Origin of the sequence: Enterococcus sp. DIV2419 (assembly GCF_051711865.1) — a bacterium.
In the GTDB taxonomy this organism is placed as follows: Bacteria; Bacillota; Bacilli; order Lactobacillales; family Enterococcaceae; genus Enterococcus; species Enterococcus faecalis.
The window spans coordinates 2,077,501-2,192,843 of record NZ_JBIONS010000001.1 but is presented as its reverse complement, the minus strand read 5'-3'; the positions used below and the strand labels follow the sequence as shown (position 1 = coordinate 2,192,843).

110 protein-coding genes, 3 tRNA genes, 2 rRNA genes, 1 pseudogene and 1 other annotated feature (2 of these 117 only partly in view) are annotated in these 115,343 nt (G+C 37.7%); of the genes and pseudogenes, 96 read left to right on the top strand and 20 right to left on the bottom strand.

What is annotated here, in order from left to right:
* From IGI97_RS10380 to IGI97_RS10370, 3 genes are all read left to right on the top strand, one after another.
* A protein-coding gene (locus IGI97_RS10380; RefSeq protein ID WP_002387023.1) for a putative ABC transporter permease crosses the window boundary here: on the top strand, nt 1–51 show its end. 717 nt of this gene lie to the left of the window's left edge; the window shows 51 of its 768 coding nt (coding positions 718–768); its start codon lies beyond the left edge, outside the window; it ends in the stop codon at nt 49–51.
* Between the two features lie 248 nt (nt 52–299).
* Nucleotides 300–1,520 (top strand): 3D domain-containing protein, encoded by a 1,221-nt coding sequence (locus IGI97_RS10375; protein ID WP_438738587.1) that lies wholly within the window; start codon nt 300–302, stop codon nt 1,518–1,520.
* Between the two features lie 96 nt (nt 1,521–1,616).
* Complete coding sequence (locus IGI97_RS10370; RefSeq protein WP_002355832.1) at nt 1,617–2,180, top strand: GNAT family N-acetyltransferase; 564 nt, start codon at nt 1,617–1,619, stop codon at nt 2,178–2,180.
* 45 nt (nt 2,181–2,225) lie between these two features.
* On the opposite strand, the gene IGI97_RS10365 is transcribed toward IGI97_RS10370, so the two are convergent.
* Together IGI97_RS10365 and IGI97_RS10360 are read right to left on the bottom strand one after the other, a co-directional pair.
* Nucleotides 2,226–2,750, bottom strand: a complete 525-nt coding sequence (locus IGI97_RS10365; RefSeq protein WP_002355833.1) for an LURP-one-related/scramblase family protein — start codon at nt 2,748–2,750, stop codon at nt 2,226–2,228.
* A gap of 51 nt (nt 2,751–2,801) precedes the next feature.
* Nucleotides 2,802–3,671 carry a Cof-type HAD-IIB family hydrolase gene (locus tag IGI97_RS10360; protein WP_002383369.1) on the bottom strand — a complete coding sequence of 290 codons (870 nt, stop codon included), beginning with the start codon at nt 3,669–3,671 and terminating at the stop codon, nt 2,802–2,804.
* A gap of 133 nt (nt 3,672–3,804) precedes the next feature.
* On the opposite strand from IGI97_RS10360, the gene IGI97_RS10355 reads away from it, so the two are divergent.
* The 5 genes from IGI97_RS10355 to IGI97_RS10335 all read left to right on the top strand — a co-directional run bounded on the left by IGI97_RS10355 (nt 3,805) and on the right by IGI97_RS10335 (nt 7,155).
* Nucleotides 3,805–4,485, top strand: coding sequence for a uracil-DNA glycosylase (locus IGI97_RS10355; RefSeq protein WP_002363309.1), 681 nt, complete (start codon nt 3,805–3,807; stop codon nt 4,483–4,485).
* A gap of 155 nt (nt 4,486–4,640) precedes the next feature.
* Entirely contained in the window at nt 4,641–5,624 is a 984-nt protein-coding gene (pta, locus tag IGI97_RS10350; RefSeq protein ID WP_002355836.1) for a phosphate acetyltransferase, read from the top strand.
* Nucleotides 5,625–5,782: 158 nt separating this feature from the next.
* Complete coding sequence (gene tsaE / locus IGI97_RS10345; protein ID WP_010816376.1) at nt 5,783–6,262, top strand: tRNA (adenosine(37)-N6)-threonylcarbamoyltransferase complex ATPase subunit type 1 TsaE; 480 nt, start codon at nt 5,783–5,785, stop codon at nt 6,260–6,262.
* Entirely contained in the window at nt 6,255–6,776 is a 522-nt protein-coding gene (locus IGI97_RS10340; RefSeq protein ID WP_002396468.1) for a GNAT family N-acetyltransferase, read from the top strand. The genes tsaE and IGI97_RS10340 overlap by 8 nt, the downstream gene beginning before the upstream one ends.
* Before the next feature lie 169 nt (nt 6,777–6,945).
* Nucleotides 6,946–7,155, top strand: coding sequence for a hypothetical protein (locus IGI97_RS10335; protein ID WP_002355840.1), 210 nt, complete (start codon nt 6,946–6,948; stop codon nt 7,153–7,155).
* Between the two features lie 73 nt (nt 7,156–7,228).
* Here the strand turns inward: IGI97_RS10335 and bopD are convergent, their stop codons facing one another.
* From bopD to IGI97_RS10315, 4 genes are read right to left on the bottom strand one after another with little or no spacing between them, the layout of a single operon-like run.
* Nucleotides 7,229–8,239 carry a LacI family transcriptional regulator BopD gene (gene bopD / locus IGI97_RS10330; protein ID WP_002358859.1) on the bottom strand — a complete coding sequence of 337 codons (1,011 nt, stop codon included), beginning with the start codon at nt 8,237–8,239 and terminating at the stop codon, nt 7,229–7,231.
* A gap of 23 nt (nt 8,240–8,262) precedes the next feature.
* A complete protein-coding gene (locus IGI97_RS10325; RefSeq protein WP_438738583.1) occupies nt 8,263–9,270 on the bottom strand; it encodes an aldose epimerase family protein in 1,008 nt (335 codons plus the stop codon).
* Nucleotides 9,260–9,928 (bottom strand): beta-phosphoglucomutase, encoded by a 669-nt coding sequence (gene pgmB, locus IGI97_RS10320; protein WP_002355844.1) that lies wholly within the window; start codon nt 9,926–9,928, stop codon nt 9,260–9,262. Before pgmB ends, IGI97_RS10325 begins: the two co-directional genes overlap by 11 nt.
* On the bottom strand, nt 9,921–12,215 hold the full coding sequence (locus IGI97_RS10315) for a glycoside hydrolase family 65 protein (RefSeq protein WP_010826879.1): 2,295 nt from the start codon (nt 12,213–12,215) through the stop codon (nt 9,921–9,923). The genes pgmB and IGI97_RS10315 overlap by 8 nt, the downstream gene beginning before the upstream one ends.
* A 280-nt stretch (nt 12,216–12,495) precedes the next feature.
* On the opposite strand from IGI97_RS10315, the gene IGI97_RS10310 reads away from it, so the two are divergent.
* Nucleotides 12,496–14,664, top strand: a complete 2,169-nt coding sequence (locus tag IGI97_RS10310) for a PTS transporter subunit IIBC (protein ID WP_425135953.1) — start codon at nt 12,496–12,498, stop codon at nt 14,662–14,664.
* A gap of 214 nt (nt 14,665–14,878) precedes the next feature.
* Nucleotides 14,879–15,703: a maltose 6'-phosphate phosphatase gene (gene mapP / locus IGI97_RS10305; protein ID WP_002390386.1), complete on the top strand. Its 825-nt coding sequence runs from the start codon at nt 14,879–14,881 to the stop codon at nt 15,701–15,703.
* Between the two features lie 59 nt (nt 15,704–15,762).
* Here mapP and proC read toward each other — a convergent pair whose 3' ends face one another.
* Nucleotides 15,763–16,578, bottom strand: a complete 816-nt coding sequence (gene proC / locus IGI97_RS10300) for a pyrroline-5-carboxylate reductase (protein ID WP_438738581.1) — start codon at nt 16,576–16,578, stop codon at nt 15,763–15,765.
* Between the two features lie 126 nt (nt 16,579–16,704).
* Between proC and IGI97_RS10295 the strand changes: the two genes are divergently transcribed.
* From IGI97_RS10295 to IGI97_RS10235, 13 genes are all read left to right on the top strand, one after another.
* Nucleotides 16,705–17,667 carry a helix-turn-helix domain-containing protein gene (locus IGI97_RS10295; protein ID WP_010777464.1) on the top strand — a complete coding sequence of 321 codons (963 nt, stop codon included), beginning with the start codon at nt 16,705–16,707 and terminating at the stop codon, nt 17,665–17,667.
* On the top strand, nt 17,648–17,947 hold the full coding sequence (locus IGI97_RS10290) for a hypothetical protein (RefSeq protein ID WP_002358867.1): 300 nt from the start codon (nt 17,648–17,650) through the stop codon (nt 17,945–17,947). The genes IGI97_RS10295 and IGI97_RS10290 overlap by 20 nt, the downstream gene beginning before the upstream one ends.
* Nucleotides 17,940–18,257 carry a nucleotide pyrophosphohydrolase gene (locus tag IGI97_RS10285; protein WP_002403727.1) on the top strand — a complete coding sequence of 106 codons (318 nt, stop codon included), beginning with the start codon at nt 17,940–17,942 and terminating at the stop codon, nt 18,255–18,257. Before IGI97_RS10290 ends, IGI97_RS10285 begins: the two co-directional genes overlap by 8 nt.
* Before the next feature lie 144 nt (nt 18,258–18,401).
* Entirely contained in the window at nt 18,402–18,833 is a 432-nt protein-coding gene (locus tag IGI97_RS10280; RefSeq protein ID WP_002373575.1) for a VOC family protein, read from the top strand.
* 452 nt (nt 18,834–19,285) lie between these two features.
* A complete protein-coding gene (locus IGI97_RS10275) occupies nt 19,286–19,669 on the top strand; it encodes a hypothetical protein (RefSeq protein WP_010819828.1) in 384 nt (127 codons plus the stop codon).
* Nucleotides 19,670–19,714: 45 nt separating this feature from the next.
* Complete coding sequence (locus tag IGI97_RS10270) at nt 19,715–19,930, top strand: hypothetical protein (protein ID WP_438738814.1); 216 nt, start codon at nt 19,715–19,717, stop codon at nt 19,928–19,930.
* Between the two features lie 35 nt (nt 19,931–19,965).
* Nucleotides 19,966–20,361 (top strand): hypothetical protein, encoded by a 396-nt coding sequence (locus IGI97_RS10265; protein ID WP_002414265.1) that lies wholly within the window; start codon nt 19,966–19,968, stop codon nt 20,359–20,361.
* A 24-nt stretch (nt 20,362–20,385) separates the two neighbouring features.
* Nucleotides 20,386–20,670, top strand: coding sequence for a hypothetical protein (locus IGI97_RS10260; RefSeq protein ID WP_438738577.1), 285 nt, complete (start codon nt 20,386–20,388; stop codon nt 20,668–20,670).
* A gap of 78 nt (nt 20,671–20,748) precedes the next feature.
* Nucleotides 20,749–21,114 (top strand): hypothetical protein, encoded by a 366-nt coding sequence (locus tag IGI97_RS10255; RefSeq protein WP_438738576.1) that lies wholly within the window; start codon nt 20,749–20,751, stop codon nt 21,112–21,114.
* A gap of 12 nt (nt 21,115–21,126) precedes the next feature.
* Nucleotides 21,127–22,683 (top strand): cutinase family protein, encoded by a 1,557-nt coding sequence (locus IGI97_RS10250; RefSeq protein ID WP_438738574.1) that lies wholly within the window; start codon nt 21,127–21,129, stop codon nt 22,681–22,683.
* Nucleotides 22,684–22,702: 19 nt separating this feature from the next.
* A complete protein-coding gene (locus IGI97_RS10245) occupies nt 22,703–22,987 on the top strand; it encodes a hypothetical protein (RefSeq protein WP_002355864.1) in 285 nt (94 codons plus the stop codon).
* 7 nt (nt 22,988–22,994) lie between these two features.
* Nucleotides 22,995–23,300: a hypothetical protein gene (locus IGI97_RS10240; protein WP_010712113.1), complete on the top strand. Its 306-nt coding sequence runs from the start codon at nt 22,995–22,997 to the stop codon at nt 23,298–23,300.
* Between the two features lie 177 nt (nt 23,301–23,477).
* Nucleotides 23,478–24,533, top strand: coding sequence for a hypothetical protein (locus tag IGI97_RS10235; RefSeq protein ID WP_438738572.1), 1,056 nt, complete (start codon nt 23,478–23,480; stop codon nt 24,531–24,533).
* A gap of 487 nt (nt 24,534–25,020) precedes the next feature.
* Here IGI97_RS10235 and IGI97_RS10230 read toward each other — a convergent pair.
* A tRNA-Arg gene (locus tag IGI97_RS10230) sits at nt 25,021–25,094 on the bottom strand.
* Between the two features lie 172 nt (nt 25,095–25,266).
* Nucleotides 25,267–25,342: a sequence feature (ribosomal protein L21 leader region), on the top strand.
* A 19-nt stretch (nt 25,343–25,361) separates the two neighbouring features.
* Here IGI97_RS10230 and rplU point away from each other — a divergent pair.
* From rplU to psiE, 4 genes are all read left to right on the top strand, one after another.
* The gene (rplU, locus tag IGI97_RS10225; RefSeq protein ID WP_002355866.1) at nt 25,362–25,670 is read left to right on the top strand and encodes a 50S ribosomal protein L21; all 309 of its coding nucleotides are present in this window, start codon (nt 25,362–25,364) and stop codon (nt 25,668–25,670) included.
* 32 nt (nt 25,671–25,702) lie between these two features.
* A complete protein-coding gene (locus IGI97_RS10220) occupies nt 25,703–26,047 on the top strand; it encodes a ribosomal-processing cysteine protease Prp (RefSeq protein WP_002355867.1) in 345 nt (114 codons plus the stop codon).
* Nucleotides 26,048–26,059: 12 nt separating this feature from the next.
* The gene (rpmA, locus tag IGI97_RS10215) at nt 26,060–26,347 is read left to right on the top strand and encodes a 50S ribosomal protein L27 (protein ID WP_002355868.1); all 288 of its coding nucleotides are present in this window, start codon (nt 26,060–26,062) and stop codon (nt 26,345–26,347) included.
* A gap of 199 nt (nt 26,348–26,546) precedes the next feature.
* Nucleotides 26,547–26,999: a phosphate-starvation-inducible protein PsiE gene (psiE, locus tag IGI97_RS10210; protein ID WP_002355869.1), complete on the top strand. Its 453-nt coding sequence runs from the start codon at nt 26,547–26,549 to the stop codon at nt 26,997–26,999.
* 70 nt (nt 27,000–27,069) lie between these two features.
* On the opposite strand, the gene IGI97_RS10205 is transcribed toward psiE, so the two are convergent.
* Nucleotides 27,070–27,885, bottom strand: a complete 816-nt coding sequence (locus IGI97_RS10205) for a metallophosphoesterase (protein ID WP_033595170.1) — start codon at nt 27,883–27,885, stop codon at nt 27,070–27,072.
* A 171-nt stretch (nt 27,886–28,056) separates the two neighbouring features.
* Between IGI97_RS10205 and IGI97_RS10200 the strand changes: the two genes are divergently transcribed.
* The 12 genes and pseudogenes from IGI97_RS10200 (at nt 28,057) to IGI97_RS10145 (ending at nt 38,695) form a co-directional block, all read left to right on the top strand.
* Nucleotides 28,057–29,121: a M24 family metallopeptidase gene (locus IGI97_RS10200; protein WP_438738569.1), complete on the top strand. Its 1,065-nt coding sequence runs from the start codon at nt 28,057–28,059 to the stop codon at nt 29,119–29,121.
* Between the two features lie 13 nt (nt 29,122–29,134).
* Nucleotides 29,135–29,455, top strand: coding sequence for a MazG nucleotide pyrophosphohydrolase domain-containing protein (locus IGI97_RS10195; RefSeq protein ID WP_002355872.1), 321 nt, complete (start codon nt 29,135–29,137; stop codon nt 29,453–29,455).
* Between the two features lie 332 nt (nt 29,456–29,787).
* Nucleotides 29,788–30,219, top strand: a complete 432-nt coding sequence (locus tag IGI97_RS10190; RefSeq protein ID WP_002355874.1) for an Asp23/Gls24 family envelope stress response protein — start codon at nt 29,788–29,790, stop codon at nt 30,217–30,219.
* Nucleotides 30,212–30,664, top strand: coding sequence for a transcription antitermination factor NusB (nusB, locus tag IGI97_RS10185; protein WP_002355875.1), 453 nt, complete (start codon nt 30,212–30,214; stop codon nt 30,662–30,664). Before IGI97_RS10190 ends, nusB begins: the two co-directional genes overlap by 8 nt.
* A 103-nt stretch (nt 30,665–30,767) precedes the next feature.
* Entirely contained in the window at nt 30,768–31,613 is an 846-nt protein-coding gene (locus IGI97_RS10180; protein WP_438738567.1) for a bifunctional methylenetetrahydrofolate dehydrogenase/methenyltetrahydrofolate cyclohydrolase, read from the top strand.
* A gap of 9 nt (nt 31,614–31,622) precedes the next feature.
* Nucleotides 31,623–32,969 carry an exodeoxyribonuclease VII large subunit gene (gene xseA / locus IGI97_RS10175; protein WP_010707749.1) on the top strand — a complete coding sequence of 449 codons (1,347 nt, stop codon included), beginning with the start codon at nt 31,623–31,625 and terminating at the stop codon, nt 32,967–32,969.
* A 1-nt stretch (nt 32,970) separates the two neighbouring features.
* The gene (locus tag IGI97_RS10170) at nt 32,971–33,201 is read left to right on the top strand and encodes an exodeoxyribonuclease VII small subunit (protein WP_002355878.1); all 231 of its coding nucleotides are present in this window, start codon (nt 32,971–32,973) and stop codon (nt 33,199–33,201) included.
* Nucleotides 33,201–34,082 carry a polyprenyl synthetase family protein gene (locus IGI97_RS10165; protein ID WP_002355879.1) on the top strand — a complete coding sequence of 294 codons (882 nt, stop codon included), beginning with the start codon at nt 33,201–33,203 and terminating at the stop codon, nt 34,080–34,082. Before IGI97_RS10170 ends, IGI97_RS10165 begins: the two co-directional genes overlap by 1 nt.
* A 13-nt stretch (nt 34,083–34,095) precedes the next feature.
* Complete coding sequence (locus IGI97_RS10160; protein ID WP_002355880.1) at nt 34,096–34,911, top strand: TlyA family RNA methyltransferase; 816 nt, start codon at nt 34,096–34,098, stop codon at nt 34,909–34,911.
* A 138-nt stretch (nt 34,912–35,049) separates the two neighbouring features.
* Nucleotides 35,050–35,499 carry an arginine repressor gene (locus IGI97_RS10155; RefSeq protein ID WP_002358881.1) on the top strand — a complete coding sequence of 150 codons (450 nt, stop codon included), beginning with the start codon at nt 35,050–35,052 and terminating at the stop codon, nt 35,497–35,499.
* A gap of 17 nt (nt 35,500–35,516) precedes the next feature.
* Nucleotides 35,517–37,190: a DNA repair protein RecN gene (recN, locus tag IGI97_RS10150; protein ID WP_010825092.1), complete on the top strand. Its 1,674-nt coding sequence runs from the start codon at nt 35,517–35,519 to the stop codon at nt 37,188–37,190.
* 102 nt (nt 37,191–37,292) lie between these two features.
* Nucleotides 37,293–38,695 (top strand): annotated as a pseudogene (locus tag IGI97_RS10145) (IS3 family transposase).
* Nucleotides 38,696–38,796: 101 nt separating this feature from the next.
* Here the strand turns inward: IGI97_RS10145 and IGI97_RS10140 are convergent.
* Nucleotides 38,797–38,907 (bottom strand): DUF4044 domain-containing protein, encoded by a 111-nt coding sequence (locus IGI97_RS10140; RefSeq protein ID WP_002383399.1) that lies wholly within the window; start codon nt 38,905–38,907, stop codon nt 38,797–38,799.
* A gap of 67 nt (nt 38,908–38,974) precedes the next feature.
* On the bottom strand, nt 38,975–39,940 hold the full coding sequence (locus IGI97_RS10135) for a magnesium transporter CorA family protein (RefSeq protein ID WP_438738564.1): 966 nt from the start codon (nt 39,938–39,940) through the stop codon (nt 38,975–38,977).
* A gap of 244 nt (nt 39,941–40,184) precedes the next feature.
* On the opposite strand from IGI97_RS10135, the gene IGI97_RS10130 reads away from it, so the two are divergent.
* From IGI97_RS10130 to ileS, 17 genes are all read left to right on the top strand, one after another.
* Complete coding sequence (locus tag IGI97_RS10130; protein WP_002383401.1) at nt 40,185–40,577, top strand: DUF3397 domain-containing protein; 393 nt, start codon at nt 40,185–40,187, stop codon at nt 40,575–40,577.
* A 233-nt stretch (nt 40,578–40,810) separates the two neighbouring features.
* The gene (gene mraZ, locus IGI97_RS10125; protein WP_002383402.1) at nt 40,811–41,296 is read left to right on the top strand and encodes a division/cell wall cluster transcriptional repressor MraZ; all 486 of its coding nucleotides are present in this window, start codon (nt 40,811–40,813) and stop codon (nt 41,294–41,296) included.
* A gap of 14 nt (nt 41,297–41,310) precedes the next feature.
* On the top strand, nt 41,311–42,267 hold the full coding sequence (gene rsmH / locus IGI97_RS10120; protein ID WP_010820726.1) for a 16S rRNA (cytosine(1402)-N(4))-methyltransferase RsmH: 957 nt from the start codon (nt 41,311–41,313) through the stop codon (nt 42,265–42,267).
* 16 nt (nt 42,268–42,283) lie between these two features.
* Nucleotides 42,284–42,691, top strand: coding sequence for a cell division protein FtsL (gene ftsL, locus IGI97_RS10115; RefSeq protein WP_002358883.1), 408 nt, complete (start codon nt 42,284–42,286; stop codon nt 42,689–42,691).
* Nucleotides 42,691–44,919, top strand: a complete 2,229-nt coding sequence (locus tag IGI97_RS10110) for a penicillin-binding protein (protein ID WP_010777493.1) — start codon at nt 42,691–42,693, stop codon at nt 44,917–44,919. Before ftsL ends, IGI97_RS10110 begins: the two co-directional genes overlap by 1 nt.
* A gap of 27 nt (nt 44,920–44,946) precedes the next feature.
* Complete coding sequence (gene mraY, locus IGI97_RS10105; RefSeq protein ID WP_438738562.1) at nt 44,947–45,912, top strand: phospho-N-acetylmuramoyl-pentapeptide-transferase; 966 nt, start codon at nt 44,947–44,949, stop codon at nt 45,910–45,912.
* 22 nt (nt 45,913–45,934) lie between these two features.
* On the top strand, nt 45,935–47,305 hold the full coding sequence (gene murD / locus IGI97_RS10100; protein ID WP_002415087.1) for a UDP-N-acetylmuramoyl-L-alanine--D-glutamate ligase: 1,371 nt from the start codon (nt 45,935–45,937) through the stop codon (nt 47,303–47,305).
* Between the two features lie 4 nt (nt 47,306–47,309).
* Nucleotides 47,310–48,401: an undecaprenyldiphospho-muramoylpentapeptide beta-N-acetylglucosaminyltransferase gene (murG, locus tag IGI97_RS10095; RefSeq protein ID WP_002355896.1), complete on the top strand. Its 1,092-nt coding sequence runs from the start codon at nt 47,310–47,312 to the stop codon at nt 48,399–48,401.
* 8 nt (nt 48,402–48,409) lie between these two features.
* Complete coding sequence (locus tag IGI97_RS10090; protein WP_002368241.1) at nt 48,410–49,534, top strand: cell division protein FtsQ/DivIB; 1,125 nt, start codon at nt 48,410–48,412, stop codon at nt 49,532–49,534.
* Nucleotides 49,535–49,707: 173 nt separating this feature from the next.
* Nucleotides 49,708–51,030: a cell division protein FtsA gene (ftsA, locus tag IGI97_RS10085; protein ID WP_002355898.1), complete on the top strand. Its 1,323-nt coding sequence runs from the start codon at nt 49,708–49,710 to the stop codon at nt 51,028–51,030.
* Between the two features lie 26 nt (nt 51,031–51,056).
* Nucleotides 51,057–52,289, top strand: coding sequence for a cell division protein FtsZ (gene ftsZ / locus IGI97_RS10080; protein WP_002355899.1), 1,233 nt, complete (start codon nt 51,057–51,059; stop codon nt 52,287–52,289).
* A 16-nt stretch (nt 52,290–52,305) separates the two neighbouring features.
* Entirely contained in the window at nt 52,306–52,983 is a 678-nt protein-coding gene (locus IGI97_RS10075; protein ID WP_002358890.1) for a YggS family pyridoxal phosphate-dependent enzyme, read from the top strand.
* A 13-nt stretch (nt 52,984–52,996) separates the two neighbouring features.
* The gene (locus IGI97_RS10070) at nt 52,997–53,641 is read left to right on the top strand and encodes a cell division protein SepF (protein WP_002355901.1); all 645 of its coding nucleotides are present in this window, start codon (nt 52,997–52,999) and stop codon (nt 53,639–53,641) included.
* Nucleotides 53,642–53,669: 28 nt separating this feature from the next.
* Nucleotides 53,670–53,927, top strand: coding sequence for a YggT family protein (locus IGI97_RS10065; RefSeq protein WP_002355902.1), 258 nt, complete (start codon nt 53,670–53,672; stop codon nt 53,925–53,927).
* 26 nt (nt 53,928–53,953) lie between these two features.
* On the top strand, nt 53,954–54,736 hold the full coding sequence (locus IGI97_RS10060) for an RNA-binding protein (protein WP_002355903.1): 783 nt from the start codon (nt 53,954–53,956) through the stop codon (nt 54,734–54,736).
* A gap of 151 nt (nt 54,737–54,887) precedes the next feature.
* On the top strand, nt 54,888–55,589 hold the full coding sequence (gene divIVA / locus IGI97_RS10055; protein ID WP_002355904.1) for a cell division protein DivIVA: 702 nt from the start codon (nt 54,888–54,890) through the stop codon (nt 55,587–55,589).
* Nucleotides 55,590–55,899: 310 nt separating this feature from the next.
* Nucleotides 55,900–58,680: an isoleucine--tRNA ligase gene (gene ileS, locus IGI97_RS10050; protein ID WP_438738560.1), complete on the top strand. Its 2,781-nt coding sequence runs from the start codon at nt 55,900–55,902 to the stop codon at nt 58,678–58,680.
* A 51-nt stretch (nt 58,681–58,731) separates the two neighbouring features.
* Here the strand turns inward: ileS and zwf are convergent, their stop codons facing one another.
* From zwf to IGI97_RS10035, 3 genes are all read right to left on the bottom strand, one after another.
* Nucleotides 58,732–60,255 (bottom strand): glucose-6-phosphate dehydrogenase, encoded by a 1,524-nt coding sequence (gene zwf / locus IGI97_RS10045; protein WP_002355906.1) that lies wholly within the window; start codon nt 60,253–60,255, stop codon nt 58,732–58,734.
* A complete protein-coding gene (locus tag IGI97_RS10040; RefSeq protein WP_002355907.1) occupies nt 60,255–60,923 on the bottom strand; it encodes a metal-dependent transcriptional regulator in 669 nt (222 codons plus the stop codon). Before IGI97_RS10040 ends, zwf begins: the two co-directional genes overlap by 1 nt.
* 171 nt (nt 60,924–61,094) lie before the next feature.
* Nucleotides 61,095–61,463 carry a DUF4828 domain-containing protein gene (locus IGI97_RS10035; protein ID WP_002355908.1) on the bottom strand — a complete coding sequence of 123 codons (369 nt, stop codon included), beginning with the start codon at nt 61,461–61,463 and terminating at the stop codon, nt 61,095–61,097.
* Nucleotides 61,464–61,661: 198 nt separating this feature from the next.
* Between IGI97_RS10035 and sfsA the strand changes: the two genes are divergently transcribed.
* The 16 genes from sfsA to IGI97_RS09955 all read left to right on the top strand — a co-directional run bounded on the left by sfsA (nt 61,662) and on the right by IGI97_RS09955 (nt 76,390).
* On the top strand, nt 61,662–62,393 hold the full coding sequence (sfsA, locus tag IGI97_RS10030; protein WP_438738558.1) for a DNA/RNA nuclease SfsA: 732 nt from the start codon (nt 61,662–61,664) through the stop codon (nt 62,391–62,393).
* Between the two features lie 105 nt (nt 62,394–62,498).
* A complete protein-coding gene (locus IGI97_RS10025; protein WP_002355910.1) occupies nt 62,499–63,497 on the top strand; it encodes a Gfo/Idh/MocA family protein in 999 nt (332 codons plus the stop codon).
* A 26-nt stretch (nt 63,498–63,523) separates the two neighbouring features.
* Complete coding sequence (locus tag IGI97_RS10020) at nt 63,524–64,825, top strand: DEAD/DEAH box helicase (protein WP_002355911.1); 1,302 nt, start codon at nt 63,524–63,526, stop codon at nt 64,823–64,825.
* Between the two features lie 44 nt (nt 64,826–64,869).
* Nucleotides 64,870–67,575 (top strand): sigma 54-interacting transcriptional regulator, encoded by a 2,706-nt coding sequence (locus IGI97_RS10015; protein WP_002355912.1) that lies wholly within the window; start codon nt 64,870–64,872, stop codon nt 67,573–67,575.
* 229 nt (nt 67,576–67,804) lie between these two features.
* Nucleotides 67,805–68,122: a PTS sugar transporter subunit IIB gene (locus tag IGI97_RS10010; RefSeq protein WP_142428515.1), complete on the top strand. Its 318-nt coding sequence runs from the start codon at nt 67,805–67,807 to the stop codon at nt 68,120–68,122.
* A 141-nt stretch (nt 68,123–68,263) separates the two neighbouring features.
* A complete protein-coding gene (locus tag IGI97_RS10005; RefSeq protein ID WP_002364646.1) occupies nt 68,264–69,727 on the top strand; it encodes a PTS sugar transporter subunit IIC in 1,464 nt (487 codons plus the stop codon).
* 43 nt (nt 69,728–69,770) lie between these two features.
* Nucleotides 69,771–69,989, top strand: coding sequence for a hypothetical protein (locus tag IGI97_RS10000; RefSeq protein WP_002355915.1), 219 nt, complete (start codon nt 69,771–69,773; stop codon nt 69,987–69,989).
* 13 nt (nt 69,990–70,002) lie between these two features.
* Nucleotides 70,003–70,203 carry a DUF3188 domain-containing protein gene (locus IGI97_RS09995; protein ID WP_002355916.1) on the top strand — a complete coding sequence of 67 codons (201 nt, stop codon included), beginning with the start codon at nt 70,003–70,005 and terminating at the stop codon, nt 70,201–70,203.
* Entirely contained in the window at nt 70,203–70,613 is a 411-nt protein-coding gene (locus tag IGI97_RS09990; protein WP_002355917.1) for a DUF3284 domain-containing protein, read from the top strand. The genes IGI97_RS09995 and IGI97_RS09990 overlap by 1 nt, the downstream gene beginning before the upstream one ends.
* A 275-nt stretch (nt 70,614–70,888) precedes the next feature.
* Nucleotides 70,889–71,215 carry a PTS sugar transporter subunit IIB gene (locus IGI97_RS09985; RefSeq protein WP_002355918.1) on the top strand — a complete coding sequence of 109 codons (327 nt, stop codon included), beginning with the start codon at nt 70,889–70,891 and terminating at the stop codon, nt 71,213–71,215.
* 22 nt (nt 71,216–71,237) lie between these two features.
* Complete coding sequence (locus IGI97_RS09980; RefSeq protein ID WP_002355919.1) at nt 71,238–71,558, top strand: PTS lactose/cellobiose transporter subunit IIA; 321 nt, start codon at nt 71,238–71,240, stop codon at nt 71,556–71,558.
* A 65-nt stretch (nt 71,559–71,623) separates the two neighbouring features.
* Nucleotides 71,624–72,901 carry a PTS sugar transporter subunit IIC gene (locus IGI97_RS09975; RefSeq protein WP_002355920.1) on the top strand — a complete coding sequence of 426 codons (1,278 nt, stop codon included), beginning with the start codon at nt 71,624–71,626 and terminating at the stop codon, nt 72,899–72,901.
* Between the two features lie 83 nt (nt 72,902–72,984).
* Nucleotides 72,985–74,379 (top strand): glycoside hydrolase family 1 protein, encoded by a 1,395-nt coding sequence (locus IGI97_RS09970; RefSeq protein ID WP_002355921.1) that lies wholly within the window; start codon nt 72,985–72,987, stop codon nt 74,377–74,379.
* Nucleotides 74,380–74,436: 57 nt separating this feature from the next.
* Complete coding sequence (locus IGI97_RS09965) at nt 74,437–75,630, top strand: GNAT family N-acetyltransferase (RefSeq protein WP_438738556.1); 1,194 nt, start codon at nt 74,437–74,439, stop codon at nt 75,628–75,630.
* A gap of 320 nt (nt 75,631–75,950) precedes the next feature.
* Nucleotides 75,951–76,024: transfer RNA gene (locus IGI97_RS09960), tRNA-Arg, on the top strand.
* Between the two features lie 33 nt (nt 76,025–76,057).
* Nucleotides 76,058–76,390 carry a putative quinol monooxygenase gene (locus IGI97_RS09955; RefSeq protein ID WP_002358903.1) on the top strand — a complete coding sequence of 111 codons (333 nt, stop codon included), beginning with the start codon at nt 76,058–76,060 and terminating at the stop codon, nt 76,388–76,390.
* A 113-nt stretch (nt 76,391–76,503) separates the two neighbouring features.
* Here the strand turns inward: IGI97_RS09955 and ppdK are convergent, their stop codons facing one another.
* A complete protein-coding gene (ppdK, locus tag IGI97_RS09950) occupies nt 76,504–79,149 on the bottom strand; it encodes a pyruvate, phosphate dikinase (protein ID WP_002376207.1) in 2,646 nt (881 codons plus the stop codon).
* Nucleotides 79,150–79,318: 169 nt separating this feature from the next.
* Between ppdK and IGI97_RS09945 the strand changes: the two genes are divergently transcribed.
* Together IGI97_RS09945 and IGI97_RS09940 are read left to right on the top strand one after the other, a co-directional pair.
* Nucleotides 79,319–79,948, top strand: a complete 630-nt coding sequence (locus IGI97_RS09945; RefSeq protein WP_002355926.1) for a helix-turn-helix transcriptional regulator — start codon at nt 79,319–79,321, stop codon at nt 79,946–79,948.
* A gap of 12 nt (nt 79,949–79,960) precedes the next feature.
* The gene (locus IGI97_RS09940; protein ID WP_002355927.1) at nt 79,961–80,773 is read left to right on the top strand and encodes a pyruvate, water dikinase regulatory protein; all 813 of its coding nucleotides are present in this window, start codon (nt 79,961–79,963) and stop codon (nt 80,771–80,773) included.
* Between the two features lie 70 nt (nt 80,774–80,843).
* Here the strand turns inward: IGI97_RS09940 and mprF are convergent, their stop codons facing one another.
* A complete protein-coding gene (gene mprF, locus IGI97_RS09935) occupies nt 80,844–83,375 on the bottom strand; it encodes a bifunctional lysylphosphatidylglycerol flippase/synthetase MprF (RefSeq protein ID WP_002358907.1) in 2,532 nt (843 codons plus the stop codon).
* Nucleotides 83,372–84,106 carry an alpha/beta fold hydrolase gene (locus IGI97_RS09930; RefSeq protein WP_002358908.1) on the bottom strand — a complete coding sequence of 245 codons (735 nt, stop codon included), beginning with the start codon at nt 84,104–84,106 and terminating at the stop codon, nt 83,372–83,374. Before IGI97_RS09930 ends, mprF begins: the two co-directional genes overlap by 4 nt.
* A 176-nt stretch (nt 84,107–84,282) precedes the next feature.
* Here IGI97_RS09930 and IGI97_RS09925 point away from each other — a divergent pair, with 176 nt between their 5' ends.
* Both IGI97_RS09925 and IGI97_RS09920 read left to right on the top strand, forming a co-directional pair.
* Nucleotides 84,283–84,867: a hypothetical protein gene (locus IGI97_RS09925; RefSeq protein ID WP_438738553.1), complete on the top strand. Its 585-nt coding sequence runs from the start codon at nt 84,283–84,285 to the stop codon at nt 84,865–84,867.
* A gap of 22 nt (nt 84,868–84,889) precedes the next feature.
* Complete coding sequence (locus IGI97_RS09920) at nt 84,890–85,945, top strand: endonuclease/exonuclease/phosphatase family protein (protein ID WP_438738551.1); 1,056 nt, start codon at nt 84,890–84,892, stop codon at nt 85,943–85,945.
* 48 nt (nt 85,946–85,993) lie between these two features.
* Here the strand turns inward: IGI97_RS09920 and IGI97_RS09915 are convergent, their stop codons facing one another.
* Nucleotides 85,994–88,231: an ATP-binding cassette domain-containing protein gene (locus IGI97_RS09915; protein ID WP_010821572.1), complete on the bottom strand. Its 2,238-nt coding sequence runs from the start codon at nt 88,229–88,231 to the stop codon at nt 85,994–85,996.
* A 161-nt stretch (nt 88,232–88,392) separates the two neighbouring features.
* Between IGI97_RS09915 and IGI97_RS09910 the strand changes: the two genes are divergently transcribed.
* The 6 genes from IGI97_RS09910 to IGI97_RS09885 all read left to right on the top strand — a co-directional run bounded on the left by IGI97_RS09910 (nt 88,393) and on the right by IGI97_RS09885 (nt 95,988).
* Complete coding sequence (locus tag IGI97_RS09910; protein ID WP_438738549.1) at nt 88,393–90,750, top strand: amidase family protein; 2,358 nt, start codon at nt 88,393–88,395, stop codon at nt 90,748–90,750.
* Nucleotides 90,751–90,829: 79 nt separating this feature from the next.
* On the top strand, nt 90,830–91,774 hold the full coding sequence (locus tag IGI97_RS09905) for an aminoglycoside phosphotransferase family protein (RefSeq protein WP_002393453.1): 945 nt from the start codon (nt 90,830–90,832) through the stop codon (nt 91,772–91,774).
* A 42-nt stretch (nt 91,775–91,816) separates the two neighbouring features.
* Nucleotides 91,817–92,470, top strand: a complete 654-nt coding sequence (locus IGI97_RS09900; protein ID WP_002376227.1) for a DUF4767 domain-containing protein — start codon at nt 91,817–91,819, stop codon at nt 92,468–92,470.
* A 109-nt stretch (nt 92,471–92,579) separates the two neighbouring features.
* A complete protein-coding gene (gene ndk / locus IGI97_RS09895) occupies nt 92,580–92,990 on the top strand; it encodes a nucleoside-diphosphate kinase (protein WP_002381321.1) in 411 nt (136 codons plus the stop codon).
* Between the two features lie 159 nt (nt 92,991–93,149).
* Nucleotides 93,150–94,760, top strand: a complete 1,611-nt coding sequence (gene aspD, locus IGI97_RS09890; RefSeq protein ID WP_010821576.1) for an aspartate 4-decarboxylase — start codon at nt 93,150–93,152, stop codon at nt 94,758–94,760.
* Nucleotides 94,761–94,902: 142 nt separating this feature from the next.
* Nucleotides 94,903–95,988: a hypothetical protein gene (locus IGI97_RS09885; RefSeq protein ID WP_438738547.1), complete on the top strand. Its 1,086-nt coding sequence runs from the start codon at nt 94,903–94,905 to the stop codon at nt 95,986–95,988.
* 115 nt (nt 95,989–96,103) lie between these two features.
* Here the strand turns inward: IGI97_RS09885 and IGI97_RS09880 are convergent, their stop codons facing one another.
* A complete protein-coding gene (locus IGI97_RS09880) occupies nt 96,104–96,907 on the bottom strand; it encodes a Cof-type HAD-IIB family hydrolase (protein ID WP_002355941.1) in 804 nt (267 codons plus the stop codon).
* A gap of 205 nt (nt 96,908–97,112) precedes the next feature.
* Between IGI97_RS09880 and IGI97_RS09875 the strand changes: the two genes are divergently transcribed.
* The 3 genes from IGI97_RS09875 (at nt 97,113) to IGI97_RS09865 (ending at nt 100,651) form a co-directional block, all read left to right on the top strand.
* Complete coding sequence (locus IGI97_RS09875; protein ID WP_164972890.1) at nt 97,113–97,688, top strand: DUF1361 domain-containing protein; 576 nt, start codon at nt 97,113–97,115, stop codon at nt 97,686–97,688.
* A gap of 151 nt (nt 97,689–97,839) precedes the next feature.
* Nucleotides 97,840–99,246, top strand: a complete 1,407-nt coding sequence (locus IGI97_RS09870; RefSeq protein WP_002355943.1) for an NCS2 family permease — start codon at nt 97,840–97,842, stop codon at nt 99,244–99,246.
* A gap of 208 nt (nt 99,247–99,454) precedes the next feature.
* Nucleotides 99,455–100,651 carry a multidrug efflux MFS transporter gene (locus IGI97_RS09865; protein ID WP_002381323.1) on the top strand — a complete coding sequence of 399 codons (1,197 nt, stop codon included), beginning with the start codon at nt 99,455–99,457 and terminating at the stop codon, nt 100,649–100,651.
* A 54-nt stretch (nt 100,652–100,705) separates the two neighbouring features.
* Here the strand turns inward: IGI97_RS09865 and IGI97_RS09860 are convergent, their stop codons facing one another.
* Nucleotides 100,706–100,891, bottom strand: coding sequence for a YjzD family protein (locus IGI97_RS09860; RefSeq protein WP_002355945.1), 186 nt, complete (start codon nt 100,889–100,891; stop codon nt 100,706–100,708).
* Nucleotides 100,892–101,008: 117 nt separating this feature from the next.
* On the opposite strand from IGI97_RS09860, the gene dnaE reads away from it, so the two are divergent.
* The 11 genes from dnaE to IGI97_RS09805 all read left to right on the top strand — a co-directional run.
* The gene (dnaE, locus tag IGI97_RS09855; protein WP_438738545.1) at nt 101,009–104,338 is read left to right on the top strand and encodes a DNA polymerase III subunit alpha; all 3,330 of its coding nucleotides are present in this window, start codon (nt 101,009–101,011) and stop codon (nt 104,336–104,338) included.
* Between the two features lie 172 nt (nt 104,339–104,510).
* Nucleotides 104,511–105,473 (top strand): 6-phosphofructokinase, encoded by a 963-nt coding sequence (gene pfkA, locus IGI97_RS09850; protein WP_002355947.1) that lies wholly within the window; start codon nt 104,511–104,513, stop codon nt 105,471–105,473.
* A 64-nt stretch (nt 105,474–105,537) separates the two neighbouring features.
* Complete coding sequence (gene pyk, locus IGI97_RS09845) at nt 105,538–107,295, top strand: pyruvate kinase (protein ID WP_002355949.1); 1,758 nt, start codon at nt 105,538–105,540, stop codon at nt 107,293–107,295.
* Nucleotides 107,296–107,668: 373 nt separating this feature from the next.
* A complete protein-coding gene (locus IGI97_RS09840; RefSeq protein WP_438738543.1) occupies nt 107,669–108,238 on the top strand; it encodes a YceD family protein in 570 nt (189 codons plus the stop codon).
* A gap of 56 nt (nt 108,239–108,294) precedes the next feature.
* A complete protein-coding gene (gene rpmF, locus IGI97_RS09835) occupies nt 108,295–108,474 on the top strand; it encodes a 50S ribosomal protein L32 (protein WP_002355952.1) in 180 nt (59 codons plus the stop codon).
* Nucleotides 108,475–108,678: 204 nt separating this feature from the next.
* Nucleotides 108,679–110,100, top strand: a complete 1,422-nt coding sequence (gene gndA / locus IGI97_RS09830; RefSeq protein WP_002355953.1) for an NADP-dependent phosphogluconate dehydrogenase — start codon at nt 108,679–108,681, stop codon at nt 110,098–110,100.
* A gap of 157 nt (nt 110,101–110,257) precedes the next feature.
* Nucleotides 110,258–110,944, top strand: coding sequence for a response regulator transcription factor (locus tag IGI97_RS09825; protein ID WP_002355954.1), 687 nt, complete (start codon nt 110,258–110,260; stop codon nt 110,942–110,944).
* Between the two features lie 10 nt (nt 110,945–110,954).
* The gene (locus IGI97_RS09820; protein WP_002363430.1) at nt 110,955–112,463 is read left to right on the top strand and encodes a HAMP domain-containing sensor histidine kinase; all 1,509 of its coding nucleotides are present in this window, start codon (nt 110,955–110,957) and stop codon (nt 112,461–112,463) included.
* A gap of 643 nt (nt 112,464–113,106) precedes the next feature.
* Nucleotides 113,107–114,667, top strand: a 16S ribosomal RNA gene (locus tag IGI97_RS09815).
* A 79-nt stretch (nt 114,668–114,746) separates the two neighbouring features.
* Nucleotides 114,747–114,819 (top strand) — tRNA-Ala (locus IGI97_RS09810).
* Between the two features lie 176 nt (nt 114,820–114,995).
* Nucleotides 114,996–115,343, top strand: a 23S ribosomal RNA gene (locus IGI97_RS09805) (it continues 2,565 nt past the right edge of the window).
* The 16S and 23S rRNA genes sit together here with 1 tRNA gene alongside, the layout of an rRNA operon.

The window sequence follows — 115,343 nt, the reverse complement described above, 5'->3', positions numbered from 1 at the left end:
TCCAAAGAAGTTCGGCATCTCTTAGAAGATTTGAAGAAAAAGGGCCAATAATTAACAAAAAATATTACAAAATATTTCAATCAATGGTCTAATGGGATGAAAAAAAGAAAAATCGTCAAAAGCTAGTTTTTAAGCCGTCTTAAGAAATTCTTAAAGAATTGAGATAGAAATGGACTAATGAATAAACGCAGGATAAAAAAAGAGTTGCATTTAAATTGTAATAAATTGTAACATTATTGAAATAAAACAAGCCCTCCTGACTAGTATAATGAGTAGGTGTTTTAGATAAGTTAGGAAAGGTGTTGGATTTAGTGAAGGTTAAAAAGTTGATACCATTTTTAACAACAATGATGCTTATCAATTTTGGACTTCCAGTCGCTGCAGCAGCAGAATCACTTGATTCGTTGCAAGAAAAAGAAGCGCAAGCGAAACAATCTGGGGAGTTAATTAGTAAAGAAATCAATTCAGCCTTAGACGATGTAAATGCTAAATATGCGGAAATCGAACGTTTAAAAACGCAAATTTCAAAAGCGGAAGATACGTTGAAAACTTCGAAAGAGGAAATAGAAAAAACAGAAAAAAATATTTCTCGTCGTAAAGAAGCTGTTGGCGATCGTATGAAGGATATTCAATTAAATGGCGACCAACGTACTTGGCAAGCCTTATTAGATGCAGAAAATTTATCAGATTTCTTTAATCGGGCCTACGCCATGACCGTTTTACAAAACTTTGAACGGGAAAAGATTGAAAGCTTAACTAGCGAAAAAGAAAAGTTAGCTGCATTACAAGAAAAAGTTGAAAATACGCAAACAACTTTAAAGCAAAATGAAGAGAAATTACAAGTTGAAGCTTCTTCAATGAATAATAAAGTCTCTGATTTAAAAGAAAAAATGGCGAATAATGAAGAATTATTGGCTCAAATTTCGACAGACAAACAGAAAGAGCAACAACGCTTAGTCAGCGAAAAAGCAGCAGCTGAGGCACAGAAAAAACGTGCGGCAGAAACTGCCAAAGCAGAAGCAGCGAAGAAACAAGCAGCTGCCGACAAACAAGCGCAAGCAGATGCGGCGGCTAAACTAGAAGCCGAAGCTGTTGAAGAGTCAAGCAGTCAAGCATCAAGCTCTTCTACAAGTACGGAAAGCAGTAGCACTGAATCTTCAAGTTCAGCTAGTTCATCCGAATCGTCATCAACGACAGAATCATCGACAGGCGAATCATCAACACCAGGAACTGGCTCTGGTCGTGTGCTTCAGATGGAATCAACCGCTTATTCTTGGCGTGAGCCAGGTGCAAGTAATCTAAGTGCTACTGGTATTGACTTAAGTAAACAAAGCAATGTAGTTGCAGTCGATCCAAGTGTAATTCCTCTAGGTTCATTAGTGAAAGTCTCTGGTTATGGCTTTGCTATTGCTGGAGATACAGGTGGCGCTATTCAAGGAAATATTATTGATGTTCATTTTGATTCAGTAGACCAATGTCATGTTTGGGGACGACGTCAGGTTACAGTAGAAATTCAATAATAAATTTGTTATACTAAAGACAAGATAAAAGGAATTGGCTAAGTCAGTAATGATAGTAGCCAGTTCTTTTTTAGTTAAATGTAAAGGAGAATTACAATGATTCGCTCGGCAACAAAAGAAGACGGTCAAGCGATTGCTCGGCTGGTCTTAGTTATTTTAAAAGATATGGAGTTACCAATTTTAGAAGAAGTCTCAGAAGAACAAATGATTGACCTATTAGCAGAGGCAACGGCGTATCCAACCTATCGCTATGGCTATCAACGAATTTTAGTTTATGAACATGCAGGTGAAGTTGCAGGGATTGCTGTCGGCTATCCTGCGGAAGATGAAAAGATTATTGATGAACCTTTAAGAGAAGTCTTTAAAAAACATGGCTTAGCAGAAGATGTTCGGCTATTTATTGAAGAAGAAACCTTGCCTAATGAATGGTATTTAGACACGATTTCTGTGGATGAACGTTTCCGTGGAATGGGAATTGGTTCTAAGTTATTAGATGCTTTACCTGAAGTAGCTAAAGCTAGCGGGAAGCAAGCCTTGGGTCTAAATGTTGATTTTGACAATCCAGGGGCGAGAAAGTTATACGCAAGCAAAGGCTTTAAAGATGTCACAACAATGACTATTAGTGGTCACTTATACAATCATATGCAAAAAGAAGTGTAAAAATAACGAAGCTAAAGTCAATCACTTTAGCTTCGTTATTTTTCATTAATCCGTTAAAGGATCAAAATCTAATCCAAAATCATCGGAAGTTTTTTGTTTTTTCTTATTATATAACCAGTAGTCAAGGACAGCTGCTATGCAGATGCACAACGGTGCGTCCTCATCATTGGCAACAGTTAAAACAAAATAGTCGCCTGTACAAAGCATGGTTTTATCCATTGACATAATTTTTTTATGGACTTGATAAATTGAATATTGATGCGCTTTGATATCACCAACAACTGCCCAGTGAAGGCCTTGAACATAATAGAAATCAGCATTTAAATTGAACAGTTTTCGTAGAGTACCCACTTTTTCAAAACGCTGATATAACTCAAATCGTGTACCAAAAGTCCAAGAAACTTGTTTAATACTGGCTAAAATTTCTCCGTTCATTGCATATAAAGAAAGCGCATCTCCTCGTGTACCCCAGCGCCCCACCAATAGAAAAAGTGAACGGCCTGCTTGGTCTTTCACGATGGTTCGCGTAACTTTTCCTAACTGTTGTTCTTGAATAAAAAATTCAGACACGACACGATCTCCTTTCTATATATAAATGAGTGCTGTAACTGGTAGTGCTTATTACAAATCTTCTCTTATTGCACGCAGGATGGCTTCGCCAACACCATTTTCTAAATTAGTGGCTGTTTCATATTTAGCGTATTCTTTTAATTCCAGTTCGGCATTGCCCATTGCAAAACTTACCCCAGCCCATTGAATCATGCTGACGTCATTTAAATTATCACCAATAGTCATGACTTGTTCAGCGGGAATCCCACGTTCTTTAGCGACGCGCGCAACCGCAATCCCTTTTTGTGCTAGGCGGTGGTTAATTTCAATATTATTAAGCGCAGAAGAGGTAACAACCAAATCATCTAGTTCTTCTACTTCCATCCCAGCAGGACCTAATACTTTCGGCCCATCCATACTGAAGCCAATAATTTTAAGGACTTCAATCGAATCATCTTTTAAAATGTCGTCTAAACGATCAACATAGGTAATATGCAATAAAGATAGGTGTGCTGAAGCCATGGCAATCGCCACTTTATAAGTTAAATGGGGCATGGATTCTGCAATATGAGCGGCAAAGTTTTCAATTCTTTTTTCTTGATGTTCAGAAAAAATACCTTTATTTGTAGAGATTTCATAGTAAACATTGTGTTGACTCAAAATAGTTAGTACTTCTGTTACTGTTTCTTTTTCGATCCCAGCCGTGAAAAGTGAGTGTCCATCTTTGTCGAACACTTGGGCGCCGTTTAAAGTAATCATGGCGCAGTCAATTCCAGCTTCTTCTAACGCGGGTTTCGCTTCGGTATATGCGCGGCCAGTAGCAACCATAAATTCGATTCCTAAACGTTCCGCTTCGCGAATTGCTGAAGCGTTATCATTTGTGATGCTCATTTTTGCATCTAAAAGTGTTCCATCCATATCTGAAGCAATTAATTTAATCATCGATTCTCTACACCTCATTATCTATTTAAAGCTTACCTATAGTTTACCACGTTTTTCCAAGAGAAAGTACCCAGAAATTTCTTGTCAGGTTTGGAGAAATTCGTTATGCTTAGAGAGCGAAGGAGTGAGCATTATGAAAGAAATTATTCACAATAGTTGGCAAACCGTTTTATCTGCTGAATTTGAAAAACCGTATTATCAAGAATTGCGAGAATTTTTGAAAAAAGAATATCAGACACAAACGATTTATCCAGATATGTATCATTTATTTTCAGCGTTAGAACTAACCCCTTTTGAAGAAGTAAAAGTAGTAATTTTGGGACAAGACCCATATCATGGACCCAATCAAGCACACGGACTAAGTTTCTCTGTCCAGCCAGGTGTGAAAGTGCCGCCATCTCTTGCGAATATTTACAAAGAATTACAAGCTGATTTAGGGTACCAACCCGTCAACCATGGCTTTTTAGAAAGCTGGGCCAAACAAGGCGTGTTATTATTAAATACTGTGTTGACCGTTCGGGCAGGTCAAGCCTATTCCCATCGAGGTAAAGGGTGGGAGCAACTGACAGATGTCATTATCGAAAAGTTGAATGAGCGTGAAAAACCTGTTGTTTTCATTTTATGGGGACGTCCTGCTCAAGAAAAAATTAAAATGATTGATACGACTCGGCATGTGATTATCAAATCGCCACACCCAAGTCCATTGTCAGCACATCGTGGTTTTTTTGGCTCACGTCCGTTTTCTCAAGCGAATGCCGCTCTAGAACGTTTAGGGGAAACGCCGATTGATTGGCAACTTCCTGAAACAGTGTAGTGTAACAGTGCAAGCTGTTATAGTGTAGAAGAGTTGGTTTGTGAAAAGTTTATCGGATTATTGGTTTTTTTGACTAATACAGCTAGAAAAAACTGTTATTTTCTTTGAGAATAGTGTATGATGGATTTTGTAAATATAAAACTGGAGGGTTTATCGTGGAATTATTCGATAGCTTAAAATTTAAAGTCGTACGCCGTAATATCAAAATTGTTTTCCCTGAAGCAACAGATCCTAGAATCTTAGGTGCTGCTGCCCGCTTAAAATCTGATGAATTAGTAGAACCAATCTTAATTGGTGATCCAACAGATATTGCAAATGCTGCTATGGCTCGTGGAATCAACACATCAAACTTTATTATTATCAACCCAAATGATTATGAAAAATGGGATGAAATGGTCGAAGCATTTGTTGAACGCCGTAATGGAAAAGCTACTAAAGAAGATGCTGAAAAAATCTTAAAAGATGTCAACTATTTCGGTACTATGTTAACTTACATGGGTATTGCTGATGGTATGGTTAGTGGTGCTATCCACTCAACAGGTGATACAGTTCGTCCTGCGTTACAAATTATTAAAACAAAACCAGGCGTGAGCCGTACAAGTGGTGCCTTCTTAATGATTCGTGGTCGTGACCAAGAAAGATATTTATTCTCAGACTGCGCGATTAACGTGAACCCAACTGCACAAGAATTAGCTGAAATTGCTGTTGATAGTGCCAAAACAGCTGAATTATTTGACATTGAACCAAAAGTTTCATTGTTAAGTTTTTCAACAAAAGGTTCTGCAAAAGCACCAGAAGTAACAAAAGTTGCTGAAGCTACAAAAATTGCGCAAGAATTAGCACCTGAATATGCGATTGATGGTGAATTACAATTTGATGCTTCTTATGTATCTTCTGTCGCACAATTAAAAGCGCCCAACTCAAAAGTTGCTGGAGAAGCAACAGTCTTTGTATTCCCAGATTTACAATCAGGAAATATTGGCTACAAAATTGCTCAACGTTTAGGTAACTTTGAAGCAATTGGCCCAATCTTACAAGGATTGAACAAACCAGTTTCTGATTTATCACGTGGTGCAAACGAAGAAGATGTTTATAAATTATCAATCATTACAGCTGCTCAAACATTAATGAACGACTAATTAACTATGTCGAAGCATGATAAATAAGCAAAGTAGAAGTTGAGGTTCCCAGGACACTTGGGCCTCAACTTTATTTTTTTTGAAGCTGCCACTAGTCAACTTATTGAATTTTCGGTATACTTTCATACATAGATTCTTGCAGATGGGAGGCAAAAAAAATGAACATTGTCCTGAACAATCCATTGGAAACAGAAGCAATTGCTAAAATCATTGGACAAAAGGCACAAGCTGGTGATGTAATTGTCCTGACTGGTGATTTAGGGGCCGGTAAGACGACAATGACGAAAGGGATTGCTTTAGGATTAGGCATTTCCCAAATGATTAAAAGTCCCACCTATACGATTATCCGCGAATATCCACAAGGACGACTTCCGTTATACCATATGGATGTCTACCGTGTTGAAGAGGGTGCGGATGAATTAGGGTTAGATGAGTATTTTGAAGGAGATGGGCTATCCGTTGTAGAATGGGGCAGCTTGATTGAAGAAGAATTGCCAGAAGATTATTTAGAAATTATTTTAAATAAAGATTCTCAAGAAGCTGACAAGAGAGTTCTTGAATTCCGCGGAACTGGTCCGTTGGCAGAAGAAAGAATAGCAGAGATTCTACAAGTGTGGGAGGCTCGCGAATATGACTGAACAAACATTTTCTATTCGAGAAGCAGTGCCTACTGATGCGGATCAATTACTATCTGTGATGTCAAAAATTGGGAGTGAAACGCCCTATTTGGTAATGGATGAGCGAGGAATGGCCATGTCGACAACAGAATTGGCTGAAAATCTAGCAACACTCTATGAATCGCCAAATAATGTTTTATTGGTGGCATTAGCGGGAGAAGCGATCATTGGGACCGCATCTGTGTCTGCTTCTTCTAAAAAGCGGATGGAGCATATTGGTGAAATCGGCATTAGTATTTTAAAACAGTACTGGGGCTATGGACTGGGCAGTATCCTGATGGAAGAACTTATTCGCTGGGCGCATGAAAGTCATGTTATTCGTCGCTTGGAATTAACGGTACAGGATCGTAATCAACGAGCGATTCATGTCTATAAAAAATTAGGGTTTGAAACAGAGGCAATTATGCCTCGGGGCGCCAAAACAGACCAAGGTGAATTTTTAGATGTTCATTTAATGCGTTTGCTGATTGATTAATTATTGGTTAATAATTTTAATTTCTTAAATAATCGAACGATAATTGCATGAAAAAACAAAATTTTCGCAATTATCGTTTGTTTCATATTTATTTTTCTGATATTTTTGTTATAATTATAGAAGAATTTAACGAAAAAATGAAAATTTATTTTGGGAAGGAATGTAAGAAATGGCGAAGGCAACGAAAATGAATGTTAACTATCGAGAGTCGATCTTGGATCGTGCGTATCGTTTAGAGCTAATAAAAAAAGATGAGTATGCAAAACATCAAGAAAAATTATCATTATTAAATGAAAAATTGTCTGACGGGGAACCAGCTCAATTTGATGCAAAAGAAGAAACGTTTTGGAAAAAAATTTCGCAAAAAGTTATTTTATAAAAGTAATACATACGAATAAGAGCGTACACATAAAAAGAAGCGTAAGCAGTGTTAAACTGCTTACGCTTCTTTTTTAATGAATAGGAATAACTGTTTCACGCTTAATTAATTTGTGAGGAATAACGAGACGGACACCATTCGTCAATTCTTCGTGGATTAATTCATATAATTTTTTCATCGCCATTCGACCTAATTCTGACGTGTCGATGTCAATGCTTGTTAGATAAGGATGTGTCAATGTTGAAAAGATTGAGTTGTTAAAACTAATAATGGATAACGTTTCAGGAACTTGATAACCATAGATTTGCGCAAGTTGCATCGTCCGCAAAGCAAAGATATCATCAATCACCACCAACGCCGTGGCATTATTTTGATGAAGAATGTCATCAAAAGCCATGTAATCTTCAGGTTTTTCTAACGCAACGCTTGGTAAAACAGTTAATCCTTGCATCATCATTGCTTTTTGATAACCAAAGTAACGTTCAAAGTACAAACTTTCATGCGTTGTATTGGTCACAAATAAAATATTTTTATGGCCGTTTTCAATTAAAAATTCCGTCGCTTGTTTCCCTAATAATTGATTATCATTATCCACGTAAACTATTTCCGTTTCATGTTGGTAAGGTTGACCAATTAAAGTAAAGGGAATGTTGTTTTCATATAAGTAATCAATGACGGGGTCCTTACTATCTGAATACACAAGAATAAAACCGTCCACTTGTTTTTGAAGATGCATTCTTTTAACGTTTTCCAATAGTACATCAAAACTTTTGGCAGTTGCAATAGCAGTAGTCATATCATAAAGACGGGCTTCCTCGTTGATGGCTTCCATAATTTCTAAATAAAATGGATTCCCTAACCGTTCTTTCGAATCTAAAGGAGGTAAAATTACGCCAATGGCACTTGAAATTCGTTTACCCAAATTCCGTGCCGTCATATTTGGCACATAGCCTAAGTCATCCATGACTTTTCGCACTTTCTTTTTTGTCGATTCAGAAATACTTGGATGATCGTTAATGACACGCGAAACGGTTGAAGTTGCAACCCCCGCTTTCTTAGCGACATCTTTTACTGTAATTGCCATTTTTGCCACGCCTTTCTTAGTGATTATAGAAGGTTAAATTGATAAACCGTTTGGTAGGTTTGCTTTTTATTAGCTGGTAATAAAATAGAGCCCCACTGAGGATGATGAACAATGTCTGGATACTCTTGAGGTTCAATTGCTAATCCATAGTTTGAATGCATCGCTTGTCCATTAATAGAAAAAGGAGCCTCAAAACCAGTCGTAGAAAATAATACCATACTTTGGTTCGTTGTTGCTATCGTCATTTTTCTTCCAGAAGTAGGCTCTTGTAAGCATAATTGTGGCTGTCTTAAGTCAGAGCCAACTAAGGGGAAAACATCATCTAACCCAGTTGGATAGCGTTGGAGGATTGTTTCGATAGGTGTCAGTTCATTAAAACGTATGGATAGTTCAGAAGCTGGTAAAATCCGTCCAGTAGGCAACTTATTATCGTCTAATTCTAACATACCTTGACAGTTCAAAGATAGCAAATGTGACAGAATGTCTAACTTTCCATCGCCAGATAAATTAAAGTAGGCGTGGTTCGTAGGATTAAAAAGTGTTTCCTGTTTACTCCGTCCAGTACTGATCATTCGTAAATGATTATCCTCTAGCTGGTAGGTGATGGTGGCATCAATTGGTCCAGGATAGCCAGAAATGGTGTCGGTTAAATGAAAGGAAACGCCAATGATATCCTTTTTTTCAAAGGGCTCGACTGTCCAATATTGAAAAGACCATCCCTTTGAGCCACCATGGATATGATGACCGTCGCTATTTTGTTCTAATATTCCATTTTGCCAATGGCCATTACGAATGCGTCCAGCAACTGGTCCAACAGTGGCGCCAAAAAAGCTTTGATCCTTTAATACATCTTGATACGAATCATACGATAAAAGGATATTTTCCCAATGATTATTTTTATTTGGCATCAAAAGTTGATGGAGGCGCGCGCCATAATTGAGAAGAACGACTTCTAAAAAGTCGTTCTTCAAAGTAATTTTTTTTAAGTTTGTGTTTGGAATATCGGTTACGGTGATACGATTATCCTTCATGATCAAGCCACACTTTTTTTAAGTAATCAAACGTTAAAGCACTCGTTTCTGGCACAATGGGCAACCCTTCGCCTAACTCTTCTTTGCGGCCAACGCCAACAGGTTGCGCTCCACTAGCAAGAATCGCTTGAATCCCAGCTTTGGCATCTTCAATGCCAAGACATTCTGCTGGTGTCAAATCAATTTCTTTCGCAGCTAAAATGAAAATATCTGGAGCGGGTTTGCCTGCCTGGACGTCTGCTGGATTAGCAATGGCATCAAAAAGGGGCGTCAATTGCATTTTTTCTAAAAGGAAAGGCCCATTTTTACTTGCAGAAGCCAAGGCGATTTTAATATTGGCTTCACGTAATTCCGTTAATAAAGAAAGAATTCCTGGGTAGACATCTTCAGGCGTAATCGCTTGGATCATTTCCAAGTAATAATCGTTTTTCCGTTGCGCTAACTGGGCAAATTCTTCAGAAGAAAACGTGCCTTCTTTTTTTCCGTATTTTAACAGTAACTGCAGAGAATCTTCGCGGCTTACACCTTTCAGTTGTTCGTTGAAAACACGGTCAATGGAAATTCCAATTTCGTTCCCTAATTTTTTCCAAGCGTGGTAATGAAATTCTGCTGTATCAGTAATAACGCCATCTAAATCAAACAAAACGCCTTTAAACATGAACTTCTTCCTTTCTGATCGGTAAAACTAATCGATCTTTTAATGTGTATTTTTGATCGTAAACAGTTAATGGAATTGCAGGGCCGTCGAGTAAAGTGAAGGCCACTTGGTCTGCTGCAACTTCAACAAATAGTAAACGATTCCGATAATTAATGTGGAATGAGTAGGCTGTCCAAGTCGCTGGTAAAAAGGGTGCAAATTTTAGTTGTTGATGGTCCGTTTTCATTTGGGCAAAACCTTGCACAATCGCTAGCCAACTACCAGTCATTGAGGTAATGTGTAAGCCATCTTCTGTATCATTATTGTAATTATCTAAGTCAAGGCGCGCTGTTCGTTGATACATTTCCACTGCTTTTTCTTCCATGCCTAATTCAGCAGCTAACACAGCATGAATGCTTGGTGAAAGAGAAGATTCATGGACAGTCATTGGTTCGTAAAAGTTAAAGTTCCGGCGTTTTTCTTCTAAAGAAAAGGCATCATTGAAGAAATAAATTCCTTGAAGAACATCGGCTTGTTTAATGAAACAAGACCGTAAAATTTTATCCCATGACCAATGTTGATTTAAAGGCAGCTCACTAAGTGGTAAATCAGAAACAGGCATTAAATCTTTATCTAAGAAAGTGTCATGTTGTACAAAAATGCCTAATTCGTTATCCACTGGGAAGTACATATTTTCTACAATGTCTGCCCATTTAGCTAATTCGTCGTCTGCAATTTTGAGCGTTGTTTCTTCTTGGAATTTTAAATAAGACTCACGGGTGTAACGTAGAACCCACGCAGCGATTGTATTGGTATACCAGTTATTGTTGATATTATTTTCATATTCATTTGGCCCCGTTACGCCATGAATCATATATTGGTTATGACGTTGGGAGAAGTGGACCCGATCCGCCCAAAAACGAGCAATTGCCACAAGCACTTCTAGACCAGCATCTTTGAGATAGTCTTCGTCTCCTGTATAGTTGACATAATTATAAATCGCATAAGCAATCGCACCATTTCTGTGAATCTCTTCAAAAGTGATTTCCCACTCATTATGACATTCGACACCAGTAAAAGTAACCATTGGGTAAAGCGCACCCTTTAACCCTTGTTGTTGGGCATTATGAATGGCTTGAGGCAATTGATTGTGGCGATATTTCAGTAGATTTTTAGTAACTTCGGGCTTAGCCAACGCCAAGTAAAGTGGGACAGCATATGCTTCGGTATCCCAATATGTGGCACCTCCATATTTTTCGCCCGTAAAGCCTTTTGGTCCGATATTTAAACGATCGTCTTCACCATAGTAGGTTGAGAAAAGTTGGAACAGATTAAAACGGATGCCTTGTTGGGCTTCGTCATCTCCTTCAATAACAACATCAGCTAATTGCCAACGTTTTGCCCAAGCGGCAGCTTGCCCAGCTTTTGCTTCAGGGTACAAGGTAGTCATTTCTGCAAATAATTCGTTTACTCGTGTGATTTGTTGCGTTTCTGGCACATCACGACTGGTAACGACAAGCACTTCTTTTGTGATGGCGGTCGTTTCGCCTTCGTTTAAAGACACTGTCAATTCTGCGGTTAAAGCCAAGGGCTGTTGTGTATATGTAGGCACAACAGAGGCTCCATCGATGAAATGGCGCATGCCTGCAGTCACTGTAAAACGCTCTATTTCAAAGTTGTTAGGAATGGTCTTAGTCGTGACAAAGCCAAGTGTTTCTTGTGTTTCAATAGCTATTTCTTCCCAAAAATGTTCTTCATAATTGCTGTCTTCATTTTGAACATCGCCATCCAATTTTGAGTGAAGAGTGATTGTGCCTGTACCTTCCAGCATTTCAATTGTTAAGTGGATGTAAGCTGCTTCTTTTTTTTCTAAGCTTAAAAAACGTTCAAAAGAGAAGCGCACTTTATTCTTTGGTGTTTGGATGGTGAATTGCCGAGAAAGGACCCCATTTTGCATGTCTAATTCTAAAGAAAAATCTTCGTAAGGTGTAGTGGCTAAATCAATTGTTTGTCCATCAATTTGTAAGTCCATTGCGATGAAATTAATTGCGTTAATCACTTTACCAAAATATTCAGGATAACCATTTTTCCACCAACCAACACGTGTTTTGTCTGGATACCAAACACCTGCTAAATAGGTTCCTTGATGGTGGTCGCCAGAATAGTGTTCTTCAAAATTTCCCCGCATCCCCATATAGCCATTTCCAATGCTTGTTAATGATTCTTGTAAACGTAAATTTTCTTTATCTAAGTGTGTAGTACGGATTTTCCAAGGATCAATTTGGAATAAACGTTTGATTTGTTTCATGAGAATCCCCCTCAGTGATTTTATTGATAGGTCTATCATAAACGCAACCGATTGCATTAGTCAATAGTCAATGCTTAAAAAGTGTAATCTTATGAATAAAAGCTGAAACAAAGGTAGGATAGAAGGAACTTTATTTGCTTTATTAAAAGACAAAATAAAAAAGGATTAAGTAGTAGGGAGTTGTTTTCCACAATATTTTTGAAATTAAAGCATTTACAAAAAGGAAACAGGAGTATATAATGGCAACATAACGAAACCGATTGCGTAAGGAGTGGCAGGAATGAAAAAAATGTTTAGTTTTGAATTTTGGCAAAAATTCGGGAAAGCTTTAATGGTCGTTGTGGCAGTAATGCCAGCAGCGGGTTTAATGATTAGTATTGGGAAATCGCTTCCCTTAATCGATCCTAATTTAGGCTTGTTAGTAACAACAGGCGGAGTTCTAGAGAGTATCGGTTGGGCAATTATAGGCAACTTACATTTACTATTTGCGTTAGCAATAGGTGGCAGTTGGGCCAAAGATCGTGCAGGTGGAGCATTTGCAGCGGGGATTTCTTTTGTTTTAATCAATCGTATTACTGGAGCCATTTTTGGTGTAACAAATGAAATGTTGGCTGATGAACAAGCTTTCACGCATACCTTATTTGGCACCAAGATTATGGTGAAGGGATTCTTTACAAGTGTCTTAGAAGCTCCGGCATTAAATATGGGCGTCTTTGTAGGGATTATTGCTGGTTTTGTCGGTGCGATGGCTTACAACAAGTATTACAATTATCGGAAATTACCAGATGCGCTATCATTTTTTAATGGTAAACGGTTTGTCCCATTTGTCGTTATTTTATGGTCAACAATTGTCTCAATTGCATTAGCACTTATTTGGCCAAATATTCAAGCGGGAATTAATAATTTTGGGTTATGGATTGCGCAATCTCAAGATAGTGCACCTATTTTAGCGCCATTCTTATATGGAACGTTGGAACGTTTATTATTACCTTTTGGATTACATCATATGTTGACGATTCCAATCAACTATACACAATTAGGTGGAACGTATGAAATTTTATCTGGCGCACAAGCTGGAACCCAAGTCTTTGGTCAAGATCCTTTATGGTTGGCTTGGGCAACAGACTTAGTGAATCTTAAAGGTGCTGGTGATATGAGCAAGTATCAGTTTGTCTTAGAAAATTGGACACCAGCTCGATTCAAAGTAGGCCAAATGATTGGTTCTTCAGGAATTTTAATGGGGATGGCTTTGGCGATGTATCGTAATGTCGATGCAGATAAAAAAGCTAAATATAAATCAATGTATTTTTCTGCTGCTTTAGCTGTTTTCTTAACTGGTGTGACAGAGCCGTTAGAATTCATGTTTATGTTTGCTGCAGTACCGCTTTATGTGATTTATGCCGTGATCCAAGGTGCTGCTTTTGCAATGGCTGATATTTTACCATTGCGTGTGCATTCGTTTGGAAATATTGAATTGTTAACAAGAACACCGCTAGCAATAAAAGCTGGTTTAGGTGGCGATTTAATCAATTTTGTTTTAATGGTCATCATTTTTGGTGTTGTCACTTATTTCTTAGCCAATTTCTTAATTAAAAAATTCAATTACGCAACACCTGGAAGAAATGGAAACTACGACAATGATAACGGCGAAGAAATCGCATCTGGCGCGGCTGGTTCAGGCGTCGTCGATCAGCAAATCGCGCAAATTGTCTACTTACTTGGTGGTAAACAAAATATCAAAGAAGTTGATGCGTGTATGACACGCTTACGTGTCAGTGTAAAGGATCGAGAAAAAGTCGGTTCGGAAGAGGCGTGGAAAGGGGCAGGTGCAATGGGCTTGATTGTGAAAGATAATGGCGTTCAAGCCGTTTATGGACCAAAAGCCGATGTTTTAAAATCCGATATTGAAGATTTACTAGCTTCCGGCGTTGACATTCCAGAACCGGTTATAGCAGAAAGTACAGCAGGAACGCCAACAACGAATTTTTTAGGCAAGAAAAAAGATTTCGTGGCTGTGGCGACAGGGGAAGTTATTCCAATGGCGCAAGTCAATGATCCTGTCTTTTCACAAAAAATGATGGGGGATGGATTTGCAGTTAAGCCTCTAGAAGGAGAGGTGGTGGCACCAATTTCGGGGAAAGTTCTAAGTGTTTTCCCAAGCAAACATGCGATTGGGCTACAAACAGAAGAAGGTATTGAAGTACTTGTCCATATGGGAATTGATACAGTTGAAATGGCAACACCTGCTTTTGAATCTTTTGTTAAAGAAGGACAATCATTGGAAGCTGGGACGAAACTAGCTAAAATGAACTTGGATGTGATTGAACAAGCTGGCAAAGAAACAACGATTATTGTCGCTTTTACAAACAGCGACAAAGTGGAACAAGTAGTTATTCATCAACTAGGAACCACCACTGCGGGAACTGTGATCGGACAGATTGAAATTTAAATGATTAGGTATGAGGTCGGGACAGAACCGTTTAACTCCGAGAAATAAGAAGGAATTTCCGGAAATTGCTTTTTAATTTTTGGATAATTTCGGCTTATTTCCGAAGGAGTTGGTTCTGTTCCCGCCGTTTATCAGGTTTTGCGCGTGAAGCAAAAATCCAAAGTGATTTTTGTCCCACTCACAGACCTAATAACATGTAAGAGAAGGGGAAAAGATGAATCTTTTAACAATCAATACTCATAGCTGGTTAGAAGAAGAACCATTAAAAAAATTAGAGGAGATTGCCAAGGTGATTTTATCTTCTGAAAGTGAAATAATTGCCTTACAAGAAGTGAATCAGAAAGTCGCTTCCAAGAAAGTGCCGTTAGAACAGTTAACTACTTTTTGTCCCATAGCGACCCAAACGCCGATCCATGAAGATAATTTTGCATATCTAATCGTTCAATATCTAGCTGAAAAAGGCCAAAACTATTATTGGAGTTGGGAAATGAGCCACATTGGTTATGCTATTTATGAAGAAGGGAACGCACTACTTTCGAAATGTCCGTTGACTAGTGAAGCTCTCCTTATTTCAGAAAGCCAAGAACCAACGAATTATCGAACAAGAAAAATCTTAGTGGCGGAGACAGAGAGTTCAAAAGGTACGCTTACTGTTGTCTCTGGTCACTTTTCTTGGTGGGAAACACCCTGTACAGGTTTTGCCTATGAATGGCTACAATTAGAGAAATACTTAGCGACGGGGCAACAACCGTTAGTCATTTTAGGCGATTTAAACAACCCAGCTGGTACAACTGGCTATCAATTAGTGGAAAATAGTTACTTGCCGATTCAAGATGCATTTGTTGTAGCGGAAGAGACAAGCGGTGAAGCGACAGTAGAGAAAAAAATAGATGGCTGGGAAGAAAATGAAGCAGCCTTGCGGATTGACTACGCATTTGTTCCAAAACAGTGGCACGTACGAAAATATGAAGTAATTTTTGATGGTAGGAAAACACCGATAGTCAGTGATCATTTTGGCTTACTCATTCAATTAAAATAAGAAAAAGCGCTGAATTTTCAGCGCTTTTTCTTATTTACTCGCTCATGTAACTATTCTTCTCAGTCTTGTTTGGCTAATTCTTGATCCCGAAGGATGGTGGCCTCAATCCCTTTGATGACTGTTGAAATAAACGCATTGTTTTCTAATTCGACAATCCCAGCAACCGTGGTTCCACCAGGGGAACTGACTTGGTCGATTAAAGTCCAAGGATTCTCTGTGCTATTTGCCAAAGTTTGAGCGCTGCCTAGTACAGCTTGTGTAGCAATTTCTAAGGCTAACTCTTTGTTCATACCATTTTTAACGGCTGCTCGGGCAATCGAATCAATAAATAAGAAAGCATACGCAGGAGTGCTACCTGCAATAGCAGTAAAAATCGAAAAATACTGTTCCTCTAATTCCCAAGCTTGGCCAACTGCTCGAAACAACGATAAAACAGTCTGGATGTCTTCAGGGGATGCAAAAGCGTTACCACAGACAGCTGCTGCACCCGCGCCAATCAACGCATTCATATTGGGCATCACACGAACAAGACGAAGCGGTTGGGTAGTCTCAAACAGTTGATACAATTCTGCAATAGTCGTACCTGCTGCAATGGAAACAATTAACGGTTGCTTGTCTAAAATTGCTTCTTTTACTTCAAGTAAAGCTGCTTGAACGAATTGCGGTTTCACCGCTAAAATAACTAAGTCAGCTACTGCAATGGCTTCTTGTGGTGAAGAAACCGCGTGTGCACCAATTTCTTGTGCAAAAGCGGCGGTTTTTTCGACTTGAATATCATAAAAATAAAGGTTTTCTGCGGCAATAAATTGCTTTTTTAACGCACCTTTGGCAATAGCGGATGCCATATTTCCAGCACCGATAAAACTAATTTTCATAAAAAATTCCTCCTAAAAACTGTTGAATCTCTTTTTTCGTGTTACCATGTATCTAGTATAGAAGGAAACGCCAAAGAAAAAAATAGAGGGAGTAAAGTAAAAAGTGTTGGATTATGAGGTGATTAATTGGCAAGCAAAGAAGAGCAATATGCAGCATTTTATCAGTTTTTAGAGACCTTAGATTGTTATTTAACCACTACCAATGCTCTTGAGAATGAAGTAGCGCAATTTAAGGAAAATCCGCATCGAGAAATTGCGGGCTTTATGTTGGCATCTTCGGAAACCATTGACGTTCCGAAAGGATTTATTCGGATGCTCTATTGTTTAGAGCAAGACGGCTATGCTTATTTGGATCAACAAAGGTGTTCGTTTTCGGCTGGTCAAGTCATGATTGTCAATGAGGCCACCTCGGTTAGCTATCAGGGGCAAGGAATGTCTATGATTATATTTTATTTTAAAAAGCACTATTTTCTTGATACGCTCTTAAATCAGCTGGCGGAAGAACCAGTCATGTATCGTTTTTTTACAGAAATTGCTAGCAGTGAATTTGAAAACATTCCTCGATATTTCGTTTTTGCCAGCCAGCCAAATTCGGATGTCCACGTCTATTCGCTATTATTACTGAAACAAATTGTGAAAATGGCCTATTTTAATAATAAAGTGACCAAAGCGGCCTTTGTTTTGCTAGTGGTGGAACTAGGTCAACTGCCTAGAGAAGCTTTAAAGATGCAAGATAATTATTTGTCGAATCATCAACGTGTTGAGGTGATTTTAGCGTATATTGAGCAACAGATTGCGCATGTCACTTTAGCAGAAGTCGCCGCTAAATTTCATTTTCATCCGAATTACTTATCGAATTTTTTAAAAGACAAAACAAACAAAACGTTTACGGAAATTGTCTTAGCCTACAGAATCCAATTGGCGAAAAACTACTTGAAGCAAACAGATTTATCGATTCAAACGATTGTTGAACGAATCGGCTATCAAGACAAAGCCTTTTTTTATAAACGTTTTAAAGAAGAAATGGGCATGACCCCAAAACAATATCGACAGAAAGAAGGAATGGCAGATGTACGAAGAAGTCTTTGAAGAATTTCAGTTAACTGTAGTAGAATTACCAATCGAATTCGTTGATGATTTGCCTGTCTATCGCGGACACTTAAAAGAATTAACGTTTCTTTCAGCGGAAGCCTCTTCACGAAAAAAACTTTACCAACAGCTTTTACAGGCTTATTTGTTGTATAGAGAAGAGAATCAAGCAGTTGTTGAAGAGGAAGAAATAACCTCCTCATTATTGTCTACAGAACAGTTATTAAAATACTATGATGGTGAAACGTTCGATGGGTTTCAGTTGCCATCAAATGAATAAGAAAGCAGGGGAACAAATGGATACAATGGCAAAAATTAATCAATTTCGTGATGAAAGAAATTGGCGCCCCCACCATAATGAAAAAGATTTGGCGCTCTCAATTTGTTTAGAAGCAGCAGAATTGTTAGAACTTTTTCAATGGAAAACAGCAGAAGAAGGCATCAAACAAGAAGAACGAATCAAAGAAGAATTGGCTGATGTTCTCATTTACTCCTACATGATGGCTGATAATTTAGGGTTTGATTTGGACGAAATTATCGAAGAAAAGTTGAAGAAAAATGCGGTGAAATATCCAGTGCCAGAAAAATAAGTGTTGAAACAAATGAATCGAAGAACTTCTAAAAAAGAATAACGAAGTGGAAAATAGCCAGTATTAAGAAATTCTGAAGGGTTTGCGGAAAACAGAAATAAAAAGTAGTTTTCTGCTGCAAAAAATTTTAAGGAGGAACAATCAATGATTACAGGCACAGAAATTGATTTTATTGTTAGTGATAGTTTAAAGGCATTAGCTTTATATAAAGAAATCTTTGAGGTCCATGTAGTTGAAGCGACAAAGTATCCTGTTGGAAGGAATGAAGTAGTGTTTAACTTATATGATACTCGGTTCCATATGTTAGATGCTAATGAAGAATTTGGTTTAAATGCACCAGATTCAGAACATCCCAATACAATTTGGTTCAATATCACGGTAGCAGATATTGTGCAAACTCATAAAAAAGCCTTAGCAAATAAGTGCATTGAGATGCAACCAGTTACAGAAATGATGGAAGGAGCTATTCAAAATTCGTTATTTGTTGATCCATTTGGTTACATGTGGATGGTACATCAAATTAACCAAGAACTAAATTTTGAAGAGCGAACAGAAATTTTAGAAAAAGAAATGTAGTAAGGAGAGGTCGGGACAGAAGTGTTTAACTCCGAGAAATAAGAAGGGATTTCCGAAAATTGTTCTTTAATTTTTGGAGAATTTCGGCTTATTTCCGAAGGAGTTGCTTCTGTTCCCGCCGTTTATTAGTTTTTGAGCGTGGAGCAAAAATCCAAAGTGATTTTTGTCCCACGCTCTTTTTTTATTTTACAATAGAAGTAAAATACCAATGATCCTGTAGTGATCAACAAGACAGTAAAAAATTGGAGATAGAAAGTTAGTGTGTCATAGAAATACAGCAATATTCTCTAATAATTAATCTAACGTTAAAAAAATTGAGAAAATGCCAGATTGATTTTTGATAAACTGTAAACAAAGAAAAACTGGCTGTAAAAATCTCGATAAAACAATGGAATAAAAGGAGAAAGCGAAAGATTAATTCTTGTATGTAGATACAAAGGGAGACTAAATGAATGAAAAACAAAAAGCGGATAAAATTTGGTATATTAATCGCAACAATACTAGTAGTAGCCATAATCGGCACGATTGGAGTGAAAAAAATGAACGAACCAACAGAAAAAGAAAAACAAATTGCTTTTTTGAAAAAGCATGAAGAAGAGATGACGGAGTATGTAAAGTATGACAGTGAACATGTACTTTTAAAAAAATATGATGTTAAAGAAGTTACGTATAATTGGCAATCAGTGATTGAAGTTCAAAGTATGGCTTTTAGCCCAAAAACTATAGCTGTTGAAGTATCTATTTTTGATGGTACTGGTAAAAAATTAGATGGGTTTGAAATATATGTGCTTCCAGATAATGTAAAAAATCCGACTGAGATAAAAAATATTGCATAGTTAAGGAGATGAAATTTAACGGCAAATTTAGAAAAGTATACTAATATTTATGCTGATTTAGCTCAAGGAGCATACATCGGTCGAAAAGAAGGGTTGATGTTTGCTAAATTGACACAAGTTCAAAAAGAAGATCTTAAGATAAATGAACATGCTACATTCCATTTCCCCAACGCCAAAGACGCCTATGGAAATGATGCTAGCACGGTCTATCTCCAACCTGATAATACTGTAAAAACAATTCAAATCGGAAAAAGCATATAGAAACTCTTTTCTATACATAATAAGGAGGTGAAAAAGTGAAAAATAGAAAGCAAATAAAATTTGGTATCTTAATCGCAGTAATATCAGTAGCCATAATTGGAATGATTGGAGTGAAAAAAATGAACGAACCAACAGAAAAAGAAAGACAAATTGCTTTTTTGAAAGAGCATGAAGAAGAAATGACGGAGTACATTAAATCTCAGAAATTCTATATTACTTCAGAAAATAAAAAAGGACAACCTGAAGTAAAAAAAGTGAGTTTTGACTATGAAAACTACAGTACGTATCAACGAGATGCAGGTGGAATTCCTTATGAAGTTTATACGATTGATATTACTGGTTTGTATAATGATACAGAAATCTTTGAACTGTTAATTGATGTTGACTCATTAAAGAAGCCGACAAAAATATTAAATTTTGAAAGATACTAAATATTTAAGTAAGTAGTGACAACAATGGCTAATTTAAAGGAATATTTTAATATCTATGCCGATTTAGCTCAAAGAGCTTATAATGGAAGACCTCAAAAATACTCTTTTCCTCATGACCGATTAACACCTGAAAAGAAAAAAGAAATAGAAACCAAAAAGCATGCTACATTCCATTTCCCCAACGCCAAAGACGCCCATGGAAATGACGCCAGTACTGTCTATCTCCAACCCGACAACACTGTAAAAACAATCAAAGAAAAAAACTGGGTAGGTAGGGAAACGGTTTATAAAAAAGGGTTATTAACATAGGAAAAGTCAATCAAAAATAATCAAAATCGAAAAAATCACATAGTAACTCTTCCCCATACATATTAAGGAGGTGAAAAAGTGAAAAATAAAAAGCGAATAAAATTTAGTATATTAATCGCAACAATAATAGCAATAACCATAATCGGCACGATTGGAGTGAAAAAAATGAACGAACCAATAGAAAAAGAAAGACAAATTGCTTTTTTGAAAAAGCATGAAGAGGAAATGACGGATTATATTAAACAATCAGAGTTAGATAAAGTGTCCAGTGTTGAGTACCTTTGGAATACGGTTAAATCAGATAAAGGCATGGCATTTACAAAAGAATTTTTAACAATTAAAACCAATATTTATGACGGAAGAAATATAAAAATAAATGGTTTTTGGATTAATATTTTTGTAGACAATGTGAGAGATCCTAAGAAAATTAGTAACATAAATTAAAGGAGAATATATATGAGTGATTTAGCAAATTATTATAATGTTTATGCCAATTTATCCCAAGCTTCGTATAAAGGGCGACCTCAGTCTAAATCGTTAGCTAAACTTGACGATAATCAATTGAAAGAAATGGAAATAAAAAAATATGCTACATTCCATTTTCCCAACGCCAAAGACGCCCACGGAAATGACGCCAGTACTGTCTACCTCCAACCCGACAACACTATAAAAACAATCAAAGAAAAAAACTGGGTAGGTAGGGAAACGGTTTATAAAAAAGGGTTATTAACAGATGAGAAAGCTGGCTATAATTCTTATTATGTAACAGATACGCCGACCTTGAGTCCAAAAACGCAGCATACATATTTTGCCACTCGCGGTAGTGACGGCGTTTCAATGGACGTGAAAAAAGGTTGGTCAGGGAATAATTTGAATGACTGGGTCAATAATAATGGTTCCTTTACGTTATTTAATGCCTATTTGCCTCAAGCAAAATTAGCCAATGAAGCCATGCATCAAAAGATAATGGAGATGAGTGCTAAAGCCCCTAATGCGACTATGTCGATTACAGGTCATTCTTTAGGAACCATGATTTCTATTCAAGCGGTGGCCAATCTCCCCCAAGCAGATCTCGCTAAAATTGATAAAGTAGTATTGTTTCAAGGGCCTGATGCGCGAGAAAGCATTAATAAAATGTCTCAACAAGCTCAGGAAAATCTTCAACAATTAGAAGAACAAGGGAAAATTGATTATTATGTAAATGCTTTTGATATTGTCTCCATGTTGAATCGAAATAAAAAAGGGGTAGATGAAATTGGTCGGGTGCATTATCTATTACCGAAAACGTTCACCACTACTTTTGATCTGACGGACAAATACGGTTCTAGTCATGATTTTGGTCAGTATCAATTAAATCCTGATGGTACGCCCAAAGAAGCCGATCTAAAGGAACATGGCTACATTTTTGCGGCAGGAGTAAAAGTTTCCAAACTTATTGATAAATATTTAGGGAAAATCATGGATGCTTCAGGTGAATCATTAGCTAAAAACAGCCTCCAATTTTTGTTAAGTCTGCTATCTGAAGAAAATCGCCAGAAAATCATCAAAGAATATGAAAAAATCATTCACGAAGCAGAAATTGCCAGCCAATGGCAAGGGAAAGTGAGTCGTATTCAGAAAAGTTTAGCCAGTGCTTCAGGTAGTCAAAAGATTGAATTACGTAGTGAATTAGCAGAACTAGTTGCAAAACAAGCTCAGCAAGCTGGAAAAGAATACGAACTACTTGTGAAAAATATCCTCCAAGAAGCAGAAGATGAAGTCCAGACAGTTTCAAAGGAAATTCGTGAAAGTGCAATGAATATCCGACAGTATCTATCCTATGCAGAAGTCCAAGCAATGATTGCTCCTTACGAAAAAAGTCGTCTTTGGGATAGCGCTGAAGCAACAAATACTAGCAACCAAGCCAAGCAATACAAGCAAAAATTAACTGATTTTAGCGGAAAATTAACAACTGTTGCTAAAAATATTCAAGCATACGATCAACAAGCAAGAAGTAGTTTATTTCAAAAATAATAAATGAAAGGGTTTTCTTATGGATGAAAGAGAATTTCAAGAAAAATTAGAAGTAGAACAAAAAGCTCGTGAACGAGTAGCAATCCAGACAGTAATTACTGCTAAAAAAACACGAATTACTACAACCAAACAAAACACAACCGCAAGTTTGAAAGAACTTTCAGAAGCCATGTTTCAACAAACAAATAGCGCCCTACCTAATGCCTTGAACGGAGCTTTGCAGGGGAAAAGTGCAGAATCAGCAGAAAAATTTTTAAAAGGAAGCCAGAGACCAAATTTAAAAACACCTGTCAAGGGAGAGTGACCGACAAATGGAGGAACAGCGAAGAAAACGGCAATATTTAGAAGAACAATATTATGAAGAAAAAAATAAAATTCACCGCCAACAAGAAGTGCTGAGTAATCAATTAGTAAACTTTAGAAGAGAAACTGGACAATTGGTAGATAAAGTCAATTATTTAACGAAAAATGATCAATGGCACAAACAGCAATTTTACCATGCAATGGAACAAAGTGATCATCTGATACGTCAAGAAGGAAATCGTTATAGACAACAATTAGAGGAAAAAGAACGTGAATGGACGAGAACATATCAAAAAGAATTGGATAAACTCTAAAAAGAATAATGACAGAATTGCCTTTAAAGGTGATTCTGTCTTTGTTTATATCTTTGGATAAATAACAAACAGACATAATCATTTATCTGTCTGATTTTTTGAATAATCAGTTGCTTTTACAATTTAATATTTATATATTTGATAGGGTATAATTATTTTTAGATTGGGGAATAAATAATGAAAAAGTTAATTTTATTTTTAGGGAGTCTTTTTTTATTAAGTGGATGTGGTTCGGCTAAAGATTTAACAGAGTATGTGGATGTAGAATTTATGGGGATGGATACTCAAGGGACAGCTACTTATACTATTGATACAGAAAAATTAAATAAGGATGTTTTCAAGTATGATTCAGAGTCCGATTTTTTAGATGAAAAAGAACAGGAAGAAATGTCTGATTTTTATAATTCTTTTAAAATTAAGCTTGATAAAACAGATAAGCTATCTAATGGCGATAAAGTGAAAGTCATAGCTAAAGTTAATGAAAAGAAAACGAAAAAAATAAAATCTGGTGAAAAAGAAGTTGTAGTCGAGGGACTTGAAGAGCCACAAAAATTAACATCAGAGGATGTAGAAAAACACTTAGTAATTAATTTTAATGGTGTAAGCGGACGAGGTGTGACACAAATTGATAACACATTTGATTCGCCACTAAATACTATAACATTTACGATTGAAAATGATGGTAAACTGAAAAATGGTGACAAAGCTAAAATTGAGAAAACAAAGGAATTAGAAGAAGCGCTGAGTAGTGAAGGATATGTACTTGATAAGAAGTTTGCCCCTGAATTTGAAGTTAAAGGATTAGCAAAGGTTGCTGAAGAAGCAACAGACATTGCCAACTTAGAAGACATTAAACGGATGATTGATGAAGAAGTCAAAAGACAATACAAAGACTCTGAATATTTTTCTAAATATGAAATAACATTAAACAAATTAATGTATCGTCAATTTGCTAAAGAAAATTCAGATGAGGATAACGGTTGGTACTCTAGTTCTAATACAGATGGTAATCTAATTGGCATCTATACTATAAAAGAGTATTCTACAGGAACGGATAGCAAGTTAAGAGATACCTTCACAGCAATTATTGGATATTCTGATATTGTTTTAAATGATAAAAATGAAGTGAATGTAGCAGAAATGGAAAAAATTTCTACGACAAAAGATGATACGTATTCATTAGAATCAGTTATTAAACTTTATGAAGGATATGGTTATACGGAAGTCAAATAGTCGAAGTCGTTAACTTAGTAGTGAATCGTGATAGAAGAACCTGATTTCAGGTTCTTCTATTTTCGTGTTTCTTCTTATCCACTAAATACCAAACGATATGATTAAAAAAATTAATGAATTAGAAAAGCTGCGTATAGAGGAAGAGTTTGTGAAAGCAAAATTAAAAATAATCTTAGTATGTTTCATGTGAATAGTTTGAAGGATTGACTCGTTGAGCTAAAAAAAGAGAGGAACAATTAGGAGAGAGTATCCGCCTTCGTTAGGAATGACCAATTGAGCTAAACAACCATTACTAAAGACAAAATTGCTCAACGTCAAGCTACTAAAGGAAAAAAATTCCTATTTACTATACAGAAAAATTAAATAATATTACTATGATCCAAAACGTGAGAGATACTCGTTCTCAGTTCGTCTTTACAATAACAAAAAAACCTACCAAAATAGCTGAAAAAAGCTTTTTTGGTAGGTTTCAATACTAAACCCTTTACGTCACAGGAGGGATTCGAACCCCCGACCGTCCGCTTAGAAGGCGGATGCTCTATCCTGCTGAGCTACTATGACAATAGTTGTAACACAACAAAGCTAATTATAATGGAAGTAGTGTTAGAAAGTCAATCGGAAATTTAAATAACAGAAGAAGTTTTTTTGGAGAGAGAAAGTGAAGAAAATAGAGAGTTTATATTGACGAGGTTTTCTGGTTCTGTTATTATAGTTAGTGTTGTAATTGTGGTCTCCACAGCTACAACCGCACAGAACAAGTTTTTAAGCATGAGCAATCATCACTTGGGATGGCGAGTCTAAGTCTAGAAGAAGGAGGTGCTGTATAGCATGTACGCAATTATCAAAACTGGTGGTAAACAAGTGAAAGTTGAAGTAGGTCAAGCAATCTACGTTGAAAAATTAAACGTTGAGGCTGGCGAGAAAGTTGTTTTTGACGAAGTTATCTTAGTAGGTGGCGAATCTACAAAAGTTGGTGCGCCAACTGTTGCAGGCGCAACTGTTGAAGGAACTGTTGAAAAACACGGCAAACAAAAGAAAGTCGTGACTTTCCAATACAAACCTAAAAAACACTCTCACCGTAAACAAGGTCACCGTCAACCGTATACAAAAGTTATGATCGAAGCAATCAACGCTTAATCTCTCTTGTTGACAGGAAAGAAGGCCTATCAATGATTAAAGGTTCTTTTAAACGAACAGGCTCCGGCCGAATCGTTTCATTCGAATTAACCGGGCATGCTGAAGCAGGTCCTTATGGCAGCGATGTGGTTTGCGCGGCAGTTTCTGCCTTAGCAATTAGCACAGTCAATGGGATTGATGCCTTAGCAGGTTTTGAACCGATTGTCGAAGTTGATGATGTAGAAGGTGGCTACCTTTATGTCGAGATGTTAACAACTGTCAATCAGGAACAAAAAAATATTGCCCAAATTCTATTAGAAAATCTTTTATTAGGTTTACAATCAATAGAGAACGAAAATACTGAATTTATTCAAATAAAAACAATCACTGAGAAATAGGAGGTGCAGACTATGTTATTGACTATGAATTTACAATTATTTGCCCATAAAAAAGGTGGCGGTTCTACATCAAACGGCCGTGACTCTGAATCTAAACGATTAGGCGCTAAAAGTGCTGATGGCCAAACAGTTACAGGTGGTTCAATTTTATACCGTCAACGCGGAACTAAAATTTATCCAGGTGTGAACGTTGGAATCGGTGGCGACGATACGTTATTTGCAAAAGTTGACGGTGTGGTACGTTTCGAACGTAAAGGCCGCGACAAAAAACAAGTATCAGTTTATCCAGTAGCTAACTAATATGATTAAAAAGCTGAATCTCCGGATTCAGCTTTTTTTGTCTTGCATAAAGGGTTAGCCGGAAAATAAAGAAACATCTCAAAATAAAAAAAATCTCACATTGGGTTTAACTGCTTGTCTGACAAGGTTAATTGATGATATATTTAATGTAATAACAAGCTTGTTATAAAATAATTGAGTCAAAAGAAAGAAGGGTATTATGCAGAAGAATTTTAGTGTAGTAAAGAAGTACGTGAATTTGATTTTGGATATTGTATTAGGGATTTTAGGAGTTTTCTTATTAGTATTTATGGCTAGTTATTTAGTTGACCTCGCTACATATCTCATGAAGCCAATGACGCCGGATAATTTTTCAGTTATCATGCAAGAAATTATTTCATTCTTTATGTTATTTGAGTTTATTATGATGATTCTTCGCTATATTCAAGAAGGACACCATATTCCGATTCGTTATTTGATTTTAATTTGTTTAACCGCAATTTTACGTCAATTAATGGTTGCACATGGCGATGGCTTGCAGACTTTATTGTTATCTTTATCAATTCTTTTACTAGTGGTTGTGCTATTTATTCTCGGGTTAAATGGCAGCAAATTTTATACGCTAGGAAAAGCGAAAGTAGAAGAAGATCACGAGCAAGATTTTCATCATTAATCGAACATAATCAAAGACCGTCCAACGTGAGAATTTTTCTCTAACATGGGGCGGTCTTTTTAATGCATAGTTAAATAGTTAACTCAATCAGTTCAATTGTTGGTAAGACACCAAAGCGTGCGCTGATTTTAGTGGTTCCGATTCCTGGGTGAACAATTAGCGGCGTTTCATCTTCTAAATGATAAAGCCCATGTGTATATTTTTTAGCAAGCTGATTTTTGTAAGTGAAAAAAGGCAAGCGAATCTGTCCGCCGTGACTATGTCCTGCTAAAATAAGGTCAATGTTTTTGTTGACTGCTGAGTCTGCGACATCTGGCTCATGGGTTAGTAGCAGTGTGGGCGTTCCAGTAGGGCGGTTGACCAAAGCCGCAGCTAAGTCGGTTTGTCCATATAACGAATCTTCTAAACCAGCGACGTACAAGGAGATACGGTGTGAGAGAGGCAATAATTTGCCCGTGTTTTTTAGTACGGTAAAGTCAGCAGCTTCTAAGATTGTTTCGTAAAAATTGGTATCTAACCCGCTATACTCGTGGTTGCCATAAATAGCGAATTTGCCATATGGGGCGTTAATTTTACGGAAAAGTTGACTCACTTCATCCTGAATTTCGATACCGAAACGGGCATAATCGTCGAACAAGTCTCCTGTAAAAACGACTATGTCTGGTTGTAATGTATTTGTTTTTTCAACAATCTGTTTTAAGGCTTTCACAGAATAATTCTTTTTTAAATGAATATCAGAGAGTTGAACAATCCGTAAGGTTTTCCCTGATTCTGTTACTTTAATTTGATTTTTGTGTATGACTAAGCAGTTAGGTTCAATAAAAAAACTATAGCTTAAAATGCCGATAATAATGAAAAATAGTGCCAGAAATAAATAAACGTTCATAATTTCCTCCTTGAAATCGCTAAATTAGTTTACTACAAAAGTGTTAAGCAAAAAATAAGGAAAGGTAAAATTTTCAGTAAACTTTCTCGATGAAGTTTTTTGGTGATTCATGCTTTTCTGAAGCAAATTTGCTATAATGAAAAATGAGAAAAAAGAAAGAAGGTCGAACCAATGATGGCAAGAGTCGAAAAGCTACGGGAGTTAATGAAAGAAAATAATTTACAAGGATTTTTAGTGACAAGTCCGTATAATTTACGTTATTTAACCAATTTTACTGGGACAACAGGCTTGGCAATGATTACATTAGATAAAGCTTTTTTTGTAACGGATTTTCGTTATACGGAACAAGCTGCGGAACAAGCAACTGGTTTTACTATCGTTAAAAACACAGGACATATTTTTGACGAAGTAGCAGATTTAGCTGAACGTTTGCAATTAGATAATTTAGCTTTTGAAGAAACGCAAGTTAGTTTCGCTGATTATAGCTTATTGGAAGAAATTTTACCATGTGAATTAGTTCCTGTAATGGGTTTGATTGAAGAATTAAGAGAAGTGAAAGATGAAGAAGAAGTAGCGATTATTGAAAAAGCGTGTGCCATCGCGGATCAAGGATTTGCCTTTGTCTTAGAGATGATTAAACCTGGAATGACAGAGATTGAAGTGGCTAATCAATTAGATTTCTTCATGCGTTCAAAAGGAGCCAGTGGTGTTTCTTTTGAGACAATTGTGGCCAGCGGTCTACGTTCAGCGATGCCACATGGCGTTGCTAGCCATAAAGTCATCGAAAAAGGTGAGTTAATCACTTTAGATTTCGGTTGTTATTATGAAGGCTATGTTTCTGATATGACACGGACATTCGCTATTGGTAGTATTCAGCCAAAACTAAAAGAAATTTATGATATTGTTTTAGAAGCACAATTAAAAGTGTTAGCAGAAGCTAAACCTGGGTTGACGGGCATTCAATTAGATGCGATTGCACGGGATCATATTGCTTCCTATGGCTATGGCGATGCGTTTGGTCACAGCACTGGTCATGGCATTGGGTTAGAAATTCATGAAGGACCAAATGTTTCATTCCGAGCAGATAAACAATTTGTACCAGGGAATGTGATTACGGACGAACCTGGAATTTATTTGCCAGGAATTGGTGGCGTGCGTATTGAGGACGATTTATTAATTACTGCTGAAGGTAATCGTGTATTAACACATGCGCTAAAAGAATTAATCATTTTATAAAGGTTGGGAGAACATGGATATCCAAGAGTATCAGCGGTTTATTAGCGCGTTTTATAAAAAACGTAACTGGTATCAATATGATCCGTTTATTCGTTCCAACTTTTTAACAGAAGAAGTCGGCGAAGTTTGTCGGGCCATTCGGACAATTGAAATTGGCCGTGATCGACCGGATGAAACAGTTTTGGCGGATGAAGAGAATCTGGAAAATTTAACGGAAGAGTTAGGCGATGTGTTGGATAATTTATTTATTTTAGCGGATAAATATGACATCTCTTTAGAAATGATTATGCAAAAGCATCGGACGAAACTAATGGAACGTTATCCTGAAGAATAAAGACGTAAAAATAAGAAAGCCAAAATTACTTGGTCTTTCTTATTTTTACGTCTAAAGCCTTGAATTAGAAATTTATGACAAGAAATTATCTGTTCTTTTAGTCAGAACTTAGCTTTTCTGGTAGCGAAATAGGCTAATTAATGATAAACTAAGAACGAGTATTGATAAGCAAAATTTGGACGTTCTTTCACAACTAACTGAAGAAACCAGTGTTGTTTTAATTTTTAAGAATCATCCGTTGCTTAAAAGAGAATCCTTAAGAGACTTAGTGATTCATCAAATAAATCGTTTATTTAACGATTTTGTGCGTAATAGATAAGGAGGACAACCAAATGTCAGAAGAAAAAAATCTTGTAATCAATGCAAACGATTCTTTAGGAGAAATCGTGATCGCTCCTGAAGTCATTGAAGTAATTATCGGAATCGCTGCTTCAAAAGTAGAGGGCGTTTATGGGATGCGTGGCACGTTCGCCAATAATGTGAATGAATTATTAGGCCGTGCAGCACACGGCAAAGGTGTATATTTACGAACAGAAGAAGAAGGCTTAAAAGTCGATATCTATTGTTACTTGAACTACGGTGTTTCTGTGCCAAAAGTTGCGTTAGAAATGCAAGACCGTGTGAAACAACAAGTCTTATTTATGACAGATATTGATTTAGTTGAAGTGAATATTCATGTTGTAGCGGTAGTACCTGAAAAAATCCCTCAACCAGACTTAAATGAATTATTCCCAGAAGATGAAGATGGAGAAGAGAATGAGTAAAACAGAATTAACCCGTCACGAGATTCGTGAAAAAGCGCTCCAAGCCCTTTTTCCTTTAGATTTTAATGCTGATTTAACCAAACAAGATGCCATTGATTATGCATTGGCTTATGATAATCGGGAAATCGTTAGTGAAGATGGCGAAGACCTAGTCCCTACGTATTTAGATTTACTTGTCGGCGGTGTGTGTAGCCGCAAAGCAGAACTAGACGAAGTGATTACGAACCATTTAGGTAATAACTGGTCTATGCAACGCTTAGCAAAAATAGATATTGTTATTTTACGCTTAGCTATTTTTGAAATGCTATACGTTTCAGATGTGCCAAACATTGTGGCATTAAATGAAGCCGTTGAGTTAAGTAAAAAATACAGCGACGACCGTTCGCGTAAATTTGTTAATGGTGTGTTATCAAATGTAATGAAAGAAATTGATTCAGAGGCGTAAGCTCTGAATCTTTTTTTACTATCTAACTGGTGTTAAGATACTGGGTTATATGCTAAAATAAATACTATTAAAGAAGTAAAGAAACAATAGAGGGAGCGAAGGAATGAGTACAGTAATTAACGGTCGTGAATTAGCAGATCAAATGCAAGCAGAGATTCAAAAAGATGTAGAAAAGATGACACAACAAGGCATCCAACCAGGATTAGTTGTTTTATTAGTTGGGGAAAATCCTGCCAGCCAAACGTATGTGAGAAATAAAGAACGTGCAGCAGCCAAAATTGGCATTCTGTCAAAGGTCGAAAAACTACCAGAAACTATTTCAGAAGAAGAATTATTGGCTGAGATTGACAAATATAATCAAGATTCACGCTTTCATGGCATTCTTGTACAACTACCTTTGCCAAAACATATTGATGAAGAAAAGATTTTATTAGCGATTGATCCCAAAAAAGATGTAGATGGGTTCCATCCAATGAATTTAGGCCGTTTGTTTGTAGGCAAACCTGAAATGATTCCTTGCACGCCGTATGGAATTATGAAGATGTTTGAAGCTTATGATATTGATTTAACAGGTAAACGTGCGGTGGTTATTGGTCGAAGTAATATTGTTGGCAAGCCAATGGCACAATTGTTGTTAATGAAAAATGCGACCGTGACGATTGCCCATTCTAAAACTGAACATTTAGCAGAAGTTGCAAAAGAAGCGGATATTTTAGTTGTAGCAATTGGACGCGGGCATTTTGTCACCAAAGAGTTCGTGAAACCAGGTGCGGTAGTGATTGATGTGGGTATGAATCGCAATCAAGAAGGAAAACTGATTGGTGATGTAGCATTCGATGAAGTTTCTGAATTTGCAAGCTATATCACGCCGGTTCCCAAAGGTGTTGGCCCAATGACGATTACCATGTTAATGTATCAAACAGTCGAGGCAGCAAAAAAACAAAAGTAAGGTGAAAAAATGACGCAACAATATTTAACAGTAACAGCCTTAACGAAGTATTTAAAACGTAAATTTGATGCAGACCCTTACTTAGGACGTGTCTATTTAACAGGTGAAATTTCGAACTTTCGCTTCCGAGCGAACGCGCATCAGTACTTCAGTTTAAAAGATGACCATGCGAAGATTTCTGCAATTATGTTTAAATCAGCCTTTCAAAAATTGAAGTTTCAACCAAAAGAAGGCATGAAAGTCATGGTGGTGGGGCGGATTTCGCTTTATGAAAACAGCGGCTCCTATCAAATTTATATTGAACATATGGAACCAGATGGTGTAGGTGCACTTTATCAAGCATTGGCAGAATTAAGAGAAAAACTAGGAAAAGAAGGACTTTTTGAAGGGCCTAAACAACAGTTGCCTCGTTATCCCAAACGAATCGCTGTGGTTACAAGTCCTAGTGGTGCTGTTATTCGGGATATCATTACGACAGTCAAAAGACGGTATCCGATTGCACAACTGGTCCTTTTTCCAACCTTGGTTCAAGGCGAGCAGGCGGCGGATGACATTGTGCGGAACATTCAGCGAGCCGATGCGCAAGGCGATTTTGATACGATGATCATCGGCCGTGGCGGTGGTTCAATCGAGGATTTATGGCCATTTAATGAAGAAAAAGTGGCTCGAGCCATTCATGCTGCCACCACACCGATTATTTCATCGGTTGGTCACGAAACAGATGTGACAATTGCCGATATGGTAGCAGATGTTCGTGCAGCAACGCCAACGGCAGCAGCGGAACTAGCGGTACCAGTTTTAAATGAAGAACTATTAAGAATTAGTGAACGGCGTAGTCGTTTAGAACAAAGCTTTTTATATCTCTTACAACAACGAACAGAACGTTTCCAACGACTACAAAATTCTTATGTGTTTAAGCAACCTGAGCGGCTTTATGAAGGTCAAACGATTAAATTAGATCGAATGACGCAACGTCTTTTCCAAGCAATGACAACAATTCATCACCAAAAACAACGTCAAGCCCAAGGAATTATCGCTCAATTGCAACAACAGACACCAAAGGGACAATTAAGAGAAAGTCAGCAACAATTGGCATTTTTACAACGAAACTTGCAAACACAAATGACACAATTGTTCCTAAACAAACAAAAGCAATTCACGTCTGCTGTTCAACAACTAGACTTACTCAGCCCACTCAAAATTATGGGTCGAGGATATAGTTATACTACAAAAGAGGACCGTGTCGTTAAAACTGTTACCGAGTTACAGCCAGCAGATCAATTAACGATTCATTATGCTGACGGTGCAGTTCAAGCAAACGTCGAAACAATAACAGCGAAAAAAGAGGAGTTTTAACATGCCAGCAAAAGAAAAAACGTTTGAAGAATCATTAAATGCCTTAGAAGAAATCGTTCAGCGCTTAGAACGAGGAGATGTTCCTTTGGAAGAAGCCTTAGCTGCCTTTCAAGAGGGCATGGCATTAAGTAAACAATGTCAAGATACATTGGAAAAAGCGGAAAAAACTTTAACGAAAATGATGACAGAAAACAATGAAGAAATTGTTTTTGAAGAGAGCGAGGAAGCGTAATGACGAATTTTAGTCAACAGCATTTACCGTTGGTTGAAAAAGTCATGGTCGATTTTATCGCAGAATATACTGAAAATGAGCGTTTGAAAGAAGCAATGCTCTACTCAATACACGCAGGTGGCAAACGATTACGCCCGCTATTAGTGTTAACAACAGTGGCCGCTTTTCAAAAAGAGATGGAAACACAAGACTATCAAGTGGCTGCCTCTTTAGAGATGATTCATACGTATTCATTAATTCATGATGATTTACCAGCAATGGACGATGATGATTTACGTCGTGGCAAACCAACCAATCACAAAGTGTTTGGTGAAGCGACTGCCATTTTAGCAGGGGACGGCTTATTAACAGGCGCGTTTCAGTTACTTTCTTTGAGCCAATTAGGCTTAAGTGAAAAAGTTTTACTGATGCAACAACTGGCAAAGGCAGCGGGAAATCAAGGCATGGTTGCCGGCCAAATGGGTGATATTGAAGGAGAAAAAGTCAGCTTGACTTTAGAAGAGTTAGCGGCTGTTCATGAAAAGAAAACTGGAGCGCTAATTGAATTCGCCTTAATTGCCGGGGGCGTATTAGCTAATCAAACAGAAGAAGTCATTGGTTTACTGACACAGTTTGCGCATCACTATGGCTTGGCTTTTCAAATTCGTGATGACTTATTAGATGCCACAAGTACAGAAGCAGATTTAGGTAAAAAAGTAGGCCGAGATGAAGCGTTGAATAAAAGTACGTATCCAGCTCTTCTAGGGATTGCTGGCGCGAAAGATGCGCTAACACATCAATTAGCAGAAGGCAGCGCTGTTTTAGAAAAAATCAAAGCAAATGTTCCCAATTTTTCAGAAGAACATTTAGCAAACTTGTTAACTCAGTTACAATTGAGATAGAAAGAAGGCACTTATGAAAAAAGAACGCGTCGATGTCTTGGCGTTTAATCAAGGACTATTTGAAACACGAGAAAAAGCCAAACGTAGTGTGATGGCTGGTTTGGTTTACAATGATAAAAATGAACGTTTAGATAAACCAGGGGAAAAAATTTCTGTGGAGACACCCTTACATACTAAGGGCCAAGTAATGCCTTATGTTTCTCGTGGGGGCTTAAAACTAGAGAAGGCACTGAATGTTTTTGCAATCAACGTTCAAGGCAAAACAATGCTAGATATTGGTTCCTCCACAGGTGGTTTTACCGATGTTGCTTTACAAAATGGGGCTCGTTTGAGTTACGCTTTAGATGTTGGCTATAACCAACTAGCATGGAAAATTCGGCAAGATGAACGCGTGGTGGTAATGGAACGTACCAATTTTCGCTATAGTAAACCCGAAGATTTCACCGAAGGGGTGCCGGATATTGCAACGATTGATGTTTCCTTTATTTCGTTACGCTTAATTTTGCCACCTCTTCATGATATTTTGAAAAAAGGCGGTAGTGTGGTGGCGTTAATTAAGCCGCAATTCGAAGCTGGCAAAGAGTTTGTTGGGAAAAAAGGAATCGTGCGTGATCCAGAAACCCATCAAATGGTTGTGGAGGAAATTACACGCTTTGCCATGAATAACGGTTATGATGTGAAAAACTTAGATTTTTCACCAATCACTGGTGGCGAAGGAAACATTGAATTTTTGGCACACTTAGTTTCTGTTGAAGGAGAAGGATCCTATCAAGCAACAGAATCCATTGAAGAAGTTGTCGCGCATGCGCATCAAAAATTAGCGGAATGATGAGAAAAGTTAGAAGAAAGAAGTGGACGCCTATAGGTGAAAGCTTCTTTTTTGTATAAATCTAGTAATTCATCTTTTAAAATGCATAAAAATAAGCTATGATGAGGGCAAGAGTAAACTGAAAAGGAGAGCGGCGCCATGAGAAAGCAAGATAGACACCGTTTAATTACACGTTTATTGACTGAAAAAAATATTCAAAAGCAAGAAGATTTTGTCAACTACTTACAAGAAAAGGGCGTAGCTGTAACACAAGCAACAATTTCTCGCGACATTAAAGATATGAAACTAATTAAAGTTCCTTCTGCAGAAGGGGGTTATCGGTATAGCCTTCCATTAGAAACACAAGCTAATACGAGTGCTAAACTTGCAAAGCTTTTAAAAGATGCCTTTGTAGCTGCAGAACAAATGGAAAAATATGTCGTATTACGAACCATTCCTGGCAATGCGGCGGCGTGTGGTAGTTTAATCGAAAAGAATTACCAAGAGAAACTTTTTGCCGTCATCAACGATGATGATAGTGTTCTCATGATTGCACGAACTGAGGAGGCGGCAGAAAAACTTCATAAAGAGCTGCTAAGCTATCTATAAAGAATGAGGTGAACAAGATGTTACAAGAACTTTCCGTGAAAAATTTTGCGATTATCTCTTCGTTACAATTAGAGTTTCAAATGGGTATGACCGTTTTAACGGGAGAAACGGGTGCGGGGAAATCCATCATTATTGATGCAATGGGATTACTCACAGGCGGACGCGGCTCCAGTGATTATATTCGTCAAGGAGCAAATAAATGCACCTTAGAAGGACTTTTTTCAATGCCGAAAAGTCAAGAATTAAAGCAATTATTAGAAGAATTAGGTATTGAAACAGAAGAAGATTCTTTAGTGATTCAACGAGATATTTCCGCTTCTGGTAAAAATGTTTGCCGTGTCAACGGACGAATTGTCAACATTACTAATTTAAAAAGAATTGGGGAATATTTAGTAGATATTCATGGCCAAAATGAACATCAAGAATTGATGCAAAGTGAACGTCATATTGATATGTTAGATGAATTTGGTGGGAAAAAACTTTTAGCAGTCAAAGAAAAATATACACGGGCATATCAAGAGTATCGCGCACTCGAAGCCAAAGTCAGAAAGCGACAAAAAAATGAAAAAGAGTTTGCCCAAAGAATGGACATGCTTCATTTTCAAAGTGATGAAATTGCTAGTGCCCAGTTGGTCGCTGGCGAAGAAGAACAATTGCTAGAAGAACGCAATAAACTGAACAATTTTCAAAAGATTGCTGATGCACTGACGATTAGTTATGCCGCACTAAATGGTGAAGACGATAGTAGTTTGGATAAAATCGGAACAAGTATGAATGAACTCGCTTCGATTGAATCCCTTGATCCAGAATATAAATCATTGTCAGATACTGTTCAAAATGCTTACTACTTACTACAAGAAGCTAGTGGAGATCTTTCTAGGTTGATTGATGGCTTAGAACTAGATGAAGGCCGCTTGAATGAAGTAGAAAATCGTTTGGAATTAATCCGTCAAATGAAACGTAAATATGGTGATTCGATCGAAACGATTTTATCTTACTATGAAGAAATCACCAAAGAGTTAGCAGAGGCTGATTTTTTGGAAGGTGGTACAGGTGACTTAGAAGCGTTGCTTGCAGAGAAACAACAAGCGGCTCATCAACAAGCGTTAGCTTTACGAAAAGAACGAAAGCGCCTAGCCAAAGAGCTCGAACAACAAATTTTAACCGAATTAAAAGAACTATATTTGGAGCGAACTGAATTTGAAGTCCGCTTTACAGAACTTGAGCATTTACAAGAAAATGGCTTAGACGGAGTAGAATTTTATATTACTACTAACCCAGGGGAACCATTAAAACCGTTAGTTCGGGTGGCTTCTGGCGGAGAACTTTCGCGAGTGATGCTGGCTATGAAAACAATCTTTTCTCAAACGCAAGGGATCACTAGTATTGTTTTTGATGAAGTGGATACAGGAGTCAGTGGCCGAGTAGCACAGGCGATTGCCGATAAAATTTATCAAATTTCAGAAAATTCGCAGGTGTTGTGTATCACGCACTTGCCACAAGTGGCGGCCGTTGCCGATGAACATTATTTTATTGAAAAAGAAATCGTGGCGGGTCGGACAGAAACAAGCGTCCGAATTTTATCTGAAAAAGAGCGAGTAAACGAAATTGCGCGTATGCTCGCAGGAAGTGAAATTACGAAATTAACCATTGAACATGCACAAGAGCTGTTGGCGATGGCGAAAAAATAGCCGCTCTATTTGAGCAAGTAAAAAAACAGCCCCTTCAATTGATAGAATGAGCCGACCCCCAAAAGTTAGACCTAGAAATCTAACTTTTGGAGGTTTTTTTGTATGGCAAAATACAGTTTTGAATTTAAACTTAAACTTGTTTATGACTACTTATCTGGTCAAGGAGGTCTAAGGTTTCTCGCAAAGAAGTATGGGTTTAAAGATAGTTCTCAAATAAGCAAATGGATAAATGCCTATAAGGAACTTGGTGAAGAAGGCCTACTTCGCAGTCAAAAAAATAAGAATTACTCTGTTCAATTTAAGCTAGATGCGATAGAGTTATATTTAACAACAGAGTTGTCCTATCAAGAAGTAGCTAATCTTCTAAAAATGAACAATCCATCATTGATTGCGAATTGGCTTAGAACGTATCAGAAGTTTGGTATAGAGGGACTCTCTAAACAGAAAGGACGTCCACCTACCATGCCTAAGAAGAAACAAAAGGAAAGCCAACCATTACCAAGTGAACGATCTCAAGTAGAGAAACTAGAAAAAGAAAATAGAATGTTAAAAATTGAGAATGCCTATTTAAAAGAATTGAGGAGACTGCGTTTAGAGGACGAACAAAAAATGAACGAATCGCACGAATCATTCACAGTCTCCGAAGACACTTTCGATTAAAAGATATTTTGGAAACCCTAAGGTTTCCAAAATCTACTTACATGTACTGGCAAAAACGCCTCGACAGAACAGCTTCAACACAAATCATTGAAGAAGAAATTCAAGCGATTCGTAAAAAACATCAACATTATGGCTATAGAAGGATGACCCAAGAATTGAAACGACGTGGATTTCAAGTGAATAAAAAGAAAGTCCAGCGATTAATACAAAAGTTAAAGTTACAAGTCAAAGCTTTTACTAAGAAATCCAGAAAATATAATTCCTATAAAGGAACCGTTGGTAAAATCGCTAAAAATTTGATTCGTCGCCGATTTAAAACCTCTGTTCCTCATCAAAAAATTACAACTGATACAACTGAATTTAAGTACTTTGAAGCAGATAACGTAGGCATCTTTCGTCAGAAAAAACTATACTTAGATCCATTTATGGATATGTATAATAGTGAAATTCTAAGCTATAGCCTTTCTACTCAACCAAATGGTAAAACAGTTATGGAAGGTCTGAAAGAAGCAATTTCTCAAACAAATGATTGTCCCTATCGGCGCACCTTTCACTCTGATCAAGGCTGGGCTTATCAAATGAATGTCTATATACAAGCATTAAAGGACAACAATATCTTTCAAAGTATGTCTCGAAAAGGAACCTGTTTAGATAATTCTCCTATGGAGAATTTCTTCAGTATCCTAAAACAAGAAGTGTACTATGGAAAAATCTATCAAAGTCAAAATGAATTGAGAGAAGCAATTGAGAACTACATTTATTATTACAATCATCACCGAATCAAGGAAAAACTTAACTGGAAAAGCCCAGTAGAATTTCGACAATTCAATCAAAAAACTGCATAAAAATAGAGTGGAAAAATCCACTCTATAAAAAGTCTAACTTTTTGGGGTCACTACAGAAGGGGCTGTTTTTTTACTTTTAATGTGTGAAAAAGTTCTCCAGTTTAAAGACTAAGAATCGCTGTTAAAACAGTTGAACCTACAATTGCGATCAGCATTAGCCAAACCACGACTTTCGTGATTTTTGAAAAGCGACTTTGTTCTTTGTCGTTCATAAATGACACGTCCTTTTTAATTTCTGCTAATAGTGTACAACCTTTTCCTGAAAACAGCAACCTAAAGTTATAAGAGATTCTTTTTCTTTAAAATTCGAATACTAATTACGCAGATTAAGGTAGTGATAGCAAAAATAATCCAAAAAGAATATTCATGCTCTGCAAAAGGGAGTTTCACATTCATGCCGTAAATTCCTCCGATGATGGTCGGAATGGTCAAGACAATTGTTAAGGATGTTAAAATTTTCATGACATTATTTAAGTTATTTGAAACGATTGCTGAAAAAGTATTACTAATGTTATCAACTAATTTTAGTTGTATTTTAGTCGTATTCAGTCCTTGTTCTAGTTCAATCAGAATATCCCTTAAAAATGGCAAATGTTTTTCTGGATGATTAAAAATTTCAGCGCTATATAAACGTTTTAATACTTTTAAATTATCCGTTAAAGCTGCTTCGAAATAAACTAGACTTTTTTGAATGTCCATTATCTGATACAATTGACTATTTTCTGTGGCTACTTGGAGCTCTCCTTCAAGTTTGTTGGTTTGTTGGATAAGTGCTTGTAAGTTTTTATTGAAGGAAAGGGCCATTTTCCATGAAAGGGCTAAAATTAAGGCCTTTTCAATAGAAAGATTTTGATGCGTGAACGCCTCTTTTTGGATCCCATGAACGATGTCGTTAGGCCCATTGCTAACAGTAATTAGTTTGTTATTGACGGTTGCGATTAAAGCAATCGGCACCGTTTCTACTTGCAGATAGCCACTAGGACTGATACTAGCTTTGGGATAACGAAATAAAAGTAACGTAGGCGTTTGTAATTTTTCGTGGCGGAAACCTTCCACTCGAGCATTTTCTTCATCATCTAAAACGCCGGTAAGATAATCTGTTGGTAAGTGGTATTGATTGACGAGACGCTCGATTTCTTCTTCTGTAGGAGATTCTACCGAAATCCAACTTAGGGCTTCATCGTCTGGTGAACAAGGTTCAAAATAGTCATTTTTCAATAATAAATAATTAATCAAAAGATTCACCCCGAATCAACATTTTTTGTTCTAAATCCATTATAATAGAAGTATGACACAATACGAGAAGAAAAGCTTATAAAAAACATTCAAAAATAAGTGGCCGCGATAGGTGAGGCCTCGTTTTGAAAATGGTTTGATAAGTAATCCGTTTTTTATATGAAAAAGCAAGCAAAAAGGGCTTTTAGCACATATATTTAAACGAAATGAAACATCTGTGTAACGTTGATGAAGTATAGTTATAGCAGGTGGAATGAAAGGATTTGTTGAGAGAATGGTGTCGTTTTCGGCAATAATGTTATTTTGGTATATTTTTCCGGTAATTGTGCTCTTTGCGTGCAATTTTCTCGTGTCCACTTTTTCCCTAACGGAACGTTGGAAAATAAAAGCACCGGATTTGGCCATTCCGTTTTTATTCATAGGGATCCATGAGTTATCCAAAGATAGTTATGATGAATCGATTATGCCGTATTTTGTGATTTCTATTTTGTTATTAGGAGTCGCTGTTGCCCTGTTTCAAGCTTATTATTATGGAGAGATTTTATATAGACGATATTTCAAGATGTTTTGGCGGTTGACGTTTTTACTAACGTTTGTGTTGTATGTGTTGCTTATCTTGCTAAATATCAGTCATTATCTACTGTAATAAAGCGTGGAGACAATAGGGGAAATACGCTGTGGGAAAATGTCCCCCACAACTCCCCACTCCGTGGGGTTTTTTTGTTATTTTGGGGGTTATTTGATAAAAAACATAGTAAAAACCTTGTTATAATAACATTTTTTGTTGGATGATGCTTGTTACATAAAACCCTGTAAATATTACAGAAATTTTAAATAACAGTTAAAAAATAGAAGTTTTTAGATTTATAGTGGTAGAAAGTGGTGGGATGTGGTAGACTTGTTCTATCAAGTGGAAAAGCGGGTGTATTGGCTATGCTTATGGGTGAATACCAACATAATATCGATGCCAAAGGCCGCCTAATCGTTCCATCAAAGTTTCGTGAGGAACTTGGTGAAAAATTTGTGGTAACGAGAGGGATGGATGGCTGTTTATTTGGTTATCCTTTAAATGAATGGTCACAACTTGAAGCAAAACTTCAAGAAATGCCCTTAGCTAAGAAAGATGCACGTACCTTTGTACGATTCTTTTATTCCGCTGCAACAGAATGTGAGATTGATAAGCAAGGTCGTATCAATATTCCAGCGAATTTACGAACACATGCCAGTTTAGAAAAAGGCTGTGTTGTTATCGGCGTCTCTAACCGAATTGAAATTTGGAGTGACGAACGTTGGCATGCATTCTCTGATGAAGCTGAAGAAAACTTTGATGAATTAGCAGAAACAATGATTGATTTTGGATTTTAGGAATGAGGCAAATGATGACTGAAGAATTTCGCCATTACACCGTTCTTTTAAAAGAAACAGTGGATGGATTACAAGTGAAGCCGGATGGCGTATACGTAGATTGCACACTCGGTGGTGCCGGACATAGTGAATACTTACTGACACAATTGAATGAGCGCGGTCATTTATATGCCTTTGATCAAGACCAAAAAGCGTTGGCACATGCTAAGACTCGTTTGCAGAAATATGTAGACAAAGGTCAAGTGACCTTCATCAAATCAAATTTTAGAAATATTAAAGAAGAATTGGCAGAACACGGGGTGTTCCACGTTGATGGGATTCTATACGATTTAGGTGTTTCTTCACCACAATTAGATGAAGCAGAACGTGGTTTTAGCTATCATCAAGACGCGCCCTTAGATATGCGCATGGATCAAGATGCACCCTTGACGGCTCGCGAAGTGGTGAATACGTATAGCTATAGTGAGTTAGTAAAAATTTTCTTTCGTTATGGGGAAGAGAAATTTTCGAAACAGATTGCTCGAGAAATTGAACGTGTTCGCGAAAAGCAACCAATTGAAACAACAGGCGAACTCGTTGAGATTATTAAGACGGCGATTCCAGCTCCAGCAAGACGCAAAGGTGGACATCCTGCAAAACGAATTTTCCAAGCAATTCGCATTGCCGTTAATGATGAATTAGGGGCAGTTGAAGAGTCGCTAGAACAAGCAATTGATTTGCTAGCGAAAAATGGCAGAATCAGTGTGATTACGTTCCATTCGTTAGAAGATCGTATCGTTAAAACAATGTTTAAAGAATACAGTACGGTACAAGATTTGCCACCAGGCATTCCAGTGGTACCAGAAGAATTTCAACCAGAATTAAAAGTAATTACCAGAAAACCAATTTTACCAAGTGACAGTGAGTTATCTGAGAATAATCGTTCACGAAGTGCGAAGTTACGCATTGCCGAAAAAATAAAATCTAGATAGAGAGAGGGGTAGACACATGGCTGAATTGAAGAAAGTAAATGATTTCCATTATGAAGCACCAGAAATGGATCAGCCAACTGTGGCAACAGAGCAAGACAGAAAAATGCAAGAGGAAACACTACCTGTCCCCACTCTATTACCCAAAAAGAAACTAAAAAATGTCTCTTTACTAGAAAAATTAATCGGTGTTGTATTAGTTTGTGCAACGATTGGTATTGCAATTGCGACAATTCAAGTAAGAACGACAATTGTCCAAACCATGAACGATATTACAGAAACACAAGCAGTCATTAAAGAAAAGGAAGATAACGCTTTGAAATTGGAACAAGAAAGAAGCGAACTTTCTAAATCAGATCGAATCAAAGATGTCGCTAAAAAACAAGGACTAGAAAATAACGGCGACAATGTTAGGACTGTTAAATAATGAGTAAAAGACATAAATTTAAACAATTCATGAAAAAGAAAAACTTAAATCCGATGAACAATCGTAAAAAAGTAGGCATCATTTTATTCGCTACGAGTATTGGATTGTTCTTTTTATTTGCCTTTAGAACGACATACATTGTGGCAACAGGCAAAGTAGCCGGTGTATCACTAAAGGAAAAAACAGCTTCTCTATATGAAGGAAGCCAAGTGGTAAAAGCTAAGCGAGGATCAATTTTAGATCGATATGGTAATCCAATCGCAGAAGATGCTACTTCTTATTCGTTATATGTCGTATTATCAAAAAAATATACGGGACAAAATAATGAAAAGCTATATGCGGAGAAAAAAGACTTCGATGATATTGCTGAAATTTTAGCGAAATATACCAAACTAGACAAAAAAACAGCATTGAAATACTTGAATAATGGGATCCATGAAGATGGGTCAACACAATATCAAGTGGAGTTTGGTACGGGTGGTCAAAATATTACCTTGGAAACACGCCAAAAAATTGAAGCAGATTTGAAAAAGAAAAAAATCTCAGGTGTTTATTTCAATGAACATCCAGCCAGATTATATCCCAATGGGCAGTTTGCTTCTCACTTTATTGGCTATACAAAAGCAGCCAATCCAGATGATGATAAAGAAGGCTTAGTAGGCGCGATGGGACTAGAACAGGCCTATAATGATATTTTAAGCGGAACCGATGGCCGTGTGTATTTTGAAAAAGATATTTACGGTAATGCCTTACCAGGAACTGTGGCGGAAGAGAAAAAAGCAGTGGATGGTCAAGATATTTACACAACGCTAGATAGTCGCTTGCAAAATACCTTAGAAGATTTGATGACGCAAGTTAATGAAAAATATGAACCAGTTTCCATGACTGCCATGTTAATGGAAGCAAAAACAGGCGAAATTGTTGCCATGTCTCAACGGCCAACATTTAATCCTGAAACGAAACAAGGATTAGACAATAATGGCACGTGGCAGAACCTATTGGTTGAAAGTCCGTATGAACCTGGTTCAACGCTTAAATTATTTACGTCGGCGGCTGCCATTGAGCAAGGATTGTTTAATCCAAATGAATCATTTAACCGTATAGGTGGTATCACTGTTGGTGACACCACGATTAACGACCATGATGTCGGCAATTTAAAAGACAAAACGTCTTTAACTTATCGTCAAGCTATTTCTTGGTCTAGTAATATCGGAATGGTGAACTTGGAACAACGAATGGGTGGCGACAAGTGGGTCGAATATTTGAAAAAATTTGGGTTTGGTTCAAGCACACATTCAGGTTTAACTTCAGAACACACTGGGAAACTTCCAGATAATAATATTGTTGATCGGGCCAATTCAGCTTTTGGTCAAGGGATTACGGTTACTAATTTCCAAATGATGAAAGGTTTCTCAGCTATTGCAAATGACGGTTCAATGTTGCAACCTCATTACATCAGCAAAATTGTTGACAAAAATACAGGAAAAGAAACGATTACGGAACCACAAATCGTAGGAACCCCAATCAAAGCGCAAACAGCTCAACAGATTCGTACGTACATGATTGATACTGTTGAAGACCCGACTTACGGGATTGCGTATGATATTTATAAAGTACCAGGCTATCATGTTGCTGCCAAAACAGGAACTGCCCAGATTTCAGATGGTAAAGGGTACGTTGATGGAGCAAGTCAAGTCTTGTCTTCTGTAGTGGAAATGGTCCCAGCGGATAATCCTGAATATGTTTTGTATATTACACTTAGACAAGCAAAATCAGGTTCGCCTTCAGAAGCAATGGCGGCAATTGCAAACCCATTAATGAAATTAGCGTTAGACATTAAAGAGACAGATCCGGAAACAACGAAAGTAGCTTCTGATAAAGTCACAGTTGCTGATTATAAAAACATGACACCAGCGGAAGCGTTGGCCAATGCCAAAGTGAACGGGGTGGATCCTGTGATTATCGGTGATGGTGAAAAAATCAAGAAACAATCAACACCGTCTGGTCAAACATTAATGCCTAATCAGAAATTGATTTTGATCACAAATGGAACGAACTATATGCCTGATTTAACCGGCTGGTCGAAGAGCGATGTTACCAAGTTTGGCGATCTATTAGGTTTGACTGTCGAGTTTAAAGGTGAAGGCTATGTGACGAAACAAAGTATCGCTGCTGAAACTGAAATTACGGAGAAAAAATTAACCGTGACTTTAGAAGGCACAGAATAATAACGTAGAATAATTAGGAGAGATAACATGGAGTGGACACAGATTTTTATTCCCATAGTGGTGAGTTTTGCCATTACAGTGAGCGTAATGCCACTATTCATTGGCTATTTTCAAATTAAAAAACAAGGGCAGGTTACTCGTGAAGATGGCCCAACTTGGCATAGCGTGAAAACAGGTACCCCTACAATGGGGGGAGTCGTTTTCCTTGTAGCCAGCTTGATTACTTCGCTAGCAATGGGGTTGTTCTTCCACCAATTTACACCGTCTCTACTAATTATTCTATTTATTTTAGTATTATACGGTTTGCTAGGTTATTTAGATGATTTCATTAAAGTCTTTAAAAAACGGAACATGGGCTTGAATTCTCGTCAAAAATTAATTGGTCAAATTTTTGGTGGGTTGGTTTTCTACTTTGTTTATCGAAGTGAAGGCTTTTCAGACACCTTAGATTTGTTTGGATTAGCAGAAGTTCCGTTAGGTATTTTTTATGGCGTGTTTATTATTTTTTGGTTAGTCGGTTTTTCTAATGCCGTGAATTTGACAGATGGGATTGACGGCTTAGTTGCTGGTTTAGGAACAATTTCATTCGGTACTTATGCAATTATTGCCTGGAAACAACAACAATTTGATGTTGTGATTATCTGCCTAAGTGTGATTGGTGGGCTGATTGGCTTTTTCCCTTATAATAGAAAACCAGCAAAAATCTTCATGGGTGATGTTGGTTCATTAGCATTAGGTGGATTGTTAGCAGCAATTTCAATTATTTTGCATCAAGAATGGACGCTACTTTTAATTGGACTTGTCTACGTTTGTGAAACAGCAAGTGTTATTTTACAAGTTGCTTCATTTAAATTATTTGGTCGACGGATTTTTAAAATGTCACCAATTCATCACCATTTTGAAATGTGTGGTTGGTCTGAATGGAAAATTGATTTTGTCTTTTGGTCTGTCGGTTTAATCTGTTCAGGAATCACATTATGGATTCTTTTCTAATCTATCAAAGGGGAAATTGACAATGAAAAAAATAACAACCTATCAAAACAAAAAAGTGTTGGTTTTAGGACTAGCTAAAAGTGGTGTCAGCGCAGCGAAACTCTTACATGAGTTAGGTGCGCTCGTTACCGTTAATGACGCAAAACAATTTGATCAAAACCCTGACGCCCAAGATTTATTAACCTTGGGTATTCGTGTTGTTACAGGGGGGCATCCAATTGAATTGTTGGATGAAGAATTTGAACTAATCGTTAAAAATCCTGGTATTCCTTATACAAATCCACTTGTGGCAGAAGCACTAACTCGGAAAATTCCTATCATAACTGAGGTGGAATTAGCAGGTCAAATTGCCGAATGTCCAATTGTCGGCATTACGGGCACCAATGGTAAAACAACCACGACCACGATGATTGGTTTACTGCTAAACGCTGACAGAACGGCTGGTGAGGCACGTTTGGCGGGAAATATTGGTTTTCCAGCGAGTACGGTGGCTCAAGAAGCAACAGCCAAGGATGATCTTGTGATGGAACTTTCTAGTTTTCAGTTAATGGGAATTGAGACGTTTCACCCACAAATTGCAGTAATTACAAATATTTTTGAAGCACACTTGGATTATCATGGTTCGCGGAAAGAATATGTTGCTGCAAAATGGGCCATTCAAAAAAACATGACCGCAGAGGACACCTTGATTTTAAATTGGAATCAAGTAGAGCTTCAAACGTTAGCCAAAACCACAGCTGCCAACGTATTGCCTTTTTCAACGAAAGAAGCAGTAGAAGGGGCTTATCTTTTAGATGGGAAATTATATTTTAATGAAGAATATATTATGCCCGCCGATGAGTTAGGTATTCCTGGCAGTCACAATATTGAAAATGCACTCGCAGCGATTTGTGTAGCTAAATTAAAAAATGTATCGAATGTTCAGATTAGACAAACTTTGAAAAACTTTTCGGGCGTTCCCCATCGAACGCAATTTGTTGGCGAAGTTCAGCAAAGACGTTTTTATAACGATTCAAAAGCAACCAATATTTTAGCTACAGAGATGGCGTTAAGTGGGTTTGACAACCAAAAGCTACTTTTACTTGCGGGTGGCTTGGATCGCGGTAACTCATTTGATGAATTGGTTCCTGCTCTGCTGGGACTCAAAGCAATTGTTTTATTTGGAGAAACCAAAGAAAAATTGGCGGAAGCTGCTAAAAAAGCGAACATTGAAACAATTTTATTTGCTGAAAATGTTCAAACGGCGGTTACCATTGCCTTTGATTATTCGGAAAAAGATGATACTATTTTACTATCACCTGCTTGCGCAAGTTGGGACCAATACCCGAATTTTGAAGTACGCGGGGAAGCCTTTATGCAAGCTGTTCAACAATTAAAAGAAAGTGAAATGTGAGAAAATGAAGATACTAGTAACTGGTGGTGGCACAGGTGGGCATATCTATCCTGCGTTATCCTTCGTCGAACACGTCAAAAAAGAAGCACCTGCAACAGAATTCTTGTATGTGGGAACAGAAAATGGTCTAGAAAGTCAAATTGTGCCAAAGGCGAAAATTCCATTTAAAACGATTAAAATTCAAGGATTCAAGCGTTCGCTAAGTCCTCAAAATTTTAAAACAATTTATTTATTTTTAACAAGCATTAATAAAGCAAAAAAAATTATTCGTGAATTTCAACCAGATGTGGTCATTGGTACAGGCGGTTATGTTTCTGGTGCAGTGGTTTATGCGGCCCACCAATTAAAAATACCGACAATTATTCATGAACAAAATAGTATCCCTGGAATGACAAATAAATTTTTAAGTCGTTATGTGGATAAAATTGCAATTTGTTTTCCAGATGTCGCTAGTTTTTTCCCGAAAGAAAAAACAATTTTAACAGGGAACCCGCGGGGACAAGAAGTCGTAACGGTGGAAAAATCAGCTATTTTATCAGAGTTTGGCTTGGATCCAGCAAAGAAAACGGTGGTTTTATTTGGCGGAAGTCGTGGCGCCTTGAAAATCAATCAAGCGTTTGAACAGGCCTTTCCTTTGTTTGAAGAGAGAGAGTATCAAGTTTTATACGCTTCAGGAGAAAGATATTATCAGGAACTTCAAGAAAGTCTAAAGCTTTCTGAAAAGAAATTGACAAACATAAGTGTGCAACCGTATATTGATAAAATGGTTGAAGTGATGGCTAATACCGATTTAATGGTGGGACGTGCAGGAGCAACCTCAATTGCGGAGTTCACCGCATTAGGATTACCAGCAATTTTAATTCCGAGTCCTTACGTCACGAATGATCATCAAACGAAAAACGCGCAAAGCTTAGTAAAAGTTGGTGCTGTTGAAATGATTCCAGATGCAGAATTGACCGGCGCTCGTTTAGTTGCGGCAATAGATGATATTTTATTAAACAATGAAAAAAGACAACAGATGGCAACGGCGTCCAAAGGGGAAGGCATCCCAGATGCAAGTGATCGTTTGTATCAAGTTGTGAAAACGTTAGTCTGAGATAGGAGGTGTGGAAGATTAGTAACGAGAACGATATATTCAAAAAAAGAAAACCATTACCTCCAAAAAAATCGGAAGAGTCTCAACCTGAACTGACACCTTGGCAAAAACAAAACCAAGAATATTTGAAGAAGCAAGCGGAAGAAGCTGCTTCAAAAGGTGAAAACGAACAAGCAGAAGTCACCATCACTTTACAAGAACAAAGTCAAGAAGAGCCTCAACAACATCTTCCACAAGAAACAGTGGAAGAAGAGGAGCATTTTGCAGATCGTTTACCGAACGTTAAGAAAACACGGAACAAGCGCTTATATAGGCGTTTAGCCTTTATTTTAACTTGTTTAGGGACAGCCATTTTAGTGGCATTGTATTTTGTTTCGCCTCTTAGTCGATTGAGTGAAGTAACAGTTTCAGGTAACAAAAGTGTGGAGAGCCAAGCGATTATTCAGCAGTCAAAACTTGAAACGGGCAGTGGCTTATGGGAGCAGTATTCAAATAGAAATTATTTTTCTGCAAATATTCAGAAAAAGTTTCCAATTATAAAAAAGGCGAACATTAAGTTAAATGGTATTAATTCATTTAAAATTGATATTCAAGAGTATCAAATTGTCGCTCTTGCTGCGACTAAAGGCGGCTATCATCCGATTTTAGAGAATGGTAAAACTTTGGCGGAAACCACCAAAGCTGCTGAAAGTGGCAAACCAATTTTTGAGAATTTCAAAGAGGATAAATTAATCCCTGAATTAATGGCCTCTTACAACAAATTACCTCAAGAAATTAAACAAGGAATTTCAGAAATTAAATATGCACCATCCAAAACCAATAAAGACTTGATTAATGTCTATATGAATGATGGAAATCGAGTGATTGTTAATATTTCTGATTTAAGTGAAAAAATGGCTTATTATTCACAAGTAGCCGAGCAAATGGACAAACCTGGAATCGTTGATATGGAAGTCGGCATTTTTTCTTATCCGTATGAAAAAGAAAGTGAAGAAACGGGTAGTGAAGTTTCCGAAGATTCAGCGGTTGAAAATCAAGAAGTTGTGGACCCAAATGCAGGCGTAGCAACGGATGAAGCGAATAACGGTACGCCGACAAATGGAGAAAATCAAGAAGTGCAACAAGCAGAATAAGTTTTTTACAAAAATGTTTCAAAAATTAACGAACAAATTCGTATAATCTGCTTTCTAAAACCCCCATTTTTATGGTAAAATTGGAAGAAGTGAATAATACTAAAAAAGAGATAGTTAAACGGACGCCTTTGTCCGCTTAGATATTGGAATTAATAGGAGGAGGAATTCCGTTCATGGCAAAAACAGGAATGTATGTAGGCCTCGATATTGGTACAACTTCTGTCAAAGTAGTTGTCGCTGAATATATTGAAGGTCAAATGAACATCATCGGCGTTGGAAATGCAAAATCAGACGGTTTGAATCGAGGGATTGTCGTCGATATTGATCAAACAGTTCAAGCAATCCAACGGGCCGTTCGACAAGCCGAAGAAAAAGCCGGCATTCAAATTAAAAGCGTAAATGTTGGATTACCAGCGAATTTATTAGAAGTAGAAAGCTGTCAAGGAATGATAGCTGTTAGCAGTGAATCAAAAGAAATTACAGATGAGGATGTGCGCAACGTCGCATCTGCAGCTTTGGTTCGTTCAACTCCTCCTGAACGTCAAATTGTTGCAATCTTACCGCAAGACTTTACCGTCGACGGCTTTGAAGGCATCAAAGACCCACGTGGAATGCTTGGCGTTCGCATGGAGATGTTTGGCGTTGTCTATACTGGACCAAAAACAATCATCCATAACATCCGTAAATGTGTTGAAAAAGCTGGCTTAGGAATTAACGAATTAGTGATTACACCGCTTGCTTTAACGGAAACAATTTTAACAGATGGCGAAAAAGACTTTGGAACAATTGTCATTGATATGGGTGGCGGTCAAACAACGACATCTGTTATCCACGACAAACAATTGAAATTTACTCATGTTAACCAAGAAGGCGGCGAGTTCATCACGAAAGATATCTCAATCGTATTGAATACTTCTTTTAACAACGCCGAAGCCTTAAAAATTAATTATGGGGATGCTTATCCAGAAAGAACTTCAGCAAACGAAGAGTTTCCTGTTGATGTTATCGGTAAGTCAGAGCCTGTAAGAGTGGACGAACGTTACCTTTCAGAAATTATTGAAGCGCGTGTGGAACAAATTTTGAGAAAATCAAAAGAAGTTCTGGATGAAATTGATGCGTTTGAATTACCTGGAGGCGTTGTGTTAACTGGTGGCGCCGCTAGTATGCCAGGTATTGTCGATTTGGCGCAAGAGATTTTTGAAGCCAACGTAAAACTATACGTACCAAATCACATGGGCTTACGTAACCCAGTCTTTGCTAATGTCATTAGCATTGTGGAATATTCAGCGCAACTAAACGATATTTATCACATTGCCAAATATGCAATCCCTGGTGAAAAATCGAAACCAGCACAATCAGTCGCTGTCCAACAAGAAGTTCGCTATGACACATATGCTGAACAGCCTCAAGAAGAATACGAAGAATTCAACGAACGTGAGTCTGGTGAAAAAGTGACAGGCAAAATCAAAGACTTCTTCTCGAACATTTTCGACTAATCACACAAACAGGAGGATACGATATCATGGAATTTTCATTAGACAATAACATTAACAACGGTGCAGTCATTAAAGTTATCGGTGTAGGTGGCGGCGGCGGAAACGCTGTAAACCGTATGATCGAAGAAAACGTTAAAGGCGTGGAATTTATCACAGCCAATACAGACGTTCAAGCATTAAAACATTCAAAAGCAGAAACAGTGATTCAATTAGGCCCTAAATACACTCGTGGTTTAGGTGCCGGTTCACAACCTGAAGTTGGCCAAAAAGCTGCAGAAGAAAGTGAACAAGTGATTTCAGAATCATTACAAGGCGCGGATATGATTTTCATTACTGCTGGTATGGGTGGCGGAACTGGTACAGGTGCTGCGCCAGTAGTTGCAAAAATCGCTAAAGAATTAGGCGCTTTAACAGTTGGTGTAGTAACTCGTCCATTTAGTTTTGAAGGTCCAAAACGTGGTCGTTTTGCTGCTGAAGGAATTGCCTTATTAAAAGAAAACGTTGATACACTATTAATTATCTCAAATAACCGCTTATTAGAAGTCGTTGACAAGAAAACGCCAATGCTTGAAGCATTTAGAGAAGCTGATAATGTATTACGTCAAGGTGTTCAAGGGATTTCAGATTTAATCACTGCACCAGGTTACGTAAACTTGGACTTTGCTGACGTGAAAACAGTGATGGAAAACCAAGGAACAGCTTTAATGGGAATTGGTGTAGCGAGCGGCGAAGAACGTGTAATTGAAGCAACGAAAAAAGCTATTTCTTCACCATTGTTAGAAACATCAATCGATGGTGCGGAACAAGTCTTATTAAACATTACTGGTGGCTTAGATATGACCTTGTTTGAAGCGCAAGATGCTTCAGATATCGTTACAAATGCTGCTTCAGGTGATGTGAACATCATCCTAGGTACATCAATTAACGAAGATTTAGGCGACGAAATTCGTGTAACAGTAATCGCTACAGGTATTGATGAATCAAAAAAGGATAGAAAACCGCACCGTCAAACAAGACAAGCGGTTCAACCAATGCAACAAACAACTCAATCTGTGGAAATGGATCAACCAAAATCACAAGAAGAAGCAAGTGCTTTTGGCGATTGGGATATTCGCAGAGAACAAAATACACGTCCAAAAGTTGATGAATCTTCATTAGAACAAGTAGACAAAAAAGAATTTGACACATTCCACCGTGAAGAACCAAATCACAATGATGACGAATTAAGTACGCCACCATTTTTCCGCAGAAAACGATAAGGAGCATCGATTAGAAATGATAGCTGAAAACTTAACAAATATTAATAATCAACTTCAGCTAGCATGCAAAAGCTCACAGCGCTCTGTTGCTGATGTGACAATGATTGGCGTCACTAAATCAGTAGGAATTGAGGAAGCAGCAGAGCTTGTTCAGCTTGGTGTCCAGAATTTAGCTGAAAACCGAGTAGATAAGTTACTAGAAAAGAAAGCTGGATTGGAAAAATTTAATGATATTCAGTGGCATTTAATTGGTAATTTACAACGTAGGAAGGTAAAATTAATTATTAATGAGATAGATTATTTTCATGCATTAGATAGTCTGAGTCTAGCCAAAGAAATTCAAAAAAGAGCAACGAAAGTTATTCGTTGTTTTGTTGAAGTGAATATAACTGGGGAAGAAAGCAAGCACGGCTTTCGTAAAGAAGACGTCTTACCTTTCATTCAAGAACTTGCTGATTTGGACAAAATTCAAATCGTCGGTCTAATGACTATGGCACCTTTTGGGGCAAGTGAAGAAGTATTACATGCAACATTTAGAGAATTAAAAGAGCTGCAAATGACCGTAAATGAGAAACATTTATCTTTTGCTCCTTGTACAGAACTTAGCATGGGAATGAGTAACGATTTCCCAATCGCAGTTGAAGAAGGTGCAACTTTTATACGAATCGGAACAGCGTTATTCAGAGATGCGTAAAGGAGAGGAATTTATGTCAATTTTTAACAAGGATGCGTTATCGAGCTTTTTTGGCTTATCTGGCGAAGAAGATGATTATTATGATAACTACGAAGAATATGAAGAGCGCAAAGCAGTTAATGAACCACCGCGTCGTGCAGCTCGGCCTAAACCACAACGCCCTGTTCAACAACAGGAAAGTTACAGTCAGCCAGCTTATACACAACAAAGTGAGCCTGTAGTTGAAAAACCTTCTGCACGCTATCGTTCTGCTGAAGCGCATCAAGAAAGAGACACACAACAAGCTGCTTACACAGAGAAAAAAGTGGTTTCTATGCGTAGTTCTAATCAATCAGCGACTACGAATACAAGACGAGCACAAGAAAGCACCGCCAATGCAAAAACACATAAAATTACTATTATTGAACCACGTGTGTATTCAGAAGCAATGAGCATTGCGAAACATTTATTTGCTGAAGAAGCTGTGCTAGTTAATTTTACATTAGTAGAAGAAGACCAAGCACGACGCATCGTTGATTTCTTAACTGGTACTGTGTATGCTTTAGACGGAGATATTCAGCGCGTTGGCAATGAAATCTTCTTATGCACACCAGCGAATATGGAAATTGATAGTGCGACAGCACAATCTTTAGCCAACAAACAATTCTTTGATTTCTAAGCCTTAGGGAGGTGTTATTATCGCAACACTGATTACTCTATTATACAAAGGCGTTCAAATCTATTCAGGATTACTAGTGATTTACGCGCTACTTTCATGGTTTCCAGGAGCATATGATTCTGCTTTCGGGCGTTTGCTCTCTAGAATTTGTGAACCATACTTAAGTTTGTTTGACCGTTTGAATTTAAGGATTGGAATGGTTGGATTTAACGTAATGGTAGGGATTATTGTCCTTAACCTAGCAGCGGGTGGCTTAGCAGTCATTTTACGAGCTATTGTTTATTAATAACTTTTAGAAAGGATGATTTATCTATGAACGCAAATGTGTATCAACATTTCCGCAAAGATGAACATCCTTTTATTGACACTGTCGGGGATTGGCTAGAGCAAGTGGAGATGCAATACGCGCCTTATTTGACAGACTTTCTTGATCCTAGACAGGCGTATATTTTGGAAACGTTGATTCGACAAAACAGTGATTTATCGTTTACTTTTTATGGTGGTTATGAGCAAGCAGAACGAAAACGCTGCTTGATTTATCCAGCGTATTACATACCAGAAGAGACAGATTTTGGTGTTGTATTATTTGAAATTATTTATCCATCTAAATTTGCGACATTATCTCATGGGAAAATTTTAGGCACCTTGATGAATGTTGGGGTTCGTAGGGAAGCCTTTGGAGATATTATTTCCGATGGTGATAAGTGGCAGGTTTTTATAGCACAAGAAGTAGCTGGCTTCGTTGTTAACCAAGTCGACAAAATTGGTAAAATTACTGTTCGCTTAGAAGAACGGGATTATACACAAATTTTGATACCGAAGGATGGTTGGCAGGAAGAGCGAACGACTATGAGCTCTTTGCGGCTGGATAGTGTGATTTCCGCCGTATTTAATATTTCAAGGCAGCGATCAAAACAATTGATCGAATCTGGTAAAGTAAAAGTCAATTGGACAGAAACGACACGACCAGATTTTGCTTTAGACTTATTAGATATTGTTTCGATACGGGGATTTGGGCGCCTTCAAATTCAAGAATTAGAAGGAAAAACCAAGAAAGAAAAATTTCGTGTCCTCTTAGGGGTATTGAGAAAATAATCTCGAACTTTTGTTTAAGAAAACCATTTTGGCTGTTCATTCAGACGAAGTTGTGTATAATAAAAAAAGTAAGATATTTGCTATTTCAGGATTAGTATGAGAATGTGTTCATAAGGGGTTTTACAAAAATAATCCAAAGAGGTGAAGGAATATGGCATTAACTCCATTAGATATTCAAAACAAAGACTTCTCAACAAAAATGAGAGGCTATAACCAAGACGATGTAGATGACTTTTTAGATCAAGTCACACGTGATTATGAAGATGCATTACAAAAAAATCGTGAACTTGAGAAATCATTAAAACACGCAGAAGAAAAATTACAATACTTCAATGAATTGAAAGATGCATTGAACCAATCAATTATTGTTGCACAAGATACCGCTGATAAAGTGAAATCAAGTGCCAATAAAGAATCAGAAATGATTATCACTTCGGCAGATAACCAAGCCAAAGAAACCTTGGTAGAAGCTGAACGTAAATCAAATGCAATGATTGCAGATGCTGAAGCGAAATCAACACAAATCTTAGCAGAAGCAATTGAACGTGCCCGTCAATTAGCTGGGGAAACAGAAGACTTGAAGAAGAAAACACGTGTCTTCCATCAACGCTTAAGCTTAATGCTTGAAACTCAATTAGAGCAAGTGAAGAGTGAAGAGTGGGAAGAGATTTTAAAGCCTTTTTCTAGTTATGTCGGAGACAAACATACAGCAGTTAAGGAAATTCTTGATGAACAAGACCTTGACAACGAAAATGAAACTGTTGTAAACTCTGAAGAGAACACAGATGCTGTAGTAGAAAAAAAGCCTGTAATTGAAGTCACTGAAGAAACAATTGAAGAAGAATCAAAATAGATAGAACAGAACGTTTAATGTTTATTCTTAGCAGCGAGTCAATGATAGTGAAAGTTTGACAGACACTGGCATTAAACAGATCCTCTATCCTAGATGCAGTTCTGAACACTTGAGTAGGAACTGCCGGATAATTACCGTTATCAATTTCAGAGAAAGTAGGGGTAACTCTACTTTGAATTTGGGTGGTAACACGAGTACTTCGTCCCTTGGGATGGAGTACTCTTTTTTTATCTACTTTTATCAGCTATCGTTCATCTTTAGTATGAACTAACACAATTAAATCGATAAAATGAAAGCGAGGCAAATGCATATGAAAATGAAAGAAACATTGCAATTAGGAAAAACAGCTTTTCCAATGCGTGGGAACTTGCCAAACCGTGAAGCAGAATGGCAAAAAGACTGGGAAGAAAAAGGCTTATATGAACAACGTCAAAAATTAAACGAAGGAAAACCAACCTTTGTTTTACATGATGGCCCTCCGTATGCAAACGGAAATATTCATTTAGGACATTCTTTGAATAAAATCAGTAAAGATATTATTATTCGTTCAAAATCAATGTCTGGTTTCCGTTCTCCTTATGTGCCTGGTTGGGATACTCATGGTTTACCAATTGAGCAAGTGTTAACCAATAAAGGGGTTAAACGTAAAGAAATGACTGTCGCTGAGTATCGCGAAAAATGTAAAGAGTATGCCTTATCACAAGTCGATAAACAACGTAACGATTTTAAACGTTTAGGTGTGTCAGGCGATTGGGAACATCCATACATTACGTTAGATCCAGAGTATGAAGCAGCAGAAATTTGTGTTTTTGGTAAGATGGCAGAAAAAGGCTATATTTATAAAGGCTTAAAACCAATTTATTGGTCTCCTTCAAGTGAATCTTCTTTAGCAGAAGCAGAAATTGAATACAAAGATGTAAAATCACCTTCTATTTACGTAGCTTTTAATGTGGCCGATGGTAAAGGTCTTTTAGATAACGAGACAGCCTTCGTCATCTGGACGACAACCCCTTGGACATTACCAGCCAACTTAGGTATTTCAGTTAATCCTGATTTTACGTATGTTGAAGTGAAGGCAGACGGTCGTAAATTTGTAATTGCTAAAGATTTATTAGCAACAGTTAAAGAAGCGGTTGGTTGGGAAGAAGTAGAAGTCTTGCGAGAATTTTCTGGTGAAAAATTAGATCGTATGACAGCTCAACATCCATTCTATGATCGAACATCACTTGTTATGCTAGGCGACCACGTGACGCTAGATGCCGGGACTGGCTTAGTTCATACCGCACCAGGACATGGTGAAGATGACTATATCGTTAGCCGTAAATATGATTTACCTGTTATTTCTCCTGTTGACAGCCGTGGGGTCTTTACAGATGAAGCACCTGGTTTTGAAGGAATTTTCTATGACAAAGCGAATCCAATGATTACTGAGTTATTAGAAGAAAAAGGCGCGTTATTAAAATTAGATTTCTTTACGCATAGTTATCCACATGATTGGCGTACCAAAAAACCAGTTATCTACCGTGCAACGCCACAATGGTTTGCTTCAATCTCTAAATTCCGTCAAGATATTTTAGATGAAGTTGAGAAAGTTGACTGGCTAATTCCTTGGGGAAAAACACGTTTGTATAATATGATTCGTGACCGTGGTGATTGGGTAATTTCTCGCCAAAGAGCGTGGGGTGTACCATTACCGATCTTCTATGCTGAAAACGGGGAAGCCATCATTACGCCAGAAACAATTGAACATGTAGCGAATTTATTTGCAGAACATGGATCAAATATCTGGTTTATGCGTGAAGCAAAAGAGTTACTACCAGCAGGCTTTACACATCCAGGTTCACCAAATGGCGAGTTTACCAAAGAAACAGATATCATGGACGTTTGGTTTGACTCAGGTTCTTCACATGAAGGAGTTTTACGAGAAAGAGAAGAGTTAACTTTCCCAGCAGATATGTATTTAGAAGGTTCTGACCAATATCGTGGTTGGTTTAACTCAAGTATTACAACAAGTGTTGCTATCAATGGGGTAGCGCCTTATAAATCAATCATTTCTCAAGGGATGGTTCTCGATGGCGAAGGCCGTAAGATGAGTAAATCGTTAGGCAATACTATCTTACCTGAAAAAGTTATCAACCAAATGGGGGCAGATATCTTACGCTTGTGGGTAAGTAGTGTTGACGCGGAAGCCGATGTGCGTGTCTCAATGGATATCTTAAACCAAGTATCTGAAGTGTACCGGAAAATCCGTAATACTATGCGTTTCTTGTTAGCGAATACGAGTGATTTTAATCCAGCTGAGCATACTGTAGCTTATGCTGATTTACGTTCTGTAGATAAATACATGACGGTTCGTTTAAATCAAGTCATTCAAGAAATCCGTGAAAATGGTTATGAAAAATATAATTTCATGCATATTTATCGGACGGTTATGAACTTCTTAACGGTAGATTTATCTTCTTTCTATTTAGACTTTGCGAAAGATGTCGTTTATATTGAAGCTGAAAACGATTATCAACGTCGTTGTATGCAGACTGTTTTCTATCAAACATTGGTTTCATTAACAAAATTATTGACACCAATTATTCCACATACAGCGGAAGAAATTTGGAGTTTCTTACAAGAAGAAGAAGAGTATGTGCAATTAGCTGAATTCCCAGGTTACGAAACGTTTACTAATGAAGAAGAATTGATGGATACATGGGCAGCCTTTATGGATTTCCGTGACAATGTCTTAAAAGCGTTGGAAGAAGCTCGTCATTCTAAATTAATCGGTAAATCGTTAGAAGCTAAAGTGACCGTTTATCCAAATGAACAAATTCGTCAATTAATGACAGCTGTTGATGCAGATATTGCTCAATTACTAATTGTTTCCGACTTTGAAGTATCAAAAGAAGTAGCACCTAGTGAAGCTGTTCAATTTGAAGACATGGCTATTTTAGTTGAAAAAGCAGAAGGCGAAACGTGTGACCGTTGTCGTTCCGTTCGTCAAGATGTCGGCTCAGATGAAAAATTACCAACACTTTGTGGCCGTTGTGCACACATTGTTGAAGAAAATTATCCAGAAGCGGTTGCTGAAGGATTCGAATAAACAAGAAAAAAGATCCGCTAGTCGTTAACTAGCGGATCTTTTTTGGATTATTTATTGATCAAGTTGACCGCGGTCACGGTACCAGTTATCTGGTTGCCATTCCCAAGTAAAGCCATCTTTTTCTAATAAGTCGAAGGCAGCTTGCGGGCCCATTGTGCCAGCGGCATAATTAGGGAAAGAAACGTCTGTTTTATCCCAAGCATGTCGAATAATGTCAACAATGCGCCAAGATTGGGCAACTTCGTCCCAATGAGAGAAGTTTGTACTATCGCCATTTAGGCAGTCTAATAGAAGTTTTTCATATGCTTCTGGACTATTTTCAGTCATTTCAGCACTTTGACGGAAATCAAGTTTCACTGGAGTTGTATTAAACCCTTGACCGATTTCTTTTCCATTTAAGGTTAATGAAAATCCTTCAGTTGGTTGGATATAGATAGTTAAAACATTCGGTGGTAAATCGGTTTTATCGCATTCTTCACACGTATCATCTTTAAAGACATTAATAGGTACTTGTTTAAAGACGATGTTAATGCGTGTACCTTTTTCAGTTAATCGTTTACCTGTGCGAACATAGAAAGGGACGCCAGACCAACGGAAATTATCAATTAAAAATTTACCAGCAACAAAAGTTTCAGTGGATGAAGTTTCTGCCACATTCGGTTCATCACGATAGGCTGCAAATGTTTGATCAGCTAGCTGACCTTCGCCGTATTGTCCACGCACGAAATTTTGAAGGGCTTCTTCTTCAGAATAAAGGCGGATGGCACGTAAAGCTTTTACTTTTTCAGTCCGAATTTCTTTTTCAGAAAAGGCAACAGGAGGCTCCATAGAAAGCAAAGCAACGACTTGTAAAATATGATTTTGAACCATATCTTTTAGTGCGCCACTGTGGTCATAATAGCCGCCACGATCCTCGACACCTAAGCTTTCAGCGAAGGTGATTTGGACATTATCAATGTAACGATTGTTCCATTGTGATTCAAAAATATTATTGGCAAAACGAATGGCTGAAATATTTTGGATCATTTCTTTGCCTAAGTAATGGTCAATTCGGAAAATATCTTGTTCAGGAAATGCAGCACGAATTTCTTCATTTAATTCGTAGGCAGATTCATAATCAGAACCAAATGGCTTTTCGATAATTAGACGATCAAAGCCTTCTTCCGAAATAATATGTTGTGATTTCAAGTGATTAACAATGGTTCCAAAGAATTGAGGGGCCATAGCTAAATAGTAAACATGATTGCCTTCTAAGTGGTATTGTTCATTTAGGCGATCAGATAATTCTTTTAAGGTATTATAATGTTCCGTATCATTCACATTATGTGATTGGTAATAGAAATGACTAGAAAATTCAGTTGCCTCTTCGGCCGTGGGATTTAAGTCTTGAATGGTTTCACGGACGATTTCACGATAGTATTCGTCTGTCCATTCCCGACGTGCGGTACCAATCACCGCAAAACGCTCAGCTAATAATCCTTTTTTATATAAGCGGAACAGGGAAGGATACAATTTACGTTTGGCAAGATCACCTGTCCCCCCGAAAATAGTAAATAATGCTACTTTTTCATTCATTAGTTTTCCTCACTTTCTCTAATCAACGGCTCAACAAAAATTGTGTTTGCTGCTTTAAAGCTGACGGATAATTCTTTGTTTTCATTATAAATGGTGATCGGTCCTTCATATGCAGCAATTTCTTTAATCGTATATTCTTCTTGAATATTTAAATCAATGGAAACTAAATAATCCAGTAATTCTTTTTCGTCTAAGACACGTGCAATCCGAACTTTTGTGCCAACAGGGTAGTCTGTTAACGTTTGGCGTTTCTCCTCATGAATGGGTTGATTATCTTCGGGAATAACACCACCGTGTGGACAAAATTCTGGATGATTTAAATAATCCGCTAAACGGTTCACAAGCGTCTGTGAAGTAACATGTTCTAAAACTTCTGCCTCTTCGTGCACATCATTCCAAGTGTAATTTAAGTGCTCTACTAAAAAGACTTCCCAGATTCGGTGTTTGCGAATTAACGTACTCGCTTTTTTTAAGCCTTTTTCAGTTAATTGTACCCCTTGATAAGGAGAATGCTCAACCAAATCTTCTTTTACTAACTTTGAAATCATCTCACTAACCGAAGCTGCCGAAACATCGAGTCCAGAAACAATTTGTTTATTATTCACTTTAACTTCGTCGCCACCTAGTTCAAAAATTAATTTTAAATAGTCTTCGCGATTTGGTGTCATAGGGGCTCATCCTTTCAAAAAAACATCATCCTAAGTTTATCAGAAAAAGGCGCATTTGACTATTTAATAATATTCAAGTTGTAAGAAAACTTTCTGAATGCTTTTGCAAGGGATGTAAAAAAATAAATCACCCACTGCACATACTTCATTTTATGTGTCGTGGGTGATTTATTAATTGTAAATGGCCCGTTCTAGTGTGTAGGTTTCGTCGTCGGCTTCATCGTAAAGCGTCGCAGGGACACCATTTTCACATTGAATGATTAAATGGTAACCTAACTTGTCTAAGATAACTAAGCGTTTAGGGGTTAATTCAACAAGCAAGGCATGCGTTTGTTTGCCATCAATGAAAACATTGAAAGATGAGGTGATTTCTAAGGTGTGTTGCGTGGCTTTTTTCACGTCTACAAACCACCAATGCCCAGTATAGTTGTGTTGAAGCTCCTGTGGGGAAGGGAGCTGTTTATTTTTTTTCCAGAGGATAGAGCCTGCTAATCCAGTAAGTAAAGATGCACCAACCAAGAAAGTCCAATGTTTTTTCAAAGAAATTCCTCCTAACCTTCATTTTCATTTATTCGTCTTCGTTACCTTTATTATATAGAAATTGTCTAAAATATTCGACTAAATCGCTGAGAATTGACAAATATTTAATGATTGACACAAGATAGTAAAATTGTTGGTTTTGGTCTATACTTTTCCTTGTTTTTTTATGGTATAGTGTGTAAGAAAGGAAGTCTGTGTATGAAGTACCCGAATGTCCAACTTGCTTATTTTATCGAACGACCCAATCGGTTTATTGCACACTGTCGTTTAATGGAAACGAATGAAGAAGTAATCACACATGTCAAAAATACTGGCAGAGGGAAAGAAGTTTTTTTACCAGGTGCTATTGTGGCGCTTAGTTATCAACCATCGCCTAAAAGAAAAACAGATTACGATTTGATTGCAGTAAAAAAAGGTTCTTTTTGGATTAATATTGATAGCCAAGTACCGAATACATTAGTCAATGAAGCGTTAAAAAATGGTCAAATTGTGCTTCCTAGTTTAGTTGGTACGATCCAAACTGTTAAACGTGAGCAACGATTTGCACATTCAAAATTTGATTTTCTAGTGGAAACGGATGCAGACGAACAAGCTTTTGTCGAAGTGAAAGGCATGACTTTAGAAAATAAAGGCATCGGTGCTTTTCCTGACGCGCCAACACTTCGTGGCTTGAAGCATGTCACTGAACTAATGGCTGCAACTAAAGCGGGTTACCGCTGTTACATTTTGTTTGTGGTCCAATTTGAAGAAATTAAGCAAGCAACGATTCACCAAGAGATGCAACCCGCCTTTGCTGAAAATGTGGGTGCTGCAATTGATCAAGGTGTGCAAGTCCTTGCTTACAATTGCCACGTAACACCAGCAACGATTGAACTTAAGTCACAGGTAACCTTTGATTTATTACAGGCATTTGATGATCCTAATAAATAACTTGAAGAACTCCTAGCGCTTTAAGGCAGGGTAATTACGTGACTTTTGTACGAGAGATTACTATTATAAAGAGAGTAAATAAACAAAAAATGGAGGTTTTTGATTATGATACATTTAGGCGTAATTGGTACCAATTGGATTAGTCATCAATTTGTTGCAGCAGCTTTAGAAACGGGTGCGTATGATTTAACGGCTGTTTATTCTCGGAAACTAGCAACGGCACAAGAATTTGGTTCTCGCTATGGGGATGTGGAATATGCAATTGATTTAGAGACGTTTTTTGGTATTGCACATATGGATACGGTTTATATTGCCTCACCAAATTCATTACATTTTGAACAAGCGAAACAAGCAATTTTAGCGAAAAAAAATGTAATTGTTGAAAAACCAGCTTTTTCAACGCCTGATGAGATGGCAGAAATTATTGAATTAGCGAATAAAAATCGTGTGTATTTCTTTGAAGCGGCCCGTAATATTCATGAGCAAAGTTTCCAAAAAATTGCTGAATTATTGCCATTAAAAAACCAAATTTTAGGTGCGAATTTTACGTATATGAAATATTCTTCTCGCTATGATCAAGTATTAGAAGGCAAAGAGCCAAATATTTTTTCTCCTCATTTTTCTGGGGGAGCCTTAGCAGATTTAGGCGTTTATTTAGTTTATGCAGCCTTGGGCTGGTTTGGCGTACCAAACGAAAGCCATTATTTTGCTAGTAAAATTGCGACAGGTGTCGATGGCTTAGGAACAATTATTTTACGATATGATCAGTTTGACGTGACGTTAAACACTGGGAAAATTAGTGATTCTTTTGCGCCATCCGAAATTTACTTTGAAAATGGGACCTTGATTTTAGATAGTGTCAATGCTATTTCTTCGGCTGAGTACCATGATCGCGCACATGAAGAACGTGATGTCTTAGATATTCAAGTAGCCGATAATCCAATGATTGAAGAAGCCCGTGATTTTGCAGCAGTTTTAAATAACCCAACAGATAAGTATTGGGGCACCAAGTATGAAGAATGGGTTGAGCTTGCTCGAAATGTCAATAAAGTAGTCACTGATTTACGTCATAGTGCCGGCATTATTTTTGATGCTGATAAATAAGAATTAAGCGATAGGAAAGGAACAATATGAGATTTTTAGAACAACTTCCAGAGGCTTGGCAAGAACAGTGGCAAGCTTCTGGCTTTAACGAACCATCAACAATTCAAGAAAAAAGTTTTACGCCCCTTCGCGAAGGAGAAAATGTTTTAGGAATTTCGCCGACAGGAACTGGAAAAACACTTGCTTACATGCTGCCTTTACTCTTAACTGTTGAAAAAGGACAGGGAAATCAATTGTTGATTATTGCTCCGTCTCAAGAATTAGCTATGCAAATTGCTGAAGTTGCTCGGACTTGGGCTAAGCCACTTCAATTAACGGTTCAAACGTTAATCGGTGGGGCAAATGTTTCACGCCAGATTGACAAGTTAAAAAAACGTCCCGAAGTGTTAATCGGAACACCAGGTCGAATTTTAGAGTTAATGAAGAATAAAAAAGTCAAAGCTCAGTTGTTAAAAACAATCGTAATGGATGAAGTTGATCAACTTTTCCAAGAGGAAGAGCTAAGTTTAACCAAGCAAATTTTGACACACACACCAACCGAATACCAACTTGTTTTTTATTCAGCGACTGCTGATCGTGTCGTGAATCAAGCGCAATCTTTAAGCCAAAAATTACAGGTGATTGATGTGACGGAAGAAGATACTTCAGCAGGTCAAGTCGCCCACTACTTTATTCGGTTAGCACCAAGAAAAAAAGCTGATTACTTACGTCGTTTGGCCCATACAGAAGCATTCAGAAGCATGGTCTTTTTCAATCAAGTTGCTGATTTAGGTGCAGCAGAAGAAAAATTAGTTTATGAGAATGTGCCAGCTATTGGTCTGGCTTCAGATCAAAGTAAACAGTTGCGTAAATTGGCGATCGATCAATTTAAAGCAGAACGAGTGAAGTTGTTATTAACCACGGATATTGCGGCACGGGGCTTAGATTTCACAGGGGTCCCTTACGTCGTAAACGTAGATGTTCCTTTAACCGAAGAGAGCTATATTCATCGTTCTGGTCGCGTTGGCCGGATGGGTGCACAAGGGGCAGTGATTACGTTTATCAACGATGGCACCAAAAGGGATTATCAACGTTTGATGAAACAATTGGCCATTCCTTATCAGGAAATCTTTTTATATGATGGTGCACTTCATGAACAGCCAAAAGCCAAAGATGAACTAGAAAAAAAGAACGTAGTCAAAGATACGTATTCAGAAAAAAAGAGTACGAAAGAAAGAAAACCAGAAACAGTAAATTCTGTTGTCAAAGAACCACAAGAAACACGCAAAAAGAAGAAAAACAAAAAGAAAAACACGAAAAACAAAGGAGCTCGTAAAGCGAAGAAATAACGCTTTACGAGCTTCAAGCAGAACGTTGTATCGAGGAGGATTCCATGAAATCTCGGAAGGAAGAAATCTTAGCGTTACTTCAAAAAAATGAAACTGGCTTAACGGCAGGAGCGGTAGCAGAACAGTTAATGATTGATCGCAGTAATGCCAGCCGTTATTTAAATGAATTATTCAAAGAAAAGAAAATTACTAGAAGTACTGGACGTCCTGTTATCTATTCAGTGCCAACAATCAATGAAGGAGAACAAGTCCATGTAGATGAGTCTACCTCTGTTAGTTTTGACACATTAGTAGGTGCCAATGATTCTTTAAAAGTGAGTATTCAGCAGGCCAAGGCGGCTATTTTATATCCACCAAGAGGTTTGCATACGATTATTTTTGGGAAAACAGGAACAGGGAAATCTCTTTTTGCTGAATGTATGTACCGTTTTGCCATTGATTCAAAAACCTTAGATGAAGATGCCCCTTTTGTCTCTTTTAATTGTGCTGATTATGCACAAAACCCACAATTATTATTTGGTCATATCTTTGGCGTAAAAAAAGGTGCCTATACTGGTGCGAATGAAGATAGTCCAGGTTTAATGGCAAAAGCAGATGGTGGGATTCTCTTTTTAGATGAAATTCATCGCTTACCGCCAGAAGGTCAAGAAATGCTCTTTACGTTTATTGATAAAGGCGTGTACCGTCCATTAGGAGAAAGTGGCCAAACCTATGAAGCCTCTGTTCAAATTATTGGTGCGACAACGGAATCCTCAGAAAACTTTTTAACCACTTTTAATCGGCGGATTCCGATGTCGATTACATTGCCATCTTTAGATGCACGGACGCTAGATGAGCGTTATGCCATCATTTCGTTATTTATTCAGCAAGAGGCAACACGTTTGGGCCAACAAATTGATATCGAACGCGAAGCAGTTTTGGCGTTCATGTTATACGATGCAGAAGGAAATATTGGTCAGGTGAAGCGGGACTTAAAATTAGTTTGTGCTAAGTCATTTCTTTATTATCGGACGCACAATTTAGAACACTTGGTTATCCGTAAACGGGATTTGTCGTTACCTGTCCAAAAAGGATTATTAAAAATTAAAGAAGTACCTGAACGCTTGGATCAATTTGTCGATAGTAAAAGTAATTATTTATCTTTCCAGCCAGGTACCAACAAAATTGTTTGGTCGCAAGATCCAGCTAGAGACATGCAAGTTTATAATGAAATCGAAGAAAAAGTCGCTGACTTGTCTGAAGCTGACTTAGAAAATGTTGATTTAGAAGAATTGATTTCTAAAGATATGAATGCGTATTTTAAAAATTATGTCGAAGAATTAACCCAACATTCTTTACATAAGGAGTTATTACCAGAAGCTATTTGGGACTTAACGAATCGTCTTTATGATATCGCAGAAGAGCGTTTGGAACACACGTACAACGAAACTGCGCGCTTTGCCTTTGCGCTTCATTTACAAAGTACGATTGAACGTGTCAAAGAAGGTCATGTGATTGTCCATCCTGATTTAAATAATGTCCGTAAAAACATGAAAAAAGAATTTCAAGTAGCCTTAGATTTATCTTCTATTATTGAAGAAGAGAACAACATAGAGATTCCTTTCGATGAAATTGGCTTTATTAGTATGTTTTTATCTATTAATGTCGGTAAAGAAGAAAGAACTCCAGAAAATAATGTTGGTGTGTTCGTCTTAATGCATGGGGATTCTACTGCCTCAAGTATGTTGAAAACCGCCCAAGAACTTTTAGGAACGTCAATCGGAACAGCGATGAATATGCCGTTAACGATGGAAGTTCAAACAATGTATGAACAATTACGAAACCAAGTAATTACGCAAAAAGAATCGTTAAATAATGGGATTTTATTACTGACCGATATGGGTTCATTAAATTCGTTTGGAAATATGTTGTTTGAAGAAACAGGTATCCGAACGAAGGCGATTACAATGACGAGCACAATGATTGTCTTAGAAGCTATTCGAATGGCAAGCGTGGGACGAAGTTTAGAGGACATTTACCAAAATATTCAACTTTCTTTTGAAAGCGTTGTGAGAGAACAATTTCGCTCTAGTCTGCAAAAACGTCAAAACGTAAAAAAAGCAGTAATCGTGACGTGCTTTACAGGAGAAGGGGTCGCCGCAAAACTATACCAACGAATCTTACCCGTTATTGATGAAACAAAAGTAGAACTGATTCAAATGCAATTTATTGAACGAGAAACATTTAAAAAACATATCGACAACTTGATGGAAGAATATGAAATTAAGGCCATTGCGGGAACTGTGGATGTTGAATATCAAAATATTCCTTTCTTTTCTGTCTATGATATTTTTGATGATGAAAAATTAAATGTACTGAAACGGATTGCTAGTGATGAAGTGGCGATTGATACAATTGTTCATTCACTAAGTGGCGTCATTACTTCTGTGGACTCCTTACAAAAATTAATTCTCATGTTACAAAAAACAGTTCATCAAATACAAACAGACATGCATATTATTGTTGAACCAGGGGTGGATGCCGGAATCATGATTCATTTGGCTTTTCTGGTAGATGCTTTAATTAAAGGAGAAGAAGCAAGAACTTTTCCAAACTTAGCGGAATATGTTAAAACACATCGTTTAGAAATCGATGTCGTACGCACGAATTTTATGTTAATTGAACGGGCGTATCGTGTGACGATTCCAGAAGCGGAAGTTGCGCATGTTACCCAAATGTTTTTAGAAAATGAAATTAAAAGTAAACAATAATAAATAAAAAAACATCAAGAAATGAGAAAACGCTCTCTTTTTTCTTGATGTTTTCTTTTTGTAAGTTACACACAATTTCATGTGTGTAAGCGTTTTCTTTTAGTGTGTGCACGCTTTTTTTGATGACAAAAGCTGTTATATCAGTATTTTAATGAGGAAAAAAACTTGGCACAATTATTGCTATAAATAAAGTGTATAACGTCATAACTTTTAAGGAGATGAAGAAAAAATGGCAAAAAAAACAATTATGTTAGTTTGTTCCGCAGGAATGAGCACGAGTTTATTAGTAACAAAAATGCAAAAAGTAGCAGAAGATCGTGGTATGGAAGCAGACATCTTTGCAGTATCGGCTTCTGAAGCAGATACAAATTTGGAAAATAAAGAGGTGAATGTTTTACTTTTAGGTCCACAAGTTCGTTTCATGAAAGGGCAATTTGAACAAAAATTACAACCAAAAGGGATTCCTTTAGATGTAATTAACATGGCAGATTATGGCATGATGAATGGCGAAAAAGTTTTAGATCAAGCAATCTCATTAATGGGATAAGGAATTAAAATGTTTAAGAAAAGTGAATAGCAAACAAGGATAGTGCATGTTACCAAAGGTTTTATTTTGTACGCTCGATTCATTCGTTTAATGAGGCTACTGCCTTTTTAATAAATATAAATGGATACAGGAGGAATAAAAATGAACGGATTAATGGCATGGATGGAAAAATATATCTTACCAACTGCCGCAAAAATTGGTGCACAGAAACATCTGGTGGCACTAAGGGATGCTTTTATTGGTACATTACCTGCGACAATGGCTGGATCAGTCGCCGTAATGATTAACGCAATTATTCGAGATCTTCCCCAAGAGTTTGTCTCAACTTATGCGGCAAGTTTGGAAGCAGACAAAGGTATTTTTGCAGTATTGAATGTCATCATTGGGATTAATGGTTTTGTTTGGAATGGTACATTGGCTATCGCTGGTTTGATTTTCGCTTTTTCTTGGGGCTATAACTTAGCGAAAGCATACAATGTGAATGAGCTAGCTGGTGGGATTGTCAGTTTAGCTACCTTAATTTCAGGTGTTGCTTTTGCACCAAATAACACAGCTGAATTAGCTGTGAAAGTGCCAGAAAAGATTGCCAACGCAATTAATGGGGCAGAAATTGGTGCGTCAATTGCTAATAATCAATTGACTGTCAATCCATGGGGTTGGTTAAATCTCAACCATCTAAATGGTAACGCTTTCTTTACAGTGATGATTATGGGCGCTTTATCAACCATTATTTTTTGTAAATTAATGCAAGCGGATTTAACAATAAAAATGCCTGATTCTGTTCCGCCAGCAGTTTCAAAAGCGTTTGCGGCAATTTTACCAGCAACAATCGCGTTGTATGTCGTAGCAATTATTAACTTTACGGTGTCAAAACTTTCAGGCGGTCAATTATTAATTGACTTAATTCAAAAATATATCGCGGAACCGTTTCTTGGGTTATCACAAGGACTAGGAGCTGTGTTAATTGTAACGGTTTTTGTTCAAATTTTCTGGTTCTTTGGTATTCACGGTCCAAACGTTTTGGCACCAGTTCTTGAAGGAATTTGGGGACAAGCACAATTAATCAATATTGATATTTTCCAAAAAGGTTATGAAGGAAAAACAGGAACAGCTGCGGTTTTAGCCGCTATTGACGACGGTAAAGCCTACATGTGGGTCCGTGGTTCGTTTGATGCTTTTGCTTGGTTTGGTGGTTCAGGCGGTACAATTGTCCTAATTATTGCAATCTTGTTATTCTCCAAACGAGCAGATTATTTAACAGTCGGTAAATTATCATTAGGACCTGGGATCTTTAATATCAATGAACCGATTATGTTTGGTTTACCAGTTGTTCTTAATCCAATTATGTTTATTCCATTTGTAATTGCGCCATTAGTTGCTACTACAATTGGCTGGGTTGCAACGTATCTTGGGCTAGTCGCCCCAGTTTCTCAACAAGTCGCATGGGTGACACCGCCGTTGCTATTATCTTTCTTAGCGACAGGTGCCGACTGGCGCGCACCAATCGTAGCGTTGGTATGTATGGTAGTCACTTTCTTGATTTGGACACCGTTTGTTATCGCTGCTAACAAAATGGATCCTGCATTAGGCGAAAGTGAGCAATAGGCAATAAAAACAGCAATTACTTGTATAGAAAGGAGCGAGCGGCATGATTTCGATTGCAAGTGCAATGAAGCAAGAGGAAATTATTACTTTATTAGAGGCATATCAAGGGGAAAATGAAACATTTACTTTTAAAGAAAAGAATGGTATTAAGTTATTTTTTGAAGTTGAAGGAGACCCTGAAACTGCTGCACAAGTTGCAAAACAGCTGATTAAGGAACAACCTTGGGGTGGCGTTTTATACTTCCAAGCAACGGTAGTCTAAAAAGATAGGATGGATGAAAATGATTAGAAATGGATTATTTTTATGTAGTATTGGCTTCTTGATTGTTTTGTATTCGTTGAATCCCAGCTCCTTAAACTATGATTTATTAAGTCTGACAACGGGGATTTTTTTCATTGGACTTGGTGGTTACCTGTTTTTTAAAGGAAAAAAAGTTGCTGAAGAAGAGGCGACAAAGGATGAGGTGAAACGGTAATGGAAATTACGAAAACATTAACTATTTCAGCAGATGAATTTTACACGCAATTAATGAATTCTGTTATTTTTGATATCCGTAAGCAAACAGGCAAAACTCTTACAAGAAAGCAGTTACGTAAGTTTGAATATATCAAAGAATATAGTAAAAATAGTCGCGCGAAAATAGTTATTGAAGAAGCTGTAGAAAATAAGACCTATCAATTTCGAACATCCACAACTAAAAATGATTTCTCGGTGCGGTATGAGCTCCAGCCAATTGATGAAAAAAGCTGTGAACTGCGTTATACAGAAACAATGGTTTCTTATGGGGCGTTACAAAAACTGAATGACGCAGTATTAGGTATCTTTTTAAGTTATTTTAAAAAGAAACAGTTTTATAAAATGCTTAAAATGATGGAAACTGCTTAAAGGGAAAAAGCGGCTTTTGTCCAGTTGATTCTCTTCAGCTTTAGAAAGTGAGCGATGAGTCGTTTCGGCTTATCGCTCACTTTCTTTTGTTGCCCTATTATTTTGGAAACGCACACAAAAAAGCTGTGTGTAATCGTTTTATTTTTAGTGTGTACACGCTTTCCATATCTAAAAACGTTGTCATATCAATGTTTTCAATGTGTTAAAACTTGGCACGCTTCTTGCTTATATAAAGGTGTAAAGCAAAACAAAGAGAATTTAGGAGATGAAGGAAAATGGCAAAAAAAACAATTATGTTAGTTTGTTCCGCAGGAATGAGCACAAGTTTATTAGTAACAAAAATGCAAAAAGCAGCAGAAGATCGTGGCATGGAAGCAGACATCTTTGCAGTATCGGCTTCTGAAGCAGATACAAACTTGGAAAATAAAGAGGTAAATGTTTTATTATTAGGCCCACAAGTTCGTTTCATGAAAGGGCAATTTGAACAAAAATTACAACCAAAAGGGATTCCTTTAGATGTAATTAACATGGCGGACTATGGCATGATGAATGGCGAAAAAGTTTTAGATCAAGCAATTTCATTAATGGGATCATCAAACTAGAGCAGAAAATGGGGTAGAGGTAATGGACGGACAACAGAACTTAGAAGCAATCATGGGTTTAATCATGTATGGCGGAAATGCTAAAAGCGATGCAATGGAAGCGATTGCCGCAGCAAAATCGGGGGATTTTGAATTAGCAGACAAAAAAATTGCAGATGCAGAAGAATCACTTGTACATGCACATCATTCGCAAACAGGAATGTTAACAGAAGAAGCAAAAGGCAATAACATGCAAGTAACATTGTTAACAGTGCACAGTCAAGATCATTTAATGACTGCGATTGCATTTACAGATTTAGCAAAAGAAATTATCGATCTTTATCGCCGTATTGATAACGAGTAATCTCGTTGTCAATGCGTCTTATAAGAAAAACGCGCTTGAGAAAGCGTTAATTAGGAGGAATAACAATGGACGGATTTGTTCAATGGATGGAGAAACACTTTATGCCGAAAGCGTCAGTAATCGCAGCGCAACGGCACTTGGTAGCAATTCGTGACGCGTTTGTCGTAACGATGCCATTAATGATTTTAGGGGCTTTGGCGGTATTAATTAATAATATTCCAATTCCAGGATATGAGGACTTTTTAAACAAAATTTTCCCAATGATGTATAACGATGCACCAATTTGGAAAAGCTTTGGTGGCAACATTTGGAACGGTACATTCGCAATCTTTGCCGTTTTAGTAGCCTTTTTAGTAGCACACAATTTAGTTAAATCTTATGGAAAAGACGGCATTGCAGCCGGTACAGTTTCTGTAGCTTCATTCTTCGCAGTTGGCGGCTTAGAAGGTATGGGCGCAACTGGATTATTTATTGCTTTGATTATTGCACTTATTTCAGGAGAACTATTCCAACGTTTATCTGGCAATCCTAAATTAGTTATCAAAATGCCTGATGGTGTACCACCAGCAGTAGCAAAATCATTTGCGGCTTTATTACCAGCAATGATTACAATCAGTTTATTTAGTTTAATTACATCAATTCTATTTGCTTTAGGAATCGACAATATCGTTATTTCATTCTATGAAGCGGTTCAACAACCATTTATGGGACTTGCAAACAGCTACCCATCAGCATTATTGTTAGCTTTCATTACACCATTCTTGTGGTTCTTTGGTTTACATGGTGCCAACATGGTTGACCCATTAATGCAAACAATCAACGTACCAGCGATTGATGCGAACATTAAAGCTTTAGAAGCAGGTAAAGCAATTCCTTATATTGTAAACAAACCTTTCTTTGATTCATTTGTAAACTTAGGTGGAACAGGGGCAACATTAGGTCTGTTAATTGCTATCTTTATCGTAGGTCGTCGTAACAAACCATACAAAGTCATTACAAACTTAAGTTTAGCACCAGGACTATTTAATATTAATGAACCAGTCATGTTCGGTTTACCAATTGTTTTAAACCCAATCATGTTTATCCCATTCATTTTAGTCCCAATGGTTCTTGTAACTGTTGCGTATGTGGCGACAGCAACTGGTTTAGTACCAGCTGCAACCTTTATGCCACCTTGGGTAACACCACCAATTATTGGCGGATTTTTAGCAACGAAGAGTATCGCCGGCGGAGTTTTAGCAGCTGTTAACTTATTGATTTCTATTTTGATCTACATGCCTTTCGTAAAAGTAGCAACAGATCAATACTTGAAACAAGAAGCAGCCGCAGAAGCAGCTGAGTAAAAAATCGAAGGATTGAATCGTCCGGACTCTTACGGAGGGTTCAATCCTTTTTTTAATGATTAAATCGTAAAGGAGCAAACAACATGAAATATCAATTTCCAGAAAATTTTTGGTGGGGTTCTGCAGCCAGCGGTCCTCAAACAGAAGGCGTTTTTGAAGGTGATGGTAAAGGTCAAAATATTTGGGATTTTTGGTATCAAGAAGCGCCAGAAAAATTTTTTCAACAAGTCGGTCCAGATAAGACCTCACAATTTTATAAAAAATACCAAGAAGATATTCAGTTAATGAAAGAAACGGGACATAACTCTTTTCGAACATCCATTCAATGGAGCCGTTTAATTCCAGATCCTACAACAGGAAAAGTCAATCAAACAGCAGTTGATTTTTATAATCAAGTCATTGATGATTTATTAGAACACGGGATTGAGCCCTTTATGAACTTGTATCATTTTGATATGCCGATGGTACTTCAAGAAAAAGGCGGTTGGGAAAGCCGTGAAGTGGTTGATTTGTATGTTGACTTTGCCAAAACCTGTTTTGAATTGTTTGGCGATCGCGTGAAAAAATGGTTTACGCACAATGAACCAATTGTACCAGTTGAAGGTGGTTATCTGTATGGCTGGCATTATCCTGATAAAGTGAATCTAAAAGAAGGGATTCAAGTACTCTATCATGAAGCTTTAGCTAGTGCCAAAGCGATTGCCGTCTATCATTCTATGAACTTATCAGGTGAAATTGGCATTATTTTAAACTTAACGCCGACTTATCCTCGTGATGAGCACAATGAAGCCGATGTAAATGCGGCTAAATTTGTCGATGGTTTCTTTAACCGTTCGTTTTTAGACCCGGCTGTTAAAGGCCATTTTCCAGAAGATATGGTTGCTTGGGCGAAAGCAAATGACTTGTTGCCAGAAACAACGCCAGAAGATTTAGCAATAATTGCTGAAAATACTGTGGACTTATTAGGAGTAAACTACTATCAACCACGTCGTGCCAAAGCAAAAGAAACACCTGTTGAAACACGACCAGAAGGCTTACTTCCAGAAGATTTTTATGATGTCTACGATATGCCTGGCAAAAAAATGAATCCTTACCGTGGCTGGGAAATCTACGAAAAAGGCATTTATGATACATTAATGAATTTAAAAGAAAATTATGGCAACATTCGCTGCTACATTTCAGAAAATGGCATGGGCGTAGAAGGAGAAGAACGCTTTGTCAATGAACAAGGAGTCATTGAAGATGATTATCGGATTGAATTCGTGCAGGATCACTTGAAATGGGTGCATCAAGCGATTCAAGAAGGTAGTAATGTTCAAGGATATCATATGTGGACGTGTATGGATAACTGGTCTTGGCTTAATGCCTATAAAAATCGTTACGGCTTCATTGCTGTGGATTTAGATGATGATGCGAAACGGACCATTAAGAAAAGCGGTCGTTGGTTCAAAGAAATGACAGCAAATAACGGCTTTTAGAAAGAGAACCGTTTCTGTGATAAAATGAATTGATACAATGTGCGAGGAGGAAAGAAAATGACAACTAAAAGAGTCAAAAAAATGGGCAAAGAAGAAATGAAAGAGATGTTTGATCTTGTCATCTATGCTTTTAATCAGGAACCCACGGTGGAACGCCAAGAACGTTTTGAAAAATTGTTGTCACATACGCAAAGCTATGGCTTCCTAATTGATGAGCAATTAACAAGTCAAGTGATGGCGACACCTTTTCAAGTGAATTTCCATGGTGTCCGCTATCCCATGGCTGGAATTGGCTATGTGGCTTCTTATCCAGAATATCGTGGTGAAGGCGGCATCTCTGCTATTATGAAAGAAATGTTGGCTGATTTAGCGAAACAAAAGGTTGCCCTTTCTTACTTAGCACCGTTTTCATATCCATTTTATCGTCAATATGGCTATGAACAAACATTTGAACAAGCAGAGTATACAATTAAAACGGAAGATTGGCCACGTGTTAAACGAGTTCCGGGTACCATTAAACGAGTTTCTTGGGCTGACGGTAAAGAGGTCATTAAAGACGTATACCTTGAAAATCAAAGAGCGCACTCTGGTGGTGTGATCCGTGAAACTTGGTGGCTGGATTATACGCTGAATCGTGCAAGTAAACCAAATAATCAAGCGATTTATTATTCGTCAGAAGGGAAAGCAGAAGGCTATGTGATTTATCGGATAGCTGCTGGCACCTTTGAAATCGTAGAATGGAACTATTTAACTAATACAGCTTTTAAAGCTTTAGCTGGGTTTATTGGCTCACATAGTGGTTCCGTTCAATCGTTCCATTGGATTAATGGTTTTGCTGGAAAAGATTTAAATGATTTAATGCCAACGCCAGCAGCTTCTGTAAAAATTTTACCTTACATGATGGCAAGAATCGTTGAGTTACAAACATTTCTGGAAAAGTATCCATTTCAATCAGGAGAAAAAGAAACGTATTCTTTAGAGATTGAAGATTCCTATGGGCCATGGAATGAAGGTATTTGGACAATGACAATTGATGAACAAGGAAAAGCAACAGTGACTAAAGGTGCTGTGGAAAAAGAAGGGACTGCTGCTTTGAAAGCAGATATCCAAACGTGGACGCAACTATTCTTGGGCTATCGTTCAGCAGAGACGTTATCTTTTTATGAACGCTTGCAAGGAGATGCAACGACAGCTCAACGTTTAGGCCAACGTTTAGTCAAAGGCATGCCAATTTTAGAAGATTATTTTTAAAAGTGTGTTTATTCGCAAAAAATGACAGAACCTACTATAATAAAAATGTAAAAAGAATTATTTTAGAAAGGTGATGGGGACAATGGCGAAAACGAAACAAGAAAAAGTTGCACGCAATAATAAAATTGGGCAATATATAGCTATTGCGACAGGACTTTATTATTTAGGAAAAATGATTCTTGATCGGCGGCAAAAAAAATAATAGATAAAAGAACGACGTGTTTCACTGAAAGAAAGTATCTCGCATAATTGTTTATGCGGGATACTTTCTTTTTGTCTATTGACAGATGTAGTGAAGACTTCTAAAATTAAAACAGATTGTTCTCGTAGCTCAGTAGGATAGAGCAACCGCCTCCTAAGCGGTAGGTCGCTGGTTCAATTCCAGTCGGGAACGTAAAAAGGCAAGTAAATTTAGGGGGGAAGACAGATGGCGATTACTATAAATATTTATTATAGTGGGACAAATGGACGTGCAAGAGAATTTGCCAAAGAAATGATTGCCAGCGGAATTGTAGAGGCGATTCGTGCAGAAAAAGGGAATAGTCGCTATGAATACTTTTTTCCAATGGACGATGAAGAAACAGTTCTGCTGATTGATAGTTGGACAGATCAGGAAGCACTAGACAAACACCACGCTTCTCCAATGATGACCCGTATTACGGAACTTAGAGAAAAATATGATTTGCATATGAAAGTAGAAAGATATGTATCAGATGTAACAGACCCCTTGACAAAAGATGCCGCGTTTATAAGAAAATAACCAGAGTACAATCATTGATCTTAAAATTTAGTGCTAGGAACATCAATCGTTTCGACTGATGTTCCTAGCACTTTTTATCTTGTAAGGATGAATCATTTGTTACACACGTTAAATTAAAGAAGGACCATTTGTTCTTCAGTCACAGCCGGTTCGGTTAAAATTTTGGCTTGGGCAGCTGCGAGTTTCGCAATAGGTACCCGATAAGGTGAGCAAGAGATGTAGTTTAGGCCAAGTGTTTGGAAAAACGTGATGGATTGCGGATCACCACCGACTTCTCCACATACGCCAATACTCATGTTTGGTTTAGTGCGACGCGCTTTCTCTACAGCTAATTGAATCAGTTGACCAACACCTGTTTGATCTAGTGATTGAAACGGATCTTGGGTAATGATTTTCTTTTCCCGATACGTATTAATGAATTTACCGATATCATCACGAGAAAAACCATAGGTCATTTGTGTTAAATCATTTGTTCCAAAGCTGAAAAAGTCTGCTTCTTCTGCTAACTGATCCGCAATCAGACAAGCTCTAGGTAGTTCAATCATTGTCCCGATTTCGTAAGGGAAAGGAGTCATTTTATGTTCTTCAAAGAGACCGTCAATCGTTTCTTTTAAAATGCGTTTGAGATAGAGAAGTTCTTCTTTTTCGGCGATTAGAGGAATCATCACTTCTGGATAAACAGTAATTCCTTCTTTGACTAATCGAATGGCACTAGTAAATAAGGCTGTAACTTGCATTTTGTATATTTGTGGTTGGGTCACACCTAAGCGACAACCACGATGACCCAACATTGGATTGGTTTCTTGTAACCGTTCAATTTGTTTGGCGATGGTCACTGGGAACCGTTGTAGTTGCTTCGCTAATAATTGAATATCATTCTTTTCATGAGGTAAAAACTCATGCATCGGCGGATCTAACAAGCGGACCACCATGGGCTTGTCTTGAACTACTTTCAGCATTTGATAAAAGTCTTCCTGTTGAAAATGAAGAAGTTGTTCCAACGCATAGGTTGCTTCCTTTTCAGACTCTGCTAAAATCAGGCGACGCATTTCCAAGACACGCTCTTCACCGAAAAACATATGCTCTGTTCGCGCTAAACCAATCCCCGCTGCACCAAAACGGATAGCAGTCTCTAAATCTTGTGTAGTTTCTGCATTGGCACGAACAGTTAAATCAGCATACGCATCTGCCCAAGACAAGAGCTCTTGAAGGTCATCGTTATTATCAGCAGAAATTGTGGGAATTTCGCCAAGATAAATTTCCCCCGTTGAGCCATCGACGGAAATGATTGTTCCTTCTAAGATGACTTGTGGCCCGCAGTGTAGTTGTTTGGTTTCTTCATTGACGGTTAAACTTTCGCAACCAGTCACACAGCAAGTTCCCATTCCTCGTGCGACCACGGCGGCATGAGAAGTCATTCCGCCACGACTGGTTACAATTGCTTCGCTTACAACCATGCCTTCAATATCTTCTGGTGAAGTTTCTTGACGAACAAGAATGACTTTCTTTCCTAGATTGGTCAGTTCTTTGGCTTTTTCTGCTGTAAAAACAATTTGGCCACTTGCTGCACCAGGACTAGCAGGAAGTCCCATAGCTAAGCGTTCCATGTGTTGTCGTTTCTCTTGATCAAACACGGGATGAATTAATTGATCAATCGTATCAGGTGTCACACGCAACAGTGCTTCTTGTTTAGTAATGCGATTTTCTTTGGCTAAGTCTAAAGCAATTTTAACCGTAGCTGCGGCGGTTCGTTTCCCGTTTCTTGTTTGTAAAATATATAATTTTTCATTTTCAATGGTAAATTCAATATCTTGCATGTCACGATAATGATATTCTAAAAGTTCTGCGTAATGGCGAAAATCTTGATAAACTTTTGGCATAGTCAAACGTAAACGACGAATGGGTTCTGGCGTCCGAATACCAGCCACTACATCTTCTCCTTGCGCGTTCAAAAGAAACTCTCCAAACAGTTGATTTTCCCCTGTGACCGGATTTCTAGTGAAAACAACGCCAGTGCCACTGTCTAGTCCACGATTGCCGAAAACCATTTCTTGAATGTTGACAGCTGTACCTAAATCATGTGCAATATGATGTAAGTTTCGATAAACCACCGCACGTTGATTATTCCATGAATCAAAAACAGCTTTGATTGCTTCAAAAAGTTGTGCGACAGGGTCTTGCGGGAAGACCACATGATGTTGTTCAAAAACTTCTTGGTAGCGGACAATCAAGGCGAAATGATCTGCTTCTTGAAAAGCGGTAATTTTTTTGTTTAGCTCTTGTTCCAAGCGCTCTTTTTGTTGGTCAAATAATTCTTTGGGAATGTGATAGACGACGTCTCCAAACATTTGAATAAGTCGGCGATAACAGTCAAAAGCAAAACCAGGAGAGGTTAAGGTCGCAAATTTTTTCACACGTTGATCATTTAAACCTAAATTTAAAATAGTATCCATCATACCAGGCATCGAGAAGGCAGCACCGCTGCGAACGGAAACTAAGAGAATCTCATTGTCCGCGGTAAAAGATTTGCCTGTTTCAGTTTCTAGATTTTTAACCGCTTTCAAAATTTCTGATTGTAAGTGTTCTTCAAAGAAAGTAGCATCTGCCAAATAGTCCATACAGCAACGGGTTGTAATCGTGAATCCTTGCGGAATCGGCAAACCTAAGCGTGTCATTTCTGCCAAGTTTGCCCCTTTACCACCAAGAGTCTCTTTACCTTCATTGTGTGTTTCGTTAAAAGAATAAATAAACTTTTTCATGCGTGACCTCCGTTTAATATGTGTCTTATATGTTCAATAAACATCATAATAGACGGAAATAAGTTTGTCAATAGAAAAAGTTTTTTGTCAATATGTTGAAAAAACAATGAATATGTGTATAATTGTAAGCGAATGTACAATTTGTTTAAGAGGAATTGAGGAGGAAATGATGAAATTAAGTAAACGACAAGAGCAAATTATCGCTGTTGTAAAAGAGCATCAGCCAGTTAGTGGTGAACGCATTTCGGACATACTAGCCGTTTCACGTGCGACATTGCGTTCTGATTTGTCTTTTTTAACACTTTCAGGAATTTTAAAAGCAAGTCCGAAAGTTGGGTATACTTACGAAAGTGATAATATGGAGGCTTTTTTCTTTTTTGATGTTTTTCAAACAAAAGTTCAGGAGATCATGAGTCCACCATTGATGGTTGCCCAAGACACCTCAATTCGAGATGCGATTACCAACTTATTTATGTATGATGTCGGTTCTCTTTATGTCATGGATGAAGCAAAAGAATTATTAGGGGTTTTGTCACGAAAAGATTTATTACGGGCCTCTTTAAATACAAATATTGATGGCACACCTGTTGCTGTTTGTATGACAAGAGTGCCACATGTGAAAACCTGCACACCAGAATTTACTATTCTTGAAGCTGCTGACACTTTGCAAAAATACGAAGTGGATTCTTTGCCAGTCGTTGAAAAAGAAAATCCTAAAAAAGTTATTGGAAAAATTACGAAAACGAAAATTTTAACCTATATTACGCAACAAGCGAAAGAAGCCGCACAAAATAGATAAGGGAGCTTAATTATGAAAAAAGAGATCATTGTTTATACTATTTCCGATTCACTTGGAGAAACATCACAAAAATTGTTAGCTGCAGCAAGCGCACAATATCCAGATATTTCTTTTCTTAATCGATACAATTTTTCTTTTGTCACAACAGAAGAAGAATTATTAGAGATTTTAAAAGATGCCTTAAAAGATAAAGCCTTAGTTGTCAGTACATTAGTCAGTAAACAACTAATCACAGCGGCGAAAGAATTTAGTGAACGAACAGGGTTGTTATATTTAGATTTAATGGCGCCATTTTTTGAATTAATTCAAGCGAAAGCCGGAGTAGATCCTATTGAAGAGCCTGGACGACGCCACCAACTAGATCGTGCCTATTTTGATAAAATCTCAGCGATTGAATTTGCTGTAAAATATGATGATGGCAAAAATCCTCAAGGGTTTCTTGATTCTGATATATTGTTGTTAGGCGTTTCGCGGACCTCAAAAACGCCAGTCAGTATGTATTTAGCAAATCAAGGCTACCGCGTTTCTAACTTACCATTAATTCCAGAAGTTCCATTGCCGCCAATTTTGGAAGAAATGGATCCACAAAAAATGATTGGTTTAGTTTGTTCGCCAGAAACATTAGGACAGATTCGTAGCAGTCGGTTGGCTTCCTTAGGTTTAGGTAATGAGACCAGTTATACCAATGTTGAACGGATTGAACAAGAATTAGCTTATGCTGAAGAAATTTTTGCGAAGTATGGTATCCCAGTGATTGATGTAACCGCAAAATCTGTCGAAGAAACAGCCTTTTTAATTAAAGAAAAACTAGATGAAAGAAATTAAAAAGCTTGGCAACCTCACTAAATTTCAGTGAAGTTGCCAAGCTTTTTATACTTAATTGGGCTTCTTTTTGTTAGTCAATATTTTTTTGATCGACAATGAGTAAAGCAATCATCACGTAGACAATCCAGCTGCTTTTAGAATAAAGTGTATAGCGGGGTTGCCATTTGCTAGCAAATTTTTCCTTGTATTCGCGTAATCCTTGGAAGGAGTAAATTTCTGAACCAAATTCATAAATTAACGCAGCAATCCGTTCTTGAATAAAACTTTTTCTTGATTGACCAACGTTGGCTAACGGAGCCATCCCTAAATTGAAATAATGAATATTTTCTGTTTTCATATATTCAAATAAATGAATAAATAAGAAATCCATACTTCCAGAAGGGGCTTTTTCTTTATGGTGACGCATCAAGTCGATGGTACCAACTTCATTTGTGTAACTAGGAATGATATTAGCGAAAGAGACCATTTCTCCTTCAGCATTTCGGACAACAGCAATTGGGTTTCTTTGAAGATACGCTTCATCGAAAAATCCTAGTGAAAAGCCTTTTTCTTTTCGATTGTCTAACCAACTATCCGAAATAGCTTTTAATTCGTGCATTTGTTCGGCACTAAAAGGAGGTTGGAGTACGTCAAATGAATAGCCGGCTTTGGTAATTTTATTAAACACTGCGCGGGTACCTTTGAATTTTTTCCCAGACATCGTAAATGTTTCTAGATTAACTAAGGCCTCTTCGCCCATTTTGATAAATTCGTAGCCGTATTCGTGTAGTAACATCACGCTGTCCTCATTGGTTTCGTAAAAGACGGGTACATAGCCGAAACGATCTGTTTCTTTAAGGAATGCATCGATCGCCGCAGGAAAATCTTCTTTGTTCCCAGAAGGGTTGCCCATCACAACGCATTTATTATTAATGGTGTTGAATTGTAAAAAGACAGTCGGTTCTTCTTTGGGATATAAGAAAACCTGTTTATCATGAAGAAAGACAAGTTCACTGTCAATATTCCCGCCATAAGTTGTTAAGATATTATGCAAGATACTATCTTCTGGAAACTCACCAACTTGGTGTTTTTTCCCTTGGAGGTAGCGAACAAATAGAAAGTTAAAACTCATAACTAAGAGGATAGCGATAAATCCTGACAACCAGATCCGTTCGGAAGGGAACAAGAAAAATTCCACAAAATGATGACGATGGTGTGGGAAGTTCGGTAAATTATAAACACCAATTACCAGGTATAACAAAGTCAATAAGCCAAAGATAAACCCATCAATCGTCATCCACTCCCAAGAGTAAACCAGTTGTTCACGGTACAATTCTGATTTTGAAAAAATAACGATAAATAATAAAATAGCTAAATAGAAAATGGAAAACATACTAAAGTCAACAACAAATGAATACAAGATAGCACCAATTAATAAAATAATCGTTGGATAATAGGCTCTTTTAACACGATCAGCAATCCCACGTCCCATAATTAATAATGCAAAGCCTAAAACAATACTCGGAATTTGAATAATAATATGTGAGCGGAAGGGGTTAATATCTCTTAACCAATGCACTTGAGTGAAGGCTTCTGGAATAGTGGCTAGGAGTACCATCATAATTCCTGAAAAATAAAGTAAAACCACTTCCAGCTTGTGGGCAATTTCCAAAGTAATTTGTTTTAGCAATTGACGATAGTGAGTATCCAACTTTTGGCTTAAGTGTTTTGTAAAGAACAAACAGCCAATTAAGAAAGGAATAATATAATAGAATAAACGATAGAGCAATAACCACAAAACAATAATTTCACGATCGACACCTAAGTTGCTCAGTCCTAAAATCATCATGACATCAAAACTACCTAAAGCCCCTGGAATCATCGAAGCAATCCCAATAATCGAAGCTGCTACATATAAAGGAACAATATCAATTAAAGGAATCGGTACATCTAATAAGTAACCAATACTGATAAAGGTAATTAAAACACCTGTCCATTCTAAAAACGAAGAAACAACTAAAGATAAGCGATTTTTTGCATCGAGGTTACCAAAGGAACTATTTTTTTGGAAATGTAAAATAAGATAAAGTAATGGGAAATAAAGACCGCCACCTAATAACCAAATCCAATATTGCTGTAAATAAGCCATCTTTGGATCAAACTGAACAAGGAAAAAGCAAAGAATACTATAAATAGATAGACCGGATAACACAAAAAGTAAAATATGGGTTAACGCAGGTAAAATTTTCTTTTCCTCTGTTTTATTTCCATAAAATTCAGAACGAAGTCCCATGCTGACCAAACCACCGAATCCACCAATATTATTGATGGTATTGACAATCCAGCTAGATTCAAGGAGTTCCCGTTTTGAGACTTTCAAGTTTAAAATGCGATTTAATGTTAAGTCATAATTTAGCATCGGAGTAACGGAAACTAAACCGATAACCATCATCAATAACAATTTCCATAGCGGAATCTCATCAAAAATCTGTTTTAACTGTTCAAATGAGATCGTTTTACCAATTGATAAAAGTTGGGCAACAACAATAATTGAGACCGCAATAACAAACAGTGTTTTTAGTAATCCTGTATGCGTTTTGATCCAATGAATAATTTGTTTCATTTAGACACCTTCATTTCCTTTAAGAATTTTTCGATTGTTTTATTAAAAATATCTGGTGAGTTTTTGGCAAATAAATGACCTTGTTTATTTACCAAGACCAATTTGCCAGCAGGAATGGCATCAGCAATCGCCCGTGAATGGGAAAGCGCAATTAAATCTCGGCTGCCAGTAATAACAAGAGTAGGACAGGGGATGTGTTCCAAATCTTGTTTTGTCAGTCCAGTATCTTCAAATAACAGAGCCACGATAGGGAGCCGTGCGCGCAATTTTTTTGAAAAAAAGGCGCCAATACGACAAAACCAATATTGAAAATAAGTGGCAATCGTTACATATTTTTTCAGACCAGACATGGTGACATTTCCAGAATTTAAGACGAGTTTGTTGACGAAATCAGGATATAAATGGGTAAAAACCATGGCAATATTTGCTCCGTCACTAAAGCCCAATAAATTAATTTTTGTTAAGTGTTCTTGTTGAATAATACCAGCTAAATCTTCTGCCAAAAGCGGAAAAGTTAATTGACTTTGTGTATTGGTGGAACGTCCATGTCCGCGGGTATCCACCGCAATAACTTGATACTCCTTGGAGAAATAAGAAATTTGATAATTAAAAAAAGTATGATCATTGCCATTACCATGAAGTAACACAAGGGGGTAATTTGTTTCTTTGCCAAAAATTTGATAAAAAATTTGACTGCCATCTATTGTTTGAAAATATTTTTCTATTGCCATTCTCCGTCACCTATCTCATCTATAATCAATCGAGTCCTCTCTCATTATAGAGTCTTTTGTCTTTTTTTTGTAATAAAAAACAGAAAATTTTCCGAACAGTTTTGTAAGGTGTTGTAATATAGTGTGATATAGTAGAAGATAGCCACCTAAAAATTAGGCTAGAGGAGGAGAAGTTGATGTCTTTAATCGTTTTAATTGGTGCCCAAGCTGTCGGGAAAATGACCGTTGGCAAGGCTTTAGAAAAGCAGTTAGATGCTAAATTACTATTTAATCATCAAACCATTGACTTATTTGCAAACTATCTTGGGTATACGGAACGTGCATTTCAATTGTCTGATTCCGTTAGAAAGGGACTTTTTCAGGCCTTTGTAGAAAATCCAGCCACAAATACAACAAAAAACATTATTTTTACAGTGGTGATTGCTTTTGATCAAAAACAGGATTTTCAATTTTTAGAAGAAATATCAGAAATTTTTCTTAATAAACATGAGGCCGTTTATTTCGTCGAACTCGTCTCTTCAACATCAATCCGCCTAGAACGAAATGTTCATCCAGAGCGGCTAGAGGCAAAACCTTCAAAACGCGATGTCGATTTTTCTCGAAAAGAATTACTCAATACCTTTAAAGAACATCGATTAGTAAGCCACGAAGGTGAACTAGAAAGTACATTTCCAAATGTAAAAATAACGAAAATAGATAATTCAAACATGACACCAGAAGAAGTAGCAACGAAGATAATTGCTACTTTTGGTTTGACATAATGTGAAAGGAACATCGGAATCAATGAAAAAGTTTTTTAAATATCTCGGTAGCTTGATGGTCCTTCTTTTGAGCATAGCTTTAATTTTGATAGGATATTTAACCTTTCGAGAGTTTCGACCACGAGCGGTTGAACCAGTTGCTATAAATAAACAATTTTCAGAGCAAACCATCGAAAAAAAGCAATCCATTTCTTTAGTCACGTATAACATAGGCTATGCTGGCCTAGGACAAACAGAAGATTTTTTTATGGACGGTGGCAAAACTGTCCAACCAGTTAATAAGGCAATGGTCCAACAGAATTTAACAGGCATTGAAGAAACCTTAAAAGAATTACCAGCGATGATTTACTTATTACAAGAAGTCGATCGTCGCTCGCAACGTTCTTATGAAGTCAATCAAGAGCAAGAATTACAAAAACAGCTGCAGCTGAACAGCGCATTTGCTTATAATTTTAAGGTAGATTATGTGCCCATTCCTTGGCCGCCGATTGGACGAGTAGAAAGTGGTTTATTAACATTATCAAATGAAAAAATAACAGAGGCCAAACGTATTGCTTTACCCAATCCCTTTCGTTGGCCCGTTAGCATTAGTAACTTAAAACGAGCGCTTCTAGAAACGCGCTTTCCAATTAAAGGCACAGACAAAGAATTAGTGGTTTTTAACTTACATTTGGAAGCCTATGACAATGGGGAAGGGAAGATTGCTCAAAGCAAAAAGTTAGCTGACGTATTATCCCAAGAATACGCTAAAGGAAACTATGTAATTGCTGGAGGTGACTTTAATCAAGTTTTCAAAGGCAGTCATCGATATCCTGACCTAGGGGAAGCTGGTTGGGCACCAGGAGAAATTGATCCAGCAGACTTACCTAAACATTTTTCACTTGCTTATGATGATCAACAGCCGACTGTGCGGGTGCTTAATAAGCCATACACTGGCTCTTATGAAACATCCCAAGTGTATGTAATTGATGGTTTTATTGTTTCTGATAATGTGGCTGTTCATAGCGTGAAAACAAAGGATGAACAATTTAAATATACAGATCACCAACCTGTGAAGATGGAAGTTGGGTTGAAATAAAAAAAGTACAAACGGTGCTTGTTGCTTGCACCGTTTGTACTTTTTATTTTACAGATAGCCTTTAGTAATAGAATGAGTGGAATTTAGCATATTTGCTGGGGTTCCTGTAAAAAGAAGCTGTCCGCCATTTTCTCCACCTTCGGGACCTAGTTCAATCAACCAGTCGGCACTTTTAATCACGTCAATGTGATGTTCTAATAAAATTAAGCTGTTTCCTTCTTCTACCATTCGATTGAAAAGTTGAAGACTTTGTTGGATATCAATTAAGTGTAAACCATCTGTAGGTTCATCCATTAAATAGATAGCTTTTTTTTGGTGAAGTGTGTCTGCTAATTTTACCCTTTGCAATTCGCCACCAGATAATGTTGAGAGCGATTGATTGAGTTTAAGGTAGCTTAAGCCAACTTCCAGTAAATTTTTTAATGAAAGAGCAAAAGGCTGGTCTTTGAAAAAATCATAGCCATCTTTAACGCTTAAAGCTAGTACTTCAACGATATTTTTTCCGTTATACAGATAATGAAGCACCTCTTCTTTGTAACGCGTTCCGTGACAGGTTTCGCAAACACTAGTAACATCCTCCATAAAAGACATATCGGAGACAATTATGCCTTTCCCCTTGCAAGTAGGACAGGCGCCTTTGGAATTATAGCTAAATAAAGCTGGACTAACATGATTTTCTTCCGCAAACAGTTTGCGGACCTTATCAAAAATATTAAGATAGGTCATAGGTGTGGATCGTAAATTTGCGGTAATGCTTTTTTGTGAAAGATGAATAATTTCTTGGTTATCAGCCTGGGCTTTTTGATAAATTTCTTCCGCTAATGATGATTTACCTGAACCAGCGACCCCACAAATAACAGTCAAAACTCCTAACGGAACTTCGACAGATAGATTGTTTAAATTATGCAGTGTCGCATGTTCGATTGATAAAGACTTCCTTGCTTTTCTTGGTTGGTCGTTTAAAGGGAGCGGCTCTTGAAGCGCTTGACTAGTCAAGGTTTTGGAGGCTAAAAATGCGTCATACGTTCCTGAAAACTGGACATGGCCACCATTTTCGCCTGCGAAAGGTCCGATATCGATGATAAAATCAGCTTCTCTAATTAATTGTGGATTATGTTCCACGAGAACCACGGTGTTTCCTTTATTTTTTAAATTGAGCAATGCACGACTGATCCGTTCGATGTCCTTTGGATGTAAGCCAGCACTTGGTTCATCTAAAATATACATAATATCATTTAAGGCGCTGTTTACATACTTAGCAATTTTAATCCGCTGTGCTTCACCACCAGAAAGTGTTTCAGTTGCTCGTCCTAATGTGAGGTAGGAGAGACCGATATTAATTAATGCTTCTAGACGTACAAGTAGCTCTTCTTGAATAGTTTTTATTAAGGATAGGTCCATTGAACGAATAAAAGAATGTAATTCAGTGAGTGGCATGTCAACAGCATCAGCAATACTTTTCTGATTAATTTTGCAGCTACGAACACGTTCATTGACTCTACTTCCTAAACAATCAGGACATCTTTTTACGGTAACAAAGTGATTAAGGTATTTTTGATGACGTTTGCCTTCATCTGTATGCAATATGCTACGTTGCATGCGCGGGACGATTCCTTCATACAAAGCTGTATGAGGCCACTCTTTGGGTGGATTAGCTAGTTTTTGTTGTGGAGCATATAAAAATAATGCTAACTCTTCAGGAGAATAGTCCTTGATTTTTTTATCCAAATCAAATAGACCACTATGGGCATAACGCTTCCACCGCCAGTTGCCAACTGTAAATGTGGGGAAATCGATAGGCCCTTCGTTTAATGATTTGTCATAATCAACTAGCTGATGAAGATTGATTTCGGTAATCTTTCCTAAGCCATCGCATGTTGGACATTTTCCATCCGGATGATTAAACGAAAAAGTATCTGAATAACCAACAAATGGAGAACCTGCTCGTGAAAACAACAAACGTAAAAACGTATAAATATCTGTATACGTTCCCACTGTCGAACGAGAATTGCCTGCTACTTTTTTCTGGTCAATGACGATTGCGACAGGAAGATTCTCGATTTTTTCAACTTCTGGACGACCATATTTGGGTAAGTAATTTTGAACAAACGAACTAAATGTATCATTTAGTTCACGACGTGATTCAGCGGCTAATGTGTCAAATACTAAGGAGGACTTTCCTGAACCCGAAAGTCCAGTAACAACAGTTAGTTGCTTTTTAGGGATATTGACAGAGATATTCTTCAAATTATTTTGTGTTGCGTGCTTAATTTCAATCCATTCCATTAAAAAACCTCCGTTTCTATTCTATTTTAGCATATAAAAAGAACCTAGCCTAAAAGTTGAACATGGGAATGTTCAAGAGAACTTTACTTTTTAATCGCTTTCATTTATGCTATAAGTAATACAGATTTTTTATCTGTATTAATAGATAAAGGATGTGACTTATGAAGAAGTCGATTTTGTTCAAAAAGTTAGGGATTATTTTATTAATTAGCCAAACACTGGTAGGGGTACCAATGTTGGCACAAGAAAGTATACTAGAAACAACCGTTCAAACAGAGACGGAATCAGTAACAACAGAAACCAGTCAGACGGTAGCTAACTTGGAATCTGAAACTACTAGCCAAACGGTGATGCAGGAAAAAGAATCCTCTTCGACAATCGCCGAAAGCAGTAGCCGAAATGTGGTTGCAGTAACCACTGAAACCACAAATGAGATACAAAATAGTGATACAGATGGAAAAGCTGTTTCTGCAGAGAATGCTTTTTCAGAAGCAGATTATAAACAAGCAACTGCACTGGAGTTAGCAACTTTAGTAAGAGAAAAAAAGGTGACGAGCGAAGAATTAGTAAAAATTGCGTTGGCCATCACTAAACGTGAAAATCCTACATTAAATGCGGTCATTACTTTACGAGAAGAAGCGGCTTTGACAGAAGCAAAAGCTTTACAAGATACAGGTCAACCATTTCTAGGTGTGCCGCTCTTACTAAAAGGGTTAGGACAATCCTTGAAAGGTGAAAGCAACACGAACGGTTTTGGTTTTCTCCAAGATCAAGTAGCTGGTGGGACATCGACCTTTGTCAAAGCACTACAAAATGCCGGATTCATAATCATTGGTCAAACGAATTATCCAGAATTAGGTTGGAAGAATATTTCAGATTCGAAGTTATATGGTGTTTCCGTCAATCCATGGAATCCTAACCATTATTCAGGTGGTTCTTCAGGCGGAGCGGGTGCTAGTGTCGCCGCGGCATTTGTTCCCATTGCTTCTGGAAGTGATGCTGGTGGCTCTATCCGCATCCCTGCTTCTTGGACAGGCACCGTAGGTTTGAAACCTTCTAGAGGAGTAATCATTGGCAATTCTAATAGTGCAAAAGGTCAAACTGTTCACTTTGGTTTAAGTCGAACCGTGGCGGATACAAATGCATTATTTGAAACCTTATTAACCAAAAAAGATCTTCCTGCGGGACATTTAAGTCAAGCGCAACCCATTGCTTATACAACAGAATCCCCTGCCGGAACGCCTGTAAGTGCCGAAGCAAAAGAGGCGGTCGCTGAAGCTGTTGCTTTTTTAAAAGACCAAGGGTACACATTGGTTGAAGTGAAGCACCCTGTTGATGGGGAACGTCTAATGAAAAATTATTATACTGTAGCTGCTGGCTCAGCAGGAATTGCCGATTTTATGGCGCGGCAGAAATTAAAAAGACCGCTTGAACGAAATGATGTAGAACTGTTAACATGGGCACTTTTTCAAACAGGAAAAAATATAACGAGTGAAGAGACAACTGCGGCTTGGACAGATATTGCTTTACAAGCACAAGCGATGGACGAATTTTATCAACAGTATCCTATCTTATTAACACCAACGACAGCTGCCACGGCACCTAGTATTGATAATCCGTTACTAAAACCAGAACATGCAGCACAGATGGAAAGAATTGATCAATTGTCACCAGCAGAACAAAAACAATTGATTTATGACCAATGGCTGACGGCGTTCACATATACACCGTTTACACAACAAGCAAATTTATTTGGACATCCAGCATTAAGTGTACCAACTTACGTTTCAAAAGAAGGACTGCCTTTGGGGATTCAATTTAATAGTGCATTAAATGAAGACCGAACATTGCTACAATTAGGTGCTTTATTTGAAAATAACCACAAGATAAATCAACCACATGTAGAAGAACCAGAAAAAGACAAAGAACCAGATGCAAGTGGCGAACCAGAAAAAGGCAAAGACCCAGATGCAAGTGGCGAACCAGATAAGGATAAAGAACCAGATGCAAGTGGCGAAGCAGACAAAGACAAAGACCCAAATGCAAGCGGCGAACCAGATAAAGACAAAGAGCCGGATGCAAGTGGCGAAGCAGACAAAGACAAAGAGCCAAATGCAAGTGGCGAACCAGAAAAAGACAAAGAGCCAGATGCAAGTGGCGAACCAGAAAAAGATAAAGACTCAGATGCAAGTGGCAAACCAGATAAAGACAAAGAAACAAAAACAAGTGAAGGACCAATCGAAGGAAAAGATCAAAACCAAAATCCAGACAAAGCTGGAAAAACTACTAGTGAGTCATCCTTAGATAATTCGCTGAATTCATCAGCAAATCAGGGAACCAAATCAACAGAAAGTACGCATGCTTTTTCTAATAAAAGTATGATTGGGAAACAAGAACAGCTTCCCAAAAAAGTATTACCAAAAGCAGGTGCAGAAGTACCTAGTACTTTCTGGATTGTTTTAGGAGGAGCTTTCTTAGTAACGAGTGGAACGATTTATATAAGGAAAACTAGAAAATGATAACCAGTGAAGGCTAGAGACAATTTATCCCCAATTGTCTCCAGCCTTTTTTCTTTGGTATACTAAAACCAATAGGGAAATGGAGGCGAAAGTAATGAGGGCGTTTGAGAAGATTCCAGCGTTTCAGCAATGGCAAAAAGTTGAAGCTATTCATCGTGGTTGGTCAACGGATTTAAAGTTTAAAGTTACTAAAAATCAAGAAACCTTTTTATTGCGAATTTTTCAACAAGAAGAGTTATTAGCCAAACAACAAGAATATCAATTTATCAAAAAAGTAGCGGCGTTAGGATTTCCCAGTTCTAAACCTTTTTTATGTGCACCTATTCCTGAAAGTGAACAAGGATACATGTTATTAACGTATCTAGAAGGTGAAGACTTAAGCGATGTTTTACCCGCTCTTTCTCCCAAAAGACAACTGAACTTAGGCGTAGAGGCAGGCCGCTATTTAAACAAGATCCATAAGCTTTTGTTGCCTGAAAGGATTAGTCAAAGAGAGATTGCGCGAAATTTATACGAAAAAAAGCAGAGTCAACTAAATAAGTATAAGGAATCTCAATTTTGTATGCCGTACCAGCAGCCAATAATTTCATATTTAGAAAAACAATTACCGTTATTGCAACAACGGCCTGTGGTTTATCAGCATGGAGATTTCCATGTGGGAAATTTTATTTACTTGCCAACTAGGCAGGTCGGTGTGATTGATTTTAATCGATGGGATTTTGGGGATCCTTATGAAGAATTTTACAAGTTACAATTTTTTTCAAGAAATGTTTCGCCATTGTTTGCTTATGGTCAATTACAAGGTTATTTTGCTGGGAAAGTTCCTACCTTATTTTGGCAGTTTCAAAAGCTTTATACTTTTCACGCAGGACTCTATTCTTTAGTTTGGGCACTGAGCTTTGGTGAAAAAGAAATCAGGACTATGGAACAGCAATACCAACAATTACTAGAGGACTATAATTGTGGAGAATTACTAGTTCCCAAATGGTTTTCAACTATCCAAAGAAAGGGATTGAGATTTTAGGTTTATTTCGATAGAATAAAAATAAAAACAGGAGTTTAAGAAATGAAACTAAACGGGATTATTATGATAGCGGTTGTTGGAAGCGTTTTATCTAGCTGTGGTTGGCAAAAATCGAAAGAGGAATCACAGAAAGTACAAACCGTACAAACAAACAATGTAAATACTGAAGAAACAAGAGCAATTTCAGCAACCGAAGTTAGTCAAACCACGGCGTTGGAATTAGAGCAAACAACGCAAACACAAGAATTAACTGAATTAGTTACAGAAGAAGGGACGATTTGGAATCAGCAAAAAGCAAAACAGTTAGGACAATACATGGAAACCTGGGGTCAAGAACGCAATCAGAACTATCAAGCGTACCAACCAGGTCACTCTGTAGCTTTTTACACGATTCAAGTGCCTGATGATTTATTGAGTTATGAACCTAAAATACAACCAGCTATTGGGAACAATCCCATTTGGTTAAATTGGTCAGAAACAGGCAGCGAAGGGGGTTATTGTCTGGTGGCAGTATACTCTGACAGTGCGACACAAGTTGCCCAGAAGCATGTCTATTTATTTACTTTAGTGAATGGTGAAGCCAAAGTCTATGTGAGTAAAGAACAGCCAGTAGAGGAGCAACCTTATTTGTTTTTAAAAGAAACAAGCAATACAGAACTGAAAGAACAATTCACAAATCTTGTGAATAATCTTTAATTTTTTATTTAATCAAAAGGAAAAGAAAATTTATCATTGACAAAGTATCCGCTTTCATTTTATTCTGTAGCTACCCCTTGGGAAAGGGCAAAAGGAAGTTTTGAAAGGGATGGAAAAAATGAAGGAAACAAGTTTAGTAATTATTAAGCCAGATGGCGTTGAACGAAAGTTAGTTGGCAAAATCATTCAACGTTTTGAAGATAAAGGTATTGACTTATTGCACCTTAAATTCGAACGACTAACAGTAGAAACAGTGAAGGAACATTATGAGCATTTAAAAGATGAACTATTTTTCCCTGAATTATTAGCCTATATGACAAGTGGCCCAGTGGTTGTGATGGTCGTTGTAGGGGACAATGTGGTTAAAAAAGTGCGTAAATTAGTTGGAGCAACGAATCCGTTAGATGCTGAAAGTGGCACCTTACGAGCGGATTATGGGTTGTCTGTCACCAAAAATTTAATCCATGCTTCTGATTCTGTCCAATCAGCAAAAATTGAGATGCAACGGTTCTTTGGTTAATCAGCGAAAAAGAAGCAATCCTTTATTTTTTATAAAGGATTGTTTCTTTTTTATTAATTGTCAGAATATTCCGCTTAAATGGTTGACATCTGGAGGTAGAAGAGTAGTATAGACTACATACTAAATACTAAATGACCGTGTGTGCTTCAGGAGGATAAAATGATAACAAGTGATGAATTGACAGAAAACCTTAGTCCGTTTGAATTAAGTCTATTTTTAGAGAAGAGATTACATGAAGAAAATCATAATTTAGAAACATTGTTAAATGCAGGGCGAGGCAATCCTAATTGGACGGCGCCAACACCAAGGGAAGCCTTTTTTTTATTAGGTCAATTTGCTACAAAAGAAACGTTAAGAGAGGGGAGCGAACAAACGGCTGGTATGATTCAGCCAAGTTTTGGTAGAACGCAACGCTTCTTAAACTTTTTAGCAGAAAATCCAAGCAAAGGGGCAACCTTCTTACAAGAAATTTGGACAGCAGAGCATAACTATTTTGGGATGGATAAGGAAATGTGGTTAGATGCCATGTTAGACTATGTGATTGGGGATAATTATCCGAATCCTGTTCGTTGCTTGAAGGCGTGTGAACAACCGATTAAAGCATATTTAAATCAAGAATTATTTTCCAGCGAAGCACAACCGTTTGATATTTTTGCCGTTGAAGGTGGTACAGCAGGGATTTGTTACTTGTTTGATACGTTGGCAAATAATTATTTACTAGAAAAAGGTGATCGTATTGCGTTGTTATTACCAACGTTTGCTCCTTATCTAGAAATTCCAGAACTACCACGTTATGATTTTGACGTGGTTAAAATCAAAGCAGAGCAAATGATTATTGATGGAAAAACGACGTATCAATACTCAAACAAGGAAATTGATAAACTAAAAGACCCGTCCATCAAAGCGGTTTTTGTCGTAAATCCCAGCAATCCAACTGCTAATGCTATGGGAAAACCTACCATTGAACAAATCAAACAAATCGTTGCAGTGGATAACCCTAAGTTAATGATTTTAACAGATGACGTTTACGGAACCTTTGTGCCAGCTTTCCGTTCACTATTTACGGAGTTACCTTACAATACAGCCTGTATCTATTCTTATTCTAAATACTTTGGCGCTACCGGTTGGCGTGTGGGGACTATTGCGGTCAGTCAAGAGAACATCTTTGACCAATTATTAAAAGAATTGCCAGTGGCTCGAAAAATGGAATTACAGGCACGTTATGCTACATTGAATGCAGACACAAGCCAAATTAACTTTATCAGCCGCTTAGTCGCAGACAGCCGCGATATTGCGTTGAACCATGCAGCGGGACTTTCTTCTATTCAGCAAGCGATGATGGCTTTATTTAGTTTGTATGCTTTGTTAAAAGACGGTCAAGCATATAAAGACGAAGTGATGGATATTTGTCATACGCGTGAAAAGCTCTTGTTCCGCACCTTAGGCATTGAAGAGCCTTTAGCAAGTCTAAATACAGCATATTATTGTGAAATTAACTTTAGAGATTGGACAGAAAAACGTTATGGTCCAGAATTTTCAAGTTATTTAACGAAATCGTGGACGATCACAAAAGTATTAACCTCTTTAGCAGAAAAAGAAAAATTAATGCTTTTAAAAGCGGATGCTTTCGGGAGTGACAAATGGTCAGTTCGAATTTCTTTAGCCAATTTAGCTACTAACCAATATAGTGAAGTTGGTAAACGAATGATTCGCCTATCTGAACACATTAAAGAAGAGTGGTTGCGCCAAAAGCGCCAAGCAATTAAATAAAAAAACGCTAAGTCTCTTAAGCTACAGGAGACTTAGCGTTTTTGTTTATTATTTATTCATTTTTCCGTCAGTTTTGGTTTATAAATGTTTGCTACACTGGAGATAAGAGGAAATTAAGCGTTTATAAAAAGGAGAGAAGTGAATGAAACATATTAAAGGAATGTTGGTTTTTATCGGATTATTTATTTTGGTCGGTTGTACGCCAGATCAAGAGCCAACGAAACAAACAACAAGTGGTCCGCAAGAGACAAAGCAAGTGAAGCAAGTTGCCGTCACCAATCAAACGACTTCTGCGGTGGAAAAACAAGCGCCGGCTAAAAATGACGAACTGATTGCTAATCAATTGACTTTTGATTCTCATGAATACACGTACGAAGTGGTTACAGGGGCCACACAAACGACATTTGGGACAACCCCACCAGCAAAATATACACCAGAAGAAAAAAAGGAAAAAATGTTTTGGTCCAATCAACCGCCTTTGGGATTAATGACGGGTAACTATTATAAAAATGAAGGTGTATTTACTGGCGGAAATTACGGCATTGTAGAGATTATTACAGAACCTGAAACGCAACGGATTCTGAATGTTGAGTTTACAGAGTTTGCTAGTGACCCTTATTATGATACACGCTATTCGGGTGTCAACAAACGCCTGTCGGATTATCCTGAATTTCAAGCAAGCAACACGCGTACAGACGATACGTTAGTCACCGTTGTTAATGGTATTACTTATGTAGAAAAACAAATGCGTGACGAAAATCGTGTCACAGATAATTTTTATACGGTACGCGGTTCATCAACTTCTGCGCGTGAAGGATTAATGCCTTTAGCAGCAGAGCTGGACACTTGGCTAAAAGAGCCAGCGAAAGAAACGTATATCGGTTACGCAGAAGATTTAGGCAATGGCCTAATCGGTCGACTTCAAGTGATAACAGAAGAGCAGAAAATAAAACATGTCAGCTATGATGAATACTTTTCAGATGAACAGGAAAAAATCACAGAAACAGCTCTGCGGCCTTTTTATCGTCAATCGAAATATTATTCACCAGGATACAATAAACAAACCAACAATTCTTTTATTCATTTTGTAGATGCACTAACAAAGGCCATTACGACACAACAAACTTTATCCGTTAACGAAGAACAAGAGCTACAGCATCCGTCTTTTACTACTTATCAAAGATTGGCTGAAAAAATCAGCACGTTTCAAAATTCATTGAAGGAATAAGAAAAACGAAAGTAGGGCATAAGTCGTTTCGACTTATGCCCTACTTTTGTAATCTTAAGATTATCAGCTAAACCAAAGTGAGTTCTTTTTAAAGAAATACTTTTATTTTAGCCTTTTATAGATCTAAATAATTTTCTAAGTAATCTGCTAAACCATCTTGATCATTTGTTTTTTCAGTGACATCGTTGGCTACGGATTTAATTTTATCCGTGGCATTGTTCATAGCAACACCCCAACCAGCATAACTTAACATTTCTTCGTCATTATGTTCATCGCCAAAAGCAATGATATCAGCTGGTTTGACAGATAAAAAGTTCGCCACTTGATCAACGCCATGGGCTTTTTGAATTCCTTTTGCGACCATTTCTAAAATAGGCATTGGACCGCCCCAAGTGCGGACATCAATATAATCACCATATTGTTTTGTCAATGTATCAGCAACTTTTTCAGCTTGGTTTGGCGTGGTCCGAACCATCATTGAGGTAGGATTTGTTCGTAAATTTTTAGCAGTAAGTAAATTATCTAAGGTTGCTTTGGAAGCAAAAAATTTCGGATCGAACCCATCTAACGTATCGATATAAAATGTTTCTTTGTTTTCAGCAGCAACAAAATCTAATTGTAATTCTTTTTTCTGTGCCAAAATGTCAAAGACTAGGTCACGCTCAATATTGGCTTCGCTTTCCAAGTCCCATTTTTTCTCTGGAATGTGGACTAAAGCACCGTTAAAGTTAACCATAGGGGTCGTTAGGCCAAGTTGTTGGTAAAATTGATGACTCATTCTATAGGGACGTCCAGTGGCAATACTGACGTAATGACCGTTGTCAATCGCTTTTTTTAGTGTTTGTTCGGTTTTTGGACTGATTAAAGACTGTGCATTTAATGTTGTGCCGTCTAAATCAATAGCAATTAATTTTTTCAAGTAAAAATTCCTCCTAAATGCCTTTTACTCAGTCTAGCATAAAACCGAAGATTATCAAGGGGAGAAGCATGTTCATTTATAAGGTTTAAAAAAAAGCTTAAGAAGTATGCTACACTAAAATAAACCGTTTGAAAAAGGAGCGCAGAGCATCTTGAAAAATTCTAGAAATTATTTACGAGTGATCACCTTAATCTATTGTATCTATATGTGGTTATTTGCTACGCATTTTCATTTTATGGCGTTGAACGTGTTGTTAGCCTATATTCCAATTGAACTTAGTTATCTTTTAAACGCAGAAAAACGTAAAAGGGATTGGTTGATAGGTTTTGCTTGGTTAATTTTTTATCCTAATGCGCCGTACCTATTTACGGATTTTTTTCATTTAGAAACGCTATCTATTTATCGAGGCTTTAATACGATTTTTGCAAACCAAATTGGTGATTGGTGGGCGTTTGTTTGCTTAACTAGCGGGATTGTTATATATGGACTTTTAGGGATGAAAACAGTAACAACTGTTAGCCAGAAATTGCAAAGTTATTGCGGCTATAGAACAATTATAGGCTTTCAAGCCAGCCTTCATTTCTTGTCTGCTTTGGCGATTTATGTTGGACGTTTTGATCGATTACACAGTGTCTATCTTTTTATGAGTCCAATTGAAACAGTGAAAATTATCTTTTTTGACTGGTCCCTTCAAAAATTAATGTTTATTTTATTAATGATGTTTCTACAGATGCTGTTGTTTGGGCTAATCCAATTATTAGGAAAAGAAGAAGCAATGTAAAGCTTTTTCTTTTTTTATATCTACAAAACACGAACGTTATATAGAAATATGTATATAATAGTTAATATTTTGTTGTAAAAAGATAGCGATTCTCTTATAATCAAAGAGTAATTATTCGAAAACATGGATTTTAAGGGAGAGAAGTGCAATTATGAATACGTTTTTCAAATTAAAGGAAAACAAGACAACGGTATCAACTGAAATAATGGCGGGGGTTACGACCTTTTTTGCAATGAGTTATATTTTATTTGTTAATCCGTCCATTCTTTCAGAAACAGGGATGCCTTTTCAGGCTGTTTTTTTAGCGACCATTATTGCTTCAATCATTGGTACATTAATTATGGGGCTGTTTGCTAATGTACCTTACGCTCAAGCACCGGGGATGGGACTCAATGCTTTCTTCACGTTTACGGTCGTTTTTGGGATGGGGTATACATGGCAACAAGCATTAGCAATGGTTTTTATTTGTGGTTTGATTAATATTTTGATTACAGTGACAAAAATTCGCAAAATGATTATTAAAGCAATTCCAGAGAGTTTGCAACATGCTATTGGTGGTGGGATTGGAATTTTTGTCGCTTATGTAGGGTTGAAAAATGCTGGCTTACTAAGTTTCACAGTACAAGCAGAACCTCAAAATGGTGTTGTGAATGGTTCGAGTATCGTGCCCGCTTTAGGAAATTTTGATAATCCAGCTATTATTTTGGCGGTAATTGGGCTAGTTTTAACAACGATTTTAGTTGTCACGAATGTTCGTGGGGCTATTTTAATTGGCATTGTGGTTACTACGTTAGTCGCAATTCCAATGGGGGTGGTAGACACTGCTTCGGTTGATTGGCATGCTAATTCGTTGGGCAATTCATTTAAAGAATTAGGTACAACTTTTGGCGCTGCTTTTGGTGCTGAGGGCTTACAGTCATTGTTTAGCGATTCTTCAAAAATTCCTCAAGTTTTAATGACCATTATTGCCTTCAGTTTATCAGATACGTTTGATACAATTGGAACATTTATCGGTACGGGACGTCGAACAGGGATTTTCTCTAAAGAAGATGAATTAGCTTTAGAAGATAGTAAGGGCTTCAGCACTAAAATGGACAAAGCTCTATTTGCAGATGCTATTGCAACATCTATCGGTGCGATTTTTGGTACATCGAATACGACAACTTATGTAGAAAGTGCAGCAGGAATCGGTGCGGGTGGTCGAACAGGTTTGACATCGGTAGTGGTAGCAATTCTATTTGCCCTAAGTAGTCTTTTTTCACCACTTATTGCTATTGTGCCAGCACAAGCTACGGCTCCAGCGTTAATTTTAGTGGGAATTATGATGTTAGCTTCTTTCAAAGACATCAATTGGACGGATTTAGAAGATGCGATTCCAGCATTTTTTGCTTCAATTTTCATGGGATTATGTTATAGCATCTCTTATGGGATTGCTGCTGGGTTCATCTTTTATGCAGTGGTGAAAGTAGTCAAAGGAAAAGCAAAAGAAGTTTCACCAATTATTTGGGTCATTGATGCGTTGTTTATCTTAAACTTTGTAATCTTAGCTATTTTATAGTAAACAGAAGTGAGGCTGAGATAACAGCGGTTAGCTTCGAAGGTGTTGCATTTGTTCAGCTATTTATCTTAAGCCCAAGTGTTAAGAAGTCTGGCAGATTGGTCGTTTTGGCCGGTCTGCCAGACTTTTTTTAAAAGAATTTTCTTTTGAGAGATTCACTCTTTTAGAGTATAGTGGTAGGTGAAGAGGTGATAAGGTGGATAAAAGTATGAAAATAAAATGGAAGCAGAATTTGTTAGTCGCATGGATTGGTTGCTTTTTTACAGGGGCGAGTATTAGCTTAGTTATGCCGTTTATTCCAGTATATGTTGAACAATTAGGGACGCCTAAGAGTCAAGTAGAGTTGTTTTCTGGATTGGCAATTTCTGTCACGGCGTTTGCTGCTGCGATTGTTGCACCGATTTGGGGAAATTTAGCTGATCGAAAAGGTCGGAAAATTATGATGATTCGGGCTGCAGCAGGAATGACGATCACGATGGGGGCGTTAGCATTTGTCCCTAATGTATACTGGCTGTTGATTATGCGTTTTATGAACGGGATTTTATCCGGCTATATTCCTAACGCAACAGCGATGATTGCGTCGCAGGCGCCAAAAGAGAAAAATGGCTGGGCTCTAGGAACATTATCAACAGGTGCAATTGCTGGGACGTTAATTGCGCCATCGATTGGCGGTGCGTTGGCACAGTGGTTTGGAATGGAAAATGTCTTTATTATTACCGGCGTTATTTTATTCATTACAACGTTGTTGACTATCTTTTTAGTTAAAGAAGATTTTCAACCAGTTGAGAAAAAGGATTTATTAACGACGAAAGAAATTTTTAGTAAGATGGATCATGTTTCAGTATTGATTGGTTTGTTTGTGACTACGTTAATTTTACAATTAGGAATTACAAGTATCAGCCCAATCTTAACGCTATATATTCGATCTTTAAGTGGCGATACAGAGAATGTATTATTTGTTAGTGGTTTGATTGTTTCGATTGCCGGCGTTTCAGCAATTATTTCTTCTCCAACTTTGGGAAAAATTGGGGACCGCATTGGGAACCAAAAAGTTTTATTAGGCGGATTAATTCTTTCTTTTATTTGTTACATTCCCATGGCGTTTGTGCAAACACCTTTTCAGTTAGGCGTTTTGCGATTCCTTTTAGGTTTTTCAACAGGCGCTTTAATGCCATCAATTAATACGTTAATTAGTAAAATAACGCCAACGGAGGGCGTAAGTAGAGTTTATAGTTACAATCAGATGTGTAGTAATTTCGGTCAAGTTTTAGGGCCGATGGTAGGGTCAACAGTTGCCCATGGTTTTGGCTATTCTTCTGTTTTTCTGGTAACCGCTTGTTTCGTTTTAGGAAACATTGGGTTGTCCTTCTTTAATTTCCGAAAAGTTTTAAATAAAAAGCTCTAAACAGTTGAAAAGATAAAAAAACCAGTTACAATAACTTTAGTAACTGGTTTTTTCTTATTTAACAGGTTTGGTTTCTTTCGGTACTGCAAAGTGTGCAATTAATAAAATAATAACGGCTGTTGCCAACGATAGAATCGTTGTCATTTTAAAGTCGTATGAACCACCAGATAATGCACCGCCGATATATCCAACGACTTGGCCTAATGCGAAGGTCCAGAAAAATACAACAAGATAACGCATATGAGCACCTCTTTTCTAGCTCTTAGTTTAGCATATTTTCTTTAAAAGTAAAGAATCCGCGATAGGAAAATAAGAGAAGAGGCAAAAAATAGCAAGGATTCAAAAAGGAGCTGTCCAATGTCATTTCCACAATTACATACCGTTACTTCCTATTCGCTTTTATCTAGTACGGTTAGGATTCGTTCCTATGTAAAACAAGCGAAAGCGTTAGGTTATCAAACATTAGCGATTACCGATATCAATGTCTTGCATGGGGCGGTTGAATTTTATGAAGCATGCCAAGAAGCGGGAATTCAACCAATTATCGGTTTAAGATTAGAATATACCCCAGCAGAAAAAGAAGGGCATTCCGAGTTGCTTTTATTTGCTAAAAATTTAAAAGGGTATCAGCAATTAATGCAACTATCTAGCAGCAAAATGACGACAGAGGGTCCCTTTTACTTAGCGGAACATCAATCCTTATTAAGTGATTTATTTGCCGTGACTTTGTCAGCCAAAGGAGAAGTCGCCCAAACATTTTTTGAAGATGAACAACAAGCGGTTCACGCTTTCCAACAACTTGCTTCATATTTTGATCCCCAGTCGTTATTTGTTGAACATTCTTTTTCAATGAATCAACAACGCAATCCAGCGCTCTTTTCTTTTTACCAAAGAGAACAATTACCTGGCGTGGCTTTGCAAGAGGTACGTCATTTAACAAGGGAAGAAGGCTTTGCCGTAACTGTTCTTGAGAGCATCAAAGAAAATAATCAATTGAATATTACAAGCCAAACACCGGAAATAGAAGGTCTGAATTACTTGCGTGAAGCAGAGACGACGATGGAACAAATGCTTCAAATAGCTGGTGCAGAAGTGGTCCAGAATACGATTCAGCTAGCTGAAAATTGCCGAGTTGACATTCCTTTACATCAAAAATTATTACCGCATTTTCCTGTGCCTGATAATCAAACGGCTGGTTCTTATTTACGCTCATTGTGTTTAGAAAAATTATCAGAAAGAGTGCCTCATCTAAATGAAGTTTACCAAAAACGATTAGAAAAAGAGTTAACCATCATTCACAATATGGGCTTTGATGATTACTTTTTAATCGTTTGGGATGTGATGGACTTCTGTCATAACAATCAAATTGTTACAGGCGCTGGCCGAGGTTCAGCGGCAGGCTCTTTAGTGTCCTATGTGCTATCAATTACAGATGTAGATCCAATCAAATATGATTTGCTTTTTGAACGTTTTTTGAATCCAGAACGCTACACGATGCCCGATATTGATTTAGATATTCCTGATAATCGGCGGGAGGAAGTTTTAGCTTATGTCAGTCAAAAATATGGTCATTATCACATGGCGCAAATTGCCACGTTTGGTACGATGGCTGCGAAAATGGTTTTACGGGACGTTGCACGTGTTTTCGGGTTGTCCCAGAGTGAAGCGAATCGTTGGTCGGCAGCTGTCCCCAACAAGCTAAAAATTACGTTAGAAGAAGCATACCAAGAGTCAAAACGGATGCAAGAATTGGTCAATTTTTCACCAAATAATCAATTGCTCTATAAAACAGCTGTTCAGCTAGAAGGATTGCCTCGCCATGTTTCTACGCACGCAGCAGGTGTGGTAATTAGTGATGAAAATCTTTTGAATTTGGTTCCGTTACAACCAGGATCGAATGAAATTTTATTGACCCAATTTACTATGAATGATGTTGAAAAAATTGGTCTTCTGAAAATGGATTTCTTGGGCTTAAGAAATTTATCTATCATTGATGATACCCTCACAGCTATTAAACGCGTCTATAATCAAACCATTCATTTAAATCAGATTCCATTAGATGACGAAACAACGCTGGCTTTATTTAGAAAAGGGGAAACAAGTGGTGTTTTCCAGTTTGAATCTGCTGGAATTCGGAATGTATTAAGAAAATTAGGACCAACTAGCATTGAAGATATTGCTGCTGTCAATGCCTTGTATCGTCCTGGTCCGATGCAAAATATTGATGTTTTCATCCGCCGGAAAAAAGGCTTGGAACAAATTAGTTATCCAGAGCCTAGTCTCGCCCCCATTTTAGAAAATACGTACGGAATTATTGTTTACCAAGAGCAGATTATGCAAGTTGCTGCGAAAATGGCAGGCTTCTCTTTAGGGCAAGCTGACATTTTACGTCGGGCCATTAGTAAAAAGAAAAAAGATGTGCTAGATGAAGAACGGAATCATTTTGTTAATGGTGCGTTACAACAAGGCTATCCCCAAGAAACAGCTAACCAAGTGTACGATTATATTGAGCGCTTTGCTAATTATGGCTTTAACCGCTCGCATGCATTTGCCTATTCCTTTATTGGTTTTCAAATGGCTTACTTGAAGGTTCATTATCCGAGTGCTTTTTATGTCGCATTGTTGCATTCTGTTCGTCATAATCCAACAAAAATTAAAGAATATATTGGCGAAGCTAGAAAAAACAAGCAGACGATTTTGCAGCCGTCAATTAACCAAAGTCACTACAGCTTTTACCTAAATCAGCAACAGCAAATTTTATTTGGTTTTAGTTCTTTAAAAGGAATCCGCCGAGACTTCATTCAAAATATTTTAAATGAACGCCGAGAAAATGGACCGTACAAAACGTTCGATGAGTTTCTTTTGCGAATTGACCGTAAGTGGTTGAAAGTTGAAAATATCGAACCATTGATTGCCATCGGTGCATTTGACGAAATTGCGCCTAATCGCCGTCAATTAGCGGTAGGTTTAGAGAGTAATATCCAAAGTATTCTTCTCAGCGGTGGTAGTATGGATTTGTTAGAAACGTTGAAGCCAAAGGAAGAAGAAATTGCCGATTATCCGCTAGAAGAGCGACTAGAACAAGAAGAACAATATTTAGGGGTCTATTTATCAGGACATCCGACAGAAGAGTTCAAAAAAACACGCTTAGCCAAGCAAACGCAACTTGTTCATGAACTTGTTGAAAATCAGCCCACGAAATTATTGATTTATGTCAAAAACATTCGGACGATTCGGACCAAAAAGGGAGAACAAATGGCCTTTGTTGATGGGGATGATACAACAGGAAGTATTTCACTAACGTTGTTCCCAACCGTTTTTCGCCAGTTAAGACAGAGTGTCGAGAAAGGGCAAGTTTATTATGTGGAAGGAAAAGTGGAACGCAGTACGTACAATCAAGAATTGCAAATATTGGTTCAACGAATAGAAAAAGCGCAACAAGTAGAAACATCAATTAGTGACGAAACGTGTTTTATCAGAATTACAAAAGATGTCGAACAAACGGACGTTTTTCAGAAAATGAAAGAGGTACTCAGTCGTCATGCTGGACACATTCCAGTGATTGTCTATTTTGAAAAAACAGGAAAGAAAATAGTATTAAATGAAGAAAATTGGGTCGCTCATACAAGCGCTAGTCAGCAACAATTAGCTTACGTTTTAGGTGAGCAAAACGTCATTTTCAAATGATTTACGGTAAAAAATACTAGTTGTTTTCAACTTTTTTCATTTTTTTCTTCTTAACTCAAGACATTTTGGTTCTTTAATGGTAAAATGAATGACGTAATATTTTTGTATATCAATTTTTGCGAAAAGGTTTCTTTTGGCAGTTGAAAGTATATTATATGAGGTGAAATAGCGAATGAAACGCATTGGTATTTTAACCAGCGGGGGAGATGCCCCTGGAATGAACGCTGCAATTCGTGCAGTCGTACGCAAAAGTATTTTTGATGGAATCGAAGTTTACGGTATTAACTATGGATTTGCCGGTTTAGTCGCAGGCGACATCCGTCGTTTAGATGTTGCTGACGTTGGCGATAAGATTCAACGTGGTGGAACATTCTTGTACTCTGCTCGTTATCCTGAATTTGCTACTGAAGAAGGGCAATTAAAAGGAATCGAACAATTGAAAAAATTCGGTATTGAAGGCTTAGTTGTTATTGGTGGAGACGGTTCTTATCATGGCGCAATGGCTTTGACAAAACGTGGTTTCCCCGCTGTTGGAATTCCTGGAACGATTGATAATGATATTCCTGGAACAGATTTCACAATCGGTTTTGATACAGCGATTAACACTGTTTTGGAATCAATTGACCGAATTCGTGATACAGCGACTTCTCATGTTCGTACATTCGTTATCGAAGTAATGGGACGTAACGCTGGTGATATTGCATTGTGGTCAGGCGTGGCTGGCGGAGCAGATGAAATCATTATTCCTGAACATGATTTTGATATGAAAAACGTTGCCAAACGTATTCAAGAAGGCCGCGACCGCGGGAAAAAACATTGCTTAATCATTTTAGCAGAAGGCGTAATGGGCGGAAATGAATTTGCTGATAAACTTTCTGAATACGGTGATTTCCATACGCGTGTATCAATTTTAGGACACGTGGTTCGTGGGGGCTCGCCAAGTGCTCGTGACCGTGTATTAGCAAGTAAATTTGGGTCATATGCTGTTGAACTTCTAAAAGAAGGCAAAGGCGGTTTATGTATCGGTATGTTAGATAACCAAGTAGTTGCAGCTGATATTATTGACACGTTAGAAAACAATAAACACAAACCAGATTTATCTCTTTATGAGTTAAATCATGAAATTTCTTTTTAATCTTGTATATTAGCTAATCTTATTAGCTTTGTATAAACAAATTTGGAATAGGAGCGTTTTAGTAATGAAAAAAACGAAAATCGTATGTACGATTGGACCAGCTAGTGAATCCGTTGATATGCTAGTAAACTTAATTAATGCAGGTATGAATGTTTGCCGTTTGAACTTTTCACATGGTGACTACGAAGAGCATGGTGCTCGTATTAAAAACATTCGTGAAGCTGTAAAAATTACAGGGAAACGCGTAGCGATCTTACTAGATACAAAAGGTCCTGAAATCCGCACAAATGACATGGAAAATGGCGCAATCACAATGAAAATTGGTGACTCAGTACGTATTTCTATGACAGAAGTTTTAGGAACAAATGAAAAATTCTCAATCACTTATCCAGAATTAATCAATGATGTAAACGTAGGTTCACACATTCTTTTAGATGATGGTTTAATCGATTTAGAAGTAACTGATATCGACCGTGATGCAAACGAAATCGTAACAGTTGTTAAAAACGAAGGCGTCTTGAAAAACAAAAAAGGCGTTAACGTACCAGGCGTTTCTGTAAACTTACCAGGGATCACTGAAAAAGATGCTAACGATATCCGTTTCGGAATTGGTCAAGGAATTGACTTTATCGCAGCTAGCTTCGTTCGTCGTGCTTCTGACGTTTTAGAAATCACTAAAATTTTAGAAGAAGAAAACGCAACACACATCCAAATCATTCCTAAAATCGAAAACCAAGAAGGTATCGATAATATCGATGAAATCTTAAAAGTTTCTGATGGTTTAATGGTTGCTCGTGGTGACATGGGTGTTGAAATTCCAACAGAAGATGTTCCAGTTGTCCAAAAAGCTTTAATTAAAAAATGTAATGCTTTAGGTAAACCAGTTATCACTGCAACACAAATGTTAGATTCAATGCAACGTAACCCACGTCCAACACGTGCGGAAGCAAATGACGTAGCAAACGCAATCTACGATGGAACAGATGCAGTAATGTTATCAGGCGAAACTGCAGCAGGGGATTACCCATTAGAAGCTGTTCAAACAATGGCTCGTATTGCAGTTCGTACAGAAGAAACATTAGTTAACCAAGATTCATTCGCATTGAAATTATATAGCAAAACAGATATGACTGAAGCAATCGGACAATCTGTTGGCCATACAGCACGTAACTTGGGTATCCAAACAATCGTTGCGGCAACAGAATCAGGCCACACAGCACGTATGATCTCTAAATACCGTCCAAAAGCACATATCGTTGCAATTACGTTCTCAGAACAAAAAGCACGTAGCTTATCATTATCATGGGGTGTTTACGCAACAGTTGCTGACAAACCATCAAGCACAGATGAAATGTTTAATTTAGCTTCAAAAGTATCACAAGAAGAAGGTTATGCTTCAGAAGGTGATTTAATCATTATCACTGCTGGTGTTCCAGTTGGCGAAAAAGGGACAACAAACTTAATGAAAATTCAAATGATCGGTTCTAAATTAGTTCAAGGTCAAGGTGTCGGCGAAGAAGCAATTATTGCAAAAGCCGTTGTGGCAGGAACTGCTGAAGAAGCAGTTGCTAAAGCGACTGAAGGAGCTATTTTAGTTACAAAAACAACAGATAAAGAATACATGCCAGCAATTGAAAAAGCATCAGCATTAGTTGTTGAAGAAGGTGGTTTAACTTCTCATGCAGCTGTTGTAGCGATTGCGCAAAATATTCCAGTTATCGTAGGTGCTGCAGATGCAACATCATTAATTAATAATGACGAAGTGATTACTGTTGATCCTCGTCGTGGTATTGTTTACCGCGGAGCAACAACAGCTATCTAAGTCTAATTAATTCAATCATTTGATTTTAAGCAATATGTACTCGGACGCAAAGCTGGGACAAACCGATTCGTCAGTTTGTCTCAGCTTTTTTTACAAGGAAGACAGTAGTACGAAATGTTCAGAAAACACGTATTCAGTAAATAAAGAGTTGGGCGCAAATAGTAAAATTATGTCTTAGTTTTAAATTATCTATGTTATTTCACACAAAAATTTTGTTATTTAATTAAATAAGCGCTAAGCTATCTTCAACAGAAAAACAATTATAAAAAAAACGAAAGAAAAACAGGAAATAAGAAAGGGCTGTCAAGAAAATTTCATTGACAAAGCTTTCATACCCCTGTATAATAGCTTTTGTTGCTTAGGAGTGATAATTATGAAGTGGTCTTTGTTAGAATTAAATAAATACAAAGAAGAGCCGCTAGTGTTTTCAGAAACATTGCATCTTAAAGAAGAGCTTCTTCAACGAGATGATACCTTGTTGGATGTAAGTCCAATCAAAGTAGAAGGCTTATTAGCAGTCAATAAATCAGAATATTTACTTCATTACACTATTCAGGTAACTGTAACCGTTCCTTCATCCCGTTCTTTAGAACCTATAGCTTTGCCAATGCAAATCACGGTCGATGAAGTCTTTATGACAAAAGAACAAATGGATACAAGAGATGAACGATTTGCAGCTGAAGAGATTATTTTATTGGACAAGCCAACAATTGATTTAGATGAATCTGTCGAAGACAACATTCTATTGTCCATTCCAATTCAAGTGCTTACAGAAGAAGAACAAAACAGTCAAGAAATGCCAAGTGGCAATGACTGGGAAGTGATTTCAGAAGAAGCATATTTGGAAAGTAAGCAGAAAGCAGCAGAACAAACAGTGGATCCTCGTCTGGCTAAACTATCAGAATTACTCAGCGATAATGCTGAAGAGGAAGATAACAGCTAGGTTGGAATATATTGTGTATGTAAATACACGCATCTTTACAAGGAGGTGGAACAACAATGGCAGTACCAGCTAGAAGAACTTCTAAAGCGAAAAAAGCAAAACGTCGCACACACTACAAATTAACAATCAAAGGCTTAAATGCATGCTCAAACTGTGGTGAAATGAAAAAAAGCCATCACGTATGTCCAGCATGTGGTCACTACGATGGAAAAGACGTAATGTCTAAAGAAGCATAAGCATAAAAACATTTTTTGAAATGTTGAATCCCCTAGGCTAACCATGGAGCCTAGGGGATTTGTATTTTTTTAAGAAAATATGAAGAAATTGGAAATTTATTGGCACTATATTGTTTTCATATGAAAGATAGTGCGTTATAATAGTGAGGATTATAAGAGAATGCTCATAGAATTTTCGTTGATTATAATATAGGAGGTCATAAAATGACAAAACAACAATTTGGCGTAGTCGGCATGGCTGTCATGGGAAAAAATCTTGCTTTAAACATTGAAAGCAGAGGCTATACAGTTGCGCTGTATAACCGTACAGGATCAAAAACAACAGAAGTGGTTGAAGAACATCCTGACAAAAACTTTCAAGCAACATACTCAATTGAGGAATTTGTGAATGCAATTGAAAAACCTCGTCGAATTATGTTGATGGTTAAAGCTGGACCTGCAACAGATGCGACAATCCAAGAATTGTTACCACACCTTGATAAAGGCGACATCTTAATTGATGGCGGTAATACGTTCTTCAAAGACACAATGCGACGTAATGAAGAACTAGCAAACTCAGGAATTAACTTTATTGGTACTGGCGTTTCTGGCGGAGAAGAAGGAGCCTTGAAAGGACCATCTATCATGCCTGGCGGACAAAAAGAAGCGTATGAGTTAGTTGCGCCAATTCTTGAAAAAATTTCAGCTAAAGCAGAAGACGGTGAACCATGTGTGACTTACATTGGCCCAAATGGTGCTGGACATTATGTAAAAATGGTTCATAATGGGATTGAATATGGGGACATGCAATTAATTGCTGAATCCTACGATTTAATGAAACAAATCTTAGGCTTATCTGTTGATGAAATGGCAGAGATTTTCAAAGAATGGAACGAAGGCGAATTAGACAGTTACCTTATCGAGATCACGGCTGACATTTTGACACGTAAAGATGATGAAGGAACCGACCAACCAATCGTTGATGTTATTCTTGATGCAGCAGGCAACAAAGGAACAGGTAAATGGACAAGCCAAAGTGCGTTAGATCTTGGCGTACCATTACCATTAATTACAGAATCAGTATTTGCACGTTTTATTTCGGCTTACAAAGAAGAACGCGTAAAAGCAAGTGGCATTTTATCAAAACCTGCAGCCTTTAACTTTGCAGGCGATAAAAAAGAATTGATTGAAAAAATTCGCGAAGCATTATACTTTAGTAAATTAATGAGTTATGCGCAAGGTTTTGCACAACTCCGTGCAGCTTCTGAAGAATACGGATGGGATTTACCATTTGGTGAAATTGCAAAAATCTGGCGAGCAGGTTGTATTATCCGTGCACAATTCTTACAAAAAATTACCGATGCATATGAAAAAAATCCAGCACTTGAAAACTTGTTGTTAGATGAATACTTCGTAGAAATTACGAAAAAATATCAACAAGCCGTTCGTGAAGTTGTTGCGATTGCTGTTCAAGCAGGTGTTCCTGTACCAACATTCTCATCTGCAATTGCTTATTACGATTCTTATCGTTCAGATCGCTTACCAGCGAATTTAATTCAAGCACAACGTGATTACTTCGGTGCTCATACGTACGAACGCACAGACAAAGAAGGAATCTACCATTACAGCTGGTACAACGAAGAATAAACACGCTGGAGACCATGAGTGTGGCTCACCATGCTCATGGTTTTACTGTGGCTTAAAAAAGAACCAGATAGATTGAGTAGTAATTCTCTAATAAGTAGTAAGGAATAAAAAGGTTGAGCTTGAGTATAGCTTTTAAAGAGAAAGGACAATTAATCAAATGAGCAACATTTTAATTATTGAAGATGAAAAGAACTTAGCGAGATTCGTTGAGCTTGAATTAAAACATGAGGGGTATACGACAGAAGTACACTACAATGGTCGTACAGGATTGGAAGCCGCTCTTAACAACGAATGGGATGCTATCCTTCTTGATTTGATGTTACCAGAATTAAATGGATTAGAAGTATGTCGCCGTGTTCGCCAAGTGAAAAATACACCAATTATTATGATGACTGCGCGTGATTCAGTAATTGACCGTGTTTCTGGCTTAGACCATGGAGCGGATGATTATATTGTTAAACCATTTGCAATTGAAGAATTGTTAGCTCGTTTACGTGCGTTACTTCGTCGTATTGATATTGAGGGCGATAAAAACGTTGCAAAACAAACAACGATTACATATCGTGACTTAACAATTGAAAAAGAAAATCGTGTCGTTCGTCGTAATTCTGAAATGATTGAATTAACAAAACGCGAATACGAATTACTATTAACGCTAATGGAAAACGTGAACGTTGTCTTGGCACGTGATGTGTTACTAAATAAAGTTTGGGGCTATGAAACAGAAGTAGAAACAAACGTTGTGGATGTGTATATCCGCTACTTACGAAATAAAATTGACGTACCTGGAGAAGAAAGCTACATCCAAACTGTCCGTGGAACTGGCTACGTTATGCGTTCGTGAGAACTAATTAATGAAAAGAACGATTAAAAAAGAACTGGAAGGCCCATCTTTAACTATAAAGTGGGCTTTCGCAAGTTCTTTCTTTATATTTGTAGTTTTTACCATTTTTGCGGTGATTACCTATAAGTCTTCTGTCAGTCTTATTGTTGCCAAAGAAAAGGAAAATGTCGAAGCAACGATTGCAGAAGTAACAAATCGATTAGCTAATGCCAATGAAAATTTAACGGTAACAGACGTTTTTGACTATTTAAAAACGCCGAGTGAAAGAGATGAAAACTACTATAATAAGCATACAGCAGTAGAAGGTTCGTTTATGGAAATGGACAGTTTCATATCTGAACTAGGACAACCAGAACTTTATTTATCTGTGTATGACACAAACCAAAAGCTAGTTTTTAAAACACAAAATGAATATGATAAGTTATTACAATTGGATCGACAATTACCTGTTGTTCGAACCGTTTTTGATAAAACCGGTTTTTATTCCGTGGAACCTATTTTTTCAAAAGAAACACGAGAAAAGATTGGCTATATTCAAGCGTTTTATGAACTTTCTTCTTTTTATGAAATTCGTAATCATTTATTATTAACACTTGTAGTTTTAGAAGTGATTTCTCTGATTGTAAGTAGTGTCTTAGGCTTTATCCTCTCTTCTTATTTCTTAAAACCATTAAAAGTATTGAGAGACACGATGGATACAATCCGCAAAGACCCGCAATCAGATGTCCACATGCCGGAGATTAATACGAGAGATGAGTTAGCAGATATCTCGGAAATCTTTAATGAAATGTTAGATCGTATGAGACGCTATATCGAACAACAAGAGCAGTTTGTTGAAGATGTTTCCCATGAATTAAGAACGCCCGTTGCGATTATGGAAGGCCATTTAAACCTTTTAAATCGTTGGGGGAAAGACGATCCTGAAATTTTAGATGAATCATTAAAGGCCAGTTTACAAGAAATTAGTCGTATGAAGAGTTTGGTCCAAGAAATGCTTGACCTTTCACGCGCTGAACAAGTGGACACCCAATATGCAAATGAACGAACAGATGCTAAACAAGTAGTCTACCAAGTATTTAATAACTTCCAATTGGTTTATCCTGAGTTTCATATCACATTAGATGACGATTTACCAACCGAAGTTGAACTGAAAATCTATCGTAATCACTTTGAACAATTGCTAATTATTCTATTAGATAATGCTATTAAATATTCAACAGATCGAAAAGAAGTGCATATTTCCATTTCTCGAACGATGAATGAATTTGAAATAGCTGTGCAAGATTTTGGTGAAGGAATCACTGAAGAAGACTTGGAGAAAATATTTGATCGATTCTATCGAGTAGATAAAGCCCGTGCAAGAAATAAAGGCGGTAATGGCTTAGGACTATCGATTGCAAAACAATTAGTCGAAAACTATAAAGGACGTATTGATGCAGAAAGCGTATTGCATCAAGGAACGATCTTTAGAATTTTTATTCCAATCGCTGGAATAAAAGAAGAGAGCAACGTACAATAAAGTACGTTGCTTTTTTTACGAATGATTAACGAACATTTCAGTAAGAGAAAAGGGATTATAAGATAAAGAAACGAATGTTTTCTTTGCAGAAAATATTCATCGTTCGAAATTGAAAAAAATGTTATTTTTCTGCAAAATAATAGTTGCGTTTTAGAAAAATCCTTGGTATATTAATATCTGTTCTGACAAACAGTTCGTTAAGAAAAAAGTTTTAAAAAGTTAAAAATTTTTCTTGACGAAAAGATAAATAACATGTTAGAATAACAAAGTCGTCAAAGAGATTGCTTTTAAATCAATCATTTGATCAAAAAAACTTGTTATAAAATAACAAAAAAGTTTTAAAAAGTTGTTGACAAACAACTGAGATAATGATAAGATATAGAAGTTGTCACAACAGACAACGACAACCGAGCAAAACAACTTAAAAAACTTTTTCAAAAAAGTTCTTGACATTCAAACGAAAGTTTGTTATGATATAAAAGTTGCTGCGAGGTAACGTAGACCTTTGAAAACTGAACAAAGAATAGACGAACCAAATGTGTAGGGCGTCTTGATTCAATTCAAGACAACAAACATTTTTAACAAGCAAGCAATATGCTAGCAAACAAATTGAGCTTAACAATCGCAAGATTGTTCTAACTTTTATTATGAGAGTTTGATCCTGGCTCAGGACGAACGCTGGCGGCGTGCCTAATACATGCAAGTCGAACGCCTCTTTCCTCCCGAGTGCTTGCGCTCAATTGGAAAGAGGAGTGGCGGACGGGTGAGTAACACGTGGGTAACCTACCCATCAGAGGGGGATAACACTTGGAAACAGGTGCTAATACCGCATAACAGTTTATGCCGCATGGCATAAGAGTGAAAGGCGCTTTCGGGTGTCGCTGATGGATGGACCCGCGGTGCATTAGCTAGTTGGTGAGGTAACGGCTCACCAAGGCCACGATGCATAGCCGACCTGAGAGGGTGATCGGCCACACTGGGACTGAGACACGGCCCAGACTCCTACGGGAGGCAGCAGTAGGGAATCTTCGGCAATGGACGAAAGTCTGACCGAGCAACGCCGCGTGAGTGAAGAAGGTTTTCGGATCGTAAAACTCTGTTGTTAGAGAAGAACAAGGACGTTAGTAACTGAACGTCCCCTGACGGTATCTAACCAGAAAGCCACGGCTAACTACGTGCCAGCAGCCGCGGTAATACGTAGGTGGCAAGCGTTGTCCGGATTTATTGGGCGTAAAGCGAGCGCAGGCGGTTTCTTAAGTCTGATGTGAAAGCCCCCGGCTCAACCGGGGAGGGTCATTGGAAACTGGGAGACTTGAGTGCAGAAGAGGAGAGTGGAATTCCATGTGTAGCGGTGAAATGCGTAGATATATGGAGGAACACCAGTGGCGAAGGCGGCTCTCTGGTCTGTAACTGACGCTGAGGCTCGAAAGCGTGGGGAGCAAACAGGATTAGATACCCTGGTAGTCCACGCCGTAAACGATGAGTGCTAAGTGTTGGAGGGTTTCCGCCCTTCAGTGCTGCAGCAAACGCATTAAGCACTCCGCCTGGGGAGTACGACCGCAAGGTTGAAACTCAAAGGAATTGACGGGGGCCCGCACAAGCGGTGGAGCATGTGGTTTAATTCGAAGCAACGCGAAGAACCTTACCAGGTCTTGACATCCTTTGACCACTCTAGAGATAGAGCTTTCCCTTCGGGGACAAAGTGACAGGTGGTGCATGGTTGTCGTCAGCTCGTGTCGTGAGATGTTGGGTTAAGTCCCGCAACGAGCGCAACCCTTATTGTTAGTTGCCATCATTTAGTTGGGCACTCTAGCGAGACTGCCGGTGACAAACCGGAGGAAGGTGGGGATGACGTCAAATCATCATGCCCCTTATGACCTGGGCTACACACGTGCTACAATGGGAAGTACAACGAGTCGCTAGACCGCGAGGTCATGCAAATCTCTTAAAGCTTCTCTCAGTTCGGATTGCAGGCTGCAACTCGCCTGCATGAAGCCGGAATCGCTAGTAATCGCGGATCAGCACGCCGCGGTGAATACGTTCCCGGGCCTTGTACACACCGCCCGTCACACCACGAGAGTTTGTAACACCCGAAGTCGGTGAGGTAACCTTTTTGGAGCCAGCCGCCTAAGGTGGGATAGATGATTGGGGTGAAGTCGTAACAAGGTAGCCGTATCGGAAGGTGCGGCTGGATCACCTCCTTTCTAAGGAATATTACGGAAATACACATTTCGTCTTTACTTTGTTCAGTTTTGAGAGGTCTACTCTCAATCAAATAAGTTCGGGGCCTTAGCTCAGCTGGGAGAGCGCCTGCTTTGCACGCAGGAGGTCAGCGGTTCGATCCCGCTAGGCTCCATTGATAGCTTTTGCTATCAGATTCGTTCATTGAAAACTGGATATTGAAGTAAAAAGAATCAAAACAAACCGAGAACACCGCGTTGAATGAGTTTTTTAATAAGTTCAATTGCTTATTTATTGATTAACCTTCTATCGCTAGAAGAAGTGATCAAGACCCAACCGTAAGGTTGATAAGGTTAAGTGAATAAGGGCGCACGGTGGATGCCTTGGCACTAGGAGCCGATGAAGGACGGGACTAACACCGATATGCTTTGGGGAGCTGTAAGTAAGCTATGATCCAGAGATTTCCGAATGGGGGAACCCAATATCTTTTATAGGATATTACTTTTCAGTGAATACATAGCTGATTAGAGGTAGACGCAGAGAACTGAAACATCTTAGTACCTGCAGGAAGAGAAAGAAAATTCGATTCCCTGAGTAGCGGCGAGCGAAACGGGAAGAGCCCAAACCAACAAGCTTGCTTGTTGGGGTTGTAGGACTCCAATATGGTAGTCTGTTAGTATAGTTGAAGGATTTGGAAAA

Bases quoted from the DNA above. Each gene is read 5' to 3' on its own strand.
- IGI97_RS10370 (WP_002355832.1), top strand. From the start codon at position 1,617: ATGATTCGCTCGGCAACAAAAGAAGACGGTCAAGCGATTGCTCGGCTG.
- IGI97_RS10360 (WP_002383369.1), bottom strand. From the start codon at position 3,671: ATGATTAAATTAATTGCTTCAGATATGGATGGAACACTTTTAGATGCA.
- IGI97_RS10355 (WP_002363309.1), top strand. From the start codon at position 3,805: ATGAAAGAAATTATTCACAATAGTTGGCAAACCGTTTTATCTGCTGAA.
- tsaE (WP_010816376.1), top strand. From the start codon at position 5,783: ATGAACATTGTCCTGAACAATCCATTGGAAACAGAAGCAATTGCTAAA.
- IGI97_RS10340 (WP_002396468.1), top strand. From the start codon at position 6,255: ATGACTGAACAAACATTTTCTATTCGAGAAGCAGTGCCTACTGATGCG.
- IGI97_RS10335 (WP_002355840.1), top strand. From the start codon at position 6,946: ATGGCGAAGGCAACGAAAATGAATGTTAACTATCGAGAGTCGATCTTG.
- bopD (WP_002358859.1), bottom strand. From the start codon at position 8,239: ATGGCAATTACAGTAAAAGATGTCGCTAAGAAAGCGGGGGTTGCAACT.
- IGI97_RS10325 (WP_438738583.1), bottom strand. From the start codon at position 9,270: ATGAAGGATAATCGTATCACCGTAACCGATATTCCAAACACAAACTTA.
- pgmB (WP_002355844.1), bottom strand. From the start codon at position 9,928: ATGTTTAAAGGCGTTTTGTTTGATTTAGATGGCGTTATTACTGATACA.
- IGI97_RS10315 (WP_010826879.1), bottom strand. From the start codon at position 12,215: ATGAAACAAATCAAACGTTTATTCCAAATTGATCCTTGGAAAATCCGT.
- IGI97_RS10310 (WP_425135953.1), top strand. From the start codon at position 12,496: ATGAAAAAAATGTTTAGTTTTGAATTTTGGCAAAAATTCGGGAAAGCT.
- mapP (WP_002390386.1), top strand. From the start codon at position 14,879: ATGAATCTTTTAACAATCAATACTCATAGCTGGTTAGAAGAAGAACCA.
- proC (WP_438738581.1), bottom strand. From the start codon at position 16,578: ATGAAAATTAGTTTTATCGGTGCTGGAAATATGGCATCCGCTATTGCC.
- IGI97_RS10290 (WP_002358867.1), top strand. From the start codon at position 17,648: ATGTACGAAGAAGTCTTTGAAGAATTTCAGTTAACTGTAGTAGAATTA.
- IGI97_RS10285 (WP_002403727.1), top strand. From the start codon at position 17,940: ATGAATAAGAAAGCAGGGGAACAAATGGATACAATGGCAAAAATTAAT.
- IGI97_RS10280 (WP_002373575.1), top strand. From the start codon at position 18,402: ATGATTACAGGCACAGAAATTGATTTTATTGTTAGTGATAGTTTAAAG.
- IGI97_RS10275 (WP_010819828.1), top strand. From the start codon at position 19,286: ATGAAAAACAAAAAGCGGATAAAATTTGGTATATTAATCGCAACAATA.
- IGI97_RS10260 (WP_438738577.1), top strand. From the start codon at position 20,386: ATGGCTAATTTAAAGGAATATTTTAATATCTATGCCGATTTAGCTCAA.
- IGI97_RS10250 (WP_438738574.1), top strand. From the start codon at position 21,127: ATGAGTGATTTAGCAAATTATTATAATGTTTATGCCAATTTATCCCAA.
- IGI97_RS10245 (WP_002355864.1), top strand. From the start codon at position 22,703: ATGGATGAAAGAGAATTTCAAGAAAAATTAGAAGTAGAACAAAAAGCT.
- IGI97_RS10240 (WP_010712113.1), top strand. From the start codon at position 22,995: ATGGAGGAACAGCGAAGAAAACGGCAATATTTAGAAGAACAATATTAT.
- IGI97_RS10235 (WP_438738572.1), top strand. From the start codon at position 23,478: ATGAAAAAGTTAATTTTATTTTTAGGGAGTCTTTTTTTATTAAGTGGA.
- rplU (WP_002355866.1), top strand. From the start codon at position 25,362: ATGTACGCAATTATCAAAACTGGTGGTAAACAAGTGAAAGTTGAAGTA.
- IGI97_RS10220 (WP_002355867.1), top strand. From the start codon at position 25,703: ATGATTAAAGGTTCTTTTAAACGAACAGGCTCCGGCCGAATCGTTTCA.
- rpmA (WP_002355868.1), top strand. From the start codon at position 26,060: ATGTTATTGACTATGAATTTACAATTATTTGCCCATAAAAAAGGTGGC.
- psiE (WP_002355869.1), top strand. From the start codon at position 26,547: ATGCAGAAGAATTTTAGTGTAGTAAAGAAGTACGTGAATTTGATTTTG.
- IGI97_RS10205 (WP_033595170.1), bottom strand. From the start codon at position 27,885: ATGAACGTTTATTTATTTCTGGCACTATTTTTCATTATTATCGGCATT.
- IGI97_RS10200 (WP_438738569.1), top strand. From the start codon at position 28,057: ATGATGGCAAGAGTCGAAAAGCTACGGGAGTTAATGAAAGAAAATAAT.
- IGI97_RS10195 (WP_002355872.1), top strand. From the start codon at position 29,135: ATGGATATCCAAGAGTATCAGCGGTTTATTAGCGCGTTTTATAAAAAA.
- IGI97_RS10190 (WP_002355874.1), top strand. From the start codon at position 29,788: ATGTCAGAAGAAAAAAATCTTGTAATCAATGCAAACGATTCTTTAGGA.
- nusB (WP_002355875.1), top strand. From the start codon at position 30,212: ATGAGTAAAACAGAATTAACCCGTCACGAGATTCGTGAAAAAGCGCTC.
- IGI97_RS10180 (WP_438738567.1), top strand. From the start codon at position 30,768: ATGAGTACAGTAATTAACGGTCGTGAATTAGCAGATCAAATGCAAGCA.
- xseA (WP_010707749.1), top strand. From the start codon at position 31,623: ATGACGCAACAATATTTAACAGTAACAGCCTTAACGAAGTATTTAAAA.
- IGI97_RS10170 (WP_002355878.1), top strand. From the start codon at position 32,971: ATGCCAGCAAAAGAAAAAACGTTTGAAGAATCATTAAATGCCTTAGAA.
- IGI97_RS10165 (WP_002355879.1), top strand. From the start codon at position 33,201: ATGACGAATTTTAGTCAACAGCATTTACCGTTGGTTGAAAAAGTCATG.
- IGI97_RS10160 (WP_002355880.1), top strand. From the start codon at position 34,096: ATGAAAAAAGAACGCGTCGATGTCTTGGCGTTTAATCAAGGACTATTT.
- IGI97_RS10155 (WP_002358881.1), top strand. From the start codon at position 35,050: ATGAGAAAGCAAGATAGACACCGTTTAATTACACGTTTATTGACTGAA.
- recN (WP_010825092.1), top strand. From the start codon at position 35,517: ATGTTACAAGAACTTTCCGTGAAAAATTTTGCGATTATCTCTTCGTTA.
- IGI97_RS10140 (WP_002383399.1), bottom strand. From the start codon at position 38,907: ATGAACGACAAAGAACAAAGTCGCTTTTCAAAAATCACGAAAGTCGTG.
- IGI97_RS10130 (WP_002383401.1), top strand. From the start codon at position 40,185: ATGAAAGGATTTGTTGAGAGAATGGTGTCGTTTTCGGCAATAATGTTA.
- rsmH (WP_010820726.1), top strand. From the start codon at position 41,311: ATGACTGAAGAATTTCGCCATTACACCGTTCTTTTAAAAGAAACAGTG.
- ftsL (WP_002358883.1), top strand. From the start codon at position 42,284: ATGGCTGAATTGAAGAAAGTAAATGATTTCCATTATGAAGCACCAGAA.
- IGI97_RS10110 (WP_010777493.1), top strand. From the start codon at position 42,691: ATGAGTAAAAGACATAAATTTAAACAATTCATGAAAAAGAAAAACTTA.
- mraY (WP_438738562.1), top strand. From the start codon at position 44,947: ATGGAGTGGACACAGATTTTTATTCCCATAGTGGTGAGTTTTGCCATT.
- murD (WP_002415087.1), top strand. From the start codon at position 45,935: ATGAAAAAAATAACAACCTATCAAAACAAAAAAGTGTTGGTTTTAGGA.
- murG (WP_002355896.1), top strand. From the start codon at position 47,310: ATGAAGATACTAGTAACTGGTGGTGGCACAGGTGGGCATATCTATCCT.
- ftsA (WP_002355898.1), top strand. From the start codon at position 49,708: ATGGCAAAAACAGGAATGTATGTAGGCCTCGATATTGGTACAACTTCT.
- ftsZ (WP_002355899.1), top strand. From the start codon at position 51,057: ATGGAATTTTCATTAGACAATAACATTAACAACGGTGCAGTCATTAAA.
- IGI97_RS10075 (WP_002358890.1), top strand. From the start codon at position 52,306: ATGATAGCTGAAAACTTAACAAATATTAATAATCAACTTCAGCTAGCA.
- IGI97_RS10070 (WP_002355901.1), top strand. From the start codon at position 52,997: ATGTCAATTTTTAACAAGGATGCGTTATCGAGCTTTTTTGGCTTATCT.
- IGI97_RS10060 (WP_002355903.1), top strand. From the start codon at position 53,954: ATGAACGCAAATGTGTATCAACATTTCCGCAAAGATGAACATCCTTTT.
- divIVA (WP_002355904.1), top strand. From the start codon at position 54,888: ATGGCATTAACTCCATTAGATATTCAAAACAAAGACTTCTCAACAAAA.
- ileS (WP_438738560.1), top strand. From the start codon at position 55,900: ATGAAAATGAAAGAAACATTGCAATTAGGAAAAACAGCTTTTCCAATG.
- zwf (WP_002355906.1), bottom strand. From the start codon at position 60,255: ATGAATGAAAAAGTAGCATTATTTACTATTTTCGGGGGGACAGGTGAT.
- IGI97_RS10040 (WP_002355907.1), bottom strand. From the start codon at position 60,923: ATGACACCAAATCGCGAAGACTATTTAAAATTAATTTTTGAACTAGGT.
- sfsA (WP_438738558.1), top strand. From the start codon at position 61,662: ATGAAGTACCCGAATGTCCAACTTGCTTATTTTATCGAACGACCCAAT.
- IGI97_RS10025 (WP_002355910.1), top strand. From the start codon at position 62,499: ATGATACATTTAGGCGTAATTGGTACCAATTGGATTAGTCATCAATTT.
- IGI97_RS10020 (WP_002355911.1), top strand. From the start codon at position 63,524: ATGAGATTTTTAGAACAACTTCCAGAGGCTTGGCAAGAACAGTGGCAA.
- IGI97_RS10015 (WP_002355912.1), top strand. From the start codon at position 64,870: ATGAAATCTCGGAAGGAAGAAATCTTAGCGTTACTTCAAAAAAATGAA.
- IGI97_RS10010 (WP_142428515.1), top strand. From the start codon at position 67,805: ATGGCAAAAAAAACAATTATGTTAGTTTGTTCCGCAGGAATGAGCACG.
- IGI97_RS10005 (WP_002364646.1), top strand. From the start codon at position 68,264: ATGAACGGATTAATGGCATGGATGGAAAAATATATCTTACCAACTGCC.
- IGI97_RS10000 (WP_002355915.1), top strand. From the start codon at position 69,771: ATGATTTCGATTGCAAGTGCAATGAAGCAAGAGGAAATTATTACTTTA.
- IGI97_RS09995 (WP_002355916.1), top strand. From the start codon at position 70,003: ATGAAAATGATTAGAAATGGATTATTTTTATGTAGTATTGGCTTCTTG.
- IGI97_RS09990 (WP_002355917.1), top strand. From the start codon at position 70,203: ATGGAAATTACGAAAACATTAACTATTTCAGCAGATGAATTTTACACG.
- IGI97_RS09985 (WP_002355918.1), top strand. From the start codon at position 70,889: ATGGCAAAAAAAACAATTATGTTAGTTTGTTCCGCAGGAATGAGCACA.
- IGI97_RS09980 (WP_002355919.1), top strand. From the start codon at position 71,238: ATGGACGGACAACAGAACTTAGAAGCAATCATGGGTTTAATCATGTAT.
- IGI97_RS09975 (WP_002355920.1), top strand. From the start codon at position 71,624: ATGGACGGATTTGTTCAATGGATGGAGAAACACTTTATGCCGAAAGCG.
- IGI97_RS09970 (WP_002355921.1), top strand. From the start codon at position 72,985: ATGAAATATCAATTTCCAGAAAATTTTTGGTGGGGTTCTGCAGCCAGC.
- IGI97_RS09965 (WP_438738556.1), top strand. From the start codon at position 74,437: ATGACAACTAAAAGAGTCAAAAAAATGGGCAAAGAAGAAATGAAAGAG.
- IGI97_RS09955 (WP_002358903.1), top strand. From the start codon at position 76,058: ATGGCGATTACTATAAATATTTATTATAGTGGGACAAATGGACGTGCA.
- ppdK (WP_002376207.1), bottom strand. From the start codon at position 79,149: ATGAAAAAGTTTATTTATTCTTTTAACGAAACACACAATGAAGGTAAA.
- IGI97_RS09945 (WP_002355926.1), top strand. From the start codon at position 79,319: ATGAAATTAAGTAAACGACAAGAGCAAATTATCGCTGTTGTAAAAGAG.
- IGI97_RS09940 (WP_002355927.1), top strand. From the start codon at position 79,961: ATGAAAAAAGAGATCATTGTTTATACTATTTCCGATTCACTTGGAGAA.
- mprF (WP_002358907.1), bottom strand. From the start codon at position 83,375: ATGAAACAAATTATTCATTGGATCAAAACGCATACAGGATTACTAAAA.
- IGI97_RS09930 (WP_002358908.1), bottom strand. From the start codon at position 84,106: ATGGCAATAGAAAAATATTTTCAAACAATAGATGGCAGTCAAATTTTT.
- IGI97_RS09925 (WP_438738553.1), top strand. From the start codon at position 84,283: ATGTCTTTAATCGTTTTAATTGGTGCCCAAGCTGTCGGGAAAATGACC.
- IGI97_RS09920 (WP_438738551.1), top strand. From the start codon at position 84,890: ATGAAAAAGTTTTTTAAATATCTCGGTAGCTTGATGGTCCTTCTTTTG.
- IGI97_RS09915 (WP_010821572.1), bottom strand. From the start codon at position 88,231: ATGGAATGGATTGAAATTAAGCACGCAACACAAAATAATTTGAAGAAT.
- IGI97_RS09910 (WP_438738549.1), top strand. From the start codon at position 88,393: ATGAAGAAGTCGATTTTGTTCAAAAAGTTAGGGATTATTTTATTAATT.
- IGI97_RS09905 (WP_002393453.1), top strand. From the start codon at position 90,830: ATGGAGGCGAAAGTAATGAGGGCGTTTGAGAAGATTCCAGCGTTTCAG.
- IGI97_RS09900 (WP_002376227.1), top strand. From the start codon at position 91,817: ATGAAACTAAACGGGATTATTATGATAGCGGTTGTTGGAAGCGTTTTA.
- ndk (WP_002381321.1), top strand. From the start codon at position 92,580: ATGGAAAAAATGAAGGAAACAAGTTTAGTAATTATTAAGCCAGATGGC.
- aspD (WP_010821576.1), top strand. From the start codon at position 93,150: ATGATAACAAGTGATGAATTGACAGAAAACCTTAGTCCGTTTGAATTA.
- IGI97_RS09885 (WP_438738547.1), top strand. From the start codon at position 94,903: ATGAAACATATTAAAGGAATGTTGGTTTTTATCGGATTATTTATTTTG.
- IGI97_RS09875 (WP_164972890.1), top strand. From the start codon at position 97,113: ATGTGGTTATTTGCTACGCATTTTCATTTTATGGCGTTGAACGTGTTG.
- IGI97_RS09870 (WP_002355943.1), top strand. From the start codon at position 97,840: ATGAATACGTTTTTCAAATTAAAGGAAAACAAGACAACGGTATCAACT.
- IGI97_RS09865 (WP_002381323.1), top strand. From the start codon at position 99,455: ATGAAAATAAAATGGAAGCAGAATTTGTTAGTCGCATGGATTGGTTGC.
- IGI97_RS09860 (WP_002355945.1), bottom strand. From the start codon at position 100,891: ATGCGTTATCTTGTTGTATTTTTCTGGACCTTCGCATTAGGCCAAGTC.
- dnaE (WP_438738545.1), top strand. From the start codon at position 101,009: ATGTCATTTCCACAATTACATACCGTTACTTCCTATTCGCTTTTATCT.
- pfkA (WP_002355947.1), top strand. From the start codon at position 104,511: ATGAAACGCATTGGTATTTTAACCAGCGGGGGAGATGCCCCTGGAATG.
- pyk (WP_002355949.1), top strand. From the start codon at position 105,538: ATGAAAAAAACGAAAATCGTATGTACGATTGGACCAGCTAGTGAATCC.
- IGI97_RS09840 (WP_438738543.1), top strand. From the start codon at position 107,669: ATGAAGTGGTCTTTGTTAGAATTAAATAAATACAAAGAAGAGCCGCTA.
- rpmF (WP_002355952.1), top strand. From the start codon at position 108,295: ATGGCAGTACCAGCTAGAAGAACTTCTAAAGCGAAAAAAGCAAAACGT.
- gndA (WP_002355953.1), top strand. From the start codon at position 108,679: ATGACAAAACAACAATTTGGCGTAGTCGGCATGGCTGTCATGGGAAAA.
- IGI97_RS09825 (WP_002355954.1), top strand. From the start codon at position 110,258: ATGAGCAACATTTTAATTATTGAAGATGAAAAGAACTTAGCGAGATTC.
- IGI97_RS09820 (WP_002363430.1), top strand. From the start codon at position 110,955: ATGAAAAGAACGATTAAAAAAGAACTGGAAGGCCCATCTTTAACTATA.